This is a genomic window from uncultured Roseobacter sp. (genome assembly GCF_947488185.1).
Taxonomy (GTDB): domain Bacteria; phylum Pseudomonadota; class Alphaproteobacteria; order Rhodobacterales; family Rhodobacteraceae; genus Roseobacter.
The window spans coordinates 112,247-223,521 of sequence record NZ_CANKYM010000004.1 but is presented as its reverse complement, the minus strand read 5'-3'; the positions used below and the strand labels follow the sequence as shown (position 1 = coordinate 223,521).

Below are 111,275 nucleotides of genomic sequence, written 5' to 3'. Positions count from 1 at the left end.
GAGCTCTCGGATCTGATCGCAAAAATCGAGTCTCCCTGACGTCGCATTTTCACATCCGATTCTACGCTGGGTTATGCCTCATTCTCGCCACAATAGCTCTTCTTGGTGCACGCCCGCGCGCACCAACCAGATGTGGATCATGCTTCACCGAAAGTTAACGCAAATACCTTAAATCAAAGGCTTTATAGAAATCGAAAGCTGTGTTAGCCTCTCACACATAAAACAGCCAGTCGAACAAATCGGCGGCGTGAGGCAGAAAAAGGCAGGTTATCATGAAGGTTCGGCGCGCGATGCCGGCCCGTTACGGGCTATTTTTACTCGCAGCTCTGTGGTTGTTGGTGGTTCTTCCCCTCAGCGCGGCAGCTGCTCCCTACGCAGCATATGTGATGGACGCGAGGTCTGGCAAAGTCCTGCACTCGCGCAACGCGGACACCCGGCTTCACCCGGCATCGCTGACCAAGATGATGACGCTCTACATCGCGTTTCAGGCAGTCGAGCGGGGCGAAATTTCCCTCGACACCAAAGTCAAGATTTCGCGCTTTGCTGCATCGGAACCCCCTTCCAAACTGGGGTTGAAATCTGGCCAGCGCATTGCCTTTCGCTACCTGATCCGCGCCGCTGCCGTCAAATCCGCCAATGATGCCGCCACGGCCATCGGCGAGGCGCTTGAGGGGTCGGAGGCCGCCTTTGCGCGTCGGATGAACCGCACCGCCAAGGCGTTGGGCATGACCCGCACGACCTTCAAGAACGCCCACGGGCTGACCGAATCCGGTCACTTGTCGACAGCGCGGGATATGTCGATCCTTGGGCGCCACGTGCTCTACGACTATCCGGAATACTATAATCTCTTCTCGCGCCGCTCCACCAATGCCGGTGTGCGCGAAGTCGCGAACACAAACCGTCGCCTGCTGGGCGCCTACCGCGGCGCTGACGGCATCAAAACCGGCTATACACGCGCGGCAGGGTTCAATCTTGTGGCTTCTGCAGAGCGAGGCCGTGAACGCATCATCGCCACCGTCTTCGGCGGCACGTCCACCAGTGCTCGGAATGCACGCGTGGCAGAGCTGCTTGATATGGGCTTCAAGCGGGCGCCGACGCGTGTCGCCCTTCAAAAGCCAAAGAAGCCAGCTTACGTGCCCGGTGGCGCAGGAAAAACCGTCCGCGTCAGCGGCATCACCCGGACCAGCCTGCGTCCGCGCCTGCGCGCCGGCACTCAGTTGGCCGCTGCGGCAGTTGTCACACCAGCGGCACCGCCCCCTGCAGCAGCGCAGGCCAGCGCCAGTGGTGTGCTTTCCTCTGACATTCAGATGGCGCTTGTCGCGGCACAGGAGGTGCCAGTAGAAGCAGAAACCCCACCTGTTCAGACAATTGTCGCGTCGAACAGCAGCCTTGCCGCAGCGACCCTGCGCCCGGCCATGCGCCCCGGCAGTACCGTGCTTGCCCTGGCGACCGAAACGCCGCCAGAGAACGAAGTCGTAACGCGGCTCTCCACATCCGGCGGACATCAATGGGGCGTGAATGTGGGGCGCTACAACAGCCGCTACAACGCGGAACGCGCGCTTGTCACCACTGCGCTTGCGGAAATGACCACGCTCGAAGGCACGCTGCGCAAGGTGGTAAAGAAGCCAACGGGCTTTGACGCAAACTTCCTCGGAATGACGCGTGACAGTGCAGACCTCGCCTGTCGTCGCCTTACCGCCCGCAATATCAGTTGCTTGATGGTCGGCCCCGCTTCCTAAGGGGCCACCGCTACTCTTTGGGGTGATCGTCCCATTTGTCACTGAGGATGCGTCGACTGTCGCCTTCTGGATCGTCGTACTGACGGGACTTCAAGGTGTAGAGAAATCCGACCAGACCCAGACCCCCCAGGATCAGTGAAATCGGGATCAGATAGGCAAGAACGTTCATCCACGCCCCCTGACCCGCAGCGCATTCAAGGACACAGTGATCGACGAGGTCGACATGGCCAGCGCCGCAATCAGGGGTGTGGCAAGACCCGCCACGGCCAGCGGCACGGCCACGATGTTGTAGAGCGTGGCAATCTGGAAGTTCTCGCGAATGCGCCGCGTGGCCTGTCGAGCAACCGCCAAAGCATCAGCAATCGGTTCCAGGTTCTGCCCAAGCAGCACCATGTCCGACGCCGCACGCGCAGCATCCAGCGCTTGCGCCGGGCTGATCGACACATGGGCCGTGGCCAAGGCGGCTGTGTCGTTCAGGCCGTCGCCAACCATTAGCACATGCCGCCCCTCATCCCTCAGCTTGGCAACAAAATGCGCCTTGGCGTCCGGCAACATGGCCGCGTGCCATTCGTCGATCTTTAGCCCGGCGGCAAAGCTGGCCACGGCAGGGGCACGGTCGCCAGACAACAGGATCACATCAACGCCCTGAGCCCGCAGGCCCGCGATTGCCTCAACCGCCCCTTGCCGCGGGGCGTCCGTGAAGGTCAAGAGCACAGGCGCTCCATCGCCCATATCCAGTGCGGCGCAAATGCTGTCATCGGGAGGTGTCACCCCGATCCAGTCGGGGCGTCCCAGCCGCACTGCCTGATTGTCCAGCAGCGCCTGGGTTCCGAAACCCGGTTTTTCAAAAATCTCAGTCACATCGGCCGGCGCTTGATTTTCAGTGCGTGCCATCCCGGCAATCGCACGCGAAAGCGGATGTGCAGATCCCTCGGCAAGCCCAAATGCCACAGATTTCTGCGCATTTGTAAGCTGTCCCCAGTTTATGATCTTCGGCTTGCCAGTGGTCAGGGTGCCGGTCTTGTCGAAAACCACCGTGTCCGCCTCAGCCAGACGTTCCAGGGCCGTTGCATTCTTGATCAACAGCCCCTTGCCGAACAACCTGCCGGATGCAGCCGTTGTGACCGCCGGAACCGCAAGACCGAGCGCACAAGGACAGGTGATGATCAAGACGGCGGCGGCGATGTTCAGCGAAACGCGCATGTCACCGGACCAGATCAACCAGCCCAAAAAGGCCAGGGCAGACAGGATGTGCACCCCGGGCGCGTAGAGTTTCGCCGCCCGATCCGCCAAGGAGGTGTACCGCGACCGACCACTTTCCGCGACGGCCACCAAGGCGGCCATGCGGTGCAGCGATGTCTCTTGCCCCACAGCGGTCGCCTGCAGAGTCAACGGACCCGTCAGGTTCACCTCGCCCGCGCTGATGGGGTCGCCGACATCACGCACTTCCGGTAGGGTTTCACCAGTGAGCATGGCGCGGTCAATCTCCGACCGGCCGTCGATGATGATACCGTCCACGGGGGCACGGGCGCCCGGGCGGATCAGGACATGATCGTCCATGCGCAAGTCGGCAACGGGCACCTCGACAGGTCCGTCCGCCGCCATACGCATGGCCCGCGGCACCTCCAACGCCGTCAGCTCTTCGGCGGCGGAACGGGCGGCGGAACGGGCGCGCGCATCGAGCCAGCGCCCGGCCAGCAGGAAAAACGTCAGCGTCAGGGCAGCGTCAAAGTAGGCATGGTGGCCGGAAAGCCATGTTTCCCAAAGCGAGGTCACCAGCGCCAGCACGATGGCCAGGCTGATGGGCACATCCATGTTCAGCTGTCCCGCGCGCAAGGCACTCCACGCATTACGGAAAAAGGGCTGCGCCGAAAACGAAATTGCGGGCAAGGCAATTGCGGCGGAAATCCAATGAAAGAGATCGCGTGTGGCGTCGGCGGCCCCCGACCAGACGGCGACAGACAGCAGCATGACATTCATGGACGCAAACCCGGCGACGGCCAGGCGCATCAACAGATCCTTGCTGGCATTGCGGGTTGCGGTGTCGTTCAGCGCGCCGGGGTCAAGCTCGTGTGCTTCGAACCCTTCCTTTTCCAGAACCGTGACGAGTTCTACCGCCTTCACCTCCGGCTCCGCGTCGATCAGGGCACGTTTGAGGGTCAGGTTCACCCGCGCTGATTTGATCCCGGGATGGGCATCCAGTGCCGCCTCCACCCTGGCGATGCAGGCCTGACAGTGGATCATGGGCAAAGACAGCATCAGTCGCGCATCCCCAGGCGGCGCCGAGACCGGCTCTGGCGGTCCGGCCAGACACCCCGGACAGGCGGCCGGGCTATTTGTGCTCAGCGCGCTCACTCCGCGCCTTTGGGAATATGCAGGATCACCCGCTGCTGAAAGACGGTGCCGTCATCGGCCAACGCCTTCATGCGCAGGTTCCAGTTCCCGGCCGCAAGCCGTGCCGGTGCCACATAGCGGCTACCGTCGAACACAAACGCCGGTGTCTGGTCATCCCGCACATGGGTGGCGCGCCCCAATGTGGCCTCCAGGGAAGCCACCTCGACCGGCGCGCCCTGAGCGTCGGTAATCGAAAGGACAACCTCGTCGCCACGCGCCTGCGCCAGCACGGACCAGCCCAGGGCTGTCTGGGCCGTGCGGTTTTTATCGAACGTCTGGCTGGCGACGTAGGAGTTCTTCACTTCCAGCCCGGGAAAGGTGCTGATCGCACTATAGGCGAGCAGCAGGTTGACGCTGATGATTATGGAAAACCCGATGACAAAAATCATTGCAACATGACGCCCGGTCAAAGGTCTGGATGTCGTGGTCATTGGGCCTCTCCTTTGCCGCTGAAGCTGCTGTCCTTGTAGGCGCGGTCACCGTTGCTGAGATCTTCGACCCAGAACCGCAGATCCGTCCGGGCCGCCTCTGCCGGGTCTGATCCGGGCGGCGCGATCACGTAGACCCGCTGCAGCAGCGAGGTATCCGTGGGCACGGTCACCGAGGCGTAAGGCGTGCCTTCCAGCTGAACACGTAGCGCCGGATTGCCTTTGACAAAGACCCGGAACAGGCGCTCCTCGTTGTTCTTGTTGCGCAAGCGGATGTCATAGGTATTACGGATCGATCCATCCGACAGGGTGACAAAAGTCGGGTTGCGGATGGGGGCAACCGTCATCTCGATATCTGCCCGAATGAAAAGCGCCACGATCAGGGCAAGGCCAACGCCGCCCCAGAGGGCGGTGTAGAGCAGCGTGCGGGGTCGGAACACATGCCGCCAGATCGCACGCGGCGCATGGCCTTCGCGTTCGCGGGTTTCGTCCGCCAATGCGATGTAGTCGATCAGACCCCGCGGTTTGCCGATACGTTCCATGACATCGTCGCAGGCATCGATGCACAACGCACAGGTAATGCACTCCAGCTGCTGGCCGTCACGGATGTCGATCCCCATCGGGCAGACATTCACGCAGGCCATGCAGTCGATACAGTCGCCCATGGGCTCGGTCTTGGCTTCCTGACTGTGTTTGCGCGGCTCTCCCCGCCAGTCGCGATAGGCAACGGTCAGCGTGTCTTCGTCCATCATCGCGGCCTGAATACGCGGCCAGGGGCAGGCATAGATGCAGATCTGCTCCCGCATAAACCCGCCAAAGACAAAGGTCGTGGCCGTCAGAAAGGCAACGGTGATGTAAGCTACAGCATGGGCCTGTCCGGTAAAGAGCTCGACAAACAGGGTTGGCGCATCGGCGAAATAGAAGACCCAGGCACCCCCGGTGGCCACGGCAATCAGCAGCCAAAGCACCCATTTGGTCACGCGCAGCCGTATCTTACGGACGTCCATTTTTTGCTGGCGGTGCAGGCGCAGGCGCGCGTTGCGGTCGCCTTCAACCCAGCGTTCGACCAGAATGAAAAGGTCGGTCCAGACCGTCTGCGGGCAGGCATAACCGCACCAGACGCGTCCCAGCGCGGAGGTAAAGAGGAACAATCCAAGCCCGGCCATGATCAGCAGCCCGGCCACGAAATAAAACTCATGGCTCCAGATTTCGATCCAGAAGAAATAGAACCGGCGGTTGGCCAGATCGAGCAGCACCGCCTGATCCGGCAGGCTCGGGCCCCTGTCCCACCTGATCCACGGGACAAGGTAGTAGATGCCAAGGGTGACCGCGAGGATCACCCATTTGAGGTTTCTGAAACGGCCGGAAACGCGGCGCGGGAAGATGGGTTCGCGGGCGGCGTAGAGGCTGGGAGGTTGCGCTTGATCTGTCACGACGGTCCTTGCGGGTTTCATCAGATGCAGTCAGGGCCGGAGCGTATTTGTGACACCATACCACAAACCCGGCCCTGTCCGGCGGGGATTATTCGCCCCCGCCAAGTTGGTGCACGTAGAGTGCCACCGCCCTGATCTGTGCCTCGGTCAAACGCTGTGTCCAAGGTGGCATGACGCCATAGCGGCTATAGGTCACAGTCTCGGTCAGGGTCTCTTCGTCACCGCCATAGAGCCAGATGGCATCGGCGAGATTCGGTGCCCCGAGATCGACATTTCCAAGACCGTTGTCGCCATGGCAGGCCGCGCAGTTGTCCGCAAAAAGCTCGGCCCCCGGCTCTGCCAGCGCGGGATCAAACGCATCGCCCGACAGCGACATGACATAGTTGACCACCTGGGTGATTTCCTCCGGTTCGAAAATCTCACCATAGGCGGGCATTTCGGAGTACCGTGCATCGGGGTCTTCCTCGTTGCGGATGCCATGCGCGATGGTGGTGTGAATGGCCTCGATATCGCCCCCCCAGAGCCAGTCATCGTCGAGCAGGTTCGGGTAGCCGACAAAACCAGCTGCACCCGACCCGTGACACTGCGCGCACCAGGTACGGAAAACCGCAGCCCCGGACGACACCGCATAGCTGTTCAATGTGGCATCTGCGGAAATCTCGGTCAGTTCTGCCGACGCCAGTTGCGCATTGATCCCAGCGTTGGCTTCTTCGACCGCATTGATTTCGGCGGCCACCTCGCCCCGGGTGGAATAGCCCAGCAGACCGGCGGTGGCAGAGGAGACCAGCGGCCACGCGGGATAGGCGATGGTATAGGCCACGCCCCAGACGATGGTGGCGTAAAAGGTCCACAGCCACCAGCGTGGCATCGGGTTGTCAAATTCCTCGATCCCGTCCCAGCTGTGGCCGGTGGTGTTCGGATCGCCCTCTTGTTTTGGGGGAACTTTGCTCATTTCTGTGCCTCCTTATCCGGGGCGGGTCGTTCGTCGTTTCGGAAAATCATGGTCGCGGCGTCACGGTGGGTCTTGCTGGAACCGGGCCGGATGACCCAGAACCAGATGCCAACGAAGACGCAGAACAGCAGCAACAGCATCCAGCTGTCGGCGAATTCACGTAAGAGACTGTAGGTTTCCATCGGTCTCTCCTTTAGCGGCTTGCGTCTGGGGTGAAGGTCGAGAAATCGACCAGCGTGCCCAGCATCTGCAGGTAAGCGATCAGCGCGTCGGCCTCGGAAATCCCCGGCTGGCCGTCGAAGTTGCGCACCTGCGCGCCCGGATAGCGTTCCAGCATGTCGTCATAGTCGCTGTCGGGATCGGCCTGCGCCCGGAAATCTGCTGCAGCCGACTGGATCATCTCGTCGGTGTAGGGCACGCCCACAAAGGCATGAGTCTCCAGCAGGTCCTGTACATGCTCGGCGTCCAGCAGCGTGCGCTCCAGAAAGCCGTACTTTGGCATGATCGACTCCGGCACCACGGACTGCGGGTCGCGCAGGTGATCGATATGCCAATCGTCGGAGTAACGTCCGCCCACCCGGGCCAGATCCGGCCCGGTGCGTTTGGAGCCCCACTGGTGCGGGTGGTCATACATGCTCTCTGCGGCAAGCGAGTAATGGCCATAGCGTTCCACCTCGTCGCGCATCGGGCGGATCATCTGGCTGTGGCAGACATAGCAGCCTTCGCGCACGTAGATATCCCGCCCGGTCAGTTCCAGCGGCGAATAGGGCCGCATGCCGTCGACTTTCTCGATGGTGTTTTCGAGGTAGAAGAGCGGCACGATCTGCACGATCCCACCGATGGTCACCACCAGAAAGCTGAGGATCAGCAACAGGGTGGCATTGGTTTCGATGAGCTTGTGTTTTGAAAGGATCGACATTTCACCCCTCCTTATTCAGCAGGGACAGCTGTACCGAGCGACGCCTTGGCAGGGGCCGCGCGGACAGTCATCCACAGATTGTAGCACATGATGATGGCACCGGAGAGGAACAGAACCCCGCCCAGACCGCGCACCACGTACATCGGGAACTTCGCGCTGACGGTGTCGGCAAAGCTGTTCACGAGGAAGCCGTTTGCGTCGACTTCGCGCCACATCAGGCCCTCCATGATGCCGGTCACCCACATGGACGCCGCGTAGAGCACGATGCCGATGGTGGCGAGCCAGAAGTGCCAGCTGACCAGTGACAGCGAGTAGAGCCGTTCGCGTTTCCACAGCACAGGCACCAGATAGTAGAGCGCGCCGAAGGTGATCAGACCGTTCCAGCCGAGCGCACCGGAGTGCACGTGCCCGATGGTCCAGTCGGTGTAATGCGACAGCGAGTTGACCGAGCGGATCGACATCATTGGCCCCTCGAAGGTGGACATGCCGTAGAAGGCGAGGCTGGTGACCATCATCCGCAGCACCGGGTCGGTGCGCAGCTTGTCCCAGGCGCCTTGCAACGTCATCAGACCGTTGATCATCCCACCCCAGCTGGGCATCCACAGGATGATCGAGAAGACCATGCCGAGCGTCGATGCCCAATCCGGCAGCGCGGTGTAGTGCAAGTGGTGCGGACCGGCCCAGATATAGAGGAAGATCAGCGCCCAGAAGTGGATGATCGACAGTTTATAGCTGAAAACCGGTCGTTCCGCCTGCTTCGGCACGAAGTAGTACATCATGCCCAGAAAGCCCGCCGTCAGGAAAAAGCCCACCGCGTTGTGGCCATACCACCACTGCACCATCGCATCCTGCACGCCCGAGAAGACCTGCACTGATTTCGAACCCCAGATCGAGACCGGGATCGAGATGTTGTTGACGATATGCAGCATCGCCACGGTCACGATGAAGGCCAGGAAGAACCAGTTGGCCACATAGATATGCGGCTCTTTGCGCTTGATGATCGTGCCGAGATAGACGGCGAGATAAGCGACCCAGACGATGGTCAGCCAGATGTCGACGTACCACTCAGGCTCCGCGTATTCCTTGGATTGCGTGCCACCCAGCAGGTAGCCGGTGGCGGCCAGAACGATGAAGAGCTGATAGCCCCAGAACACGAACCACCCCAGGTTGCCGCCCCACAGCCGCGCGGCTGAGGTCCGCTGCACCACGAAGAAGGACGTGGCGATCAGGGCGTTGCCCCCAAACGCAAAAATCACCGCAGAGGTGTGCAGCGGGCGTAACCTGCCAAAGTTCGCGTAGCCTTCGGCCCAGGCGAAATTCAGTTGTGGAAATGCCAGCTGAAAGGCGATCACCACGCCCACCAGAAACCCGACGACACCCCAGAACGCGGTGGCGATCACGCCCGCACGCACGACGCTGTCGAAATACTCATTTGTCGGTGTTGGCTTGGCGGGTTCATCGGTGGCGCGCAGGGTTGTCAGAAACAACCCCGCCGCAACGATCATGAAGATCACCATGTGGACCTGATAGGCAAGATCGCGGGCGTAGCTTGCCGCGATCATTGTGAACAGCGTGGCGAGCGCCAGGACCACCAGCTTCACGTAGTTTAGTGTTCCGGTATTCATTGCTCCGGGTTCCCTTCCGGTTAGCCCCACGCATGCGTGGGAACGTTCTTGGTGATGCGGGTGTCGCGCGAAGTGTCTCCGCGCGCCTTGATCTGCATCAACTCCCCAAAGGATTTACCCTGACAAAGATCAAGGAGATAGGGGAAATACGCGGCTAGGTTGAAAGAGAAGACCCTCTCGAAAGGACCCTGGCGATGTCGTTCAAAACCATTTTCACCGCAATGACCTCCTTTGACGCGCAAGAGGCCGCACTTGCACAGGCTGCGGCCATGACAGAAGCGCAGGATGCGCATCTTGATGTCATGTGTCTCGGTATGGACCGATCACGCAGCAACTACTACGAAGTTGGCGCAAATGCGTTCATCGTGCAAACGGCCCTAGAAGAGGCGCATAAGAAAGGCGCAAAAGTTCGCAAGGAAGTCGACGCCTGGCTGGAAACGAGCAAGCTGCGCTGGAACACAGCGATAGCGGTCGCAACATTGGCGGATGCCGGTCGGCCCTTGTCGCAGACCGCCCGTTTTGCCGACCTCTGCGTCGTTTCCCTGCCCTACCGCGATACCAGCAGCAGCGAGGAAAGCCTCATCCTAGAGGCGATGATGTTTGACGCAGCCTGCCCTACGCTGGTCATGCCCGATGTGGACCCGGTTGCCGTGCCCTCCCGCATTGTAATCGGCTGGAACGAGAGTGCCGAGGCGCTGCGGGCCATACGGTCTGCCATGCCGTTTCTGATTGCGGCGACAGAAGTTCATATCGCGATCATCGACCCGCCGGAACATGCGGCAGACCGGTCCGACCCTGGCGGCGCGCTGGCCGTTATGCTGTCCCGTCACGGCGTCAACTGCGACATCCAGGTGATGTCACGCAGCGGTGCCCGTGTGAGCGAGCGCCTGCAGCGCCACGTGACGGAAACGGATTCGGATATGCTGGTCATGGGCGGCTACGGGCATTCCCGCTTCCGCGAGGCGATCCTGGGCGGCGCCACACGGGAAATGCTGGAGCATGCGAAAGTGCCCGTATTCATGGCGCATTAGGACCTACGCGATGGCGGGTCAGGTCAGGTAACCGCCATCGCTGTCATCTCCCGCTTCGGTCAGCAGCCGGTCCATGTCCGGTATGCTGATTTTCCGCTTGCCACTGAGCGAGATGATCCCATCGCGTTTCAGCGCCGATATCTGGCGGCTGACCGTCTCCAGTGTCAGCCCGAGGTAATCAGCCATCGCTTCGCGGGTCAGGGGAAGGTCAAAGACAAGCTCCTTGCCGGGCGGTGCCGACCCGAGCAGCGCATCCCGCCGTGCGATGATCGACAACAGGCTGGCGATTTTTTCCCGCGCGGTCTTGCGGCCCAAAACCAGCATCCATTCCCGCGCCGCGTCCAACTCGTCCAAAGTCATTTCCAGCAGGCGATGCGCCACATGGGGTGTGGTATCGATCATCTTCTCGAAGGGTTTGCGCCGAAAACAACACATCGTCAGATCGGTTGTCGCGGTGACCGTGTAGGCCGCCACACCGCGCCCCGGACGCCCCACGAAATCCGACGGCAACAAGAGGCCCACCATCTGCGTGCGCCCGTCCTCCATCGTCTGGGTCAGGGTCGCCACGCCGGAGACCACGGAGGCTACAAAATCCATATGGTCGCCGGCCCACATCACCGGCTGCCCGGCGCTGAAGCTGCGGTAGTATTTGATGTCCTCCAGCAGCTCCAGCTCTTCGCTGTCGCATTTGGCACAGACCGCGCGATGCCGGATCGGGCAGTCGGTACAATTCTTGAAGGCAGGGGCAACCGCCTGCTGCATTTTGAGGCTCCATTTTTTGATCTGTGTCAAGGAACGATGACAGGGCGCACTTTATTGGATCAGTATGCACATGACATCCAAATTAGCCAAGCTGGGGCTTTTTGACGCGATGGTTCCGCGTTATACGAGCTACCCCACCGCGCCTCAGTTCAAACCCACGACCGGCAGTGAGCATATGCGGGAGTGGGTGCAGGCGGTCCCGCCGGGCAGTCAGATTTCGCTTTATCTGCACATTCCGTTCTGCCGCAGGCTGTGCTGGTTCTGTGCCTGCCGGACGCAAGGCACGCAGACCCTGTCGCCGGTGGCAAGCTATCTGCAGACGCTGATACAGGAAATCGAAATGCTCGGCCACTGGCTGCCGGAGGGTGTTACGTTGAGCCGAATGCATTGGGGCGGCGGTACGCCAACGCTGCTTTCGCCAGCGATGATTAATGAGCTCTCTGACGCAGTGGCGGCGATTGCCCCCCTGGCGCGCACTGCGGAGTTTTCCGTAGAGATCGACCCCAATGAGATAGACGCCGCGCGCGTGGATGCGCTGGCCAGGGCGGGGATGACCCGTGCCTCCATCGGGGTTCAGGATTTCGATCCGGAGGTGCAAAACACGATCGGCCGCATTCAGGGATTCGAGATCACCCGCGACGCGGCGGAAATGCTGCGCGGGGCCAGCATCACCTCTCTCAATGCGGACATCCTCTTTGGGTTACCGCATCAGGATGAGGCACGCATTGCCGATTCCGTGCAGAAACTGCTGACGTTGAATCCAGACCGTGTCGCCCTCTACGGCTATGCGCATGTGCCTTGGATGGCACGGCGGCAATCAATGATCCCCAGCGACGCCCTGCCCGCGCCGGAAAAGCGGCTGAAACTCTTTGATACCGCACGGCGCTTGTTTGACTGGGACGGGTATACTCAGATCGGGATCGATCACTTTGCAGCGCCACATGACACGCTCGCCATTGCGGCGCGCGCCGGGCGGCTGCGGCGAAACTTCCAGGGCTATACGGACGATCCCGCTGACGTTTTGATCGGGCTCGGGGCCTCCGCGATTTCGCGTTTTCCACAAGGATACGCGCAGAACGCACCGGCAACCTCCGCCTATGCAAAGGCGATCCAGCAGGGGCATTTCTCCACCACGCGCGGGCATGCGTTCGCGGGTGACGATCTGCTGCGGGCGCGGATCATCGAGGCGCTGATGTGCGATTTCGAAGTAAGCCTGATCGACATCACCACCCGCTTCCCGGGGTCAGGCGCACGCGTCACCGCCTTGCTGCGCGAGGCAGCGGAGCGTTTTGACGATATGGTGCAGATCAGTGAGACCGGCCTGCGTATTCGCCCCGAAGGGAAACCCCTGACCCGAATCATCGCCCGGCATTTCGATGCCTATGACATGTCGGGCGCCGGGCACGCGTCGGCCATCTGAGAGCAGAGGTGGCCCAAGGCCCACCCTACCTGCTGCCTCGCGATGGCCCTTCCCCAGCTTAGGTCGTCGCTTGCAGAAGCGTTTGTGTGTAGCTGTGTTGCGGGCGGTCGAAGACTGCGTCGACATCGCCGGTCTCGATGACATCGCCGCGCTTCATCACCATGACCTGATGCGACATGGCCCGCACGACTTTCAGGTCATGCGAGATGAAGATATAGGCCAGCCCGTATTTTGCCTGAAGATCGCGCAGCAGGTCCACGATCTGGACCTGAACGGTCATATCCAGTGCCGAGGTCGGCTCATCCAGCACCAGCAACCGGGGCCGCAACACCATGGCGCGGGCAATGGCAATCCGCTGGCGTTGCCCGCCGGAGAACTCATGCGGGTAGCGGTCCATGGTCGCGGGATCGAGGCCAACCTCCACCATCACCTCCCGCACCAGATCGCGCGGATCACGGTCCGCATCGACCTTATGAATGCCCAGCCCTTCGGAGATGATCTGCGCACAGGTCATGCGGGGCGAGAGCGAGCCGTAGGGATCCTGAAACACGATCTGCATGTCCTTGCGCAGCCCGCGCAGTTCCCGTGTCGACCACTTGCGCACGTCCTGCCCCATGAAGACGATCTGCCCTTCGGAGGCGATGAGCCGCATCACCGCCAGCGCCAGCGTGGTCTTGCCGGATCCGCTTTCGCCCACGATGCCGATGGTTTCGCCCGCCCGCACCGACAGGCTCGCGTCATTCACGGCCTTTACATGGCCCACCGTGCGGCGCAGCAGACCCGCGTGGATCGGGAACCAGATTTTTAGATTGTCGGTTTTTGCGACAACCTCGGCGGTCTCCGGCACGGGCGCAGGGGTGCCCGACGGCTCAGCACTCAGAAGCTTGATGGTGTAGGGATGCTGCGGCGCGTCAAAGATTTCGCGCGTGGGCCCTGTTTCCACGATTTCGCCGTGCTGCATGACGCAGACCCGGTCCGCGATCCGCCGCACGATGCCGAGGTCATGGGTGATGAACAAAAGCCCCATGCCCAGGCGGTCCTTGAGCTCTTTCAGCAGGTCGAGAATCTGCGCCTGGATGGTGACGTCCAGCGCTGTGGTCGGTTCGTCCGCGATCAGCACGTCCGGCTCATTGGCCAGCGCCATGGCGATCATCACGCGCTGCCGCTGCCCGCCCGAGAGCTGATGCGGATAGCTGCCGATCCGGCTTTCGGCGTCCTGAATCCCGACCTGATCCAGCAGTTCGAGAATGCGGCCACGGGCGGCCGCACCAGCCAGGCCCTGATGCAGGGCGAGGCTCTCCGCCAGTTGCTTTTCAATGGTGTGCAGCGGGTTGAGCGATGTCATCGGCTCCTGAAAGATGAAGCTGATGTCATTGCCGCGCACCTTGCGCAGCTGCGCCTCACCCGCACCGATCATCTGCTGACCTTCATAGGTGACAGATCCGGAGACCTCTGCGCTGTCGCCCAGCAAGGACACGGTTGACAGCGCCGAGACGGATTTGCCTGATCCGGATTCACCCACCAGCGCAACGGTCTCCCCACGTTCCACCGAGAAGCTCACACCCTTCACGGCTTCGGTGAGCTGCCCGTCCTGCCGGAACCCGACCCGCAGGTCTTTCACCTCCAGAAGTGCGCTCATGAAAATGTCTTTCTGGGATCAAAGGCGTCGCGGATGCCTTCGAAGATGAAGACCAGAAGCGAGAGCATGATGGCGAAGGTAAAGAAGGCCGTGAAGGCCAGCCAGGGCGCTTGCAGGTTCTGTTTCGCCTGCAGGGTGAGTTCACCCAGCGAGGGCGCCGAAGAGGGCAGGCCAAAGCCCAGAAAATCGAGAATCGCCAACGTCGAGATCGTCCCGGTGATGATGAAGGGCAGCATTGTCAGCATCGCCACCATCGCGTTGGGCAGCATATGGCGGAACATGATCGTGACGTTCGATACCCCCAAGGCGCGCGCGGCCCGGACGTATTCCAGATTGCGGGCGCGCAGGAATTCAGCGCGCACGACGCCCACCAGAGATGTCCAGCTGAAGAGCACGAGCAGGATGACCAGTAGCCAGAAACTGCGCCCCAGAATGGCGAACATGATGATGATCACATAAAGCGACGGGGTCGAGGACCAGATCTCGATGATGCGCTGAAAGATGAGGTCGGTCTTGCCGCCGAAAAACCCCTGGACCGCGCCTGCGAATATACCGATCAGGCTCGCGGCGCCGGTGACGATCAGCGTGAACAGAATCGACAGGCGGAACCCGTGGATGACCCGCGCCAGCACATCGCGTTTGGTGCCATCGGTGCCCAGCAGGTTTTCCCCATTGGGCGGCAGCGGCGCTGCACCCGGTCTGTCGACGGCGGTGTTGAAGGAATAGGGGATCAGCGGCCAGATGGCCCAGCCCTTTTCGATGGTCTCGCCATCGACGACGCCGTCCTGCGCGTCCTCAAAGTATCCTTCGGGATCATCGAAACACAGATCAAGACCGCCGGTTTCAATCAGGCATTTCACCTCGGGATCGCGGTAGACCGCCTCGGTCTGGAAATCGCCACCGAACTCAGTCTCCGGGTAGAAATTCCAGATCGGCGTATAGTAGCTGCCACGATACTGCACGAGGATGGGTTTGTCATAGGCCACGAATTCGGCCATCAGCGAGATGCCAAAAAGCAGCGCGAAAATCCAAAGCGACCAATAGGCCCGCTTGTTCCGTTTGAAGTTGCGCCAGCGGCGTTGGTTGAGGGGGGACAGAGCCATCAGCCTTCCCTCCGCTCAAAATCGATCCGCGGGTCGACCAACACGTACATCAGGTCCGACAGGATACCCACGATCAGGCCGATCAGCCCAAAGATGAAAAGCGTGCCGAAGACCACCGGGTAATCGCGCGCCACCGCCGCCTCGAAGCCGAGGCGGCCAAGGCCATCGAGGCTGAAAATCGTCTCGATGATCAGCGATCCGCCAAAGAACACCCCGATGAAAACCGCCGGGAAGCCAGCGATCACGATCAGCATCGCGTTGCGGAACACATGGCCGTAGAGCACGCGACGTTCGGCCAAGCCCTTGGCGCGAGCGGTAATCACGTATTGCTTTTTGATCTCGTCGAGAAAGCTGTTTTTGGTCAGCAGCGTCAGCGTGGCAAAGGCCGAGATGGTCGAGGCCAGCACCGGCAGTGTGATGTGCCAGAAGTAATCCGCCACCTTGCCCAGCGGGGTGAGCTGGTCGAAGTTATCCGACGTCAGACCGCGCAGCGGGAAGATCTGCCAGTAAGAGCCGCCGGCGAAGAGCACGAGCAGCAGGATGGCGAAGAGAAACCCCGGGATCGCATAGGCCGCGATGATGGCACCGGAGGTCCATGTGTCAAAGCTGGTCCCGTCCTTGACCGCCTTGCGAATGCCCAGCGGGATCGACACCAAGTAGGCAATCAGCGTGGACCAGAGGCCCAACGTGATCGAGACCGGCAGCTTTTCCTTGATCAGATCGATGACCGAAATGGATCGGAAATAGCTTTCTCCGAAATCGAACCGGGCGTAGTTCCAAAGCATGTTCAGAAACCGCTCCACCGGAGGTTTGTCGAATCCGAACTCTTTTTCCAGTTCTGCAATGAACTCTGGCGGCAATCCCCGCGCACCGATGTATTCACTCTCATTCGCGGTGGTGGCAAGCTCATCCGCCCCGGCGTCGTTGTTTGTCCCGGCAAAGCCGCCAAAGACATCGCCTCCACCCTGTGCACGGGCAATTGCCTGTTCCACGGGGCCGCCGGGTACAAACTGCACCAGGGCGAAATTGATCAGCATGATCCCGAGCAGAGTCGGAATGATCAGCAGCAATCGTCGGACAATATAGGCGCCCATACAGCGGTTACCTCAGCGCCCCGGCATCGCGCAAGGCATCCGCCTTGTCCTGATTATACCACCAGAAATCGAGCTGCCCCAATGCGTAAGGCGGAATGTCTTCGGGATGCTCATACTGATCGTAATATGCCACCCAGTGATCGGGATTATACCACAGGGGGATCATGAAGAATTCATGTCTCAACGCACGATCAAGCGCCATGACCGCAGCCTTTTCCTCTTCGCGGGTCACCACCTGCAAGGATCTGTCAATGATGGCATCGACCAGAGGGCTGGCCAAGCCGGCAGGGTTGAAAAGAGAAAACTCGGCGGCTTCAGATCCATAGAATTGGGGCAGACCCGTTCCCGTCCCCAAAAACGCAGCGTATTGATCAAAAACCAGATCATAATCGCGGTCTCGTTCACGAGACGTATATTGCGCGGGGTCCACGATTTCGAGCGTGATGTCGATACCAAGCTTTCGAACATTGGCGACGAAATTCTCCATCACCGCTTTGCCCGTAGCCGAAGACGACCCGCTGAGCAGAAAATTCAGCTTCAGGGGTTTACCCGATGCGTCAGCACGTGTGCCGTTGTCACCGATGGTATAGCCCGCCTCATCCAGCAACTGCATGGCCCGACGTGCATTGCGCCTATCGAAGACCCGGGACGCATTCGACGTATGGGGCTGGCGCACGTCCTCGGTCAGCATCTCCGGTGGGACAAGATCGCCCAGTGACTGCAACAGCTCAAGTTCCAGCCCTTCCGGTTTCCCCTTTGCCTCGATGGGCGTTCCTTGTGAAAACGACGAACGCTGCGAAAAAAGGCCGTATTGCAGGCTCTCGTTGGTCCATTCGAAGTTGAATGCCAGCGCAATCGCCTCCCGTACACGCCTGTCTTTCAAGACGTCTTTCCCAAGGTTAAAGACAATCCCTGTTGGCACCGGAGGCGACCCATCAGGCAACGACTTTTTAACGACATGGCCCTGATCGACCTTTGGAAAATCGTATCCGGTGGCCCATTTGCGGCTGTCGCCTTCCGAGCGGAACGTATATTCACCCGCCTTGAAGCCTTCGAACGCCGCCGTGTCGTCGCCGAAAATTTCCAGCCGTATGCGATCAAAATTGTTGCGGCCAACGTTGATCGGCAAATCCTTTCCCCAGTAGTCCGGGTTGCGCTTGAGAACGATCCGCCGTGTCAGGTCGACGCTTTCGATCACGTAAGGACCGGAGCCGGGCGGTGTCTCGATCCAGGTTTCATCCAACCTATTGCCGGTCTCATCAAACCATTTCTTTTGCCACACGGTGGTATTGCCGACCTGCTCAATCAGGCTCCGGCGCGAAATACCATCGGCGAAGTAGAACTTGACGGTATGATCGTCGATCGCCTCGACTTTCGGGATGCGTTTTTTCACTGCCTCACGAAAGGATCTGAGACCCTGATCCAGGATCAGATTGTGGCTAAAGACGACATCATGCGCAGTGACGGGTGTCCCATCCGAAAACCGCGCCTCGGGGCGCATGCGGAAAATAACCCATTCGCGGCCCTTGGGATATTCCACGCTCTCGCACAAAAGGCAGTAATATTCGCTGTAAACGTCCGCGGGCAGCGACACCTGACTTGGCGCTGACCCCAGCAGGCTCTCATAGTGGAAAACCGAAAAGAGATGCGCCCGGCCCTTGCCGTTGTAGGGGTTCATCGAATCGAGTGTCCCCACAAAAGACAGGGAGATTTCGCCGCCCTTGGGCGCGTCAGGATTCACATAGTTGAAGTGATTGAAGTCCTTTGGATAGGTCAGCTCGCCGTAAAAGGAGTAGCCATGGCTGACAATCGTTTCTTCCTCGGCGCGCAGGCTGCTGGTCCAGAAAAGCGCCAGCGTCAGGATCAGTAGGCCGGTACTGAAATCTAGGGCGCGCGCCGCCGCCGTACGTGTCTTCGCCTGAGCCTGGGGGGGTGTCATCTGGCATATCCTCCGGTCTTGCGCCGTCTGTGTCGGCATCTGCGTCGTTAACCATGTAAGCTAACGGGACACCACGCCAAGTTACAAGTTGCGAAAATGTGATCCGGAGTGCACTGCCACCTTGACGCAACAAAAAAAGCCGCCTGTTTCTTAACAAGCGGCTTTTTTGGTTAATTTGTCGTTAAGACCAGATTTCTAAATCAGTTAGCGAGGCTGTCGAGATAGGCGATCAGATCGGCACGCTCTTCCACTTTGCGCAGACCGGCAAAGCTCATCGACGTGCCGGGCGCGTAAGACGACGGCTTTTCCAGGAATCCGTTGAGGTTTTCCGCCGTCCAGGCGCCGTCCATGGACGCCAGCGTGTCGGAGTAGTTGAAACCACCCACTGCGCCTTTTTCACGACCGACAACGCCGTAAAGATGCGGGCCTGTGCCATTCTCGCCATCGGCCAGTTTGTGACAGGCCGAGCATTTGCGGAACACCTTGGCGCCGTCTTCGGGATCGGCCGCCGCAAGAACCGTTGCGAAATCGACCTCCTCGACCTCTGCCACCTCTTCACCACCTTCGACCTCGATCACGTAGGATGCCTCGCCATGGCTTTCCACATGGTACAATTCTTCCGCAGCCCATTTACCTAGCAGAAACACGAGCAGCGCGCCGCAGATGCCACCGGCTGCTTTGGTGAAGGTCATTGTGTCGAACATACTCAGCGATCCGTTTCTATGGGTTTGGGCGGTATCTATTGCTTCACCTTACCGGTGGCAAGGTGTACTTACCGCGACCAATCGACCTCGCATAGAAGAAAAGAACCAAGGATCGCTTAATGAGCACAGCATCGTCCGCCCGTATCGCCTTTCAGGGAGAGCTGGGGGCCTATAGCCACGAGGCCTGCCGCATGGCGCGCCCCGACATGACGCCGGTGCCCTGCGCGACGTTCGAAGATGCGGTGGATGCCGTGCGTTCAGGGGACGCGGAACTGGCGATGCTGCCGGTTGAAAACTCGACCTACGGGCGCGTCGCCGACATTCATTCCCTGCTGCCCAAGTCCGGGCTGCACATCATCGAAGAAGCCTTTGTGCGTGTACACATCAACTTGCTGGCCGTACCGGGAACACCTGTAAGTGATATCAAATCAGCGATGAGCCACACCGTTTTGTTGGGACAGTGCAAGGAATTCCTCGCGCAACACGGCATTTCGCGGGTAACCGGCGCAGACACGGCAGGCTCAGCCAAGGAAGTAGCAGCTACCGGAGATCCATCCATGGCTGCGCTTGCCAGTGAACTGGCGGCAGAGATCTATGGCCTCGACCTCCTGGCGCGCCACATCGAAGATGAGGGCAATAACACAACCCGGTTCTTGTTGATGTCGCCCGAGGCCGACCATAAACGCCGCGGCGCTCATGGCATGATCACCAGCTTCGTCTTTGAGGTGCGCAACATACCCGCCGCGCTCTATAAAGCCATGGGCGGCTTTGCGACCAACGGCATCAACATGACCAAGCTGGAAAGCTATATGGTCGGCGGGTCCTTCACCGCCACGCAATTTTATGCCGATATCGAAGGACACCCCGAGGATCCCGGCGTGCGGCGCGCGCTGGAAGAGTTGGATTACTTCACCAATATGATCGAGATTCTGGGTGTGTATCCGGCTGACCCTGGACGCAACTAGATGCAGCGCGGAAACTAGCTCAACGCCTGTACATCCCGCCGCATCTTGCCGATCAGTGTCCAGTCGCGTGATCCATCCAGTACCGCCCGAGCCGACGCGCTAACCTGCGCGCCCAGATTGTCGAACCACATCAACAACGCTTCGCCGACGGCGAGTTTCTCGTTGATTTCGGAGATTTCGACCAAGGTTCCATCAGCGCCCAGATCGGTCAACTGAATGTCACAGGTCCCACGATTGAATGTCCGGTTGCGATCACTGGTGTCGGCGTGGAAATCGTAGTGGAATCGCCGGAACGGGCTGCACTCCTTCACCTCAATCTGCAATTCAAGCACAGCGCTGCCGCCCAGGCCGATTTTCTGCACAAAATGCCCGGGCTCGCCCGGTTTGGGATCAAAGGCGCGCAGTGTTTTTGTGTAATATGCCCCTAAATCGTTCGGGTTTGGCACCAGCCGCGCCCAGACCTCTTCCGGTCTTTGGCGTGTTTTGAACTTCGAATTGAGACGCACGGCGAAACCAAGGCCGGATTTCTGCCACCACTGCCCGTAAATGATGTGGTGCAAGAGTGCGAAGAAAAAGAATACGGAACACGATAAAATCCAGTCCGGCAACCCATCCGTCACCCGGGAAAAGGACGAGCGCTGCAGCACTGCCATGGCGAAAAAGACAAGCGCGCCAATTTCCATGACCACACGGAAACTGGGAAAAAGTGACACGCCGATGAAACCCAGCAGTCCGATGATCAACATAAAGAGAAAGGTGATCAGCAAGTCTATGGCCAGTGTCGCGCCATCATCCACCGCGTTGAACTGCAAAAACCCCGCGAGCCCGAAGAACAGTGTACCAACGAGAACACGGCGATAATGGAGGCGGATTAGTGTCATCATGATAGCCAGAAAGCAGCGAAAGATGGTAAAGTCGCGACCGGCTTTGGGCAAATCCATGGTTAAGCCGTTTAGGCGCTGTTGCGATACTGCTCTTCCATCTGGCCAATATAGCTTGCAATGCGCTCTTTGTACTTCCTGGTAAGTGAAGACTTTGTCAGCCTGAGAGGCTGTAGCAGCAGCCGTGCCGAAAGGGTAAGCGGGCGCATTTCGAGGCTGACCATGATACGGGTCCGGCTTGTTGAAAGCGCGATGAGCTCAAACCGCGTGTCTCCGTGCAACCCCGGAGATGTGAGTTCCAGAACCATGTGATGCGGCGGCTCATAGACCTCGACCTCCAGCTTGAGCTCTCTGGTGCGGCCCCGCACTTGAAAGCGGGCAAGCCATTTCATCCCGACGCCCACAGTCGTCAGGTCGTCGATGCGCTGAACATCCGCACCCCGCCGCATAGCCGCACGCTCAAAGTGCTCAAAACGCGTCAGCATCGCGAACACGGCGTCGATCGGGGCTTCCATGACCTCTTGCGTCGAAAATTTCATAAGGCGCCTGTATCAGCCTGTCCGTTGATATCTGGTCAATCCAACCTGTCCGCAAGCCAGTTTTCCAGTAAAAAATGCGCAATCGCACCTTTGCGAGCAGGCAGGATGCGTGGATGACCCCCTGAAAAAACCTGCATCATTTCTTCTCGGCTGACCCATAGCGCGTCTTCGATTTCGACGGGATCGATCGTGATCTCCTCGCTGGTTGCCTCGCCAGCGCAGCCGAACATTAAAGATGCCGGAAAGGGCCAGGGCTGGCTGGCCAGATAGCTGACAGGCCCGACGGACACCCCTGTTTCCTCAAAAACCTCGCGCCGAACGGCGGCTTCCAGCGTCTCCCCCGGCTCGACAAACCCAGCGAGCAGGGAGTACATCCCGTCAGGCCATCCCGGTGACCGCCCCATCAACACGCTGTTTCCCCGCGTAATCAGCATGATCACAACGGGGTCGGTGCGCGGGAAATGGGTCCCGGCGCATTCTGGGCATTTGCGCTGCCACCCCGCTAGACTGACCTCCGATTTCACGCCGCACCTGGAACAGAACTTATGCGTCTCGTGCCAGCCAAAGACGGCCTTCCCGGTCGTCGCAAGTTCCGCATCACGGGGGGTGAGCCATGTCATGATACGCCTTAGTTCCAAAAATGCCATTGTGTCAGGCAAGGCGGGGTGCTGCTGCTCTGTCGGGTCGAGAAACCCGCCGAGTGCGGATGCATCCAGATCCTCCGGCACCCAGTCGGAAAGGTGATAGGCAAAGCGGAAAGCGCCATCTTCACGACCCAGCAGAATGTGCTCATGCGAGGCCGATGCCAGAACCGGATGATCCAGCGGGAGGCGCACGAGTTCGGACGGTCTCTGCGTCGTGATTAGCGGCTTGCCCCGCCAGAACAGGATTGCCCGACTGTCCGGGTGATTGCGGGCAGATTGCAAGGCAGCTGCATCCTCACGCACCTCGCCCGCCCGGTCCAGCGAGGACCCGCCAAAGGTCACCGTTTCCGCGTGTTTCATACCCTGTCCCTGTCGTTTCTTGAACGACTGGCACGCAGTCTGTGGTCTTGCAAGACCAAACCTTTGTTTGAAACACGACAAGCCTTGCCAACCATTGCGCGATCTGATGGATATTAATTCGTGCTCAAGTTGACAAACTCCCGATCATGATTGCTGCTGACTCATTGCCAGACCAAGCTACCTGTTCCGCCACCATAGAGGTCAGGATGCGCCTGCTCGCAACCAGCGATTTGCATATGCAGTTGATTGCCTATGACTACTTAAGAGACTGCCATACGGGGGCGGAGAGTCTGTCACGGCTGGCAACGCTGATCCAAAAGGCACGGGAAGAGGCCGCCGAAACGGGCGCGATCTGCCTGCTGATGGATAATGGTGACACGCTGCAAGGCACGCCGCTGGGCGTGCACCTCGCCCAGCATCACGTAACGCCACACCCGATGGTCACTGCCATGAATGCCCTGGGATACGATGCTGTAGGTATTGGCAATCATGACTTCGACCACGGAACAAATCATCTTGCGCGCTGCATCAAGGAGTTTGACGCCCCTGTCGTTTGTTCCAACCTTACTTCTGACCGGCTGCCATCACTACTGCCTTACGCATTGCTTGACCGTCAGACGGCTTTGGCATCCGGTGATCTAACGACCTTGCGCATTGGCGTCGTCTCTGCCTTGCCGCAACAAACGGCGACGTGGAACCGACACCATCTTGATGACTCCGCCCGGGTGACACCGCCGCTTTCCGCCCTAGCGGGAACCGTTCAACAGGCGAAATCCGAGGGCGCTGATCTGGTTGTTGCGCTTGCACATATGGGCATCGCGCAATTCGATGAAGGTGACGATGCTCAGAATCAGGTCGCAGAAGTGGCTGCGCTGGCAGGTGTTGATGCGGTGATCGCGGGCCATACTCACTTGCGGTTTCCCGGTCCGGACCACGAAGACGTTGAAGGTATCGACTGTGAGGCGGGTCGGATTGCAGGAAAGCCAGTTGTCATGCCCGGCAGCGGTGCGTGCTGTCTGGGAGTGATTGATCTGTCTCTGAAACCGGACAAAACCGGGACCAGCTGGCTGGTGAACAACTCCACAGTTGTGCTCAGAGGGCTGACACCAGATGTCGGTGAGGACACCATAATCGCTGACTTCGCACAGGAGGCACATCAGGCTACGCGCACGAATCTGGCACGCCCTGTTGCGCACCTCGGCGCCCCGATGCACAGCTACTTTGCCCTTGCTTCTCCAAGCCCGATCACCGCGCTCATGGCCGAAGCTAAAAAACACGCAATCTCAAGGGCCGTTGAAAACACCGACTTGGCGGCCCTGCCCTTGCTGGCCGCTGCGGCAACACCGGCGACCGGCGGGTTTGAAGGGCCCGGTAACTTTATCGCCTTGCCCGCGGGCCAGCTTGAGCGGCGACATGTGGCCGGCCTCATCCCCTATGCGAATCAAGTCTGGGCGGTCAAAGCCAGCGGCGCCCGAATTGCCGGATGGCTGGAACGCTCCTCCTTGTTGTTCAACATCCTGCAGCCAGACACGCCGGATCAGATGCTGATCGACCCGCAGGTGCCAGGGTTTCGTTTCGACGCGCTTTATGGATTGGAGTATAAGATCGACCTGACGCAGCCCGCACGGTTTGACGTGGCGGGGCGCCCGGTTGAAGGCGCAACAGGGCGGGTCTCGGACATCACGTGGCAGGGACAACCCGTTCGTCCGGATCAGGAATTCCTCGTCGCTGTCACCGATCACCGCGCTGGCGGCGGAGGAACGTTCCGCCCTTTTGATGACGATGACATTATGGTGCGGGAAGATGCACCCCTTGATCGGGCCTTGATCAACTATCTTGAGGCGCCGGACTGTCAAGCCGTGCGATCCGCCACGCCTTGGCGGTTTGCACGCTCGTCGGGTTTGAGCGCGATATTGAACACTGCACCGGATGCGCTGAACCACCTGTCTGACATCGCGCAACTGCGCCCGGAACCCTGTGGATACACGCAGGATGGCTTTGTACGCCTGCGTTTGCATCTCTAGATCAGACCCTTGCGTCCTGTTCCGCGCTTGCCTATATGCAGGGCTGAGAGGTTGGCGCGGGCGAGCGCCTCGCCAACCCGGTCAGATCCGGAAGGAAGCAGCCGTAACGAGCCCCGCTTGGGTCGTTGTCCAGCCTCTCACCGACCCCTGCATGCGTCTCGGCGGTAGCACGTCATCCTATTGCGCTGTGGGTAGGGACACGTGTCAAATCTCCACCGACGGACCAACAAGCAGCGTATTCCACAAAGCCTCGTTCTTTCTCGCAAAGGCCGAGATGTGACCCACCCGTTTCAGGCCAAAAGCCTTTGGGTCAAGCGTTTCGATCTGCGCGTATTCACCATAGGTTTTTGCCAGCCGTTCGGTGCAAACTATCGGGCACACTTCGTCATCACTGAAAGAAATCAGACGCACCGGTGAGCCGGATCGTGACCAATCGGGCATCGGAAGGCCGTCGCGCAAGGCGCTATCATGCACGCCCGCCGTTGTGCACCAGCGGCGCCACTCCTTGTAAGCGGCACCGGGCATATCGGCACCCAGACCCAGTTTGCGGCCCGGCAAATAGCCACACAAGCGCGTCGCAACCGACGGAAGGCCGTACCAGAAATAGAGTGCAAAGGCCCGGTAAGGCCACGGATGATCGCCATGATGCACAAAGCCCGACGCCACACCAATCACACGATCGATGCCGCTGATATCTTCTTGCATGGGCAGCAGCATTGTGCCCAGCGAATGCCCCATGACCCAAAGCGGCACATCCGGCACCGCACGGCGTAGATGCGCACGGGCGGCGGCGTTGTCGCGCAAACCCCAGTCCGACATGGTGGCCCGACAGTGTCGCATCGGCCCGGCAGTTGACCGCCCCATGCCCCGGTAATCGTAAGTCAGGACCGCGATGCCATGCTCAAGCGCTGCCCACTGCGCAAAGGCACGGTAGTAGGTCTGTGGCACACCGGTTGCGCCGTTGAGCACAAGAGCGGCGCGCGCCGCGAACGGCGGCAGGAAGAGCGTGCCTCCCAATTCGGCACCGTCCGCCGTTTTGATGAGTCGGCGACGCACATTGGCGGCTTCCACGATTTTCAGCATGCTGACCTCCTGAGCATCCAACCAATAGACCAATCGGTCTACTCCTATGACTGGACCATTTGGTCTAGCTCTGTCAAGCTGCCTGTATGGATAAAAGTGCCCTTCCGACCAAAGACAGGCTGATCCGCGCGGCGGCGCAGCTCTTCCGTTCCCGCGGATATCATGGCGTTGGCCTCAACGATTTGCTCGCCGAAGCGACGGCGCCCAAAGGGTCGCTCTACCATCATTTTCCAAACGGCAAGGCGGATCTCGCACTGGCGGCGGCGACGTGGGCATCGGACGAGATGTTGCGCGTAATCGCGGCGAGTTTTGCCGGGGCAAAGACCTTTGAGGACGGTGCGACCACGCTGTGTTTCAAGCTGGCCAAACTCTTTGATCTCACGGGCCAACAAGATGGCTGCCCCGTGGGCTCGACCCTCTTTGAGGGTCCGGGCAATGCCGAATTCCTGCGCCATGCCGAGCGTTGCTATGAAGGCTGGATCGAAGAGGTGCAGGACCACGCCAACCGATTCGGCTTGCAGGAGGCAGACGCCCGACGGCGCGCGGAACATGTGTTCCTGCTGATCCAGGGCGGCTGGCAGCTCGCCCGTGCCCGCAAAAGTTCAGAGGTGCTGCGCGGCCTGCCAGAGTTGTTCGCCTATGCGCCGCAGATGGCATCCACCACCGGCAAGAATTAGAGCAAATCAGGCCAGCGCTGCTGGACGCCACCGGGCGGAGCCTCTAGTTTGCCTGCACCCCGGTTCCGGAAGGCAGAGCATGCAAGACGACACATCCAACTACCAGGTGCTGGCGCGCAAGTACCGCCCGGAGACCTTTGCCGATCTGGTGGGTCAGGACGCCATGGTGCGGACGTTGAAGAATGCCTTTGAGGCGGACCGGATTGCGCAAGCCTTCATCATGACCGGCATTCGCGGAACGGGGAAAACCACCACCGCCCGGATCATTGCCAAAGGCATGAATTGCATTGGCCCGGATGGCAGTGGCGGACCCACGACGGAGCCCTGCGGCACCTGCGAACATTGCACGGCGATCATGGAAGGCCGCCATGTCGATGTGATGGAAATGGATGCCGCCTCCAACACCGGGGTGGCGAATATCCGCGAGATCATCGATTCGGTGCATTACCGTGCAGCCTCTGCCCGCTACAAGGTCTACATCATCGACGAAGTGCACATGCTGTCGACCGGTGCCTTCAACGCGCTGCTGAAGACGCTCGAAGAGCCACCCGCACATGTGAAGTTCATCTTTGCCACCACGGAAATCCGCAAGGTGCCGGTCACGGTCCTGTCGCGCTGCCAGCGGTTCGATCTGCGGCGGATCGAACCCGAGGTGATGATCGCGCTGATGCGCAAGATCGCCGGTGCCGAGGGCGCGGAGATTGCGGATGATGCGCTGGCCCTGATCGCGCGCGCGGCGGAAGGGTCTGCCCGAGATGCGACATCGCTGCTGGATCAGGCCATCAGCCACGGCGCGGGCGAGACAACGGCCCTGCAGGTGCGCGCCATGCTGGGGCTGGCGGATCGGGGACGGGTGCTTGATCTCTTTGACATGATCCTGAAGGGCGATGCGGCAGGGGCCTTGACGGAACTCTCGGCGCAATATGCCGAAGGCGCGGACCCGATGGCCGTGCTGCGGGATCTGGCGGAGATTACCCATTGGGTGTCGGTGGTGAAAATCACGCCCGAGGCCGCTGAAGACCCGACGGTATCGCCGGATGAACGCAGCCGCGGGGTGGCAATGGCGGAGGCCTTGCCGATGAGGGTTCTGACACGGCTGTGGCAAATGTTGCTGAAGGCGCTGGATGAGGTTGCCAGCGCGCCCAATGCGATGATGGCGGCGGAAATGGCGATCATCCGGCTGACACATGTGGCCGATCTGCCCAGCCCCGAGGAATTGGTGCGCAAGCTGCAAGGGACCACGCCACCCCCGGCGCCGAGCGGAGCTTCTGGCGGATCAAAACCTGTGCAGAGCACAGGCGCGCGTGCCGCGGGCGGGGGGGCCTCGGCTGTCGCCTCGGCCCGGACATCCACCCATGGTGGTGCAGGGCCGGCAACGGCACAGGCGTTGGACGTCGATGCGGCCCTGGCGCGGTTCCCGAGTTTCGATCATGTGGTCGAGTTGATCCGGGCCAGAAAAGACGAAGTCCTGCGGGTGCACGTTATTAAGTATGTGCGGTTAGTAAGTTACGCGCCTGGTAGAATAGAATTCGAACCTGCTGACGACGCACCGAGAGACTTGGCGCAACGGTTGGGACGCCAGTTGCAAAACTGGACAGGTAACCGTTGGGCGGTGACGGTAGTCAATGAAGGCGGCGGCGAGACTATTGATGAAATACAAAATGCTGATGCGCGCGCACGCGAGGCTCAGATCAAAAAACATCCACTTGTGCAAGCTGTTCTCGCCCATTTCCCAAAAGCGGTTATCCGCCCGGGAGATACAGCTGAGGAAGTAGCAGCCAAAATAGCCAAGGAAGCCCTGCCGGAAGTCGAAGACGAATGGGACCCCTTCGAGGATGACTAAGCCCCGGGCGCTGATCCCGCCCAGCATGACCGCGCTCGAGCAGGACTGGCAGATGTCGCCGGGCATTGTCTCCAACGGTCACGTCTTCCTGACCGGGTTCAATGGCTGTCCGCTCGACGGACCGCCCTCTCCGGATTCCGAAACGCAGATCACCACGGCCTTTGACGCGGTCTCGATGGTTCTGGCCGAGGCCGGCCTCAGCTTTGCCGATGTTATCGAGATGACGTCCTATCACGTTGGTCTCGCGGATCACCTGACGCTTTTCAGGAAACTGCGCGGGGCGCGGATCAGCCGCCCCTATCCGGCCTGGACGGCAATAGAGGTTGCGGGCTTTGCGACGCCCGGCGTGATTGTCGAGCTTAAGGTGGTCGCCCGGCTCAAAAGTGACTAAGTAACAAGGCAGCACTGCCTTAAGCGGACTTAAAACAAAGGGAACAGAGCATGTTCAAAGGACTTGGCGGCCTCGGCGATATGGCCGGGATGATGAAAAAAGCGCAGGAAATGCAGGGCAAGATGGCCCAGTTGCAGGAAGACATGCACGGCATCCTGGTGGAAGGCTCCTCCGGGGCAGGCCTTGTCAAGGCCACCTGCACGGCCAAGGGGGAGTTGAAAACGCTCGATATTGACCCGTCGATCTTCAACGGCGATGACAAGGAAGTTGTCGAGGATCTGATCCTGGCGGCGATCAAGGACGCGCAGACAAAGGCGAGTGAACGGGCGCAGGAAGAGATGTCGAAGCTGACCGAAGGCCTGGGCCTGCCAGCAGACATGAAGCTGCCGTTCTAACACCGGTTTGCAGGCACTGAGCGGCAGAATGTGCCCAAAGGGCATCTTGCAGGCACCTCCGGTCCTGACCGAGCACAAGACATGAGCAGCACCAAAGACATCGACGCCTTGATCGAACTGATGGCCAAGCTGCCCGGTCTTGGCCCGCGGTCTGCGCGGCGCGCGGTGCTGCACCTCATTCGCAAGCGCAGCCTGCTGCTGACACCACTGGCAGATGTGATGCAGACCGTCGCCGCCACCGCGCGCGAATGCCTGAATTGCGGCAATGTCGGCACCCTCGATGTCTGCGATATCTGCACCTCCGAAAAACGCGCCAATGGAGAGCTCTGCGTTGTCGAAGACGTGGCCGATCTTTGGGCCATGGAACGCTCGGGTGTTTTCAAGGGGCGGTATCACGTGCTCGGTGGGACGCTTTCGGCACTAGACGCGATTGGCCCAAGTGAATTGCGCATCCCCCGTCTGATCGACCGGGTGACCAGCGAACATATCACCGAAGTCATTCTTGCCCTGAATGCCACGATTGATGGGCAGACCACCGCCCATTACATCGCTGATCAGCTTGACGGGCAGGTAACGCTCACCTCACTGGCGCAGGGTGTACCGATTGGGGGCGAGCTTGATTATCTTGACGACGGGACAATCACCGCGGCGATGCGCGCGCGCAAAGCGATCTGATCAGGCGACTTGCTCAAAGCGACAGCGGGCGCAGAGTGGATAGTTCTCAACAAATTCGGTAACGGCTGCTTTCATCAGGCCATAGCTCTCGCCATAGAAGAACAGACCGGTTTCGGTATTGCCATCCCAATGACCCCGAAAAGCGCCGATGCCCTCCATAAGCGCCTCGCAGGTTTCGATCACTTCATTCACGTCAGAGGTCGCATAGACGTCATCCGGCAAGTCCGTACCGTTGAGATAAATCCCCATGCCTTCGGCTTTTCCAATCGGCATGTCTTCAAGCCCATCGACCTTCAGCAACGATCCCTTTGGCGCGCCAAGGCTTTCCAACGCATTGCGTAGAAATGCCAATGTCTGTGGCGATGTATCCTGTGTGAGGATTTCCAGATCGCAATACTGGATGCCCGCGTGATCTGCCAGAAGCATGGTGCCCCCGCCGGTCACCTCACCCAATCCGGCTTCCTGCAGGATTTCCGCCATTGGCGCTTCGTAATACTCGTAGCGATCAACTGGCTGCACCTGTGCGTTCAGTTGCGCTACTACAAATACGCCCTCCGGGGTCGCTTCATTCTTGCGAAAAGGGTTCCAGAAATTGCCCATTTGACCACCTTCATTGCCGGCTCGACTTGCTCACCGCTTAAGAGTGAACTGTGATGAAGGAAAAAAGATGTAAGAAAAATGGCAAATCGTGGACGTGGTCTGTTCCGAACAAAAGGGCGATTCCTCTCGTTTAGAGCGGTTGGCAAGGGATCGGCACTCTCACCGATGGACAACGACGCTAAACAAGACGGGTGTAAACACACCCGGCACCCTCAAGTTAGTGTCAGAGTTTCAGAGCTGTCAGCAACAGACTGCACCGGTTCCACGTTGCTTGCGTAGAGCGCGGCAGACGCTGTCATCATCGGTCATCAATCTACACATCAAAGCAGCCCAAGGCGTTCGTCAGCAGGCTGCGTCCATTACGGATGTCCAGACCGGTCACTACCGCAGGCAGACCTTTACCGGCGTCCGTTAAATATCGCCACAGGTTAATTGAAATGGCGTTATTCGTATGTCTGCGGCTATGCATGATGGGACAAAAGGAAAGCCCCGGCATCTCACGACACCGGGGCATGTTTGCGCTGCGTATCTGATCAGGTACGCGGGTCGTCTTCTGCGTCGTCGTCCGACGTACCTTCCGGCAGGTTGAAGAAGCTATCCGCATCTGCGAAGTCTTCTTTCTCTTCCACATCCGGTTGCTCTTCGCTGTCACCTGCAAGGGTGAAGGTTTCCAGCCCTTCGATGGCCGTCGGAATTTTTGGTTCGGCATCCATGCCAAGGCTCTGTTCGGTGCTGACCAGCTTGCGACGCTCGTCATCGCTCATCACCGGTGCATCGGCTGCCTTTTTGGCAGCGGCCTTCTGCACGGCCGCATCCAGTTCGGACTGTTTGCACAGGCCCAGGGCAACCGGGTCGATCGGCTGAATATTGGCGATGTTCCAATGGGTGCGTTCGCGGATCGCCTGAATGGTGGGTTTGGTTGTGCCCACCAGCTTGCTTATCTGTCCATCGCTGAGTTCGGGATGGAATTTCACCAGCCACAGGATCGACGCGGGCCGGTCCTGCCGTTTGCTGAGCGGTGTATAACGCGGACCACGGCGTTTTTCCTCGCCCTGCGCGGCGGCGTTGAATTTCAGTTGCAGCTTGTGCAGCGGGTTGCCCTGGGCGGCTTCGATCTCATCCTGCGTGAGCTGGTTGTTGGCAATCGGGTCGAACCCCTTCACGCCCTGCGCCACGTCTCCGTCCGCGATGCCCTGCACTTCCAGCTCGTGCATGCCGACGAAATCCGCGATCTGCTTGAAACTGATGGTCGTGTTGTCCACCAGCCAGACGGCGGTGGCCTTGGCCATGATCGGTTTTGCCATTTTCATTCTCCTGTCTACCTGCGTGAGCCCACATCTTTCCCGTCGCCTGAAAGGGCTGTCCCGGGGGTCGGAACGGTTTCCATTGTGGGGGAACTTGTGGCTTATATAAGCGGGCAAACCGAATAAGGAAAGACCCAATGCGTGCGGCTCTGATCTGGCTTCTGACGGCCCTGCCCCTTGCAGCACAGGACCATCGCGCAGGTTTTTTCGACTATTACGTGCTGTCGCTCAGCTGGTCGCCGACCTGGTGCGCGCTCGAAGGCGACGCGCGCGGGTCGGATCAATGCGCGCCGCGCCATGATCATGGCTGGATTCTGCACGGGCTGTGGCCGCAATACGAACGGGGCTATCCGGAATATTGCCGAACGGGCGAGCGCGCGCCGTCGCGCCGCATGACACGCGAGATGGCAGATGTGATGGGCACCTCCGGGCTGGCCTGGCACCAGTGGAAAAAACACGGCACCTGCAGTGGGTTAACTGCGTCAGATTACTACGCGCTGTCCCGCGAAGCCTATGCGCGTGTGACCAGACCCGAAGTGTTCCGGAAGCTCGACAAGCCGGTGCGCCTGCCCGCCTCCGTGGTCGAAGAGGCCTTTTTGCAGTCGAACCCGGACCTGGAGGCCAAGGGGATTACCATCACCTGCAAAGCCGGGCATATTCAGGAGGCGCGTATCTGCCTGACGCGGGACCTAGGCCCGCGGACATGTGGCGCGGATGTCCTGCTGGACTGTTCTTCTCCAAGCGCGCTTTTCACGCCCATCCGGTGATATTGGGGCAGGCCGTGGCGCGGGTTTCGGGCATCATGGCTCCAGAATCGTGCAGCCAGTGGTTTTTCTGGCTTCCAGGGCTTCATGCGCGGCGCGCACCTCGCTCAAGGGAAAACGTTGATCGATGCGGATGTCCACGGCCCCGGACTGCACCTTTTCAAAGAGATGCCGCGCCATTTCCTGACAGGACGCATGATCGCCGATATGCGCGAAAAGCGTGGGCCGGGTGATTTTCAACGACCCTTTCTGTCCCAGAACAGCGAGATTGAAAGGCGGCACAGCGCCCGAGGCGTTGCCAAAGGAAATCATCATGCCCAGAGGTTTCAGACTGTCCAGCGAGCCCTCGAAGGTGTCTGCGCCGACGGCATCCATGACCACATCCACGCCGTGTCCACCGGTCAGCTCGTGCACTCTGGCAGGCCAATCCTCGGTCCGGTAGTTGATGCAATGCGCAGCACCATGGTCCAGCGCAAGCGCGCATTTCTCATCGGTTCCGGCCGTCCCGATCAGCGTGATGCCCTCCGACCGCGCCCACTGGCAGGCGATCAGGCCGACACCACCCGCAGCGGCGTGAAAGAGTACCGTATCGCCCCGTGCAATCGGCGTCGTCCGGTGAAAGAGATACTCGACGGTCATGCCCTTGAGCATCATGGCCGCGCCCTTGTCGAAGGAGATATCGTCCGGCAGCGGGCAGACCTGCGCGGCGGGCATCACCCGGGCTGTTGCATAGGCGCCCGCAGGCGTTGCGGCGTAGGCGGCGCGGTCGCCCGGTTTGAGATGCGTGACACCCGCGCCAACAGCGTCGATGACCCCTGCCGCCTCCATGCCCAACGCGTGCGGCAGGTCGAGCGGGTAGAGACCGCTGCGCTGATACACATCGATGAAATTCAGCCCGCAGGCTTTATGGTTGATCCGTACCTCACCGGGCCCTGGGTCGCCGACCTCGCGGTCCACCAATATCATGGCCTCGGGCCCGCCGGGGCTTTCGATGATGACTGTTTGCGCCATTTTGGCTTTCCTTTCACGTTGCGTGAATACTGCTGTTGCGAAGGTGGCCTGAAAGCTCACCCTACCTGCCGGAAACATCCAATACGATCTTGCCGATATGTTCGGAGCTTTCCATCCGTGCATGCGCCTTGGCGGCCTCTGCCAGCGGGAAGGCCTGATCCATCACCGGTGCAACGCGTTTCATCGCCAGCAGCGGCCAGACCGTCTCTCGCAGGTCCTGCGCAATGCGGGCCTTGGCTGTGTAGCTCTGCGGGCGCAGGGTGCTGCCCGTCATCGTCAGCCGCCGCATCATCAGCTGTGCGAAGTTCACCTCCACCTTCGGGCCGTTCAGAAAAGCGATCTGCACCAGCCGCCCGTCATCCGCGAGGGCCTTGAGGTTGCGCGGGATATAGTCACCGCCGACCATGTCCAGGATTAGGTCAGCCCCCCCTGCCGTGCGCAGAACCTCAACGAAATCCGCGTCGCGGTAGTTGATTGCGACCTCGGCCCCAAGTTCTGTGCAAGCGGCACATTTGTCGGCAGAGCCTGCCGTTGCAAAGACCCGCGCGCCAAAAGCGCTGGCCAGTTGGATGGCCGTTGTGCCGATGCCGGAGGAACCGCCGTGCACCAGAAACCGCTCGCCGGATTTGAGGGCGCCGCGCATGAAGACATTGGACCAGACCGTGAAAAAAGTCTCCGGCAGGCAGGCCGCTTCTTTCAGCGTCATGTCACTTGGCACCGGCAAGCAGTGGGCTGCAGGCGTTGCGACGTATTCTGCATAGCCGCCACCGGGCAACAGGGCGCAGACGGGATCCCCAACCGCCAGACCGGACACACCGCTGCCCAGTGCGACGATTTCTCCCGAGGCTTCAAGCCCCGGCAGATCACTGGCCGTCGGGGGGGGGGCGTAAAGACCCGCACGTTGCAGGGCGTCGGGGCGATTCACGCCAGCCCAGGCCACCTTGATCACTACCTGACCGTGGGCGGGCTCGGGCACCGGGCGCTCCGTAAGTGCCAACACGTCCGGTCCACCGGGTTTCGTGATTTCAACGGCACGCATCATCTGGGACATTCGCGGGATCCTTTCTGTTGCTCCATGCGTAGCAGGACAGACCTGAATGGCAAACCGAAGGCAGCTCTTGTGCTCATTCGTTTAGTGCCTGCAAAATGTCTGTCTGTGTGTCCGTTCGCTCCTTTGAAGCTGCCCGATGCCCGGTCTGCCGGGGATACAGGGCATTCATCGGGTCGACACATCTGTCATGTTACGCATCCGCAGCCAAATCCTGCGGTGATCCTGCTATATACGGTCACGATGAGTGTGTTGCCGATCCAGGCCTCACTCCCGCGGCGCGGTCCAGCTGCCGGGGAAGTCCATCTTCGGCATGCGGGCTGGCGCCTTGATATGGCTCATCAGCCAGTTCGGCCCGGCCATCAGACGGCTCAGCGTCGGGCTTTGCCGGACCCGTGCCTTGAGCTTCTCAACCTGCATGACGTCTTCGATGCGCCGGTCCAGGAAGGCCCATGTCGCCATATTGTCCGGGCTGTCATCGCCCAGCCAGTATAGCACGGTAGACGAATAAACCCCGCTCAGCGTCGCCCGCTTGGTGTACCAGTTCACATCGTCCGAGGTATCACCCAGCGCGGTCCAGATCGCATCGGACGTGCCCCAGATCAGTTTCGCCCCATCCGCCGCATGCATTGGCAGGGCGAAAAGCGTGGTGCCCCGCCGCACTGCCTCCTTGTCCGTGACCGCCTCGATGCGGAACCGCACGGCGCTGGCCACCTTCTCGCGGAACTTCAACGCGCTCATGTCCTCGGCGGCGATCCGGGCGGTCATCGCCTCATCCCCGCGATGATGAAAGGCCACCGCCAGATCGACTGCGCCGCGCGGGCACACCGCGCGCGCCACTGCCGGGGCGACATCCGTGTCGCGAATCGCGGCCTGAAAAGTAGCCTCTGACCAGCCATCGAAGGGCACATGCGCAAGGGCTGCGTCCAAAAGCTGTGTTTTTGCGGTCTCGTATGATACGCTCATGATATGTCTCCTGCGGGAAAAGGCGCGGTATACTGGACAAGATAGGTTGTCCTTGCTATATGCCCACTTCCTGCAAATCCTTGCAACTCAACTTAGAAAGGTGGTGAAAACCACATGCAGGTTAGTGTTCGCGACAACAACGTCGATCAGGCCCTCCGGGCTCTGAAGAAAAAGCTGCAGCGTGAAGGTGTCTTCCGTGAAATGAAGCTCAAGCAACATTTCGAGAAGCCGTCCGAGAAAAAAGCGCGCGAGAAAGCTGAAGCGATCCGCCGTGCCCGTAAACTGGCACGCAAAAAGGCCCAACGCGAAGGGATGCTCTAAGCAGCTCGCCGAAAGGCTGACACGAATACGGACCCCCGCATGGCCAGACCACGCGGGGGTTTGTTGATTCAGGCGCCTTGTATTTCCTTCACATAAAGGTCGCGATTTCTCGCTGATCACGCTCCTGCCTCCCGACATTGATGGACGCGGCATCTTACCGCTGTGCGGCGTGCCGCATTCGGGCTCATCCCTGCTGAGAATTCAGGCATTGGCAGGCTGCCCTATCCAAGCTTCGCGTCAAATCCTAGCGATCTGCGGGCCGACAACACTCATCAAGGAGAATGACATGTCACGCGCAAGCGAGTTAGAACAGCAAATGCTGGGACTCATCAACGAGGAGAGAACGTCACGGGGATTGAACCCGGTCGAACTGGAACTACGGCTCAATGAAAGCAGCGAAGATCACAGCCAGTGGATGCTGGAAGAAGATCAGTTTTCCCACACAGGCGAAAACGGAACAAGCGCGGGTGATCGCATGCGCAATGCCGATTTCGAATTCGAAGGCGCGTGGTCCTGGGGCGAAAACATCGCCTTTCAAAGTGAACGGGGCGAGCCGGGCCTGGCCGACGATGTGGTCGATCTGCACAACAGCCTGATGAACAGCCCCGGTCACCGCGCAAACATTCTGAACCCCGACTATGAGGTCATTGGCCTCGGGATCGAAGTTGGTGAGTTTGACGGGTTCGAGGCCGTGATGGTCACCCAGAACTTTGCCAGCACGGATGCGGAATTGCAGTTGGACCAGGAGGGTGCTGCCTCCGAACCGGAAACCGAGGAGCCGACAGAGCCAGCACCGGATCCGGAAGAGCCGGAAACGGAGACCCCGGCACCGGACCCTGAAACACCTGATCCTGACACCGGGGAAGAGACCCCCGATCCGGAATCCGAAACCGAAGAACCGGAGCCTGAACCAGAGGAGCCGGTTGCTGAAGCGCCGAATCCAAACAACACGCCAGAGACCGAGGAGCCGGAGCCTGACCCCGAAACCCCGGAACCTGATCCGGAGCCCGAAACGCCAGAACCGGAACCGGAAACGCCCACGGGGGAACCGGAGCCGGAGCCGGAGATACCGGAACCTGAGACCCCGACACCAGATCCCGATCCAGAGCCGGAAACCCCTGAACCGGAGCCGGAAACGCCGGATGTTGTCGGCGAAGGCCCATGCTTGGACGACAACACCTTCGCGCAGCTGCAGTTCTTCGTCACCGGTCTCTTTGCAGCCCTCTTTGACGAAGAGTTCGCATTCACATGGGATGGCGGCGACGAAGGCGAACCGCAGACGATCACCTTTGATGTCGATGAGTTCTTCGAAGGCCTGTTCGATACGCCGGAAGGCGACGACGGCATGGACCAGGGCGATGACGACATGATGATGGCTGACGAGGACGTCGCAGGCGACTGCGAGTCTGGCTTCCGCTTTGTCGAGGAGTGGGACTGCCTCGCCTAATCACACACCGGCCCGCTCCGTCACCGACGGGGCGGGTCACTGCCTGCGCGACCGCCGCGCTACGTCACCGGTAGGGCCGTCGTTTTGAACACGGTCCTCAGCGCAAAGCTGGACTGCATCTGTCCCACCCCCGGCAAACGCGCCAGGTACTGCCGGTGAATGCGGGCGAAATCTTCCGTATTCTCGGCCACCACCTTCAACAGGTAATCTGCCGTGCCCGCCATCAGGTGACATTCCAGCACGTCAGGAATGCGGCTGACGGCCTTCTCGAAGGCGTCCAGCACTTCATCCGCCTGCCCCTGCAACGTAATCTCCACAAAGACCGTCGTTGGCACCCCCATTTTGCGGGCGTCCAGCAAGGCCACGTAATCGCGGATGTAGCCGTCTTTCTCCAGCCGCTGCACCCGCCGGTGACAGGCCGAGGGCGAGAGGTTCACCGCCTCGCTCAGCTCGGCATTTGCCATGCGACCTTTGCGCTGCAGGGCTTTGAGGATACGTTTGTCTGTTGCATCAAGGCTCATTGGTGCAAAAATCTCCTGCATATCACCTTACAGACGCTAGTATATTCGCAAAATACTCGAAATGGCGAGGCATCTTTGGTGCGACATTGCATATTGCTTGCTGTATTCCACACTCAAACATTTGGTGGAGGAGACACCCATGATTATCGGTTGCCCGACAGAGATCAAACCACAGGAATTCCGCGTCGGCATGACGCCCAACGCGGCACAGGAAGCGGTCAGTCACGGGCACGATGTGCTCATTCAAGCCGGTGCCGGTGCGGGCGCCGGTTTCGAAGATTCAGACTACACCGCGGCTGGCGCGCGGATCATCGACACCGCGGCAGAGATTTTCGCCACGGCCGACATGATCGTGAAGGTCAAGGAACCGCAGGCTGGCGAGCGCAAGATGCTGCGCAAGGACCAGCTGCTCTTTACCTATCTGCATCTCGCGCCCGATCCCGATCAAACCCATGATCTGCTGGCCTCCGGGGCCACCTGCATCGCCTACGAAACCGTGACCGATGATCGCGGTGGCCTGCCCCTGCTCGCCCCGATGTCGGAAGTGGCCGGGCGGCTGGCGCCGCAGGTCGGGGCCTGGACCCTGCAAAAGGCCAATGGCGGCCGGGGCGTGTTGATGGGCGGCGTGCCGGGCGTTGGCCCCGCGCGGGTCGTCGTCATTGGCGGCGGTGTCGTAGGCACCCACGCGGCCAAGATCGCCGCAGGCATGGGCGCGGATGTCACCGTGCTCGACCGGTCGCTGCCGCGCCTGCGCTACCTCGACGATGTCTTTGGTGGCACGTTCAAGACCTCCTACGCTTCGGCGGGCAATACCATCGAACTGGCCCGCGCCGCCGATATGATCATCGGCGCCGTACTGATCCCCGGCGCCGCCGCGCCAAAACTGATCAGCCGCGCACAGCTGAGCGAGCTCAAACCGGGGGCGGCGCTGGTCGATGTGGCCATCGACCAGGGGGGATGTTTCGAGACCTCCAAAGCCACCACCCATCAGGACCCGGTCTATGCGGTGGGCGGGATCATGCACTACTGCGTGGCGAATATGCCAGGGGCCGTCGCGCGCACCTCGACGATCGCGCTCGGCAACGCCACGATGCCCTTCATGCTGGCCTTGGCCGACAAAGGGTGGCGTCAGGCCTGCACCGACGATCCCCACCTGATGAACGGGCTGAACGTACACGCCGGTCAGCTGACCTACTACGCGGTCGGCAAGGCCCTCGGCATTGACGTGATTTCGCCAAGCGTCGCCATCAAGGGCTAACCGGCTGGGCTGGCATGCGCCCCTCGAAAAGGGGGCGCAATGCATGAATGCGGGCCGCGGCGAAATTGGTGAACGTGGTCACCTTCCGCGTCCCGCGCAAATCAGCATGCGTGAGCACCCAGAGGGGCCGATAGGGCAATAGCGGCACCCGCGCGAGCCGCTCGATCCCCGGCTCCGCGTCACCGATGAAACAGGGCATGCGCGTCGCCCCCATACCGGCCCGCACTCCGGCAAGAGCCGCATACATGTCGTCAACGGTTAGCGTCACGCGGCGGTTGGGCCATGCCTGTTTCAAGACCTCCGGCGGCCCGGGCCAATGGGCGAACCGGATCCAGTCCAGCGGCTGGGACGGATCCGTGCGCATCCGCTCTGCCTGCGCGCCTGAGACATAGACCGCCGCCGCCTGTTCCGTCACACGCCGCCCCACAAGCGTATCACCAGGCGTGTCCGAAATGCGAAACGCCACGTCCGCTTCATGGGCCGCGAGGTTAAGCTGCCGGTTTGCGGCGATCACCTTGAGATCAATCGCCGGATACAGTTCCTTGAAGGCCCGCAGATGCGCGGCCAGAAAACGCTCCACCAAAAGCTGCGGCGCGGTCACGGTCAAGGCACCGCTCAACTGCTGATCGCGCGCGCTCAGACTGCGGCTCAGATCATGGCTCGCGACCTCCATCCGTTCTGCCATCCGCGCGGCTTCCAAGCCGGCGTCCGTGGGCCTATACCCCCCCGGTGCACGGTCAAAGAGGCGCGCGCCCATGGCCGTCTCCGCCGCTGCAATCCGGCGTGACACCGTGGCATGATTGACCTTGAGCGCCCGCGCCGCACCGCTGAGCCCACCGTGCCGCACGGTTTCCAGTACAAATCGCATGTCATTCCAGTTCAGCGCCATCCGATCATTTATGCACATCGTAGACGCAATGTTGAGCAGTTTTCGTTCATGTTGGCAGACCCTATTCTTGACCGGGTTCATGACAGGAGAGGAACGGATCGATGACCGCATATGCATTTGTCACGCTGGACGTGACAGACCCGGACAAGCTTGCCGCCTATCGCGATGTGGCGGGCGACGCGCTGGCAAAGCACGGGGGGAAAGTGCTGCAGGCCTCTGCATCGCCGTCCATTCTGGAGGGGGATATCGCCGCACCCCAAATGGCGGTCGTGCTTGAATTCGAGACCCGTGAAGGGGCCGAAAACTGGCGTGCCGATCCGGACCTGGCCGAGACACATGCGTTGCGCACCGGATCCGGCAGAACGTCGATCACGTTGCTGTAGTGCCAAAAGAAAAACCCGCGCTGTTGAGGCGCGGGTTCTTCGGTTGGTGCGTGTTCAGGTTCAGAACCCGATGAACACATCGGCCAGCGCCATGAAGAGCGGGATGCTGAGGATGGCCACCGGCGTGCCCAGCCCGGTGGACGCCCCCACATAAGCCGACGGGTTCGCCTCAGGCAGCGCACCCCGCATGGTCGGCGGGCCCGAAATGTCCGAACTGGAGGCCGCCATGATAGACAGCAGCACGACGCCACCCGCGGAAAATCCGGTCAGGTGATGTGCCAACATTCCCAACCCAAAACCCATCAGACCGTGAATGATCGGGGCCGTCAGACCGTAGAGCACATAGGCATGGGCCACCTTGCGCAGCTCCGACAGGCGCGACCATGCCTCCATGCCCATCACCAGCATCAGGATCGACAGCAGGCCCCGGAAGAGCGGTTCGTAGAAACTCTGGTAGACCGCTTCAGGCCGCGCGAAGAGGCCGATGGCGATGCCAAGCAACAAGGCGGAGATTGCCGGGCTGCGGAAGGTGTCGACCAGAATGCCCCGCACGATGTCAGCATCGAAGCCCCCACCGGAGCCCTGCCCGCCGCCGACGGTCACAGTGCCACTGGACTGCATGGCCGAGGCCGTCCGCCGTTCCGCGCTCATGCGGGCCAGAACGATGGCAGTGACGAGCGCCGCAATATCCATGAAGGGATAGAGCGCGCCGATAAACCCTTCGTAGAAAATCCCCTCGGCATCCAACATCGCCATGCCCGCTGCCAGCGTCGAGGCCGAAACCGCGCCAAAGAGACCTGCGGTCGCCATACCGTCCATTTTGGAAACACCACGCCAACGGGCGAGCGTTCCGCTGCCGAGCAGGACAATCCCGATCCCCACAGCCGCCGCGCAAAGAGCTGGCACGGCCAACGCAATGAGGTCGGCCTCACGCACGGAGATGCCCGCGCCCAGCCCTACCTTCAGCAGGAGCAGCATGACAATGAATTTGTAGACCGGGTCCGGTACCTCGAGCTTGCTGCCGAGGGCGGCCAGCATCATGCCCCCCAGAAGGAACGCCAATGTCGGTTTTTGCATCTGCGCCAGCATCGTGCTGGCAACGTCGATCACGATGTCCATCACCGTCTCCTTGGTTGTGTTCAACGTGATATGGCGCAGGCGCAAGACGAAATAAAATATATCTTTATTGATAAAACGTTCTATTATTTAGAACTATGGACACGCTCAATTACCATCACCTGCGGTATTTCCGGGAAGTGGCAAACGACGGGAACCTGACGCGCACGGCGGCGCGGGTAAACCTGTCGCAATCTGCGCTCTCGACCCAAATTCGCACGCTGGAAGACCGTCTCGGGCACGCCTTGTTCGATCGGGTGGGGCGTCAACTGGTACTGACCGAAGTGGGCCGGATCGCGCTGGACCACGCGGACCGCATTTTCGGCACTGGCGAAGAGTTACTGGCGGTCTTGCAAGGCGCCGGGGCCGCCTCACAACCCCTGCGGGTTGGCGCGCTCTCCACATTGTCGCGTAACTTTCAGATGCGGTTTCTCAAGCCGGTTCTTGGGTCGTCCGAGACACAGGTAATCCTTAAATCAGGCAGCGATACCGTGTTGTTTGACGCTCTCACCTCTCTGGCGCTCGACGTTGTTCTAACAACCGAAGCGCCCTCCCGCCCCGAGATGACGGCCCACCGGATCGCAGAGCAAACGATCGGCGTGCATGGCGACCCGTCTCGCATGGGGTACCGCAGTCTCAAGGACATGCTTGCACAGGAGCCGTTGATCGTTCCGACCGACAACTCCATCCGGACCGGGTTCGACAGCCTGATTGCCCGATTGGATGTGTCGCCCCGCATCGTAGCGGACGTGGATGACATGGCGATGGTGCGCCTGCTGGCGCGTGAAAACGTCGGGCTGGCCATCGCCCCGTCGGTGGTCCTGGCAGATGAAATCGCATCCGGCCGCCTGAAAACGGCGCCTTTTGATCTCAACATCGTGGAGAGTTTTTTCGCCGTCACCGTGCAGCGCAGCTTTCCACACCCTGTGCTGGATACGCTGTTACACGAACCGCTCCAGACATAGAAAAACCCGCGTCTTTTCAAACGCGGGTTTCGGGGGTCCTGCCGTACAGTGCAGGCTTACTTTTTCAGCGCGTCACGGATTTCCAGCAGCACGTCCAGTTCGGACGGTCCTTTTGGCTCCTCCGGTGCCGCCTCTTCTTCCTTTTCAGCAGCCTCCTTGATCCGGTTGACCATCTTCACCAGCAAGAAAACAACGAAGGCCACAATCAGGAAATTGATGATCGCCATGACAAATTTGCCCACGGCAAATACGGGCACGCCGGCTTCCGTCGCTGCCTCGATGGAGGCGAAAGTCTCTTCACCCATCACGTAGAACCAGCCGGAGAAATCGATGCCCCCGGTGAACAATGCGATAATCGGGTTGATCAGGTCGCCCACCAGCGATGTGACGATCGCGGTGAATGCCGCCCCGATGATGATACCCACGGCCATGTCCATGACATTGCCCTTGGCGATAAAGTCTTTGAATTCGTTGATCATTAGTGTCCCTCACTCTGTCTTCAGGCCTGCTTTTGCATTGTGCCTCTGTGCGTCTGTTAACACATCGCTGCGCGCTGGCGAGACTGTTTTTAGGGGGAAATCCGCCTAAGTCTTACCCGGTTATGGAAACAGGAGATGCCTTATGGCCGATTTATCCACCCTCAAGATCACCGATAGATGGCCGGCAAAGGACCCCAGCGTCCTGCAGCTCTATTCCTTTCCGACCCCAAATGGGGTGAAGGTTTCCATCGCGCTGGAAGAAATGGGCATCCCTTACGAGGCGCATACTGTGACGCTGTCGGATGCAGATGTGAAAAGCCCCGAGTTCCTGTCGCTGAACCCGAACAACAAGATTCCGGCGATTGTTGACCCCAATGGTCCGGGGGGCGCACCGCTGGCGCTTTTTGAGAGCGGGGCCATTCTGATCTATCTTGCTGAAAAGTCAGGGAAGCTCATCGGTGCGGATCCTGCGGAAAAAGCGCGGATTGTGCAGTGGGTGATGTTCCAAATGGGCGGCCTGGGTCCGATGTTCGGGCAATTGGGGTTCTTCTACAAGTTCGCGGGATCGCAATGGGAAGACAAGCGCCCGCAGCAACGCTACATTGATGAAGCCAAACGGCTTTTGAGCGTGCTGGACGGCGAGCTGGACGGCAAGATCTGGATTGCCGGGGAATACTCCATCGCCGACATCGCCATTGCGCCCTGGCTGCGCGCGCTGGATTTTTACGGTGCGAAGGAAGCCGTTGGTTTCGCTGATTACAAAAACGCAGCGACCTATCTGGAGCGTTTCCTGGACCGCCCGGCGGTCGAGAAAGGGTTGCAAATCCCGCCTCGTGAGCCTGCGTAAGGGAAAAAGAACGGCGGCCTGAAGCCCGCCCTACCTGCTGCAGGTTGGGGGGGTGTCAGGCCGCTTTCCGGTCCATCGTCGGTCCTATTGCGGCAGGCTGCCGGTGAGGACGTAGCGCAGGATATCCACGACCTGTGCAGGCTCTTGCGCCACAGCCAAAGCGGCCGCATCCACTTCCTTCAAGGCGTGGGCATGATCCGGCCCGTGCAGGATGATCAGCGATTTGCCCAAGGCGGCGGCATAGCCTGCATCGAATGCCGCATTCCACTGTTTGTACTGATCGCCAAAACGCACAACCACCACATCCGCCTCTGCAATGCCCTTGCGTGTACGGATTGCGTTGACCATCGCGCCCTTGTGGTCGTGCCAGTATTTGTTGTCCTCGGCCCCGAGGACGGCGACACCGCAGTCGTCGCTGGCGGCGTGATCGGTCACGGGGCTGTCAAAGCTCACGTCCAACGAAGCGGCGCCCGTCATGATCTGCTCCCGCCAGTCCGTGTGAATTTCACCGGACAGATACACTTTTAACGTCATCTCATTCTCCCTGCTGCTGAGCGTGAAACTGACAGGTAGGCCAGCCGTCTGTGATGTCCCCTACTATCCGCGCAGCACACCGCCTGTGGCCTTGGTCACTTTGTCGACAACCTTGGCGCTGACGGCTTCGATGTCGGCATCCTTCAAGGTCTGGGAGACCGGCTGCAGCCGCACGGTCAGCGCTAGGGATTTCTTGCCCTCGCCCAAGCTGCCACCAATGAATTCATCAAAAATGCGCACGTCTTCGATCAACGCCTTGTCTGCCCCCATCGCGGCATTGACCAGCGTCAGCGCTTCGACCTCTGCATCCACGACAAAGGCAAAGTCACGCTCGACCGCCTGCAGATCGCTGATGTCCAACGCGGGCCGAGTGGCACCGGCCTTGCGCGGCATCGGGATCTCTTCGGGCCAGAGGGTGAAGGCCATTGCCGGTCCCTTCACATCCATCGCGTCGAGCACGCGAGGGTGCACTTCGCCAAAGACGCCCAGCACCTTCTTGGGCCCCAGACAGATCATGCCATGGCGACCGGGGTGCCACCATTCCCGCGCACCGCGCAGGATCTGCACGCGCGCCGGGGCGCCCATCGCCGCCAGCACCGCTTCGGCATCCGCCTTGACGTCGAAAACATCGACCGGACGGGAGGCACCCTGTACGTCCTTGGGCCCGGTGCGCCCCACCAGCAGGCCGGTGATCAGTGTATGTTGCTCCCCCGGCTCGCCGCCGTGGAACGCCGGACCCACTTCGAAAAGGGCAAGGTCTGCGAAGCCGCGCGCCTGATTGCGCGACGCGGCCTGCAAAAGGCCCGGCAGCAGCGCTGGCCGCATGTGGCTCATGTCGCTGCTGATCGGGTTTTCCAGCTGCGTCGTGTCTTCGCCGCCACCAAAAAGCGCCGCAGACGCCTGATCGATAAAGGTGTAGCTGACGCATTCGTTGTAGCCGAGCGCAGCGCAGGTACGCCGCCCAATCGCCTCGCGCCGCTGCGCCGGGGACAGGACCGGTTTCGGCACACCGGCAGCCAGCCGGGGCAGGGGCGTGCCCCGCAACTTGGTCAGGGAGGCAATGCGCGCCACCTCTTCGACCAGATCGGCTTCGCCCTGAACGTCCGGGCGCCAGCTGGGCACATGGGCCATGTTGCCTTCGAGGATGAAGCCCAGAGAGGTGAGGGTCTGGCGCTGTTCGCTTTCCGGGATATCCATGCCGACAAGCGATCGCACCCGCGCCGCATCCAGTTTGTAGGCGCGGTCGGTGTTGGGAATTTTGCCCGCAACGATCACTTCGGAAGCTTCACCCCCCGCGTGGTCGAGGATCATCCGCGTCGCATGCTCGATGCCGTAGGGTGTCCAGGCCGGATCAATGCCACGCTCGAAGCGGTAGCGCGCATCCGAATTGATCTTGAGCGCGCGTCCGGTGTAGGCGGTGCGGACCGGATCGAAATAGGCCGCCTCAAGGAAGACATTCGTTGTCTCTTCGGTACAGCCAGACGCCATGCCGCCCATGACGCCACCAATGCTTTCGACGCCGTCAGCATCTGAAATCAGCGTCATCCCCTCCTCGAAAGTGTATTCCTTCTCGTCGAGGCCAACCAGAGTTTCGCCGCCCTTTGCACGGTGCACGCGCAGGGCATTTCCCGCGATCTTATCCGCGTCAAAGACGTGCAGCGGGCGGTTGCGGTCATAGGTGAAGAAATTCGTCACATCCACAAGGAAGGAGATCGGCCGCAAACCAATCGCGCGCAGATGATCCTGCAGCCACTTGGGCGACGGGCCGTTTTTCACCCCCCGGATCACACGTCCGTAGAAAACCGGGCATTGTTCCAGCGTGTCGCCGTCGATGGTGACGGACACCGGGCAGTCGAAGGTGCCCTCTACCGCATCGACATCGCGTTTCTTGAGCTTGCCGAGCCCCCGGGCGGCCAGATCACGGGCAATGCCCCGCACGCCCAGCGCGTCAGGTCGGTTTGGCGTGATCGCGATTTCAATCACCGGATCGACTTTCGCGGGGTCATTTTCCGCCAGCCAATCCACAAAGGACTGCCCGACCTCGCCCGTATCCAATTCGATGATGCCATCGTGTTCGTCGCTGAGTTCCATCTCACGCTCTGACGCCATCATGCCAAAGCTCTCGATCCCGCGGATTGTGCCGACGCCAATGGTGGTGTCGATCCCCGGCACGTAGACGCCCGGTTTGGCGACGACAACGGTGATGCCTTCCCGCGCGTTCGGCGCGCCGCAGATGATCTGTTTGACACCTTCGTCCGTCTCCACCTGGCAGACGCGCAGCCGGTCGGCATCGGGATGTTTTTCGGCGGATTTCACATAGCCGATGGCAAAATCACGCAGCCGCGCGCCCCGATCCTCGACGCCTTCAACCTCCAGCCCGAGGTCGGTCAGCGCATAGAGAATCTCATCCAGCGTTGCGGTCGTGTCCAAATGGTCTTTCAACCAGGAGAGCGTGAATTTCATGAGGGATCACCGGCATCAAATCGTTTCCGCGCCCTGATAGCCGAAAGCGATCAGGGGGGAAAGCCATTGCTGGGCCCTGCCCGCATCAAGGATAGGAGGGCGGCAGGTCCAGCAATTCGTCGAGCTGGCGCGCGATCCAGCCATGCGGGATGAAATGACCACCGGGATGCACATCAAGGCTGACGCGCCCGGTCTCGCAACTGGTCCAGACGGTGCGCTCAAGCGTAAGGAACGGCACCTGCTGCCACGGGCCTGTTGCGGTCCCCGCGCCACAGCCAAATTTCTCACGCCAGAGAGCGACCGCGTGGTCCTGCTCCCCCTGCGGTCCGTAAGGGTATTCCAGCACCGGATCATTGAGCCCGTAGACCTGACGCACCTCGCGCGGCGCGGTGTCACAGACCTCATCCTGGTCCAGCGTCCCGGAAATCGCCAAGAGCGCCGCGACATCCGCGCCATCCTCGCAGACAAACCGCCAGGCCATGTTGCTGCCCCAAGAATAGCCCGAGACATAGACCTGATTGGCGCTCACCGGGAAGCGTGCTTTCACATCCTCAAGCACGGCACGGGCAAAATCGACATCCGCAGAGCCCGCACGCCAGAAATCCCATGTCTTGCGCAGCCCATTTGGAGCAACGAGCAGAACACCACGTTTGCGGGTCGCGCCCGAGATCCGCTGGTGATTCACCGGCAAGGCACCGGTGCGCTGCCATCCATGTAAATGCATCACCACGGGCAAAGCCGAAGTGCCATCCCAGTCATCCGGTAGTTTGATGTGATAGGAGCGATCCCCGAGTTGGCAGGGCACGTCCTCGTGGCACTCTCCTTTCCACGGGCCCATCGCGGCGGCAGCATGAGAAAGGAAAGCGAGCAGAAACAGCGGAACAAGACGATACATCATATCCGCACTCTACGCACCGCTTGCGCGGTGTCACATCACTTCCGCGTAAGCGCCCGTCACAGGGAGTTGGGCACCTGCTCGTCGTCCTCGACGTCGTGCCGGGATGTCGCAAGCCACCGGTCCACAAGCAGGATCGGCGCCAGGACAACCGTCCATCCGGCAACATTCAAGACCGTAAAGACGATCTTGAGATCGCGAGGCATATCAGACAGCCACATAAACACATGTGCCAGGATGATCAGGCACAGCATAACTGTCACAAGCAAGACGCGAAAACCCCGGTCGGGCGTGTGTTCTTCCTCTACCATAGCGGGAATATAGCACGGTAAAACCGAGACGTCGACGCTTACCTGCTCAGCCCGCCATGAAGGTTGGGTTGATCGAGGCTGGCAAAGCCGTAGTGGCGCAACCAGCGCAGGTCGCTGTCGAAAAAGGCCCGCAGGTCCGGAACGCCGTATTTCAGCATGGCAATGCGGTCGATGCCCATGCCAAAGGCAAAGCCCTGCCAGGCGTCGGGATCGATGCCCCCCGCGGCGAGCACCTTGGGGTGCACCATGCCGGAGCCGAGAATTTCCAACCAGTCATCGCCTTCGCCGATTTTCAGCGTGCCGCCCTCCCAGGAACAGCGGATGTCAACCTCGGCAGAGGGTTCGGTGAAGGGGAAATGCGAGGCGCGGAACCGCAGATCGACACCCTCCACCTCGAAATAGGCCTTCACGAATTCCTCCAGCACCCATTTCAGGTGCGCCATGGAGATATCCTTGTCGATGGCCAACCCCTCCACCTGATGGAACATCGGCGTGTGGGTCTGATCGTAGTCCGCGCGGTACACCCCCCCGGGGCAGATGATGCGCAGGGGGGCGCCCATCTTCTCCATCGACCGGATCTGGACCGGAGAGGTATGGGTCCGCAGCACATGTGGCGGGCGGTTGTCGCCTTCGGCCCGGTGCATGTAGAACGTGTCCATCTCTGCGCGGGCGGGGTGATGTCCAGGGATGTTCAACGCGTCGAAATTGTACCAATCGGTGTCGATGCGCGGGCCTTCGGCGACCGAAAACCCCATTTCCGCAAAGATCGCGGTGACCTCTTCCGTGACCTGGCTGATCGGGTGGATGGTGCCCTGACGCGTGCCGCGCGCAGGCAAGGTCACGTCCAGCCACTCCTCGCGCAGCCGCGCATCGAGCGCGGCGTCCGCGAGGGCCGCCTTTTTGGCGGCCAGCGCCGAGTTGATCTCGTCTTTCAAGGCATTGAGCGCTGGACCAGCCGTTTGCCGTTCCTCGGGGGTCATCTTGCCAAGCTCGCGCATCTTCAGCGCAACCTCACCCTTTTTCCCCACGGCGGCGAGCCGGATGCTCTCCAGCGCGGATTCGTCGCCGGCTTCCGCAATCTGGCCCAGATATTTTTGCTTGAGATCGTCCATCTCTGCCTCGCTTGTCACAGGTCCGCCGGTGCTAGCAGAATGATCACCGATTGCAAGACAAGCGAAAGGTGCAATGTCACCGGGCCGCCTGCTGAACCCTGAAAATTACCGCAAGACCGAGCGTAGGAATGCCTGTGTTCGTGCCACCTCGGGGGCGGTGAATATCTGCTCTGGTGGGCCTTCCTCCACGATCACGCCACCATCCATGAAACAGACACGATCCGCCAGTTCGCGGGCAAAACCCATCTCGTGGGTTGCCAGGATCATCGTCATGCCTTCACTGCGCAGCTGACGCAGGACGTTCAGCACCTCCCCCACCAACTCCGGATCAAGGGCCGCTGTGATCTCGTCAAAGAGCATGATCTCGGGCTGCATGGCCAAGGCGCGGATCACAGCCACACGCTGTTGCTGACCGCCGGACAGCTGATCGGGGTACTTGCGCATGTGCTGCGCCAGCCCGAACCGCTCGAACAGCGCCTCGGCCCGCGCTGTGCCATCCTCGCCCAGCACGCGGCGCGGCGCGAGCAGCACGTTGTCCAGCGCCGATATATGCGGGAAAAGGTTGTAGGACTGGAACACGATGCCAATGCGCCGCCGCACCGGTCCCAGATCGAGACCCGGCTCAGAGATATCCAGCCCGTCCAGCCAGACAGTGCCATCATCAATCGGTTCCAGCTGGTTGATACAGCGCAGCAGCGTGGATTTGCCGGACCCGGACGCGCCAATCAGGCAAATCATCTCGCCCGCCGCCACGTCCAGATCGATGCCGCGCAGGACCTGATTGTCACCGAAGGATTTGTGCACGCCGCGCAGGGACAGCTTAGCTTCGGGCATCGCGGTCCCTGTTCAGCAGGTGGTCGGCGTAGCGTGTGGCCGGAACAGTCACGGCGAGGAAGATGACAGCGGCAACCACATAGGGCGTGAAGTTTGCCAGCAGGCTTTTGTAGATGCCCGCCTGCCGCAGGATTTCCACTGGACCAATGAAGGACAGCAGCGCCACATCCTTTTGCAGCGCCACCAGCATGTTCATGTTTGCAGGCACCACACGGCGAATGGCCTGCGGCAGGATGACATAGCGCATTGTGTCGCGTTCGCTGAGACCGAGGCAGATGGCGGCATTGCGCTGGCTGGCGTGGATGCTTTCGATGCCGGAGCGCAGCACTTCGGCGATATAGGCCGAATAGGTCAGCACCAACGCCACGGTCCCCCAGATGTAGGGTGAATTCCATGGGCGCGGCAGGCCAAGGCCCGGCACGCCGAAACCGATCAGGTAGATGGTCAGCACCACCGGCACGCCGCGAAAGATGTCGACGTAGACGGCCCCAAAAATACGCAGCGGGAAAAGCGCCGGGGCCCGCGCGCCGCGCGCCAGGGCAATCGCAAGACCCAGCCCGAGGATGAGCGGCACCGACCAGGCAAAGATCATCACGTCGATCAGGAAGGCCTGCAGCAGCGTCGGGAAGGTCTGCACAAATACGCCGCCGTCGAAAAAGCTGGCCTTGACCGCAGGCCAGCCGGGTGCAAGCGGCACCATCAGGATGATCGCGGCCAGCACGGCAAACGTACTAACGCCCGCCACGGCCAGCGCGCGCCGCCGCTGCGCCGCCTCATATGCTTGTCTGCGGTTCATCGATTTACTGGATCAGGGGAACGCCTGTCGCCTGCTGCAACCACTCCGCTTCGATGCTGGCCAGGGTGCCATCTGCCTTCATCGTCGAAAGCGCAGCATCTACGCATTCCTTGAGCGGGTTGCCTTCAGTCATCAGCATGCCGAAGTGATCGGGATTGGCGCTCTCATCGGGCGGGAATTGGCCCAGCACCTTACCGCCCTCCAGAACCACGGCTGACAGGTAGAGTGCGGTCGGCAGATCAAAAAGGGCGGCATCCACCTGCCCCGCTTTCATGGCTTCGACCACATTTGCGTTGTCATCGTAAACCAATGGGCTTGCAGAGGGGGAGATCTCCTCCATCACCACGGGCAGCGCCGTGGTCGAGGCCACAACACCCCATTTCAGTGTTTTCATCGCCTCCATGCTCACGTCGATCCCGTCGCCACCACGCACAAGAACAGCCATGGGTGCGGTGTAATAAGGGTCGGAAAAATCAACGACCTTGTCACGTTCCGCCGTGATCGAGAACTGCTGCATGTTCAGATCGAAATCCTTGGCGCCGGGCTGGATGGCCTGATCAAAGGAGGTACGGGTCCAGACCACATCGGCGGCGTCGAACCCCATTTCGGTTGCCAGCGCGTAGGCCACGGCGGCTTCAAACCCCTCTCCGCTTTCAGGCGCATCATCAATGACCCACGGGTAATACGCCGGGTTGCCGGTGGCGACTGTCAGTTTGCCCTCGGCCAGCGTCTTGCCGTCTGCGCAGCTTTCCGCCACAGCGGTCCCAGCCAGCAGAATGGTCCCTAAGGCGGCAGATGTCATAAGTCTCAGCATGGATCGGTTCTCCCCGTTTTTTGAATGCGCACTTGTCAAAGGTTATCCCCTCGCGCGTGCCGCTGCGCAAGCTTGTCGGGTGTAGGGGCGCACATCGGCGGGACCCCTGCCCGAATTTGTCGCTACTGTGCCTTCCAACGGCGGTGCACCCAAAGCCACTGTGCCATGTTGGCGCGCACCTGCGCTTCGAGACTGTCATTCAAGGCCTGTGTCATCTCCTCAGGCGTTGTGTGCGGGATCGGCGTTTCCAAAACCACCTTGAAGCTCAAGCCATCGGGTTGCCGGATGCCGTAGCAGGGCACCAGCAGGGCGTCGTAGCGCAGCGCCAGTTCCGCCGCCGACAACGCCGTGTAGGCCGTCTTCCCAAAAAATTTCAAAGGCGCACCTGCCGTCATATGCTGATCGATCAGCAGCGCAATCGCATTGCCAGCCTTGAGGAATTTGACCATCTCCCCCATGCCGCGGCGTCCGCGCAGAAACAGCGGGGTGCCCACCTGGCTGATGCGCGAGACGTAGAAATCATTGAAACCCTTGTAGTTCATGCTTCGATACAGCCCGCCAACCTGGTGACCGCGCTGGATCAGCTTGGACCGCACAATGTCGTAATTGCCGATATGCCCCGACACCAGAATGATCGGACGCCCCGTGTCGCGGGCCGCGTCCACCGCCGCGATACCTTCTCCGGTGATCGGGGTGTTTCGGGCAGTCTCGACCAGTTTTCTGGGCGAAAACAATTCACACAGGGTGCGCCCGATCTGGTCGGGCACGTCACGGGTCATTTGCTCGACGTCGTCTTCCGGCATGTCCGGAAAGATGAAGTGCATGTTGTCGCGTATCCGCCCACGGTACCCGATGAGCGGGGCGACCAAGCGCGAGATCACCCACCCGCCCACCGGAATGCGGGTTTGATACGGCAACAGGGTGAGCGACCGGATGACACCGATGATCAATGCGCTGACGATCCGATCTTTCAGACCGACATCCTCGTCATTTTTGGAAAGGGGTTTACCTGTTGCCGCCATTGCGCTTTCGCGATTGTTCAGATGTCGAGCTTGTACCATTTAATGGCGTCGGCTCAAGAGCCGTTGGCACCGCGGGCCCTGGAAAGCCGCAGCCACACACCGATCCCACATAAAAAAAGCCGCCCCAGCGCGGAGCGGCTTTTTGGAAATTCAGTATTGTGCGGCTCAGGCGGCGAGAGCGTCCTGCGCCTGTTTCATGATCGCAACGAACGCGTCGGGCTCGTGCACAGCGAGATCGGCCAGAACCTTGCGGTCTACCTCGATACCGGCCAGCGACAGGCCGTTGATGAAACGGCTGTATGTCAGCGCCTCGTCGTGGCTGCGCACAGCTGCGTTGATCCGCTGGATCCACAGCGCGCGGAAATTGCGCTTGCGGTTCTTGCGGTCACGCGTGGCGTATTGGTTGGCCTTGTCGACGGCCTGGCGCGCGACTTTGAAAGTACTCTTGCGACGACCGTAATAACCTTTGGCGGCCTTGATGACCTTCTTGTGACGGGCGTGGGTGACTGTACCACCTTTAACTCGGGACATATCGGCTCTCCTTAACGGTCGTAGGGCATAAAGCCCTTGATGATCTTGGCATCGGGTGCGGACAATTCAGTTGTGCCCCGCGCGTTCCGGATAAATTTGCGGCTCCGCTTGATCATGTTATGCTGTTTGCCAGCCTGACCGCCGATGACCTTGCCAGTGGCCGTCACCTTGAAGCGCTTTTTGGCGCTCGATTTCGTCTTCATCTTGGGCATTTCCGTCTCCTGATCTTTGGGTCGGTTTCCGCACGACTCGGCATGCCACTTGAGCCGGACGTGCGATAAGAAGCTGCGTATAGGAGGTTGCGCCCGTGTTGGCAAGAGAAGATGCGCCTCTGCCCCGCCTTACGGCAGGTATTTAACAAAGACATTCACGAAGGTCTTGGGCAACGACGCTGCCGTGTACCCTACTTCGGACGTTGTTGCCGCATAGACGATCAGTCCGGTCGCCAGCAAAACTGTCAGCGCCGACGCGCGTGGCGGACGCCGATCAACCAGAGCCGAATAGATCGAAATAATCGAAAACACCCCAATGATGATGCCCAGCACCATCGCTGTGTCGGCATCCATAGCCCCACCTTCCCGTTTTTTCCCCGGGAAAAGGTTACTCTGGATCGGTGTTGAAAATCAAACGTTCGTCACAGGGCGCAACCCTGAGAATATTGGTGCTCCCGGGGACGTTGAAGGGCACACCCGCCGTCACCACAATCTGATCTTCCGGGCCCGCATAGCCTTGGGCACGTGCGGCCTTGGCCGAGGCAACCACCGCCATCTTGAACCGTTCCAGAACATCCGTGATCACGCAATTCGTGCCCCAAGTCAGTGTCAGGCGACGCGCCGTGGATTTCAGCGGTGTCATCGTCAGGATCGGCACCATGGGCCGCTCCCGCGCCACCAGCGCCGCCGTGGTTCCGCTTTGCGAAAAGCAACAGATCGCCTTGATATCCGTTTTCTCGGCGATTTCGCGCGCCGCAGAAACGATGGCATCCGCAATCGTTGTGCCGGGCGCATCCCGCGAGGCGACCATGATCTGCGCATAGGTCGGGTCCTGCTCGACTTCGGTGGCAACGTTGTTCATGGTTGTCACCGCCTCCATCGGATAATCACCCGCTGCCGACTCCGCGCTCAGCATGACGGCATCCGCCCCCTCGTAGATGGCCGTCGCCACGTCCGAGACTTCGGCGCGCGTCGGCATCGGGCTTTCGATCATGCTTTCCAGCATCTGCGTGGCGACGATCACCGGTTTGGCGGCAGAGCGACACTTGCGCACCAGACGCTTCTGGATTGGTGGTACGTTCTGAACCGGCAGTTCCACCCCCAGATCGCCACGCGCAACCATGACCCCATCGCTGACCTTCAGAATATCGTCAAAATTCGACACAGCCGCCGGTTTCTCGATCTTGCTGAGGATCGCGGCACGACCATTCGCAAGATCAGAGGCTTCCAGAACGTCTTCGGGCCGCTGCACAAAGCTCAGCGCCAGCCAGTCGACGCCCAGATCGCAGACAAACTCCAGATCCTTGCGATCCTTGTCAGAGAGCGCGGCCAGAGGCAGCACCACATCCGGCACGTTCACGCCCTTGCGGTTGGAAATCACACCGCCCGCGATCACCGTGCAGTCGGCAAAATCCGCACCGCAGGCATCTACTTTCAGGCGGATCTTACCATCATTCACCAGCAGGCTTGCGCCCGGTTCCAGCGCGGCAAAAATCTCCGGATGGGGCAGGTTCACACGGGTCGCATCGCCGTCTGCCTTATCAAGGTCCAGACGGAACGCCGCACCCTCTTCCAGCATCTCGCCCTCTTCATTGGCGAACACGCCAACGCGCAGTTTTGGCCCCTGCAGGTCCGCCAGAATGCAGATGCTGCCGCCGGTGTCTTCTTCGATCTGGCGGATGATCTTGTGCTTTTCGCGTATCTCTTCGTGGCTGCCGTGGCTCATATTGAGGCGAAACACATCCGCGCCCGCGAGGTGCAGCGCGTGGATCGTCTCATAGTCTTCGGAGGCCGGCCCCAGTGTGGCCACGATCTTTACATTGCGCGAGCGTCTCATTTTCCTGTCGTTCCTTCGTCCTGTAACTGCCAGCGGGTTGTTACCGCTAACGGGATTGCGCACCTTATGTCGCATGATGCGCCACGGGGCAACTGTGCTGATCCTGAAACGTCTGAATAAAACCTTGATGACATGCAAGATGCACAAGCTGCAAGCGCTCGCATACGGTTGACAGTGGGCTGCGCCACCCCAATCTAGAGGAGAGCTACAAAGGAGCCTACCCCCGTGCCCAGCCAGACCGAGATCGAACTTCAGGCCGCCGCCTTTCGCCGCCTGCAGAAGCATTTGATGCAAGACCGAACCGATGTACAGAACATCGACATGATGAACCTGGCCGGTTTCTGCCGCAACTGTCTGAGCCGCTGGTATCAGGAAGCAGCCGCCGAGAAGGGCATCGAGATGGGCAAGGACGAGTCGCGCGAGCTGTTCTACGGTATGACCATGGCAGAATGGAAAGCCAACTACCAGACCGACGCGACCGGCACCCAGCAGGAAGCGTTCAAGAAGGCCTTTGCGGAAAACGTGGGAAAGGAATAGGAGCCGGACCCCCTATTCTCAGACCGCCGCTTTCAGGCTCTCTTCCAGATAAATCTCGCGCAGACGAGGCGCTACACGCCCCGGCATGCCGTCGCCCAAAGCGATGCCATCAATTTCCACCACTGGCATGACAAATGTGCTGGCAGAGGTGATGAAGGCTTCATCCGCCTCTTTTGCCTCGTCGATGGTAAAGTTGCGCTCTTCCACTTCCATCTGCGCTTCCTGCGCAAACCGCAACACCGCGGCCCGGGTGATCCCGTGCAGGATGTCGTTCGACAGGGCCCGCGTGATGATCTTGTTGCCCTTTACGATATAGGCGTTGTTGCTGGTGCCTTCGGTGACATAGCCATCCTCGATCATCCAGGCGTCATCGGCGCCGACCTTCTTGGCCATCATCTTGCCCATCGACGGGTAGAGCAGTTGCACCGTCTTGATGTCACGCCGGCCCCAGCGGATATCTTCGATGCTGATGACCTTCATGCCTTTCTTGGCCGCGGGGCTATCCGCCAGACCGGGCTTGTTCTGAGTAAACAGGACAATGGTCGGCGTGGTTGTTTCCGGATCCGGGAAGGCAAAATCCCGATCTCCCGGCGCGCCGCGGGTGATCTGCAGGTAGATCATGCCCTCATCAATATCATTCACGCGGACAAGCTCGCGGTGCACCTCCAGCAGGTCGTCCTTGCTGATCGGGCTGCGCATCTCCAGCTCATCAAGTGAGCGCTGCAGGCGCACGGCATGACCCTCAAAGTCGATCAGCTTGCCGCCCAGAATGGAGGTCACTTCGTAGACACCATCCGCCATTAAAAACCCACGGTCAAAGATGGAGACACGCGCTTCGGTCTCAGGCACGTAGTCGCCGTTCACATAGACAGTCCGCATCGATAGTCTCCTTTTCTCAGATCCGTCGCTGGTCAGCGACGTTACAGTGCCGTGCCACATCTAGGGCGGTTAAACGCCCGGACGCAAGCAGGTGTTGCAAGGCAATCGCGACCGAGTTTGCATCCCCCCTTGCGTCATGAGCCGGGCCCGGATCGGTCAGGTCAAAATGCTTGCAGATCGTGTTGCTGCGCAGGGTTTCGACCACCTCCTGCGGCTCGCCCGCCTGCACAACAAGGGGTACCGCCGAACGGAAACGTGCCGCCGGAACGGGTGAGGCCTCGTCCCGCACAAAGAGGGTCGCGGCGAGGCTCAATAGCTCATCCTTACCCCATGCCAGCAGGGGTGCACCCTCGGCGAAATCGTCGAGTGCAGCCAGTGCTGTGCAGAGCGCCACACCCTCTGACGTCACCCTGTCCTCGGTAATCCCGGTGAGCTTCGTGACAAGCGGGTGCAAGGACACCCGTGTGCCGTCGCGATCCAGCGGCAGGACATACCAGCCAACGGGCGTGGAGAGGGTAAAGGGCGGGTCGAGCGAAAGACGTACTGCACCGATCTGGATGGTCAAAGGGTCCGGGTCCGTCGGCCCGCACCAGAAGCGTTGCGGCGCACCGGGGGCGGTCAAAAACTCGCAATCATAGATGACAACCGACACCAGCATTTATCCCCAGAGCGCGGCGTTGGACGGATGAACGCCCGCCGCATCGAATTGCAGTGGTACGTCCCGGTCTTCGCCCAGCAAGAGCGGGCCATCCAGATCCGTGACCATGGCGCCTTGTGCCAGTAAGACCGCGGGGGCCATCGCCAGGCTGGACCCGACCATACAGCCGATCATGATGTCATAGCCCTGCGCCAGACCCTCGCTGCGCAGCGCAAGCGCTTCCGTCAGACCACCCGCCTTGTCGAGCTTGATGTTGATCACATCGTACTTGTCTTTGAGCTTGGGCAGGCTGGCCCGGTCATGGCAGCTCTCGTCGGCACAGACGGGCACGGGCCGGTCCAGCCCGATCAACGCATCGTCTTCTCCGGCGGGTAGTGGCTGTTCAACCAGCGCCACGCCCAGACGCACCAGATGCGGTGCCAGATCGGCGTAGACCTCCGCGCTCCAGCCTTCGTTGGCATCCACGATGATCTTTGCGTTCGGGGCACCTGCACGCACCGCTTCGAGCCGTGGCATATCGTCGGGCGTGCCGAGTTTGATCTTCAAAAGCGGTCTGTACGCGTTCTCAGCCGCCTGCGCCTGCATCTTCCCGGGGCTATCCAGCGACAGGGTATAGGCGGTGATCTCCGGCCCCGGCGCGGGCAGCCCGGCCAGTTCCCACGCCCGTTTGCCCGCGCGTTTCGCCTCGAGATCCCACAGCGCGCAATCCACCGCGTTGCGCGCGGCGCCTGCTGGCAGAAGGTCCTGCAAGGCGGCACGTGTCAGATCATCCGGCAGCCCTTCGATTTCTGCGGTCACACTCTCCAGCGTCTCATCATAGCGGGCGTAGGGCACACATTCGCCCCAGCCTTCGTGCTGCCCGTCAGTGATCCGCACGGTCAGCACATTGGCCTCTGTCCGCGACCCGCGACTGATCGTGAAAACCTGAGCGAGACGAAACACATCCCGGCTGACCTTGATATGCATGTCCGCGCCTTCTTCTCTCTTCAAATACCCAAGACCACGATATAGGCCGCTATCAGATCGTCAGCAACGAATCCACCAGCTTGCCCGCCCCAAAGCGGAACGGATCGGTTGCGGGCAGGTTCATGCGGTCTTCGATCTCCTGCAAGCACGCCCTTGCTGCGGCCTCATCCAGGGCCTTGGTGTTCACCGAGACACCTGCGATCTGACAATTGGCATTGGCAACACGCGCAATCGGCAGCGCCGTATCCCGCAGCGTCTCCAGAGACGGCAGCGTGTAGTGCGGCAGGCCCCGCATATGCGTCCGGGTGGGTTCATGACAAAGGATCAGCGCGTCAGGCTGGCCACCATGGATCAACGCCATGGTCACACCCGAATAAGAGACATGAAAGAGACTGCCCTGCCCTTCGATGTGATCCCAGTGATCTTCATCGTTGTCGGGCGTCAGATATTCAACCGCACCCGCCATGAAATCGGCGATCACCGCATCCAGCGGCACGCCCTTACCCGTGATCAGGATGCCAGTCTGCCCGGTTGCCCGGAAATCGGACTTCATCCCGCGCTTGAGCATCTCAGCGTCCATCGACATCGCCGTGTACATCTTGCCACAGGAGCAATCGGTGCCAATCGCCAGCGCGCGCTTGCCGGTCCGTTTCTGACCATTTGCAATCGGATAGGCCACACTGGGCACCCGCACATCATGCAGCGTGCCACCGTTGACCTTGGCCGCTGCCTGCAACGCGTCCTCGTTGCGCAGCAGGTTGTGCAGCCCGGCAGCGATGTCATAACCCATCTGCAGCGCCTTGACCAAAACCACCTGCCATTCGTCCGAGATCACGCCGCCCCGGTTGGCCACGCCAATCACCAGCGTCTTGGCACCCGCGTTCAGCCCATCTTCGAGCGTCATATCCGTGAGGCCCATATCCGCGCCGCAACCCGGCAAACGGAACTGACCGACGGCGTTTTCGGGACGCCAGTCCTTGATGCCCTGCGCCACCTTGGCGGCAAGCTGGTCCGGTGCGTCACCGAGGAACAAAAGGTAAGGTGTCTGGATCATGGTTAAGCCTCCGTCAGATTTGCTGCAATTTCTCCTCTTTGCCCCGCAAAGGCATCTCGAAAACCGCCAAATCTATAGCTTATGCGCAATTTTCTTCGACTCCTTTCGGAAACTGGCGAAGAATTAAGCGTAGATGCTGAGTTAGGCCACCCGAATCTTATGCTGCACCTGCAAAATGCGCTTGCAGCATAACGCGTAATTTAATACCAACCACAACGACACAATCGCAATTTTGTTTCCCTGAGGTCTGTATGAGCTTTCGTATCCAACCCAGCCCGCCTGCCCGACCAAACCGATGCCAGCTCTTTGGCCCGGGCTCACGTCCTGCCATCTTCGAAAAGATGGCCGCATCGGCGGCAGATGTCATCAACCTCGACCTCGAAGATAGCGTCGCGCCCAGCGACAAGGACAGCGCCCGCGCCAATATCATCGCCGCAATTTCCGATATCGACTGGGGCAACAAGACACTGTCCGTGCGCATCAACGGGCTCGACACGCCCTTCTGGTACCGTGATGTGGTCGACCTGATGGAGGAGGCGGGCAACCGCCTGGACCAGATCATGATCCCCAAGGTCGGCTGCGCGGCAGATATATACGCCGTCGACGCACTGGTCAGCGCCATCGAAGCCGCCAAGGGGCGGACAAAGAAAATCACGTTCGAGGTCATCATCGAGTCCGCCGCCGGCATCGCCCATGTGGAGGAAATCGCCGCCAGTTCACCTCGCCTCGCCGCAATGAGCCTCGGTGCCGCAGATTTCGCCGCCTCCATGGGCATGGCCACCACCGGCATCGGCGGCACGCAGGAAAACTACTACATGATCCGCGAGGGGCAGAAACACTGGTCTGACCCCTGGCACTGGGCGCAAGCCGCCATCGTCGCCGCCTGCCGCACCCACGGCGTGCTGCCCGTCGACGGCCCCTTCGGCGATTTCTCCGATGACGACGGCTTTCGTGCACAGGCCCGCCGCTCCGCCACCCTCGGCATGGTCGGCAAATGGGCGATCCACCCCAAACAGGTGGCAATCGCCAACGACGTCTTCACCCCCTCGGACGAAGCCGTCACTGAGGCCCGCGAGATCCTCGCTGCCATGGAAGAGGCCAAGGCCAAGGGCGAAGGCGCCACCGTCTACAAGGGCCGCCTCGTAGACATCGCCTCGATCAAACAAGCCGAAGTGATCGTGCGCCAGTCGGAAATGATCGCGGGCTGACGCGCTCGTGACTTGGCAAATCCGGTTTGGCCTGCCCCTATGGGGATGACCATCCGGGAGCCTGCCATGAAACCGATCCTCACCGCCTGCCTCACCCTGCTCTGCGCCACCGCGCTCCATGCCCAATCCATTGCTCCGCGCGACGGCTGGGTGGTGATCACAACCGAGAAGACACACGCCGACCTGCTCACGGACCTGAAAACCGCAGTCAAAGCCAACAAGATGGGCATCGTCACCCAGGCCGGTCCCACAGGGGCGGCCAAGGCCCGCGGCATCACCATCCCGCAAAACCGGGTCATTGGCGTCTTCAACAATGACTTCGCGGTGAAAATCCTCGCCCTCTCCACAGCCGCGATGATCGAAGCACCGATCCGATTCTACGTTACCGAAGAACCCGATGGCACCGCCACGCTCTCCTACAAAGCTCCAAGTTTCGTCTTTGATCCCTACATGAAAGAAGCTGGCCCGGACCTCCAAGCCATTGCGCAAGAGCTCGACACCCGCTTCGCAACCATTGCCGAGGTTGCGCGCGACTAACCCGCCGGGCACTCGGGCCACACCCTCCAGCGCTTCATTGTTCCAAAAATATGCAAACCCGAACCACCGGCCGCCCTCACGCCCGCTCGTCCTTGGGTGAGCCCATCACCACGTAAGAAGTGATCGCGTTCACCTGTGGCAGGGCGCCGAGCTTATCTGTGTGAAACCTTTTGTAGCTTGGCAAATCCGCGCATTCCACACGCAAAAGATATTCCGTTGACCCCGTTGTGTTATGGCATTCCACCACTTCAGAGGATCGGGAAATCGCCCGCTCGAATGCCTCCTGCGAAGCCTTTGAGTGATCGCTGAGCCCGACCGTTATGTAAGCTGTGAACCCGATGCCAAGCTGTGCCGTGTCCAACACCACGCGATACCCTCGAATGACACCAGACCGCTCCAACTCCTGCACCCGACGCAAGCACGCGGAGGCCGACAGGCCAACACGTTCAGCCAATTCCAGGTTACTGATCCGGCCATCGCGCCTCAACTCACGCAATATGTGCTCTGCTTTTTCGTCAATTTTGCTCATATGTTGCAAAAATAGACACTGAAAAGGGCAAAATGCAATTTCAATTGCCCAATTAATCACAATAATTGCAACATGCACTACGAATTGCTCTCCGCCCTTGTCCTGTTTGCCTTCGCCAGCTCGGCAACGCCCGGACCAAATAATCTGATGCTTATGGCATCAGGTGCCAACTATGGTTTCGCCCGGTCCATTCCGCATATGCTGGGTATCTCCATCGGATTTGCGTTGATGATCATTCTGGTCGGGGCCGGGTTGGCGCAGATATTTGAAGCATATCCGATTAGCCACACGGTGTTGAAAACCGTCTCGGTCATCTATCTCTCCTATCTCGCATGGAAAATCGCCACAGCGGCACCGATCAAGAAGTCAGCAGGGGAAGGGCGGCCCATGACTTTCCTGCAGGCTGCTGCCTTTCAGTGGGTCAACCCAAAGACCTGGGCGATGGCGCTGACCGCCCTGTCCGTTTACGCACCGAGCCAAACGCTCGCGGCATTTGCTCTCGTGGCGGTGATCTTTGGGACGGTGAACCTGCCCGCCATCACGTTCTGGACCATTCTGGGCCAGCAGATGGCGCGCGTTCTGACGAACCCACGGCGGCTAACGATCTTTAACTGGACCATGGCCGGATTGCTCATCGCGTCGCTCTATCCCGTGCTGTGGCCGGGTTGACTGGCGTTGCAATGCCCTGAAATGCCAGCCATATAACGAGGGAGAACAACAATAAGGTCTCCCATGACCCAGTATATGGATTTCGAAAAGCCGCTGGCCGAGATTGAAGGCAAGGCGGAGGAATTGCGCGCGTTGGCCCGGTCCAACGAGGAAATGGATGTGACGGAAGAGGCCGCAGCCCTCGACGTCAAGGCCCGTGCGATGCTGGAAGACCTCTACAGGTCGCTGACGCCATGGCGAAAATGCCAGGTGGCGCGGCACGCGGAACGCCCGCACTGTCAGGACTATGTTGATGCACTCTTTACGGACTACACACCGCTTGCCGGTGACCGGAACTTTGCCGATGACCACGCCGTCATGGGCGGCTTGGCCCGGCTGAATGACCGCCCGGTCATGGTAATCGGCCATGAAAAGGGCAATGACACGAAATCCCGGATAGAGCGGAACTTTGGCATGGCGCGGCCCGAAGGGTACCGCAAGGCCATTCGCCTGATGGACATTGCCCATCGCTTTGGCCTGCCGGTGATCACGCTGGTGGACACGCCCGGTGCTTATCCGGGCAAAGGTGCGGAAGAGCGCGGGCAGTCAGAGGCGATTGCGCGCGCCACGGAAAAATGTCTGCAGATCGGCGTGCCGCTGATCTCCGTCATCATCGGAGAAGGCGGGTCCGGCGGTGCGGTCGCCTTTGCGACGGCGAATCGCGTGGCGATGCTGGAACATTCGGTTTACTCCGTGATCAGCCCCGAAGGCTGTGCCTCGATCCTTTGGAAAGACGCCGAAAAGATGCGTGAAGCGGCCGAGGCTCTGCGCCTGACAGCCGAAGATCTCAAGCAGCTTGGTGTGATTGACCGGATCATCCCGGAACCGACAGGCGGCGCGCACAGAGACGCCGCTGCGGCTATCGCTGCCGTGGGACGCGCGCTTGAGGCCATGCTGACGGATCTGGATGGCAAGGCACCTGAGGCGCTGGTCAAGGATCGCCGCGCTAAATTCATAGATATCGGAGGCAAGGGCCTTGCGGCCTGATCTCTAGGCCGCCGCCAGCTTGATGCGGAAACGTGGGCCGGCCTGATCAAGTCGGTCAAAACCCATGGCCAGATAGATGCCCTGTGCAACGATGTTGTTCGGGTGCGTACCCACCATGAGATAGCGGCATCCTTCAGCACGTGCCAGGGCTTCACTGGCCTTGATCAATGCCTTGCCAACGCCTGTACCGCGCGCGGACTTAGCAACGTAGAGATGATGCATGTCCATACCCCGCGCGCCGAATTGCATCTGCGCAAGAGGACAGAGCGCGGCATAACCGACAACTTTACCTGCTTCTTCCGCCAGCAAGATGCGCACCCACGGGTGGGGGCCAAGAATGTCGCGCGCCAACTCATCTGCGGTAACTGTCGCGACATCGCCGTGAAAGTCAGCGAGTTTTGACACCATTTCCAATACAACCTGAAGGTCATCCGGCCTTACAGGGCGAATTCTTCCTGAGAAAACTGATTTTTCCATTTCAATCTGAACCACTTACGAAACTATTACACCCCCGTTTCCCAGTGACCCCTGCCGTATTAGAACGCGAAACTATGTCCCCGACTGGGCCGAATTTTGTTAAAATTCTACATATGGTAGAAATTTTCAATGGCGATGTGAGGAATTGGTAAAGATTTAGCTCGCCAACATCCGCAAACCCTGTGTCACATCCGACCGAACCGCGAGGCGCAGGCCCGGCTCGTCCCCGGCCCTGAGCGCTGCGATGATCAGCCGGTGGAAGTGCGGCGGTTCGGTCTTGCGCAACCGACCGTAGAGCGCGCGCATCGTCGGCCCCATCTGCAGCCAAACGGTTTCCGCCATGGCCAGCATCGCCGGGGCCTGCGCGCGCAGGTACAGGGTGCGGTGAAACTCCAGATTGGTACGGATGTAGCTTGCCGCATCGCGGTGGGCCACGGCTTCCGCGATGGTCGCGTTGATTGTCTGCATCCGCTCGATCAGCGCCATGTGCGCGCGCGGCAAGGCACGGCTGGCCAGTTCCACCTCAATGAGCGCGCGCAGCGCTGCCAGCTCCTCGATCCGCTCATTGCTGAGTTCAGGAGTCGACACCCGCCCCGAGGAGGACATGGTCAGCGCTCCTTCGGCCACCAGGCGCCGCACCGCTTCGCGCGCCGGTGTCATCGACACCTCGTATTCGCTGCCGATCCCCCGCAGGGTAAGCCCCTCGCCGGGCGGCAGATCACCCTGCATGATCCGACCGCGCAGCGCGCGATACACGCGGTCATGCGCGGCGGGAGCTGCATCGGCAGGGCGCGGGTTCAGGATCATGGATTGCTTGTGATCACAAATCCGCTCACGGTCAAGATGCGCCGCAGATGTCACCACGATCAGGACCAGGAAACTTAGGAGACACCGTCAAAGCGATAGCGGTGCAGATCGCTGCCTTGCTGGCGCAGCCATTGTCGCGGCCCGGCGTACTCTCCGTAAATCCGGCTGACCTGCGCCCAAAAGGCTGGCGAATGGTTCATTTCAGCCAGATGCGCGACCTCGTGGGCCACCACGTAATCGAGGACTTCCGGCGGCGCGAGAATCAGTCGCCAAGAATACATCAAACGCCCCTCAGCCGTGCAGGACCCCCAGCGCGAGCGTGTGTCGCGCAGGGTAATCGCCTGGTAGGGCTTGCCCAGAAGGGCGGCATAATTATCCGACGCCTCGGCCAGCCGGGCGCGGGCAATTTCCTTGAGATGTCCGGCAAGGCGGCGGCCCGCACGCGCAGGCGCCCCCGGCACGGCCACGGCGCCCGCCTCGAACTGCACGCGACGCCCGCTGCCTGCCACCACCTGATACATCTCTCCGCCCACCGGCAGCTGCGTGCCGATACCCACCGCGACATCATCCCCCCGGGCCGCCAGATGTTTGCGAATCCATCCTTCTTTTTCATGTGCAAACAGCAGTGCCTCGCGTTCCGGCACTCGTTTGGGCAGGGTCAGGGTCACCCGTCCATCAAGTTGAGAGATTCGCAGTGAAATACGCTTTGCCCGCGCGGAACGGCGCAGGATCAGGGGGATGGGCGGGTCACCGGGCAGTGAGTTCTCGGTCATATTCGCTCTTGAAGATAGGCTGGCGTGCGGCAGCCCTTTACAGCCCCCGATTCATATGGCACTTGGCCGGAATCATCTACAGCAGAACAGCAATTGTAAAAGGGGGTTTTTCATGCCCAAAGAAGAATGGGGAACGAAGCGCCTCTGCCCCACAACCGGCAAGCGGTTTTATGATCTGAACAAGGACCCGATCGTCAGCCCCTACACCGGAGAAGTGGTCGAGATCGACCTCAGCAAATCCCGCATGATCGCGGCGGATGCGGAAGACGCGGCATCAGCCAAGGCCAAGGCATCCACCCAAGAGGACGACGCGGTCCTTGAGGATGACGACGAAGATGTGGATGTGGATCTGGGTGATGATCTTCTCGACGACGACGAGGACGATGATGATAACGTACCTCTCGAAGAGATTGCGGATGTCGCTTCGGAAGACGACGAGAACTGATTCATAAATTCGCGCTCGGGGCGGTCTTTTTTGACTTGATCCTGCCCCGCGTTGCGCCTATTTAGCGGCGCACTGGATTTCGCAATCCATCCCTTTGGGGCCTCAGGTCTCAATGTTGGGGCCTTAGCTCAGCTGGGAGAGCGCCTGCATGGCATGCAGGAGGTCAGCGGTTCGATCCCGCTAGGCTCCACCAAATCCTCTTGTGGTTGGCTACATAGTTTGACCTTTAGGGGTCGATGTAGCTGTCAAAAGGTCGAAGTGCATCTCCAGCCCGAACGCGGCGAAGGTCCGTTCCGAGCCGATTCTGTTTGAAAACAACGTATTGTGGGCGCTGTAAGGGGTGCGAGAGCCTTTCTGGTCAGGCTTTTCGCGTTTGCTGCGGTGCAGGAAAGATCTTCACCAGTTTGCGGAGGTTCTAGGCGGTGGCGGCGAGGAGGAATTCGTCATTCACGCCGCATGGGCCTCGTAATCGAAGCCGTTCCAAGCCTAGAATCCATTTAAGGTGCGCAAAGAGCATCTCGAACTTCTTTCGGAGCTTTGCTGAGACCTTGTATCGGGACGTCTTGCAGATGGCGCGGGCGACGTCACGTGCTTCTTCATGTTCTTCACGGGTGATCTTGCGGCACTCAGCCTTTGGGCCGATTTGGGTTTTGACGGACATGCCTGACAGGTGCCCACTCAACCGACCGTAACACGCATCAGAGAGACCTACGTCCCAAAACAGACATGCTGTCGTTGGTTTGCCAACCCTCACGTGTCAGGCAGTAGCAGCACCACCGGGTCGAGCCACTGCCCAGGTCTATATCGGCCTCGTGCGTGTAGACCGCGCCAAGTCTGCTTGTGGCTTTCTGCGAACGCAAGTTGGACGGTGCAATATGGAACCATGCCTCGGTGGACGTTTCGAACAGATGGGCAAGGGTCAGCCGCTTGACGATCCTGTTCGTGATACCGCCCCAATGGTCTCGAACCAGAAAGGTAAATCCGATCGACAGTCGTAAGGGCGCGTTCGTATCCGTGTAGTAGACAGTGCAGCCGATGATGCGGCCTGCCAAGTCCCGAATGGTAAGCGCGGCGCTCGACGACAGCAGCATGTCGAAATAGGCAGAGAAGACCGCGCTATCATGCCTGTCGTGTGCGGGATGACCGCTCCAGATTAATGGATCGCTGGCTGCCTCGGTCATGCCGTCGCGGTCGTTCTCCTCTATTGGCCTTAAAGTCATGTCGCCAGCCTGCAGGGAAGGCTGCGGGTCGAATCCTTGTGGAAACATAAACGCCATCTTGGTCCCCTTGTTAATTGGGACACTCTCGTGTCTCGATTGACCTCTTACCGAACGACCACTTGTTACCTGGTATCTGCTTCGGCAAGATTGATTGACAACCTGTGCTCCTTACCGATCCGCCCGGAGAAGACCGGGCCACTGTCTGCCATGCCAAAGTTACGATAGACGGTGAGTGCGGCTATGTTTTCGGCATCGACAGCGAGGACCAGTTGTTCCGCCTTAGGCCAGGTTGAGGCCGCAGCCTGAACCGAGAGCCGGAAGGCCAGCCCACCCAGATATTTTCCCTGCCACGCCCGATCAAGCTTGAATCCATGAAGGGAAACGGCATTTGCAGCCACCCAATCCGCCGTGGCAGGCGGCCGTTTCAGAACAACCATGCCAATGGGTTCGGCATCCTTCAAAAAGCAGAGACCCTGCACCGCGCCACTGGTATCAGACAGGCAGCCCTCCAACGTCTCCGAGAAGGTCCCGCCAAACTCCACTTGCGCGTCTGAAATCGTTAGCGTGCGCAGGCGAGACAGTTGGTCCGGGCTCAACGCGGTGCAGTTCCGGATGTCGAGCGGGTTGGTCATGGCTCTTGGCTCGTCGTTCTTCGCCTGGCCGGTTGCCTGAGAAGAACGAGACCCGAAACAATGATCAGAGCCGCGCCGGCAACGGTCGTCGCGGTCGGAATTTCGGAAAATACAATAAATCCGATGAGCGCGCTTCCAACAAGTTCGAGATACACCAGCGGTGAAAGGGTCGACGCATCCGACAACCGAAAAGCCAAGATGGTCAGCAGGTGACCAATGGCGGAAATGACACCCAGACCAGCGAACAGCCACAACAGATTCACCTGCGGAACCTCAAACGTGAAGGCGGCCTGCGGGCTGAGCAAAACGGTTCCGATCACGCACTGAAAGGCAAGTGTCTTTATCGGGTCACTGTGTTGCGACGCCTGTCGGGTCGCAATCAGATAGAGGGCGAAAAACAGACCCGCCCCAAAGGCCATGATGAGCCCAATCTCGATTTCACCAGAGGGCTGGAGGACGACCACTGATCCGACAAATCCGAGCGCAAGGCTGAGCAGTTTTTGCCAGGTGAACATTTCTTTCAGAAAAAGGACAGACAGGGCCACCGCGACCACCGGACCAACAAAGTAGGCACTAACCGCCAGAGAGATGGGAATCCGTGCAATCGCAAGGAAGTACAATGTCATGGCGGTCACGAGAAAGGCCGTCCGCACCAGATGCGCAAATCTTTGTTTTTCAGGAAACATCTGCCATCCGTGAAACCGGAAAGCCAAGGGGATGACGATCAGGCAAGCGACGGCGTAACGCGCCCAACCAATGAAGAGAGGGGAATACTCTGCGCTGAGGTATTTGGCGATGCCATCCACCATCGGCACACCGAGCATCGCAATGGACATCAAGAGGATTCCTTGGATGTTTGAATGTTTCGCCGTCACAGGAGCCCCCAAGTTTCACGTTGTTTCAATATGCAAGCCGAACTGTGCCACACAGTCCCCACCTAGCCTGTCAGGGATCAAGAGATGGCCCCGGCCAAGGCGCAGTCAATTGTGGATTTCCTTTCATAATATGTCTCTCGGCAGATTGGCTATGACACAAAAACAGCAGTTTCCGGGGTACCTTACATACCATGTGGTGGGAAAGGACATAGTCCAAACACCCATCGTGGGCAGCGGTTGTGAAATCTGCCTCAAATAGAGCGTCGCGATCATCTTAGACATGACAGTTGGGGTCGACTTTTCCTAGCTCGGTTTTATGCCGCTCAACCGTCAAGTCTTGGCTCCCGAGGCAATCCATGAGGCATGGTCAAACTCTATTAACTCCACGGGTATCGTCGCGCCGTTGTTGCCTTTTTGCGGTTGCCAGATTGAAAAGATCGCAAATCCAACTTCCACTTGTCGGATTTGCAATCCCTGGCGCGTCCTTGCACCATCGGAAAGCAACTGTGGAGATAGCAAGATGATGTACGCGATCACGATCTACGGAGAGTCAGGCGTTTTCGAAAACCTGCCAGCGGCAAAGCAACAAGAGGTCATGTCCGGGCACCGGGCGCTACAGGAGGAGCTGGACAAACGCGGCGACTTCATCTCCGTCAAACTGATGCCACCCTCCACCGCCGTGACCGTGGAACCGCCAGCAACGGCCGACCAAAAGCCGCTGATCACCGACGGGCCCTTTGCTGAGACAAAGGAGAGTTTTCTGGGCTTTTATGCTGCCGACTTCCAGACCCTGGACGACGCGCTGGAACATGCCCGGATGATATCGTCGCCCATTGCGCGGCTCGAGGTACGCCCCATTGCCTGGGCGGGCGGCGCGATATCGTCGGAGTGACCGGGTGGCTGGAAGCCAGCTTCACCACGCAGCGGCCTCATGCGATGGCCGCATTGACGCGATACTTCCGCGACATCGAGATCGCAGAGGAGGTTTTTGCCGAAGCCTGTGTCAAAGCCCTGGTCGATTGGCCCGAGAACGGCACACCCCGCGACCCGCTGGCCTGGCTGCTGACAACAGCCCGCAACGCCGGGCTGGACCGGCTGCGCAAGGCACAGCGGCAAAAGAGGCTTCTGGCGCATCACGCAGCCGATCTGGAAGCCGTGGACCAGCCCGCGCCCGATCCGGATGAGTTGCGCGATGACGTCCTGCGCCTGCTCTTTATCTGTTGCCACCCTGCGCTGGAACGGCAGGACCAGATTGCGATGGCCCTGAAGATCGTTGGCGGTCTGACCGTCGGCGAGATTGCACAGGCCTTCCTGATCAAACCCAAAACGATGGAGCAACGCATCACCCGCGCCAAGAAGCGAATTGCGGACAACCCGGTTGCCTTCGAGACCCCCAGCCCGCAGGAGCGCGGCAGACGGCTTGGCGACGTTTCCCTGATGATTTACCTGATGTTCAACGAAGGCTGGTCGACCTCCGGCGGGGACATCCAGATCCGGGTGACCCTGTGTGAAGAGGCAATTCGGCTGGCGCGTCTGCTGGTGACGCTGTTTCCGGGCATGGGCGAACAAGTGGCGCTTTTATCCCTGTTGTTGTTCCAACATGCGCGGCGCGATGCGCGCACTGATGCAGGTGGTAAACTGGTGGCGCTCGAAGATCAGGACCGCAGGCAATGGGACCTCTCCAATATCGCGGAAGGGTCTGCCCTGCTGCAAAAGGCGTCGCGTCTCAACCACCTCGGACCCTACCGCATTCAAGCGGCCATTGCGGCGGAACACGCGCGGGCGGCTTCGTCAGAAGCGACCGACTGGCTGGCGATTGAAGCCCATTACGCAGCACTCTACGCGATACAGCCCACACCTGTCGTGCGCCTCAACCACATTGCCGCGCAGGCCAGGACCAAGGGCGCCGGTTTCGCGCTTGCGGAGATGGCGCCCCTCGCTGATGAACTCGACAGGTACCGCTGGTACCATACGATGCGCGCCAGCCTGCTGGAGCAGATCAGCGATCACAGGGCCGCCAAGGCGGCGCTGGAGCGTGCACTGGAGCTGAACCCGACAGAACCGGAAGGCGCCGTGATCCGCGAAAAAATCGCCCTTTGCGAAAAAAATCTGCGCCCCGTGTAGGGATGGTCTCTCGTCCTGCGTCCTTGGTTCAGTCCCGCAGTGGGCGGGCGCAATCAAGGGAGCATTAAAATGAGTATTCTGGACATGACAGCCGTGGGAAACGCCGGGTGGATTGGCCATGCTGGCCCCGATGCCGGGCAGGCCAAATCCTTCTACAAGGAGGTTCTGGGCTGGTCGATCAACGAGATGCCGATGCAGGACGGGTCAAGCTACGGGGCTGCCGTGGTGGGTGAGACGGCCATTGGAGGGTTCTCGCCCATGCCCGAAGAAAGTGGCAGTTGGACGATCTATTTTACCGTCGCTGATGTCGATGCCAGCGTGGAAAAGGCACAATCAAAGGGCGCCACGGTTCTGACGCCACCGACGGACATGCCGGGTGTCGGCCGCATGGCAACCCTGACCGACCCGCAGGGCGCTCAATTCGCCCTGATCACCTATGAGAGCATGGCCTCCTGAGGCGCATACAGGGGAGATACCTCAATGGAAAACGCACCACAAATCACGCTGCTTTTCACCGCGCTTTTCGTGCTGATCAGCGTTCCCATGTCGATATCCGTGGGCCTCAGGCGGGTGGAGACGGGTGTGATGCTGCTGCACGGTGATGACGAGGACCTGCTCAGACGCATGCGCGCGCATGGAAACTTTACCGAATATGTGCCCTTGGCGCTGCTCGGGCTGGCGGGCGTCGAACTGGTGGGCGCACCCCTTTGGCTGGTGTTTGGCTGTGGCGGCACGCTGCTGGCGGCGCGGCTGATCCACTATGCCGGTTTGCGCACGTCACCGGACAACGTGGGGCGGCTCATTGGCGCGGTGCTCACATCCCTCACGATGCTGGTCTCGGGCGCCGTTATCCTGCTCGCCCTCGCCGGGATCATCTGATGCCGCAGGACGCCGAACTCACCCACCGCATGCGCCTCGCCCTTGAGGCGCATGCGGGCATCTCGGAAAAGCGCATGATGGGCGGCACCTGCTTTTTCCTCAACGGCAACATGCTGAGCGGCGCGCGGCGCGACAAGGACGGTGTCCGCCGCTTCATGTTCCGAGTCGGCAAGGATCGCGAAGCCGCCGCCCTCGCCGAGCCGGAAGCGCGGCCCGTCATTCACGACACCCGCAAGCTGGGTGGTTTCATTCTGGTGGTTGATGAGGACTGCCCCAACGCCAAACTGCGCAATTGGTTGAGCCTCTGCCTCGCACATGCCGCCACCCTTCCGCCCAAATCGTGAAAGGACCTTCGCATGCCCCGTTTCGATCACTTTTCCAAAGAAGCGTTGGGATTTCTCACCGATCTGAAATCCAACAACACACGCGACTGGTTCAACCAGCACCGGAAGACCTATGAGGTCGAAGTCCGGGAGCCGACCAAAGAGTTTGCCCGTCACATGAGCGACGCGCTGGGACAGTTCACCGGGCGGACGCATGACGCCAAGATCTACAGGATCAACCGGGACATCCGGTTTTCCAAGGACAAGACGCCCTATAATGCGCATATCCACATCTCCTTTGCGCCGCAGTCGGATCAGCTGAGCCCGCCGATGTGGTTCTTTGGCCTCTCGCCGGAAAAGCTGTCGCTGGGCTGCGGCGTGTTTCAATACGACAAGGAGGGTCTGACACGGTTCCGGGCTGCGATGGCCGGGCCGCAGGGGGCTGCTCTGATCCGCCTCGCGAACGCGCTGCCGACGCAGGGGCTCAGGGTCAGCGCGCCGGACCTGAAACGCGTACCACCCGGTTTCGACAAGGCACATCCGCATGGCGATGCGCTGCGCCGCAAGGGCTTTTCCGGCTGGAAAGATATCGAGGACCCCGGTTTTGTGACCAAACCCAGTCTCACCGCCCGAACGTTGCGAGAGATGACAGCGCTGCGCCCCATCTACGATCTGCTCTTCGATCTTGGCTGACGGCCACCTCAAAACCTCAGGAACGAACCGGCACGACCGCGCCAGAAGACGCCATCCGTCTAATAATTAAGCATTCCGCTAGTTTTTAGGCACCCCTGTCAGCAGAACCCTGCATTCGCGCCTATGGCACCAGCATTCGCTGGCCCGTATCCCATGCTTGCGGTCAATTGAGTGCGCTCAACACGGGCATCAACGCCGCGCAGGGGGCCATCCTGGCAGATAGCTCCCCCCGCGCGACTACAACATCACTGTTGCGGGACCTGACTTACACCGGTCAGACCACCCTTGGAAAGCGCCCGATGCGCCGCCCGAGTCCCCCGCAGCGACACACAGGGACGAACGACCTATGACGCTGAAATTTTCCTCCTATGTAACCGCTGCCGTATTGGGTAGCGCCGCCATGGCCGCCGCCGAATGCGCGGACCTGGTCAAGGTGGGTGTGCTGCACTCGCTCTCCGGAACCATGGCCATTTCCGAAACAACGCTCAAAGACACCATGCTGATGCTGATCGAAAAGCAGAACGCCGCTGGTGGCGTGCTGGGCTGCCAGATCGAGGCCGTGGTCGTCGATCCCGCCTCCGACTGGCCGCTCTTTGCAGAGAAGGCGCGCGAGCTGCTGACCGTGCACGATGTCGACGTGATCTTTGGCAACTGGACCTCCGTGTCGCGCAAATCCGTACTGCCGGTCATCGAAGAGCTGAACGGGCTGCTATTCTACCCGGTGCAATATGAGGGCGAAGAAAGCTCCAAGAACGTCTTCTACACCGGCGCCGCGCCCAACCAGCAGGCGATCCCGGCAGTGGATTACTTCCTCGAAGAACTGGGCGTGGAGAAATTCGCCCTGCTCGGCACCGACTATGTCTATCCGCGCACGACCAACAATATTCTGGAGCAATACCTGCAGGACAAAGGCATTGCAGCGGACGATATCTTTGTGAACTACACGCCCTTTGGCCACTCTGACTGGGCCACCATCGTGGGCGATGTGGTTGCCTTGGGTGAAGATGGCAAACAGGTCGGCGTGATCTCCACCATCAACGGGGACGCCAACATCGGCTTTTACAAGGAGCTGGCGGCAGCTGATATCTCGGCTGATGACATCCCCGTTGTGGCCTTCTCGGTGGGTGAAGAAGAACTCTCCGGTCTCGACACGTCGAACTTGGTGGGACACCTCGCCGCGTGGAACTATTTCCAATCTGCGGACACGCCGGCCAACACAGAATTCATCGACGCCTGGAAGGCGTTTGCCGGTGAAGAGCGCGTGACCAACGACCCGATGGAAGCACATTACATCGGTTTCAACATGTGGGTGAACGCGGCGACCGAAGCGGGTACCACCGATGTCGATGCCGTGCGCACGGCCATGTACGGGCAGGAATTCCCGAACCTGACCGGCGGCACCGCCGTCATGCTGCCGAACCACCATCTGGCAAAACCGGTGCTGATCGGCGAGATCACGGCGGACGGTCAGTTCGACATCATCTCGCAGACCAAGGAAGTACCGGGCGACGCCTGGACCGATTTCCTGCCTGACAGCGCCAAGCTTGTCTCCGACTGGAAAGAGCTCGGCTGCGGCATGTTCAACACCGAGACAGAAACCTGCGTTCAGTTGACCTCGAACTACTGATCGCCAAGACCGGGGCCGCATCCTCCTCCCCGCGGCCCCGCAACACCCAAGACCAAAGGCTACTCCCATGCGCCGCTTTTTCTACGCCATTGCACTTTGTTTTGGCACAATTATGGCCGCGCAGGCGCAGGAGCTTCAGGCGATCCTGCAGACTCATGCGGATGAAATCGCCAAGCCCTCGCGCAAGACTGTAAATGTTGCGCTGGAGGACCTGGTTGCCTCCGGGTTGCCAACAGTGCCGGGCTTTCTGGAGGCCTGGGTAGAAAAATCGGTGTGGCAGAGCAGCGACGGGCAGTTCTTCATCGGCGCAGTAGAAGACGACCAGATCAATCTGCGTGACGTGGATAGCGGCGCAGAGACCACAGCAGACAAATCAGATTTCAAGCAGCTCAAGCCAAACGGCGGCGTGCGCCGGGTGATCGGCACCGCGCTCGTACAATTCCAGCTCAGCGATGACAATCTGACGCGCCGCACAACCGCCGTTGCCTCTATCGCGCGCCGCCCGGCTGCAGACCAGCTCGCCCCCCTTCTGGCATCGGTCGAGGGCGAACCCGATCCAGTCCTCAAGGCGCGCAAGATACAGCTGGCCAATTTCCTCTCCACCCGCTTTGCCGATAATCCGGAAGACCGCATCACCGCCATCAACAGTCTGGCCAAGGACACCAGCGTCGAGGCGCGCAGTGTGCTCAATCAGATCCTGCAAAGCAGTTCTGGCGTCGCTCCAACAGAGCCGGAAGGGAACATCGCACGTATTCTCGACCCGATGCAGGCGCCCGATGCCTATTACGCCCAACTGGTAGAGGCAGGCTTTGCGCCGGCGCGCACCGGACCGCCAGTGATCCGCGCCGCCCTGGAGGCTAACATTGTCGCCGGACGAGTTGGCAATGTCCCTCTGGCCCAACTTGGCACAGATGCCGCGCGCGAGCGAGCCTATGCCGCGCTCGCCAAAGAAGGGCTGGCGCCGCCGCTCGTCACCACGCAGACGCGCGACCATGCGCTGGGGGAATACGTCTTCTACGATCTCTACGACGAACCCAACGCAGAGATCACCGCCGCCGCCGAAGCCGCCCTCGCATCGGTGGAACAACGGGTGGCCTTTGCCCAGGCGGCGGATCTCGCGCTCGACGGGCTTTCGCTTGCCTCGATCTACTTTCTCGCCGCCATCGGCCTCGCCATCACCTTCGGCGTCATGGGCGTGATCAACATGGCCCATGGCGAATTCATCATGATGGGGGCCTACACGGGCTATGTCGTGCAGACCTTCATCCCCGATTACACGGTTTCGATCCTTGTCGCCCTGCCGCTGGCCTTTGCCATCACCTTTGGCGCAGGGGTCACGATGGAACGGCTGGTGATCCGCCACCTCTACCACCGCCCGCTGGAGACGCTGCTGGCCACTTTCGGGATTTCCATCGCGCTGCAGCAATTGGCCAAGAACGTCTTTGGCACGCAGGCCCGCCCGCTGACCTCGCCCGACTGGCTGGATGGCGCCTGGGTGATTTCTGACGTGATCGCCATCAGCTATATCCGCATCGCGATTTTCGTGCTGGCGCTGCTGTTTCTGGCGCTGATCCTCTTTGTGCTCAAACGCACCCGGCTGGGGCTGGAAGTGCGCGCGGTCACGCAGAACCCCGGCATGGCGGCCAGCATGGGCATCAACCCCGACCGGATCAACATGCTCACCTTTGGCTTAGGCTCCGGCATCGCGGGCATCGCCGGTGTGGCCATCGGCCTTTACGCCAAGGTGACATCGGAAATGGGCGCGGATTACATCGTGCAAAGCTTCATGACCGTGGTTGTCGGCGGTGTCGGCAATGTCTGGGGCACGCTTGCGGGTGCTTCGATGATCGGGTTCCTGCAAAAGGGCATCGAATGGCTGAACCCCTCGAACACGCTCGCGGCCCAGACCTATATGATCCTCTTCATCATCCTTTTCATCCAGTTCCGGCCGAAGGGTATTGTCGCCCTCAAAGGCCGGGCGGCGGCGGACTGACCCCATGCGCAAAAGCTTTCTCTCCGAAAACCCGTCCGTCTTGTGGTTCATCGCCGCCCTGGGTCTTTTCACCCTCATGGTCACCCTGCTGTCCGAGGCCACGGGCGCCGGGCTGATTTCCACCTCCTTCGTGAAAACGCTGGGCAAGACCCTCTGCCTCTGCCTCATCGCCATCGCCATGGACGTGGTCTGGGGCTATTGCGGCATCCTTTCGCTGGGCCACTTCGCTTTTTTCGGCATTGGCGGCTACGCCATCGGCATGTGGCTGATGTATGCCCGCACCGAAGGCATCGTGCTGGAGAGCCTCTCTGGCCAGACCATCCCGCCCACGCCGCAGGAGATCTCTGACGCCATCGGCAACCAGATCTTCGGCGTGGTCGGATCGTCGGAGTTCCCCTTGATCTGGGCCTTTGCCGACAGCCTGGTCCTGCAACTGCTGATGGTGGTGCTGGTCCCCGGCCTGTTGGCGCTGGTCTTTGGCTGGCTGGCCTTCCGCAGCCGCGTTACCGGCGTCTACCTGTCGATCCTGACACAGGCCATGACGCTGGCCCTGTCGCTCTACCTCTTCCAGAACGACAGCGGGTTGCGCGGCAACAACGGCCTCTCAGGCCTGCAGAATATCCCCGGGTTCGAAAGCACGCCACAATCCACCATAGCCATCGTCTTCTTCCTCATCTCTGCCGCAGCCCTCGGCGCAGGCTATGTGTTTTTCGCCTGGATCGTCTCTGGCAAGATGGGCAGCGTGATCAAGGGCATCCGCGATAACGAGGCCCGCGTGCGCTTCCTCGGCTACCACGTGGAAAGCTACAAGCTCTTCGTCTTTACCATCACCGCTGTCATCTCCGGCATCGCGGGTGCGCTTTACTACCCACAGGCGGGCATCATCAACCCCGGTGAAATCGCCCCCATCGCTTCGATCTACCTTGCTGTCTGGGTCGCCATTGGCGGGCGCGGCAGGCTCTATGGCGCGGTGATTGGCGCGGCCTTTGTCTCGCTGCTCTCCAGCTGGTTCACGGGCGGCGGCGCACCTGACATCAACCTCGGGTTCTACACCATCCAATGGACCGACTGGTGGCTGGTACTGCTGGGCGTGTCCTTCGTCGCGGTCACCCTGCTCTTTCCCAAAGGCATCGGCGGGCTCTTTGACTATCTGGTGAGGAAACAGCCATGAGCATGCTGCTGGAGGTCTCCGGTGTATCGGTCAGTTTCGACGGGTTCCGCGCCATCAACAATCTCTCGATCAACTTCGCCCCGGCGGAACTGCGCGCAATCATCGGCCCCAATGGTGCGGGCAAAACCACCTTCATGGACATCGTGACCGGCAAGACGAAACCGGATGAAGGCCACGTGATCTGGGGCGATAAAAACATCTCGCTGCTCGGCATGTCCGAAAGCCAGATCGCCCGTGAAGGCATTGGACGCAAGTTTCAGAAACCCACCGTGTTCGAAGACCAGACCGTGCGGCAGAACCTCGCCATGGCGCTCAAGAACCCGCGCGGGCCCTTCGCGGTGCTGACCCACAAGAAGACAGCAAAAAACGCCGCGCGGATCGAGGCGATTGCCGAGGAGATCGGGCTGCTGGACAGCCTCACCCGCCCGGCGGAGGAGCTCAGCCACGGGCAAAAGCAGTGGCTGGAGATCGGCATGCTGCTGGCGCAGGACCCGCGCCTCTTGCTGGTCGACGAACCCGCTGCGGGCATGACCGTGGAAGAGCGCGAGAAGACCACCGACATCCTGCGCCGCGCCGCTGAAACCCGCGCCGTTGTGGTTGTCGAACATGATATGGAATTCGTGCGCCGCCTGAACTGCAAGGTCACGGTGCTGCACGAGGGGTCGGTACTGGCCGAAGGCAACCTTGACCATGTCACCTCGAACCAGCAGGTGATCGACGTCTATCTGGGGCGGTCCCATGCTTGAGGTTGGCGATCTCTCCCTGCACTACGGCCAGAGCCGTATTCTCTATGACATCACCTTTGCCGCGCTGCGCGGGCAAATCACGGCCGTCATGGGCAACAATGGCGTCGGCAAGACCAGCCTCCTCAAGGCCATCGCGGGCCGCTATCCGGCCTCCGGCGGCAGCGTAACGCTGAACGGGCAAAGCTTGCCGCAGGGATCCGCCGCATTGGCCGCCCGTGCCGGCATCGCCTATGTTCCGCAGGGCCGCGAAGTTTTCCCGATGATGACCGTGCTGGAAAACCTCGAAACCGGGTTTGCCTGCCTACCCACGTCGGATCATCACGTGCCTGACCACATCTTTGACCTCTTCCCCGTGCTGGGCGACATGCGCACCCGGCGGGGCGGTGATCTGTCCGGCGGACAACAGCAGCAGCTGGCCATCGCCCGCGCGCTGATCACCCGACCCAAGGTGCTCTTGCTTGATGAGCCCACCGAAGGCATCCAGCCCAACATCATCCAGCAGATCGGTGATGCGCTGGAGATGCTGCGCGCGCAGGGTGAGATGGCCATCGTTCTGGTCGAACAGAACGCCGATTTCGCCTACCGGCTGGGCGACAGTTTCGTGCTGATGGAGGGCGGACGGCTCAAACGGGCGCGTGCCAAGGCGGATTACGCCATGGCTGACCTGTTGGAAGACCTGGCGCTCTGATCACCGCTGCGGTTGGAAATCCTTGCTGGCCAGCAAACCCGCCGCCGCAATCATCAAGGTGCCACAGATGCGATTGACTAAAGCAAAGGAAAATCGCTGCAGCGCGCTGGCTGCCCGCACCCCAAGCCACCCCCAGAGCAGCAGGATCAGCCCATCGACCACGATATACGTCACCCCGAGCACGAAAAGCTGCGGCAGCACCGGCTGCGCGGGATTGATGAATTGCGGGAAAAGCGCGCCAAAGAACACCACCGCAAAAGGGTTGGCCATCGAGGTCACGAAGCCCTGGCGGAACAGCCTAAGCGCGCCGCCTGCAGTGCCCGCGCCAGCCTCTCGCGCCTGATCCTTGCTCAGAAACAGCTGCGCCCCGATCCAGAGCAGATAGGCAACACCAAGCCATTTGATCCAGAGAAACGCACTGGCGGAGGTGGCGATGATCGCCGCGAGACCAAAGGCCGCCGCCGTCATCTGCACCGCATTGGCAGAAAGATCGCCGACAATGGTAAAGACGCTGCGGCGCAACCCGTGACGGATGCTGTTGGAAATGATCAACAGCTGGCTGGTGTCCGGCGGAGTGGCAAAGAAAACAGCGACCGCAGCGAGGTAAAGAAGGTAGGTTTCCAGTGACATGGGCGATGCGTCCTTCCTCGTGTCCCGGAACGCTAGCCGCGAAAACCCCGCAGCGTCAATGCGTCACCGGTCTGTTGTATTTCGGAATGCCCATCGACTCTTGGCGGCCAAAGGCATAACGACGCCGCAACCGCGCCCCCGCACAGGCGGCCCAGCCGCACATCACACGAAGGACCTTTCCGTGATCCAGACCCTTTCCGACGCCCTTGCACAACAGGGTTATGAGACGCTGACACCTGTACAGGAGGCCGTCACCGATCCGAGCCTTGCGCAGGCTGATCTGCTGGTTTCTGCCCAGACCGGCTCCGGCAAGACGGTTGGCTTTGGCCTTGCCATTGCGCCGACCCTACTGAGAGACGACACCCATTTTGACCGCGCCGGTGCACCACTGGCGCTGGTTATCGCGCCCACGCGCGAGTTGGCCATGCAGGTGAACCGCGAACTGACGTGGCTCTATGGGCTGGCTGGGGCGGCTGTGACCTCTTGCGTGGGCGGTATGGACAGCCGCAGCGAACGCCGCGCGCTGGAACGGGGGGCGCATGTGGTCGTCGCCACGCCCGGGCGGCTTTGCGATCACATCAAGCGGGGCAATATCGACCTCTCCGCCATCCGCGCCGTGGTGCTGGATGAAGCCGACGAGATGCTGGATCTAGGCTTTCGGGAAGAACTGGAATTCATCCTCTCCGAGACGCCCGAAGACCGCCGCACCCTGCTCTTTTCGGCCACCGTCCCGGCAGCCATTGCCAAGCTGGCGCAGAGCTATCAGCGCGATGTGCAGCGTATCTCCACCGCCGGAGAAGCCCGCCAGCACGCAGATATCGAATACCGCGCGCTCACCACGCATCCGCGCGACATCGACAACGCAATCATCAACGTGCTGCGCTTTTATGAGGCCAAGAACGCGATCGTCTTCTGCAACACGCGGGCGGCGGTGGCGCGCATGACCTCACGGCTGACCAACCGGAACTTCTCGGTTGTGGCGCTTTCGGGCGAGTTGACGCAATCGGAACGCAGCAACGCCCTGCAATCGCTGCGCGACGGGCGCGCGCGGGTCTGTGTCGCCACCGATGTGGCCGCGCGCGGCATCGACCTGCCGAACCTCGAACTGGTGATCCACGCCGATCTGCCATCGAATTCCGACACGTTGCTGCACCGTTCCGGGCGCACCGGGCGTGCAGGACGCAAAGGCGTCTCTGCGCTGATCGTGCCGCCCAAGATGCGCGGCAAGGCCAACCGCCTGCTGGGTTGGGCCAAGCTGACGGCAGAGTGGGATGTGCCCCCCTCTGCAGCCGATGTCCTAGCCGCAGATCAAACGCGGATGATGTCGGACCCCTCCTGGACCGACCCCGTGCCTGATGATGCGCAGGAAATCGTCTCGCAACTGGTCGCTGAATTCTCTGCCGAGCAACTGGCCGCCGCCTTTGTCAACCTCAGCCGCGCGCGCAAATCCGCGCCGGAGGAATTGTCGGACCCTACGGCAAAGGATGACCGCCCGCGCAAGGAATTTGGCCCATCCGTGTGGTTCTCGGTCTCGCTGGGGCGGCGCGATGGTGCAGAGCCGCGCATGCTGTTGCCGATGGTCTGCAAGCGCGGTGATCTGACCAAGGATGACATCGGCGCGATCCGCATTCAGCAAGACCACAGCTATGTCGAGGTGCTGGCCAGCCGGGCGGATGCTTTCGTAGCCGCCGTCGGGGCGGATATGACGCTGGAAGACGGCGCCCGCCTCACCCGGCTGGACAGCCCGCCCAATCTTGAGCGCAGCGCGCCACCGCGTGGTTCAAAGCCGGATGGGCGGAAACCATCCCGCAGCGATGCACCACAGGCACGCGCGCCGCATGAAGAGAAGAAGCCCTATAAGCCCGCCGCCGCCCCCAAGGGGAAAAAGCCGCCAAAATCGCATAAAACCGACCGCTCACCGATGAAGCCCGGGGCCAAGCCCAAAGCGAAATCGGATGCGGCAGCGGATGGCGCGCGTGCGCCACGTGCTAAACCCGTATGGACAAAGGAAAACCGCGATGCGGCAAAATCCGAGCGGCCAAAGCGGGACACCCGGGAGGACAGGCCCAAAGGCAAACCGGCGGGCAAACGCGACAGCGGTGCCTCTAAGAAACGCGCCGCCGACACCTCGAAACGGTTTGTGCCGCCGCACAAACGCGGCAAGCCCGGCGGCAAAGGACCCAACGCGACGCCACGGCGCAAACCCTAGGGCTGGTAGCCCATCATCACGACGGTCAACGGGATCGGCGCGACGGCAATCAGCAATGTGATCAGAAAGCCCAAGGGGCTGAAGAGCCTGCTCATGCCTGCAAAGAGCGCCAGCCCGCCGCCACCACCCAGCACCGTGTTGCCGGGCAGATTGATGGCCAGCGCCAGCGCCACGTAGCGGTACCCGAGCAGGGCCAGCAGGAAACGATTACTGGTGTGGTTGCGCAATCGGGCCTCGCAGGCGGCGGGGGGCAGATCGGCCAGTTCATGCACAAGCGCGGCGGGTTTATGCAGCCTTAGCGTGCGTAAGGCTGCTGCCAACCAGTCCGCAGGTACCAGCCTGCCTATCAAGTAGGAGAGACTGAGTGCCGCAATCATACAGCCATAGACCAGCAGAGCACTACGCGCGCCAAAGACAGCGATCAGGCCCAGGCCGATCTCGGCCCCGGGGACAAAGGGGATCGCGGAGGCGAGCATGTAGATAAGGCACACCAGGCCGATCATCCACATCATGCCGCTTGCACCCGCCTCGGCTTTTTGCGCAATGGCCCCGGACAGCTGGTCACTGATCATCAGCCCAAACGCGATCAGAATTGCGTAGATCAGAAGCAACGGCAGCCAGTGCCGGATCACGGCTGAGACCCTGACATTAAGACTGCATTATACGAACTGAAAACCTGGAATAAGCGCAAAACAATAACCTGAAGGCGGGAGTGATGTGCCCGACAATAGGCTTGGTTAACCTTTTTGCGATCCGGAATCTATCGTGTCGCTTGCACGGAGCCTGACCATTGCGTGAGCAACTAGGCGACGCCGTAGGCCGCACGCATCTGCCGGAAGGACAGAAGCCGCCGTTCTTTCTCGTCCCACAGGTGCAGTCGGGCGCAAGCAATACTCTCGGCGATGCTGAGCCGCTGGGCCTGTGCCAGCTCCCCGTGATCGCGCAGCACTTCGCTGAGGCGATAAAACGGGATGCGGCTATAGAGGTGATGTACGTGATGGATGCCGATATTGGCCGTGAACCACTGCAACACCCTCGGCATTACATAGTGCGACGAACCGTGTAGCGCGGCATCGTGCAGCGCCCAGTCTTCAGCGTGATCCCAGTGGGTCTCTTCAAACTGATGCTGCACGTAGAAAAGCCACACCCCCAGAGTTGCGGCAATCAGCGTTGTTGGGACAAAGACCAGCACCAACGGCACCCAGCCACCAAAGTAAAGGATCAGTCCAACCGTCGAAGCCACGCCGATATTGGTGCAGATGGAACTGACCCAAATGCGCCATCCGTCTGCCATCAGGCCAAAAGGCAGACGGTTTTCGAGGTAGAAAAGATAAGCCGGACCAATCACGAACAGGACCAGCGGGTGACGATAGGCGCGATACCGTAACCTGCCAAACCAATTGCGGGCGCGATATTCGTCCACCGTCAAGGTGTAGACATCACCCATGCCACGTTTCTGCAGATTGCCAGACCCTGCGTGGTGCAGGGCGTGGCTGCGCCGCCAGACATCATAGGGCGTCAGTGTCAGCACCCCAAGCGCCCGGCCAATCCAGTCGCTGAGCAAGCGGTTGTTGAAAAAGGATCCATGGCCACAATCGTGTTGGATACAGAAAATACGTACCAGAAACAGGCCGTTGAAACAGGCCAGCGCGAAACCCGCCCAGTAACTTACCGACAAAAGCCACCACGCCAAAGCCCAGATTGCGAGGAAGGGGACAAGACTAACCGCGATTTCAAACCAGGATCGCGCCGTGTTCGGTTCACGGTAGCGGGCGAGCACCCTAACCCAGCTTGCAGCAGACCTTGGTGCAGGATCCACTGGGATCGCACCCTCCATCGGGGTTTGGGATGTCATGCAATCTGCCTTTTGTACGCTCGTTTCCTCAGGAATAGTCACTGCACAGCATTACACAAGCAGATTGAGCATTCCTGAACGAAGCTGTGATCATTGTGACCTTTTACCCATAAAAAACGGAGCCCGAAGGCTCCGTTTGAGTATTTGATGCCCTCAGAGGGATCAGCCTTTTCCCTTCCATGGGACCAGCAGGCGCTCGGCCCACCGCATGAGCATGTCGATGCCAAAGCCGATCACGCCGATGAGGATGATGCCCATGATGACGATATCGGTGTTCTGGAACTTTGACGCCGTCATGATCATCATGCCAGCTCCCTGCTCAGCCGCGACCAGTTCTGCGGCCACAACCGTGCCCCAGCAAACCCCCATCGCCACCCGCGCGCCGGTGAAGATTTCCGGCAGTGAGTTGGGGACGATCACGTGGCGCATGATCTGCCACTTGCTGGCGCCCAGGGAATAGGCCGCGTGCACCTTGGAGATCTTCACACCCGACACGCCGGAGCGCGCCGCAATCGCCATGATCCACAAGGCCGCCAGGAACAGCAGGATGATCTTGCCCGCCTCCCCGATGCCCGCCCAGATGATCACCAGCGGAATGAGCGCCAGCGGCGGCACCGGCCGCATGAACTCCACGATCGGGTCGAACCAGCCGCGGAACCAGTCGCTCAACCCCATGGCGTACCCGAGAGGAATGCCAACGAGTGCGCCGAGCAGAAAGCCGACGACGACCCGGAAAAGCGAGTACCCCAGATGCTCCAGCAAGGTGAAGTTTCTAAAGCCTTCACTGGCAATGGAGATGGAACGCGTCCAAACCTCCTCTGGCGCTGGCAGATAGAGCGGCTCCATCTGCCACCCCCGGGTTGGCTCGAAGTTGGGCGTGCCTTTGTCACTCAGCGTCACGGCTCCCCCCTCGACCGCGACGGTTCCACCCGGGACGATCGCCTCCCCGTTGATCGCGACTACTTTGTTGCCATCGCTTTTGGAGATCTCGTCGTTACGCGCCACGTTGATCAGACCGGTGCGCCACTGTGCAATCGCAGCGGAATCATTCTTGGCAAAGCCATCGCCTGGGTCAACCTCGGGCGCGTCTGTGGCCTCTTCGCGCGGATGCACTATGACAGTTACGGTCGCGTCATCCGTCTCGCCGTTCGCTTCAGCGGTATAGGTGAAGCTCGCCGTGCCCTCGAACGGCCCCGGCGCATGCAGAAACCCCGGCAACAGACTGGAGCCAGTGAAGATCCCCCACATCAGGAAGATCGTCAGGATCGAGATGATGCCTGCCGCACGGTTGGGCCGCACAGCGCTTTCATCGCCGAAGGTCACGGTTTTCAGCGAGGTATAGTCGGACAGACCGGCCCCCTGCACCACCTTGGTGACAATGAAGAAAGCGGCGACGAAGATGAGAATATAGATCAGCAGAGGGATCATGCCGCATCCTCCGTTCCGCCCATAATTTCTTCTTCCATGTCCCAGATCATGTTCAGGATCTCTTCGCGCTTGGGCCCAAAGTCATGGTGTTTTTTTACTTCCCGCAGGTCCGCATCGACGCCCAGATCGGCAAAGGGCAGACGATATTCCTTGTGGATACGTCCGGGGCGCGGGGCCATCACGATCAGACGCTCGCCCAAAAGCAACGCCTCTTCCACCGAGTGGGTGATCAGGATGATCGTCTTGCCGGTCTCTTTCCAGAGCTTCAGCACCAGGCTTTGCATCTTTTCCCGCGTCAGCGCATCCAGCGCGCCCAGCGGTTCATCCATCAAGATCACATCCGGATCATTGGCCAGACAGCGCGCCAGTGCCACCCGCTGCTGCATCCCGCCCGACAGCTCATAGACGGCCTTTTCCTTGAAGTCCTGCAAACCCACCACGTCGAGCAGGTGGTTGACGGTCTCGTCCTTGTCCTTTTTTGGCGTGCCCTTCATCGAGGGGCCAAAACCCACATTCTCGCGCACTGACATCCACTCGAACAGCGCACCCTGCTGGAACACCATGCCGCGTTCCGCATCCGGCCCGGTAACCTTGTGGCCGTTCAGGATCAACTCCCCCGCCGTGGGTGCCAGAAAGCCGGCCACGATATTCAGCAATGTCGTCTTGCCGCAGCCCGATGGCCCCAGCACGCTTAAAAGCTCCCCGGCTTTCAGGTCAAGCGATACGTCCTGCAGCGCCTGCACATGATCGCCATTCGGCAATTCAAAGCGCATCGATAAATTGTTTATGGATAATCCGGTCATATGGTCCCCACCTGTTGTCCGCGCACTGCGGGTGGATGGGCAGGGTTGACCCCGCCTCTGGTCATTGGGCGGATCGGCGCAGGCTGTTTCCCGCGCCGATCCCGAGTATTAGCTGCCGCCTGCTGCAGACAGCGGGCCTGTGTTCACCGCGTCCTCATAGCTGTCGAGCGCGCTGTCGATCGACCCGGCTTCGACGAAGACGTCTGCGACACCTTTCATGAAGTCGGCCGCGTTGCCACCAAGCCATGCTTCCGAAAGCTGCTCTTCAACGCTTGGGAATTCAAACGTGGAAATCGACGCGCGCGCCGCTTCTACATCCATACCGGATTCCTGGGCGATCACTGCCAGCATCTCGTCGCTCTGGTTGGCGTTCCAATCCGCGTTGGCCGCCGCTGTCACCGCTGCGAATTGCGCAACCACATCACCGCTCTCGGCAATGTAGGAAGCTGGTGCAGAGGTAACGTCAAACACCAGAATGCCCAGTTCTTGCTTCTCAGCACCTGTCAGCAGCACGTTACCGTACTCTTTCATGCGCGCGAGACCGCCGCCCCAACCACAAGCAAAATCAACAGCGCCCTGGCTCAGAGCCGCAGCCCCTTCTGGCGGTGCCATATCAACGACCTGCAGGGAAGCGACATCAACGCCGAAGTGGTCCATTTGGCGCAGGAAGCCATAGTGTGCGGCCGTGCCGAGCGGCACAGCAACCTTCTTGCCCGCCAACTCGCCCGCGCTGCTCTTGTCGATTTCCAGAGCTTCGGCAACGACGCAGTTGTCGTTCTCAGAATAGGACACGGCGACGTCAATAACCTGAATGTCCTGACCACCCGAAGTGGCAACCACGAAGGGTGGCACACCCTGAGACACGGAAATCTGCACGTCACCGGAGGCCATCGCCGCCGACATCGCCGTACCGGTCTCGAAGGAAACCCAGTTCACCTTCATCCCGAGCGCTTCATCATATGCGCCCGAGGCTTTGGCGGCCAGGAACGGCATGGGCCACTCGAGGAAGTAGCCAACCGTGATTTCACCGTGGCCGTCTGCTACCGCGCTCTGCGCGCTGATCGCCATCACGGCGCCCGCTACAAAAGCACATGTTGTCTTTTTGATCATTTTGTTCTCCCGTTGATCATACGCCAGCCTGTTTCAGACCGGCCTTCATTTGGTGCGTCGCGGCTTGCCGCCGCTTATCGTTCTGTTTGCACGTCTTCATCCAATGTCAGAATTGCAGCGCCCGCAAGAGCCTTATTGATACAAAACTGTCATCTGGATGAAACTGCTCGAAAATAGTGCCCCTCTTTTCAATCCACGCGGGACATTGCAAAAACCTGAAAGTCTCTATTGCAAAACCCTTAAATCGGACCGGCACTTATGCGGGTCACGCGGCGCATAGTGGCAATGCTCGCGAATGAGAAGAAACGTCCACTTTGGGGGGCTTCATGAGTCCAGTTTTGCCATGGGTGTCGCTTTTCCGATCCATCTGGTCGCGCAAGCAACGTGAAGCCATTTTCCACTCGCCCTGCGAGAGGTCGGAGCGCAGTGGAGTTATTTGTTCCACAACACGTGCCCCAGGTTTTCAAATCTTGGCGATGCAAATGAAGCCACAGGGAAAACTGCGCCAAACATCTTGTGACTGATCATGCTGCTCACAAAGGCGGCATACTTTGACAGCATCGCTGCAGCGCAGGATTTGATTGCTCGAGTTCATTTGGCCCATAATATCAGGGCGCTGGACCAATAACACTTGAAGGGACTGCATATCTGGCTCTATCTTTGCCACACGTCTGGCCCTACTTGAAGTGTCGGAAAAACAGTCATGTCAGTCAAATCTGGACCTTACTGCGTCCGATTTCACCTGATTCTACGCTAACAGAAAGGCCCGACTCATGGACGGTAATTTCAACGAGAACGACCTCAGCCGCGTCGTCGAAGCGGACCGCGCGAATGTCTGGCACCACCTGATCCAGCACCAGCCCTTCTTTACCGGTGCCGACCCCAAGATCATCATCGAAGGCAAGGGTATGCGGGTCTGGGATCAGAAGGGTATCGAGCACATCGATGCCGTCTCAGGCGGTGTCTGGACCGTGAACGTTGGCTATGGTCGCGAGAGCATGGGCGATGCTGTGCGCGACGCTATCGTGAAGATGAACTTCTTCGGCGGCACCGTGGGCTCGATCCCCGGCGCGCTCTTTGCGGAAAAGCTGCTGACCAAGATGCCCGGCCTGGGCCGCGTCTATTACGCCAACTCCGGCTCGGAGGCGAATGAGAAGGCCTTCAAGATGGTGCGCCAGATCGCGCACAAACGCTATGGCGGCAAGAAGCACAAAATCCTCTACCGCGACCGCGACTACCACGGCACGACCATTGCCTGTCTCAGCGCCGGTGGTCAGGATGAGCGCAACGCGCAATACGGACCCTACACCCCGGGTTTTGTGCGCGTGCCGCACTGCCTGGAATACCGCAAGCACGAGCAAGAGGGCGCGCCCGAACAGAACTACGGCGAGTGGGCTGCCAACCAGATCGAAGAGATCATTCTGCGCGAAGGCCCTGACACAGTGGGCGCGCTCTGCCTGGAGCCGGTCACAGCGGGCGGCGGTGTGATCGAAGCACCCGACGGCTATTGGCCGCGCGTGGCGGAGATCTGCAAGAAATACGACATCCTGCTGCACATCGACGAGGTCGTCTGCGGCGTGGGCCGCACCGGCACGTGGTTCGGCTATCAGCACTATGGCATCCAGCCCGATATGGTCACGATGGCCAAGGGTGTGGCCTCGGGCTACGCGGCGATCTCGGTCCTGGCGACAACCGAAGCCGTCTTTGACATGTTCAAAGAAGACACCTCGGACCACATGAGCTACTTCCGCGACATCTCCACCTTCGGCGGCTGCACGGCAGGTCCGGCGGCGGCGTTGGAAAACATGCGGATCATCGAGGACGAGAACCTGCTCGAGAACACGGTGGCCATGGGCGACTACATGGTCGACCAGCTGCGCGCGCTTCAGGACAAGCACGCGGTGATCGGTGATGTGCGCGGCAAGGGCCTCTTTGTTGGTGCAGAGCTTGTTGCTGACCGCACCACCCGCGCCCCCGCCGAAGAAAAGATGGTGCAGGCCGTGGTTGGCGACTGTATGAAACAGGCCGTGATCATCGGCGCGACCAACCGGTCGCTGCCTGGCAAGAACAACACGCTATGCTTCTCGCCAGCACTGATTGCCACCAAGGACGATATCGACCACATCTGCAGCGCGGTCGACGGCGCCCTTACCCGCGTTTTCGGCTAACCTGCCAAGACTAGAAAAGGCCCCGGCAGACAATCGGGGCCTTTTTTGCGTTCATCACTCCTTTTTTCGGCTGCGCAACCTCACACGTCGGCGAGACATTTGGCGATCTCGTCTTTCAAAACCATTCGCTCCTTGCGCATTTCCATCATGTGCAGATCGTCAGTGGGTTCCACCTTGGTTTCCGCCCGATGAATGGCTCGATTGATCTCATGATACTCCTCAAAAAGGCGTGCAAAGTGGCCATCCGATGCCTTCAGTTCGCTGATCACCTGCTTTTTATCCGGGAACTCTTCGTGCAACTCGTGTGGGGTGTTGGCCATGTATGTCTCCGTTGGCTGAGGCCGGGTCAGACCCGGCAGAGTTTGATAGGAAATGAACACGCCCTTCTGAAACGCGGGACACTTCAACTTCGTTGCGAAGGGCGGGCAGAGAGACACAAAGGCGCCGCGATCACGGCACCACGCCGTGAGGTGGATGCTTGCTTTATGAAAAGGCCTATGTCTCTCATGTGCGACGCCTCGCTTCTCGGTCGCACACAGTTTTGCCGCACCACACGGGCCGGTCACTGACACAGATCAAACGGGCCTCCAAATCTGCGGCATATTGCATAATCAGGGACACAGGTATGCTGGACGAGGCCACAGGCGAAGCACTTGTCAAGTTCATCAATTAATGATACTAACAGTTTCAATAATTCGCTTTTTGGTCAAAGCAGACTGTGCAGATGGGGGGAAAGATTGGGGGTTTTCACCTCTGATTAATACCAGATTGATGGCAGTCTATATCCAGTATAGGCTATCGTCATGGCGCTGCCCGTCGAGACATTCTTTCTGCATCCTGACGCACAGGGAACGCTGCAGTCGCAGATCCAGCAGATGATTGCTCAAGGTATCCTGTCGGGACGTTTTCAGCGGGGAGAAAAACTGCCGTCCACCCGCAAGCTTGCGACCCATCTGGGGGTCAGCCGGATCACCGTAACCATTGCCTACACGGAATTGCTGGCCAACGACTATCTGACCTCGCGGGGACGGTCAGGGTACTATGTTTCCGACAATGCGCCGGTACCGCCGGCCTTCGCCCCGAGCCAGACCGGTCCGGACGCGGTGGATTGGACCCGCGCCATTGGCCAGAAATTCTCCGGTGGAGACATGCCGCGCAAACCTGCCGACTGGAGTGGCTATCGGTACCCTTTCATTTATGGGCAAGCTGACCCTGAGCTTTTTGACCACGCCAACTGGCGGCTTTGTGCGTTGAAAGCGCTGGGTCAAAAAGACTTTACTGCCCTCACCACCGATTACTACGACCAGGACGACCCGCAACTGATCGAATTCATCGCGCGGCACACCCTGCCCCGGCGTGGCATCACGGCGCGTCCTGAGCAGATCCTAATCACGCTGGGTGCGCAAAACGCGCTCTGGCTGACCACACAGGTCTTGTTGACCCAACGGCGGCGCGCGGCGCTGGAAGATCCTTGCTATCCGGCGCTCAGGGATGTTCTGAGCCAATCACGCTGTCATGTCACCCCGGTGCGGGTTGATGCAGATGGCATGCCGCCTGACGCGATCCCGCCCGATACGGATGTGATCTTCACCACGCCCAGCCACCAGTGCCCGACCACCGGCACCATGCCGATGCATCGGCGCCACGATCTGCTGGAGCGGGCCGCGGACATGGACGCGTTGATCGTCGAAGACGATTATGAATTCGAGATGTCCTTTCTCAAAAGCCCGTCGCCCGCGCTTAAGAGCCTCGATACGGATGGCCGCGTGATCTATGTAGGCAGCTTCTCCAAATCGCTCTTTCCCGGTCTGAGACTTGGGTATCTGGTAGGGTCTGAGCCCTTCATCCGCGAAGCGCGCGCACTGCGTGCCTCGGTGCTGCGGCACCCGCCTGGCCATGTGCAACGCACCGCCGCTTATTTCCTGTCGCTGGGTCATCATGACGCGCTGATCCGGCGCATGGGCACCGCCTTGCATGAACGCCGCGAAATCATGGCGAATGCCATCACTGCACAGGGCCTGAAAATCGCCGGGCAAGGGGCATATGGCGGGTCCTCTTTCTGGATGCGCGCGAGCAGCGACATCGACACCCAAGAACTGGCGCGCCGCTTGCAGACACGCGGCGTCCTGATCGAACCTGGCCACGCCTTTTTCAGCGGGCCCGGACGCCCAAAAAACTACTACCGCCTCGCCTACTCCTCCATCCCGGCAAGCCGCATTGCGGATGGCATCGCGCGGATCGCCGATGAGATGTGCCAAACACGCGATCTGGGATTAAACGAAGCAATCAACTGGCCCTAACCACACCCATCCGTACGCTCTAAGTAACCGGCAACCGAGAATCGAAACTTTTCATCCAGGGACACCCACAATGAAAATGACAACTGAAGAAGCCTTTGTAAAAACGCTGCAAATGCACGGGATCGACAATGCATTCGGCATTATCGGCTCTGCTATGATGCCGATCTCCGACATCTTCCCCGATGCGGGTATCAAGTTCTGGGACTGCGCTCATGAAACATCCGGCGGCATGATGGCCGACGGCTTCACCCGCGCCACCGGCAAGATGTGCATGATGATCGCGCAGAACGGTCCCGGCATCACCAACTTCGTAACGGCGGTGAAAACAGCCTACTGGAACCACACGCCAGTGCTGCTGGTCACACCGCAGGCGGCCAACAAGACCATCGGTCAGGGCGGCTTCCAGGAAATGGAGCAGATGAACCTTTTCGCTGACTGCGTGGCTTATCAGGAAGAAGTACGCGACCCCTCCCGGATCGCTGAGACCCTGAATCGCGTGATCATGCAGGCCAAACGCGCCTCCGCTCCAGCGCAAATCAACATCCCACGCGATTTCTGGACGCAAGTGGTCGACATTGAACTGCCCGCGATTGTTGACTTCGAACTGCCACAGGGTGGTGATGCTGCCGTTGCCAACGCCGCTGAGTTGCTCAGCAACGCGAAGTTCCCGGTGATTCTGAACGGTGCCGGTGCAGTGCTGTCCAAGGGCGGCATCGAAGCCTCCAAAGTGTTGGCCGAACGTCTCGACGCACCGGTCTGCGTCGGCTACCAGCACAACGACGCCTTCCCCGGCAACCATCCACTGTTCGCGGGCCCTCTGGGCTACAATGGCTCCAAGGCCGGTATGCAGCTGATCTCTAAGGCAGATGTCGTCCTGTGCCTCGGCACCCGTCTGAACCCCTTCTCCACCCTGCCCGGCTACGGCATTGATTACTGGCCCACAGACGCCAAGATCATCCAGGTGGACATCAACCCCGACCGCATCGGCCTGACCAAGAAGGTCACCGTGGGCATCGTCGGCGACGCGGCCAAGGTGGCGCAAGGCATCACCGCGCAACTCTCCGACGACGCGGGCGACACCAACCGCGCGGAGCGCAAGAACACCATCGCCACCACCAAGTCGGCATGGGCGCAGGAGCTGACCTCGCTGAACGAAGAGCAGGATGATCCCGGCACCGACTGGAACGTGCGTGCCCGTGCGGCCAAGCCCGACTGGATGTCTCCCCGCATGGCGTGGCGCGCGATCCAGGCCGCCCTGCCGGTCGAGGCGATCATCTCCTCCGACATCGGCAACAACTGCGCCATCGGCAACGCCTATCCCTCCTTCAACGAGAGCCGCAAGTATCTGGCACCGGGCCTCTTCGGTCCCTGCGGTTATGGCCTGCCCTCTATCGTGGGTGCGAAAATCGGGCAACCAAACACGCCGGTTGTGGGCTTTGCAGGCGATGGTGCTTTCGGCATCTCCGTCAACGAACTGACAGCGATCGGCCGTGGCGACTGGCCTGCGATCACGCAGATCGTTTTCCGTAACTACCAGTGGGGCGCTGAAAAGCGGAACTCGACACTCTGGTTCGACGACAACTTCGTCGGCACCGAGCTGGACGAAGAAGTGTCCTACGCCGGGATCGCCAATGCCTGTGGTCTCAAAGGCGTCATCGCCCGCACTCAGGAAGAGCTGACAGCGGCGCTGGATCAGGCGATCAAGGACCAGATGGAGAACGGTGTGACCACGCTGATCGAAGCCATGATCAACCAGGAACTGGGTGACCCCTTCCGCCGCGACGCGATGAAGAAGCCGGTTCAGGTCGCAGGCATCAGCAAAGACGACATGCGCGAGCAAGTTGTTTAAGTTCGGGTGCATATAACTCGCCGTATAAAACAAAGGATCAGGCCATGAGCGTTCTGCGCGCCCTTACCAACCGCGCAGCCGCCCGGCCTGCTCATATCGTGATGAGCGAAGGCCACGATCCCCGGATCGTGGCTGGCGCCATCGCCGCCGTCACCGCTGGCACAGCGCGTATCACGCTGGTTGGCCCGCAGGACGACGTGGCCGCGCAGCTTGTCGCAGCGGGCACACCCACCCACCCGAATATCTCAATCGAAGACCCGGCGACCTCGGCGCTCAGCCCGGATCTTGCGACAGCATTTTACGAGCTGCGCCAACACAAGGGCGTCACCCCCGAGATCGCCGAGACGCAGGTCCGGAACCCGCTCATCTTCGCCGCCCTGATGGTTCACGCCGGCCACGCCGACGGCACAGTGGGCGGCGCCATCCATACCACCTCCGACACCGTGCGCGCCGCTTTGCAGGTGATCGGCAAGGCCAAAGACGCGCCGTTGGTCTCCAGCTTCTTCCTGATGGCCCTGCCCGACGGCCACCCCTCGGGCCGCGATGCCATGATCTTCGGCGACTGCGGCCTCGTCATCGACCCCACCGCCGAGGAACTGGCCGCCATCGCCGTGGCCTCCGCCACCTCCTGCCAGCAGCTGCTTGGCGTCGAGCCGCAGGTGGCGCTTTTGTCCTTCTCCACCATGGGGTCCGCCAAACACGCCGCTGTCACCAGGGTGAGCGAAGCCGCCGCCTTGCTGAGGGCCAACCATCCCGACCTCAAGGCCGATGGTGAGCTGCAATTCGATGCGGCCTTCGTGCCCGAGGTGGCCGCCTCCAAGGCCCCCGGCTCCCCGACAGCAGGGCATGCCAACGTAATGATCTTCCCCAACCTCGACGCGGGCAACATCGGCTACAAGATTGCCCAGCGCATTGGCGGTGCTGATGCTATCGGCCCCACACTGCAGGGCCTCGCAAAACCCGCCAACGATCTTTCCCGTGGCTGCACGGCGCAGGATGTGACCAATATGATCGCTGTGACCACCCTTCAGGTCGCCAGCTAACTTCAGGAGCTTTCCATGAACCAGCCCGTTATTGATCTGAGCCCGAAAGTCTCCGACGAGGTACGCAAGACCACCTGCTACATGTGCGCCTGCCGTTGCGGCATCAACGTGCACATGAAGGACGGCAAGGTCGCTTATATCGAAGGCAACAAGGACCATCCCGTGAACCAGGGCGTGCTCTGCGCCAAGGGCTCTGCCGGGATCATGCAGGTCAACGCCCCCTCCCGCCTGCGCAAGCCGCTGAAACGCGTCGGCGAACGCGGCTCGGGCGAATTCGAGGAAATCGAATGGGACGAGGCGCTGCAGATCGCCGCTGACTGGCTGGAACCGGTGCGTGCCGAAAACCCCGAAAAGCTGGCCTTCTTCACTGGCCGCGATCAGTCGCAAAGCTTCACCTCTTTCTGGGCGCAGAACTTCGGCACGCCCAACTACGCGGCCCACGGTGGCTTCTGCTCGGTCAACATGGCTGCGGCGGGCATCTACACCATGGGCGGTGCCTTCTGGGAGTTCGGCCAGCCCGACTGGGACCACACTAAGCTCTTCATGCTTTTCGGTGTGGCCGAAGATCACGATTCCAACCCGATCAAGATGGGGCTAGGCAAGATCAAGAAGCGCGGCGCCCGCGTCATCGGCGTGAATCCCATTCGCACCGGTTACAATGCCGTCGCTGACGATTGGGTCGGCATCACGCCCGGCACCGATGGCCTCTTCATCCTCGCGATGATCCACTGCCTGATGAAGGCGGGCAAGATCGACCTGCATTACCTCGCGCAATACACCAACGCGCCCGTACTGGTGATCAACAATCCCGGGCAGGCCGACCACGGCCTCCTGATGCGCGATGAGAACGGCAAGGAGCTGGTCATTGACCGCGCCACCGGCAAGCTCACCCCCTTTGACAAACCCGGTGTGAAACCCGACCTCGCCGCCACCTACGAAAAAGACGGCCAGACTCACCGCCCGGTCTTCCATCAGATGGCGGAGATGTATCTGGATGACCAATACGCGCCCGAAGCCGTGGCCGACCGCTGCGGCATCCCTGCGAAACGCATCCGCGCCATCGCGGCTGAACTCGCCCGCGTCGCTTTCGAAGAAAGCTTCACCCTCGACCACACATGGACCGACTTCCGCGGTGAAAAGCACGAGAAGATGGTGGGCCGCCCGGTCTCGTTCCACTCCATGCGCGGCATCTCCGCCCATGCGAACGGCTTCCAGACCTGCCGCGCGCTGCACGTGCTGCAAATCCTCCTCGGCACCGTCGAAGTGCCCGGCGGCTTCCGCTTCAAACCGCCCTACCCGAAACCCGCCACCGCGCACCCGAAACCGCATGTGGGCCTGACCCCCGGCGCACCGCTCAATGGCCCGCACCTGGGCTTCACCCACGGGCCGGAAGATCTCGCCCTCAAAGACGACGGCACACCCGCCCGCATCGACAAGGCCTTCACCTGGGAAAACCCGATGTCGAGCCACGGGCTCATGCATATGGTGATCTCCAACGCCTATGCGGGCGATCCCTACAAGATCGACGTGCTCTTCATGTATATGGCGAACATGTCGTGGAACTCCTCGATGAACACGCGCGGCGTGATCGACATGCTGACCGACAAGGACGAAAACGGCGAGTATGTGATCCCCAAGATCATCTACTCGGATGCCTATTCCTCTGAGATGGTCGCCTATTCCGATCTCATCCTGCCCGATACGACCTATCTGGAACGCCACGACTGTATCTCACTGCTCGATCGCCCCATCTGCGAGGCCGATGCCGCTGCCGACGCGATCCGCTGGCCGGTGATCGAGCCTGACCGCGATGTAAAGGGCTTCCAATCCATGCTCTGCGAGCTTGGCGCGAAGATGAACCTTCCGGGTTTCGTAAACGACGACGGCAGCCAGAAATACGCAGACTACGGCGACTACATCGTGAACCACGAACGCCGCCCGGGCATTGGCCCACTGGCCGGTTTCCGGGGTGAGAACGGCGATCAGGCCGGGCGCGGGGCTGTGAACCCGAACCAACTCGACCGCTACATCGAAAACGGCGGCTTCTTTGTCGAACACATCCCCGCAGGCTCCAACTACTACAAGCCCTGGAACATGGAGTACCAGGATTGGGCGGTGAACATCGGCCTCTATGACAAACCCACGCCCTACCTCTTTTCGCTCTATGTGGAGCCGATGCGCAAATTCCAGCTTGCCGCAGAAGGCCACGGTGACCGCCAGCCCCCCGATCACCTGCGCGAACGGATCAAAGACACCATGTCGCCCCTGCCAATCTGGTACTCGTCGGAAGAGGACAACCACGCAGACCAATACCCCATCACGGCGCTGACCCAGCGCCCGATGGCGATGTACCACTCCTGGGGCTCTCAAAACGCCTGGTTGCGCCAACTGCACGGCCACAACCCGCTCTACTTGCCCACAAAACTGATGCGAGAAAACAACCTCAGCGACGGCGATTGGGCCAAGGTGACCTCGCCTCATGGCGAAATCACCGTACCTGTTCTGGAAATGGCCGCGCTGAATGAGAACACCGTCTGGACGTGGAATGCCATCGGCAAGCGCAAAGGCGCCTGGGCGCTGGAAGAGGATGCGCCCGAAGCCACCCGCGGCTTCCTCTTGAACCACCTCATCCACGAGTTGCTGCCCCCCAAAGGCGACGGCCTCCGCTGGGCCAACTCGGACCCGATCACCGGCCAGGCCGCATGGTTCGATCTCAAGGTCCGCATCGAAAAGGCCGCCGCGCCGGACGAATCCCAACCCGGGTTCGCGTCAATCAAATCCCCCGTCGGCACTGGCCCGAAGGATCTGGCGTGGAAGGTGGGCAACTGATGTTTCTTCTGGCCACAAATATCCCGGGGTTTGGGGCAGAGCCCCGGAAAACCCTCAACCCGACGCAATACCGATGCGATGCCGACCTCCCACCGACAGCCAGAAAAGAGGGCCTTTCATGACCACTCTGCCAGCCAAAACCGAAAAGAAACTGGGGCTCGTCATCGACCTGGATACTTGCGTCGGTTGCCATGCCTGCGTGATCTCCTGCAAAGGGTGGAACACCGAAAACTACGGTGCGCCACTCTCCGATCAAAACGCCTATGGCGCCGACAACTACGGCACCTTCCTCAACCGTGTGCACAGCTTTGAGGTCCAGCCCGAAGGCGATGCGGCAGCCCAGCTCATCCACTTCCCCAAGTCCTGCCTGCATTGCGAGGACGCGCCCTGCGTCACCGTCTGCCCGACCGGCGCGAGTTACAAACGCGTCGAAGACGGCATCGTTCTGGTTAACGAATCCAACTGCATCGGCTGCGGCTTGTGCGCCTGGGCTTGCCCTTACGGCGCACGCGAGCTGGACCAGGCGGAAGGGGTGATGAAAAAATGCACCCTCTGTGTCGACCGGATCTACAACGAGAACCTGCCCGAGGAAGATCGTCAACCGGCCTGCGTGCGCACCTGCCCCGCCGGGGCCCGCCACTTTGGCGATCTGGGGGATGAAAACAGCGACGTCAGCAAGCTTGTCGCGGAGCGCGGCGGCATGGACCTGATGCCCGAGCAGGGCACCAAACCGGTCAACAAATACCTGCCCCCGCGCCCCAAGGACGAGATGCCTGAGTTCGACGTGCTCGCCCCCTTCCTGCAGCCTGTCGCGGAGGAGCCCAAAGGCTTCCTCGGATGGCTCGACAAGACTCTGGAGAAACTCTGATGCATCCCGCTCCTTCCGTCATCTTCTTCACGACCTTCAGCGGCTTGGGCTTTGGCTTGCTGTTCTTCCTCGGCCTCGGGTTTCCAGCCGTAACGGGCTGGACGGCCTTTGCGTTCTTCGCCATCGCATATGTGATGGCGGTGGGCGGCCTGATGGCATCTACTTTCCACCTTGGGCGTCCGGAACGGGCCATCAAGGCCTTCACCCAATGGCGCTCCAGCTGGCTCAGCCGCGAGGCCTGGTGTGCCGTGGGGGCTCTTGTGCTGATGGGGCTTTACGGGCTTGGATTGGTGTTTTTCGATGCCCGCTGGACAGCGTTCGGGATTCTCGGCGCGCTGCTGTCGATGGCCACGGTGTTCACCACCTCGATGATCTACACTCAGCTCAAGACCATCCCACGCTGGAACATGAAACTCACGCCGCTGAAATTCATGAGCCTTTCGCTGGCAGGTGGCGCGCTTCTGGCGGGTCAGGTCGATGCGGCCCTTGTGCTGCTGGTGATCGGGGGCCTTGTGCAAATCTATACTTGGGTCGAGGGCGACAAGGCGCTCGCAAGTTCCGGCACCGACGTGGCATCAGCTACGGGATTGGGCGGTATTGGCACGGTGCGTGCGTTTGAACCGCCCCACACCGGGACAAACTATCTGCTGCGCGAATTCGTGCATGTGATCGGGCGCAAGCACAGCCAGAAGCTGCGGGTGATTGCGCTTGGTCTGATGACAATCGTGCCGGTCATCCTTCTGGCTTTGCCGTTTTCCCATATTGTCGGTGTGCTGGCCATCGCCAGCCATATCGCAGGTGTGCTCACCGCGCGCTGGCTCTTCTTTGCAGAAGCTGAACATGTGGTGGGCCTCTACTACGGCAAACGCTAGACGCCACATGCGCAAAACAAAAAGGGCGTGGAGAGATCCACGCCCTTTTGCGTTTCGCTGATCCCAGCGCCTAGTTCAGAAGTCCCGCATGCCGCAGACCGTCGTCCACCAGCGCGCGGGTGGCATCTGACAGTCCGACCAACGGCAAGCGCACTTCGTCTGAGCAGAGCCGCAGTTGCGACATGGCATATTTCACACCCACAAGCCCAGGCTCGGTAAAGATCGCCTTGTGCAGCGGCATCAGCCGGTCCTGGATGCTCAGCCCCGTCGCGTAATCGCCAGCGAGGCAAGCTGCCTGCATCTCGCTCAGCATTTTCGGGGCCACGTTTGCAGTTACCGAAATGCATCCCACGCCGCCTTGTGCGTTGAACCCGTGGGCAGTGGCATCTTCGCCCGACAGCTGAACGAACTCAGGACCACAGGTCAGGCGCTGATCGCTGACACGCGCCAGATCACCCGTTGCATCCTTTACACCGACAATACGGGGCAACTTGGCCAGTTCGCCCATGGTCTCCGGTGACATGTCCACGACGGACCGGCCGGGAATGTTGTAGATGATGATCGGCAGTTCGGCGCAGTCATGCAGCGCGGTGAAATGTGCCAGGAGGCCCGACTGGGTAGGTTTATTATAATAAGGGGTCACGACGAGTGCCGCATCCGCGCCCACTTCTTCCGCGTGACGGACAAGGCGCATGGCCTCGATCGTGTTGTTGGATCCGGCACCGGCGATCACCGGCACACGGCCAGCAGCGGCTTTGACAACTTCCTCGACCACAACTTCGTGTTCGCGGTGCGTCAGCGTCGGGCTTTCCCCGGTAGTCCCAACCGGCACGAGACCGTTGCTGCCTTCACCGATATGCCATTCGACCAACTTCTTAAGTGTCTCAAGATCCAGCTCGCCGTTCCTGAACGGCGTGACGAGGGCAGGCATAGAGCCTTTGAACATGTGCACGCTCCTTTTTTATTTTGGCCGGCAAATGGCCTGAGATTAACCACATTTCAGCATGATCGTGATTTGATACACGAACAGGACGCTGTATGTATCAGAGGCTCTAGCCTTCAAACGCCGGGAATTGCAAGTGATCAGACGCTGGCTGACAACACTGACTTTGATTTTACTCACCGCGACCCCTGCACTGGCGGAGCGGCCACGACCGCTTGCCTGGGCGATGGATGCAATGCGCGACGGGGATTGGAGCACGGCGGCCAAGATTGCCGCACGGGACGGTGATGTCGCCGTAGATGTGATTGAATGGTCGAGACTGCGGGCCGGAAAAGGCACCTACGCTGAAGTGGTTTCCTTTCTGGAGCGGCGGCCGGACTGGCCGGGCGAGCCCTATCTGCGCAAGCAATCGGAACGGGTTGTAATTGCACAAAAAGATTCTCAAGTACTCGCGTTTTTTGGCGCGCACGCCGCACAAACGCCTGAGGGAGTGTTGCGCCACGCTGCCGCGCTCTCGCGCGCCGATGCCGCGTCGGAAGCGGAAGCGATTATCGTATCAGCGTGGCGCGAGATGCCGATGGGCAGCACCGCGCAGTCCTTGTTTCTGGCCGAGCACGGTGCATTGTTGAAATCGCATCACAGTGCCCGCCTGGACGCGATGCTCTGGGCTGGGGCATTCGAGAATGCGCGGCGAATGTACACGTTGGTGTCAAAGGCGGATATTGCCGTGGCCAAGGCAAGAATCTCCCTGCGCGGTCGTGCAAACGGCGTGGATACATTGATTGCACAAATCCCGAAAAGCCATGCGGAAAATCCGGGCCTGCAGTATGAGCGCTTTGTCTGGCGCGCGCGCAAGGGACGGTGGGACGATGCAAAAGACCTGCTGCGCGCCACATCGACAAGTGCGGCTGCCCTGGGGGACCCGGAAGCCTGGGCCAACCGGCGCCGGTCCATGGCACGGGACGAGATGCGAGACGGCAACGCGGAGCGCGCATATGAGATTGCCGCGCGCCATTTTCTGACATCAGGCTCCAATTATGCCGATCTGGAATGGCTCGCCGGGTACATCGCCCTGCGCAAACTGGACGAACCTGAAACGGCATTGCAGCACTTCAAGAATCACGATGGAGCGGTGAGATCGCCCATTTCAAAAGGCCGCGCGGGATATTGGCAGGGTCGCGCACTTGAGGCGATGGGCGATGTGGCGGCGGCCGATCAGGCCTACACGGATGCGGCGCAGTACCAGACGTCATTCTACGGATTGCTGGCGGCGGACCGCGCGGGCTTGCCCTTTGACACGGCCTTGGCGGCGGAGACAATCGATGGGGAATGGCGCGATTCAGAGGTCGCGACATCGCCGGTGTTCATCGCTGGTATGCTGCTGCAGGCCTCAGGCGAGATCAATCTCGCGGAACGGTTCTGGACACATCTGGCGGAAAGCCTAAACCGCGAACAGGCCGGGCTGCTCGCGGAGGCGGCTTTGGAAGTCGAACAACCGCATCTGGCGGTGATGATCGGCAAACGCGCGGCACGGCGCGCGATCGTTGTGCCAAGAGGATACTATCCGCTGCACCCGGTGGCCGATCAAGATCTTCCTATGGCGCCAGAAATGGTGCTGGCAATCGCCCGGCGAGAGAGTGAGTTTGATCCCGGTGTCCAGAGCGGCGTCGGCGCCCGCGGCCTGATGCAGATCATGCCCGCCACGGGACGCGAAGTGGCCGCCTCGATTGGGCGCAGGGGCGAACACAGCACGGAAAGGCTGATTTCCGATCCGGTCTACAACGCGGAAATTGGCGCTGTTTACCTGTCGAGACTGGCCGCCCGGTTCCGTGGAAACATCATCATGATGTCCGCCGGATACAACGCCGGACCGAGCCGCCCGGACCGCTGGATGCTCACCTATGGCGATCCACGCAAAGGCGACATCGACATGGTGGACTGGATCGAACACATCCCGTTTCGCGAAACACGCAATTACGTGATGCGCGTGGCTGAAAGCCTGCCGATTTACCGCGCCCGTCTGGGAAAAAATCCGATGCCAGCGCCCTTTCTCGAAGAACTGACCGGCTCATCTTTGTTGGCGTTCGCGCCAAAGGGTGAATAGCCCCGCCGCCACAATAACCGCCACGCCCAGCGCCACATTGGGGCGTATGGTCTCGCCAAAAACCGTAACGCCCAACAGCGATGCAAACACAAGCTGGAAGTAGGCGAAGGGCTGTACAGCGCTGGCTTCTGCGACCTCGTAGCAGCGAATCAACAACCAATGACCGGACGCGCCGGTCACGCAGAGAAGGGCCATCCAAAGCCAATCGGTTTGGGTCATTGGCTCCCAATACCAGATGCCGATGACGGTCATCGTCACCGCGCCCGCCACGCCGGTCCAGAAAAAGCTGGTCGCCGTGCTGTCCTGTCGTGCCGCGTAACGGGTCAGCAAACCGTAAAGCGCAAACATCAGCGCGGCAACCAACGGGATGATCGCGTAGGGGTCAAAGACCGAAACACCAGGCTGCAGGATGATCATTACCCCGACAAACCCCACGGCAATGGCCGCCCACCTGCGCCAGCCCACAGCCTCCCCCAAAACCGGGCCGGACAATGCGGCGACCAGCAATGGATAGCAGGCGAAGACCGCATGGCTCTCGACCAGTCCCAGAAGCGTAAAGCCCGTGACCATGACGCAAACTTCCAAGGCCAACAGGACACCCCGAAAAGCCTGCAACAGGGGTTGCCTGGTTCGCGCCGCCGCGCGCACGCCCCCTGCCTTGCGGCGCGCGATGGCCATCACGAAGGCGGCGAAGAACCAGTACCGAACCATCACCACCAAGTAGACGTTGTAGGCATCGGCAAGATGGCGGGAAATCCCGTCCTGCAAGGCAAAGACGATGGTCGTCAGCAGCATCAGCAAGACGCCCAGGCGCACATTGTTGGATTGTGTCATGGCCGAAGAATCCCGACCGTCATATGCCGTTTGCGGCCAAAGCCGGCGATCCGCTGCACGTCAAATCCTGCCGCATCAAGCGCGCGGCGCACCCCCCCCGCAGCGGTGTAGGTCGCAAAGGTTCCACCCGGAGCGGTATGACAAGCCACCTCTTGCATCAGCTTATCGGACCAAAGCTCCGGGTTTTTTGCCGGTGAAAATCCGTCCAGAAACCATGCATCCGCCGCGCCCTGCCAAGGGGCAAGTGTTTCTCGGGCATCGCCCAGAACTATGTTCAGGGAAATCCCCGGCGCTATCCTGAACAAACCGCCGTCGACGCGCCACTGGTCGCTCAGAACCTTACGTAACGCGCCGTGTGCATTGAAAGGGCGTAGCGCACGCGCCATCTCCTCGGCGGTCATTGGGAAGGCCTCGAAGCTGGTGAACGTAAGTTGGCCGGGAACACCTGCCTTCTGCCAAGCTTGGACCGCTGTCAGAAAACTCAGGCCGGTTCCGAAACCCAGTTCCGCAATATGAAAGCCGTCGCTGAATCTTTCCGGAAGACCATTGCCTTTCAGGAAGACATAACGCGTTTCCTCCAACCCGTTTTCAAGGCTGAAGTAAGGATCGTCAAAGCGCTCTGAGACTGGAACACCTGATGCGTTCCATGTGACATCTGCCGTCTGGTTCTGCACGGAGGGGCCTTGTAGGGTGGCTGGACTCTGGCGCGACATTGAGGGAGTGGAAGACCTTTGGCAATGGCCGATATCACCATACGCGGGGCGGGCATTTTTGGCCTGTCAATCGCCTGGGCCTGCATCCGGCGCGGCGCACGGGTGACAGTCATAGATCCAAACGGGCCAGGTGCGGGCAGCAGCGGCGGGGTTGTCGGCGCATTGGCGCCCCATGTCCCGGAAAACTGGAACGCAAAGAAGGCCTTCCAGCTGGAAAGCCTGTTGATGGCAGAGCCATTTTGGGCCGAGGTCGAAGAGACAGGCGGCATGTCATCCGGTTACGCCCGCAGCGGCAGGGTGCAACCCATTCCTGATACGAAAAGTCTGGACTTGGCCCGACAGCGCGCGATCAGTTCCGCCGCACTATGGGGCAAGCATGCGACGTGGTCTATCGATCAGATTGACGGGGCCGCATGGGCCCCATCCAGTCCGACGGGATGGGTAATCCGCGACACTTTGAGTGCCCATCTGCACCCAAGATCGGCGTGCGAGACACTGGTCGCCGCGCTCTCGGCCAAAGGGGTTACCATTCAAAGCGACGGTCCTGATGCAGGCGCTGTGATCTGGGCCACGGGGATAGCGGGGCTGGACGCGCTGAACCGACAACATCACAGAATGGTCGGCAATGGCGTGAAGGGGCAGGCAGCGCTTTTACGGTTCGACGCCGGTGTCGCTCCACAGATCTTTGCCGATGGCGTTCATATCATTCCGCACTCCAACGGCACAGTGGCTATTGGCTCCACTTCGGAGCGGGGTTTTGAGGACCCAAACACGACAGATGCCCAATTGGATGCAGTGATCGACCGCGCCCGCGCCGCTGTCCCCGTTCTAAAAGACGCAGAAGTCATTCACAGGTGGGCCGGCGTGCGCCCTCTTGCCCGCAGCCGTGCACCCATGCTGGGGCATTGGCCGGACAAGCCGGGTCATTTCATAGCGAACGGTGGTTTCAAGATTGGATTTGGTATGGCGCCTAAGATCGCCGAGGTGATGGCAGATCTGATGCTTGAAGGTCGCAATCAGATCCCCGACGGGTTTGAGGTCAGAGCATCCTACTAACGTGAAACCGGCGACTTTGCACACCTGATCAACGAACGCCCCACACCCTTTTGACCCGCTCTCGCTTTGAGTGCATTTTCAGCGGTAGACCGGAAGCGAGGAACCAATGATGCCACCATCCGACATTCAATGCCGCGTCCGCGTCCTAGATCATCTGGTACTCACCGTCGCCAGCATCCCCGAGACCGTCCGTTTCTACACGCAGGTGCTGGGCATGCGGGGTGAGCAATTCGATGCCGCTGACGGGACGCGGCGATGGGCCCTGCTCTTTGGTCAGAGCAAGATCAATCTGCATCAAAAGGGGCGCGAATTCGATCCGAAGGCGGCGCACCCGAAACCCGGAACAGCGGATCTGTGCTTTTTGACGGATGCGCCTCTGGACGACTGGATGACCCATCTTGCCACGCATCAGGTCGATATCGAGAATGGGCCGGTACCGCGTTCCGGCGCAACCGGGCCGATCACATCTCTCTATCTGCGAGATCCAGACGGCAATCTGATCGAAGTATCCGTGCCGCAGGATTAGCGGTCCACCTCGGCGCGTAGAGCCTGCATCAGGGCGGTCAATTCGCGCAGGTAAATCTCGCCGGTCAGCCTGCCGTTTTCGTCGAACTGATTGCCGCTGTCGGCCAAATGGATTTCTGGCCCCTGCAGGATGCGCGGCCGGAATGGCACCATGAACCCGCGCAGCACCATCTGCGCCCGCTCGCCACCAGCCCGGCCCGCCGCCGCGGACATCACGGCCACCGGTTTTCCTGACCACGGGCGTGTCGTCGTGCGGCTGATCCAATCCAGTGCGTTTTTCAGAACGCCGGACGGTCCCTTGTTGTACTCGGGCGTGGAAATCAGGACGGCATCCGCCGCCGCGATATTATCAGCCAGGGTCTGTACCGCCTGCGGCACACCTTCGGCGGATTCAACGTCACCATCGTAAAGCGGCAGGTTCAGGTCTGCGACGGAGAACGCGCAATCTTCAAAGAGCCGCGCGGCCTCGTGCAGCAGCTTGGTATTGGTGGATGCCTTGCGCAGTGAGCCGGACAGACCGAGAACCGTGTATTTCGCCATGAATTTACTTCCTCACAAGTGGTTTCCGTTACCCTGTGGCAGCGGCCCGAAAAAACAAGAGCCCCGGCAAAAATTCCGGGGCTCGAGGACAAAATATGAGGTTTTTTGTCAGGCCGTGGGCAGAATGACGATCTCGACCCGACGGTTTTGCGCCTTGCCCGCGGCGTTGAGGTTGCTGGCAATCGGCTGGTTTTCACCACGCCCGAATGTCTGCAGGCGTCCCGACGGCACCCCGGCATTCAGCAACACATTGCCCACGGCATTCGCGCGCCGCTCCGACAGCTGCTGGTTATAGGCCGCGTCGCCGTCGCTATCGGTGTGGCCGATCACCTGCACAGTGGATTGCGGGTATTTGTTCAGGCTTGCGGCCACGGCGTAGAGGTCATTCTGCAAGTCTGACCGAACGGAGAAACTGTCCGTGGCGAACAGGATATCCTGCGGCATGTTCAGGATCAGACGGTCGCCCGTGTTGGTGATGATGACGTCATCATCCAGATCGCGGCGCAGCTCCGCCTCCTGTTGATCAAGATTGTAGCCAATGCCCGCGCCGATAGCGGCACCCACAGCGGCCCCGACCAATGCGCCGTCACCCCGGTTTCCATCCCCCTTAGATAGGGCTCCCAAGACCGCGCCTGCGCCCGCGCCGATCAAGGCACCTCGCTGCGTTTTAGGATTGTTGGAATTCGCGCCGACCTGGTTGGGCTCGGTACAGGCGGCAAGCACCAAAGTGCCCGAAAGTGCAAGGATCAACGGAGTTTTTACAAATGTCATAGCGTACTGCCTTCAGTGGTTGCGGCCCCGTTCGGGCAGGGCGTCTTGATGTTAACGCTGTATATATGGCGGCGGTTCCGCAACAAACCAAGGGGAAAACGGCTCGGCGATAACCCGCCACTCACGCCATTCCATCACTTCTCCGCGTGCACAGCTTCGTACGCAAGCATGGCCCGCTTCATCGGCAAGCCCCAGTGATACCCACCCAGTCCCCCCGATTTGCGCAGCGCACGATGGCAGGGGATCAACCAACTGATCGGGTTCCGCCCAACTGCTGTGCCCACCGCACGCACCGCGCGCGGGTTGCCGATTGCCTGCGCGATCTCGGAGTATGTCGTGACCTGCCCCGACGGGATGCTGAGGAGCGCCTCCCAAACCTTGATCTGAAACGGGGCACCGATGAGAAACAGGGGCGCCGTTTCCAATGCGCCGTCGCCTGCTCCAAAGGCATTCAACACCCAAGGGCGCAACATCATCGGATCCTCGACAAACTCGGCTTGTGGCCAACGTGACACCAAATCCTGCAGAGCCGCCTCTTCACCCGTTTCAGCAGAAAACCCCATACCGCAGATGCCTTTGTCCGTGCCCATCACAACAGCAGGGCCAAAGGGGCTTTCGAACCATCCCCAGTAAATGGTCAGACCAGCGCCACCTCTGGCGAATTCCCCGGGGCTCATCGCTTCCCAGCGCACAAAGAGATCGTGCAGCCGTCCGCTGCCCGAAAGGCCAACCGCATGCGACGCCTCAAGGGTCGTGAACCGGTCGCGGAGCAGCGTCTTTGCGTGTCCGAGGGTCAAGTACTGCTGATACCTTTTGGGGGAAACCCCAACCCACCGCGAGAACAAGCGCTGGAAATGTGCAACACTCATGCCCATTTCGGTGGCCAGATGTTCCAGCGACAGCGGGTCTTCGGCCTGATCGATCAAATCGATGGCGCGGCGTATAACGCGATAGTGATATGCGGTTTCCGACTCATCGGGGAGTGCTTGATGCTGTGTCATGCCTTCAATCTAGGAAACCAGACGACGCGGCGCGACCCGAAACCTGCGAATTAGGCGCTGCGCAATAGCGGCTTGCCATTTCTCAACGCCCGGCCTTCATCGTCGCGTTCGATCAGCAGTCGCGCTTCATTTCGGGTCAGGCAAGGACGTGCCATTGCAACATCGGTTCCATCGGCACCCAAGGCCTGTGTCAGGCTTTCCTTGTCTGTTTTAGACAGCCGCCGCATTGTCTCAGGGCCAGGGAACAAGGTCTCAACCCAAGTCCCCTGTGCCAGAATGACCTGATGGTTGGCACAAGCGATATGGGTAAGGGTGTAGGGTCGAACCGGGGTGATTGGAAAAGCACGCCCCCGATCCGCCCAGGCCTTTGCCGGCGCCAGCACCTCATTGGAAAAGTAGAGCAACTCTGCCCGCGCAGAGGCGAACAGCAACCGATGATCACCTGTGACATGCAGATCATGGGTTGGCGCGTTCGGTCCGCAGGACCCCGCCGGAATGCACACCGGCCGTTCGTCAGGGTATTGCATGAAATATCCCGGCTGCAGGCGCGTACGCCCGATCCAGACAATGGGCTGATAGCCGTGGTCGCGGGTCAGCACCATGTCAGAGGTTTCCAGCCACTCTACCGGAATTTCGCCATCCTGCGTGCGGATCAGTGTGCCCGGTCCAAAACAGGGCACACTTTGCTGTTCGTACTGGGAATAGGACAGGCGTGTATCATCGCCGTCCGGTCCGCCCAGCAAATTGTCGATGTCACGCCCCCCGGAGTAAGTATAGGTCACGCCTGGTTGCAACGGCTCCGATGGGACATAGCCCATCTTCACGCCATCGATCTCGATCCGGTCAATTGTGACATAGGAGCCGTCCGGCGCCCGCAGAATGGCGTATTCTTCCCCATAGATAAGACCCGAAGATACCGGGGTGCCATCTGCCGTTGTAACGACGCCGGTTTGGTTCGAGTCTTCGCCCACCTCATTGTTTTTTTCATCGCCGTCCAGAAAGTTGTCGTCATCCGTCACCTCGAACAACACCCGGTCGGTTCTGAAATCGTAGTTCGGATCGAGCGTGAACGTGCCATTGCTGGGATTGTAGACCAGCGCATTCGACGAATAGCCGTAGAAAGAATGTGTTGCCATGACAGCACCTTGAAAGAAGGAAACCACCGGACAGTGACACAGTCAAATGAAGATACTGCTGAAAAATACGCCAAGTTTTTAGACGCATTTTAGCGATCACAGGCACATGGTCTTGCCCACACCTCGGAAAGCCCGCATACCGGGCAAATGGCAAAGCAGCTTGGATATCACACCATACGCGAGATTTTCACGCGGTTTCAGGACGCTGATCCAGAGCCGAAGGGCGAGCTGGAGCACGTCAACGTCTACACGCTGGTTGTTGCGGTGGCGCTGAGCGCACAGGCCACGGATGCGGGCGTGAACAAGGCCACACGCGCGCTTTTTCAGATCGCCGACACCCCGCAAAAGATGCTGGACCTGGGGATTGACGGGCTGACCGAGCATATCAAGACCATCGGGCTTTACCGCCAGAAGGCCAAGAATGTGATGAAGCTCAGTCAGATCCTTGTCGATGACTACGGCGGAGAGGTGCCCAACAGCCGCGCCGCGCTTCAGGGTTTGCCGGGTGTCGGACGCAAGACGGCAAATGTGGTGCTGAACATGTGGTGGCAGCACCCGGCACAGGCGGTGGACACCCATATCTTCCGGCTCGGCAACCGCACCGGCATCGCGCCCGGCAAAACGGTCGAGGCCGTCGAACGTGCCATCGAAGACCATATTCCAGCGGATTTTCAGCTGCATGCCCATCACTGGATGATTTTGCACGGGCGCTACCATTGCAAAGCACGCAAGCCGATGTGCCCCACCTGCATCATCCGCGATCTCTGCCCATTCGAGGACAAAACCCTATGAAAAACTACGAAGTCGTTGGCATCGGAAACGCCGTTGTCGATGTGATCACCCATGCCGATGACAGCTTTCTCGACCATATGGGAATCGAGAAGGGCATCATGCAGCTGGTGGATCAGGACCGCTCCGAAAAGCTCTTTGCCTCGATGAATGACCGGCTGCAGACGCCGGGCGGTGCCGTGGCCAATACCGTGGCGGGCGTGGGTTCGCTGGGCCTGCAAACGGCGTTTATCGGGCGGGTGCGCGATGACGCTTTAGGCCGGTTCTATGCCAGCGCCATGACTGATAACGGCATTGATTTCGTCAACCCGCCGGTGCCGAACGGCGAGGTACCGACCTCGCGCTGCATGATCTTCGTCACACCGGATGGCGAGCGGTCGCTGAACACCTATCTGGGCATCTCGACAGGCCTGACCTCCGATGACGTCCCGGAAACGGTGTCGGGCGGGGCAAAGATCATGTTCCTCGAAGGCTATCTCTTTGATCACGACGCCGGTAAAACCGCATTCCGCGAAGCGGCACGTGCCACGAAAGCGGCGGGCGGCATTGCCGGCATCGCCATCTCCGATCCCTTCTGTGTAGAACGGCACCGCGCCGATTTCCTAGCGCTGATCGAGAACGATCTGGACTACGTGATCGGCAACCAGCACGAGATTGAATCGCTGTTCGAAACCGATCTGGAAACCTCCCTTGCAAAGACGGCCGAGATTTGCCCGCTGGTGGTCTGCACCCGCTCGGGAGACGGCGTGACGGTGATTTCGGACGGCCAACGCATCGATGTGCCGGTCCAGAAAGTCACCCCTGTCGATGCCACCGGCGCGGGCGATCAGTTTGCCGCCGGATTTCTCTACGGTCTTGCAACAAAACGCGATCTGGAAACCTGTGCCAAAATGGGCAACCTCTGCGCCGCCGAAGTGATCAGCCATGTCGGCCCGCGTCCGCAGGTGGAGATGATGAAAATCTTTGAGGCGGAAGGGCTCGTCTGACGATGTTGGAAGACGGTTTCCATGATGTCCCCGCAGGCAAGCTTGCGATGATCGTGACCTACCTGGAAATGACGTCGAAAACGGATACCAAAGACATCCCGCTGCCGGACGGTCTGAGCTTTCGTCGCGTGACGGCAGATAATGCATGGTACCGCGATGTCTTTACCCGCGTCGGGGGGACAGACTGGCTCTGGTACGGGCGCCTCCTGCTTGAGGATGATGCGCTGACGGCCATCCTCTCCGACCCGAAGGTGGAGATTTACACGCTATCGCGTGACGGGCAGGATTTCGCCCTCTTGGAGCTGGACTTCCGCAAGGAGGGGGCCTGCGAATTGGCCTACTTCGGGCTGACGTCCGACCTGATTGGCACCGGGTCCGGCCGCTGGCTGATGGACAAGGCAATCCATCTGGCTTGGGAGAAACCGATTTCACGCTTTCACTTGCGCACCTGCACCATCGACAGCCCGCAGGCGCTCAGTTTCTATAAACGCAGCGGTTTCACACCGATCAAGCGCAGCGTGGAAATCGCCGATGATCCGCGTAATCTTGGAGTATTGCCAGAAACCGCTGGCCCAAATGTGCCGCTGCTGCGCCCCTAGAGCAGGTCGCGAAATTCGGACATCACGGCGGCGTAGACGTCCCGTTTGAAGGGCACGATGTTTTCGACCAGCGCCTCCGCCTCTAGCCAGCGCCATTTGGAGAACTCGGGGTGCTCCGTGGCGATGTTGATCTGGGTGTCATCGCCCTGAAACCGCATCAGAAACCATTTCTGTTTCTGGCCGCGGAAACGGCCCTTCCAAAGCTGCGGCACCAGATCATAGGGCAGCTCATAAGGCAGCCACTCACTGTTCTGCGCCTCGACGGTGACCAGATCGGCGGTCACGCCGGTTTCTTCCCAAAGTTCGCGCAGGGCCGCCTCCTGTGGCGCTTCCCCCTTGTCGATCCCGCCCTGCGGCATCTGCCAGGCGTCATATTCGCTGTCACGCCGCTGCCCGACAAAGACGTGCCCGTCCGCATTGACCAGCATCACACCCACGCAGGGCCGGTAAGGCAGCTTCTCGATCTCTTCGGGGGTCATGCCAGCGTCTTCTCCATCTTGGCCCGCGTCAGGCTCTCGCCGTTCCGCTCGACCGTCTCGTGATGGATAATCGAAAACCCCATGGCCCGAAAGGCCGGTTGCGCCATGAGGCTGGCGTGGGTCCAGAGCCGTACCTCGCCCGCGTCCCGCGCCCAGCTCTCGATATGATCGTATAGCTTCCGAAACACACCCGTGCCGTGATGCGCAGGTAGAATGAATGCCCGATCAATATAGCCGCCGGGCTCAACACTCATGAAACCAATGGCAGCGCCCGCTTGATCCTCGGCGACGGCGACCTCCAGCAGCGCCAGATGCGCGGCCCAATCTGCCCCCTGCGGCGGTTGATCCATCCACGCCGCG

Annotated in this window: 116 protein-coding genes, 1 tRNA gene, 1 other RNA gene and 1 pseudogene (2 of these 119 running past the window's edge); 51 read left to right on the top strand and 68 right to left on the bottom strand. The window is 60.3% G+C overall.

Features of this window, described 5'->3' with window-relative positions:
• On the top strand, positions 1–39 hold the end of the coding sequence (locus Q1A52_RS16740; RefSeq protein WP_300017904.1) for an HAD family hydrolase. 669 nt of this gene lie to the left of the window's left edge; only the last 39 of its 708 coding nucleotides appear in the window; its start codon lies off the left edge, out of view; its stop codon occupies positions 37–39.
• Between the two features lie 233 nt (positions 40–272).
• Complete coding sequence (locus tag Q1A52_RS16735; RefSeq protein ID WP_300017901.1) at positions 273–1,739, top strand: D-alanyl-D-alanine carboxypeptidase family protein; 1,467 nt, start codon at positions 273–275, stop codon at positions 1,737–1,739.
• Positions 1,740–1,749: 10 nt separating this feature from the next.
• Here the strand turns inward: Q1A52_RS16735 and ccoS are convergent, their stop codons facing one another.
• The 8 genes from ccoS to ccoN all read right to left on the bottom strand — a co-directional run bounded on the left by ccoS (position 1,750) and on the right by ccoN (position 9,490).
• Positions 1,750–1,908 carry a cbb3-type cytochrome oxidase assembly protein CcoS gene (gene ccoS / locus Q1A52_RS16730; RefSeq protein WP_299778898.1) on the bottom strand — a complete coding sequence of 53 codons (159 nt, stop codon included), beginning with the start codon at positions 1,906–1,908 and terminating at the stop codon, positions 1,750–1,752.
• Complete coding sequence (locus Q1A52_RS16725) at positions 1,905–4,094, bottom strand: heavy metal translocating P-type ATPase (protein WP_300017899.1); 2,190 nt, start codon at positions 4,092–4,094, stop codon at positions 1,905–1,907. Before Q1A52_RS16725 ends, ccoS begins: the two co-directional genes overlap by 4 nt.
• The gene (locus tag Q1A52_RS16720) at positions 4,091–4,564 is read right to left on the bottom strand and encodes a FixH family protein (RefSeq protein WP_300017896.1); all 474 of its coding nucleotides are present in this window, start codon (positions 4,562–4,564) and stop codon (positions 4,091–4,093) included. Before Q1A52_RS16720 ends, Q1A52_RS16725 begins: the two co-directional genes overlap by 4 nt.
• Positions 4,561–6,015 (bottom strand): cytochrome c oxidase accessory protein CcoG, encoded by a 1,455-nt coding sequence (ccoG, locus tag Q1A52_RS16715; RefSeq protein WP_300017893.1) that lies wholly within the window; start codon positions 6,013–6,015, stop codon positions 4,561–4,563. The genes Q1A52_RS16720 and ccoG overlap by 4 nt, the downstream gene beginning before the upstream one ends.
• Positions 6,016–6,082: 67 nt before the next feature.
• Positions 6,083–6,946: a cytochrome-c oxidase, cbb3-type subunit III gene (gene ccoP, locus Q1A52_RS16710; RefSeq protein ID WP_300017890.1), complete on the bottom strand. Its 864-nt coding sequence runs from the start codon at positions 6,944–6,946 to the stop codon at positions 6,083–6,085.
• Positions 6,943–7,128, bottom strand: a complete 186-nt coding sequence (locus Q1A52_RS16705; protein ID WP_195821543.1) for a cbb3-type cytochrome c oxidase subunit 3 — start codon at positions 7,126–7,128, stop codon at positions 6,943–6,945. The genes ccoP and Q1A52_RS16705 overlap by 4 nt, the downstream gene beginning before the upstream one ends.
• Before the next feature lie 11 nt (positions 7,129–7,139).
• On the bottom strand, positions 7,140–7,865 hold the full coding sequence (gene ccoO / locus Q1A52_RS16700) for a cytochrome-c oxidase, cbb3-type subunit II (RefSeq protein WP_300017887.1): 726 nt from the start codon (positions 7,863–7,865) through the stop codon (positions 7,140–7,142).
• 11 nt (positions 7,866–7,876) lie between these two features.
• Positions 7,877–9,490: a cytochrome-c oxidase, cbb3-type subunit I gene (ccoN, locus tag Q1A52_RS16695; RefSeq protein ID WP_300017884.1), complete on the bottom strand. Its 1,614-nt coding sequence runs from the start codon at positions 9,488–9,490 to the stop codon at positions 7,877–7,879.
• 194 nt (positions 9,491–9,684) lie between these two features.
• Between ccoN and Q1A52_RS16690 the strand changes: the two genes are divergently transcribed.
• Entirely contained in the window at positions 9,685–10,521 is an 837-nt protein-coding gene (locus Q1A52_RS16690) for a universal stress protein (RefSeq protein ID WP_300017881.1), read from the top strand.
• Between the two features lie 18 nt (positions 10,522–10,539).
• On the opposite strand, the gene fnrL is transcribed toward Q1A52_RS16690, so the two are convergent.
• A complete protein-coding gene (gene fnrL / locus Q1A52_RS16685; protein WP_195821539.1) occupies positions 10,540–11,283 on the bottom strand; it encodes a transcriptional regulator FnrL in 744 nt (247 codons plus the stop codon).
• 64 nt (positions 11,284–11,347) lie between these two features.
• Here fnrL and hemN point away from each other — a divergent pair, with 64 nt between their 5' ends.
• Positions 11,348–12,703, top strand: coding sequence for an oxygen-independent coproporphyrinogen III oxidase (gene hemN, locus Q1A52_RS16680; RefSeq protein WP_300017878.1), 1,356 nt, complete (start codon positions 11,348–11,350; stop codon positions 12,701–12,703).
• Positions 12,704–12,761: 58 nt separating this feature from the next.
• On the opposite strand, the gene Q1A52_RS16675 is transcribed toward hemN, so the two are convergent.
• The 5 genes from Q1A52_RS16675 to Q1A52_RS16655 form a co-directional block, all read right to left on the bottom strand.
• Positions 12,762–14,342, bottom strand: a complete 1,581-nt coding sequence (locus Q1A52_RS16675; RefSeq protein ID WP_300017875.1) for an ABC transporter ATP-binding protein — start codon at positions 14,340–14,342, stop codon at positions 12,762–12,764.
• The gene (locus tag Q1A52_RS16670) at positions 14,339–15,445 is read right to left on the bottom strand and encodes an ABC transporter permease (protein WP_299954344.1); all 1,107 of its coding nucleotides are present in this window, start codon (positions 15,443–15,445) and stop codon (positions 14,339–14,341) included. Before Q1A52_RS16670 ends, Q1A52_RS16675 begins: the two co-directional genes overlap by 4 nt.
• A complete protein-coding gene (locus Q1A52_RS16665) occupies positions 15,445–16,539 on the bottom strand; it encodes a microcin C ABC transporter permease YejB (RefSeq protein ID WP_195821535.1) in 1,095 nt (364 codons plus the stop codon). The genes Q1A52_RS16670 and Q1A52_RS16665 overlap by 1 nt, the downstream gene beginning before the upstream one ends.
• Before the next feature lie 7 nt (positions 16,540–16,546).
• On the bottom strand, positions 16,547–18,478 hold the full coding sequence (locus Q1A52_RS16660; protein ID WP_300017872.1) for an extracellular solute-binding protein: 1,932 nt from the start codon (positions 18,476–18,478) through the stop codon (positions 16,547–16,549).
• A gap of 200 nt (positions 18,479–18,678) precedes the next feature.
• Complete coding sequence (locus tag Q1A52_RS16655; RefSeq protein ID WP_299954349.1) at positions 18,679–19,182, bottom strand: cytochrome c family protein; 504 nt, start codon at positions 19,180–19,182, stop codon at positions 18,679–18,681.
• Positions 19,183–19,301: 119 nt separating this feature from the next.
• Here Q1A52_RS16655 and Q1A52_RS16650 point away from each other — a divergent pair, with 119 nt between their 5' ends.
• The gene (locus tag Q1A52_RS16650) at positions 19,302–20,147 is read left to right on the top strand and encodes a prephenate dehydratase (RefSeq protein ID WP_300017868.1); all 846 of its coding nucleotides are present in this window, start codon (positions 19,302–19,304) and stop codon (positions 20,145–20,147) included.
• Positions 20,148–20,161: 14 nt separating this feature from the next.
• Here the strand turns inward: Q1A52_RS16650 and Q1A52_RS16645 are convergent, their stop codons facing one another.
• From Q1A52_RS16645 to nudC, 3 genes are read right to left on the bottom strand one after another with little or no spacing between them, the layout of a single operon-like run.
• Positions 20,162–21,088: a hypothetical protein gene (locus tag Q1A52_RS16645; RefSeq protein ID WP_300017865.1), complete on the bottom strand. Its 927-nt coding sequence runs from the start codon at positions 21,086–21,088 to the stop codon at positions 20,162–20,164.
• A gap of 11 nt (positions 21,089–21,099) precedes the next feature.
• Positions 21,100–21,567 carry an SRPBCC family protein gene (locus tag Q1A52_RS16640; protein WP_300017862.1) on the bottom strand — a complete coding sequence of 156 codons (468 nt, stop codon included), beginning with the start codon at positions 21,565–21,567 and terminating at the stop codon, positions 21,100–21,102.
• A gap of 35 nt (positions 21,568–21,602) precedes the next feature.
• Positions 21,603–22,571: an NAD(+) diphosphatase gene (nudC, locus tag Q1A52_RS16635; RefSeq protein WP_300017859.1), complete on the bottom strand. Its 969-nt coding sequence runs from the start codon at positions 22,569–22,571 to the stop codon at positions 21,603–21,605.
• Between the two features lie 164 nt (positions 22,572–22,735).
• On the opposite strand from nudC, the gene Q1A52_RS16630 reads away from it, so the two are divergent.
• Entirely contained in the window at positions 22,736–24,595 is a 1,860-nt protein-coding gene (locus tag Q1A52_RS16630; RefSeq protein WP_300017856.1) for a 5'-nucleotidase C-terminal domain-containing protein, read from the top strand.
• 44 nt (positions 24,596–24,639) lie between these two features.
• Positions 24,640–24,738: signal recognition particle sRNA small type (gene ffs / locus Q1A52_RS16625), an RNA gene on the top strand.
• 61 nt (positions 24,739–24,799) lie between these two features.
• Here ffs and Q1A52_RS16620 read toward each other — a convergent pair.
• Positions 24,800–25,678, bottom strand: coding sequence for an alpha/beta fold hydrolase (locus Q1A52_RS16620; protein WP_300017853.1), 879 nt, complete (start codon positions 25,676–25,678; stop codon positions 24,800–24,802).
• A gap of 86 nt (positions 25,679–25,764) precedes the next feature.
• On the opposite strand from Q1A52_RS16620, the gene Q1A52_RS16615 reads away from it, so the two are divergent.
• The 5 genes from Q1A52_RS16615 to recR all read left to right on the top strand — a co-directional run bounded on the left by Q1A52_RS16615 (position 25,765) and on the right by recR (position 29,659).
• On the top strand, positions 25,765–26,355 hold the full coding sequence (locus Q1A52_RS16615; RefSeq protein ID WP_300017850.1) for a TetR/AcrR family transcriptional regulator: 591 nt from the start codon (positions 25,765–25,767) through the stop codon (positions 26,353–26,355).
• 79 nt (positions 26,356–26,434) lie between these two features.
• The gene (locus tag Q1A52_RS16610) at positions 26,435–28,198 is read left to right on the top strand and encodes a DNA polymerase III subunit gamma/tau (RefSeq protein WP_300017847.1); all 1,764 of its coding nucleotides are present in this window, start codon (positions 26,435–26,437) and stop codon (positions 28,196–28,198) included.
• Entirely contained in the window at positions 28,191–28,589 is a 399-nt protein-coding gene (locus Q1A52_RS16605; protein ID WP_300017844.1) for a RidA family protein, read from the top strand. Before Q1A52_RS16610 ends, Q1A52_RS16605 begins: the two co-directional genes overlap by 8 nt.
• A gap of 50 nt (positions 28,590–28,639) precedes the next feature.
• Positions 28,640–28,984: a YbaB/EbfC family nucleoid-associated protein gene (locus tag Q1A52_RS16600; protein WP_299860855.1), complete on the top strand. Its 345-nt coding sequence runs from the start codon at positions 28,640–28,642 to the stop codon at positions 28,982–28,984.
• A gap of 81 nt (positions 28,985–29,065) precedes the next feature.
• Positions 29,066–29,659 (top strand): recombination mediator RecR, encoded by a 594-nt coding sequence (gene recR / locus Q1A52_RS16595; protein WP_300017841.1) that lies wholly within the window; start codon positions 29,066–29,068, stop codon positions 29,657–29,659.
• On the opposite strand, the gene Q1A52_RS16590 is transcribed toward recR, so the two are convergent.
• Positions 29,660–30,259 (bottom strand): hypothetical protein, encoded by a 600-nt coding sequence (locus tag Q1A52_RS16590; RefSeq protein WP_300017838.1) that lies wholly within the window; start codon positions 30,257–30,259, stop codon positions 29,660–29,662. It abuts the gene before it with no gap.
• 533 nt (positions 30,260–30,792) lie between these two features.
• The gene (locus Q1A52_RS16585) at positions 30,793–31,563 is read right to left on the bottom strand and encodes a DUF1013 domain-containing protein (RefSeq protein WP_300017835.1); all 771 of its coding nucleotides are present in this window, start codon (positions 31,561–31,563) and stop codon (positions 30,793–30,795) included.
• 137 nt (positions 31,564–31,700) lie between these two features.
• Between Q1A52_RS16585 and Q1A52_RS16580 the strand changes: the two genes are divergently transcribed.
• Positions 31,701–32,330, top strand: coding sequence for a ribonuclease T2 (locus Q1A52_RS16580; protein WP_300017832.1), 630 nt, complete (start codon positions 31,701–31,703; stop codon positions 32,328–32,330).
• Positions 32,331–32,363: 33 nt separating this feature from the next.
• On the opposite strand, the gene Q1A52_RS16575 is transcribed toward Q1A52_RS16580, so the two are convergent.
• The 3 genes from Q1A52_RS16575 to Q1A52_RS16565 form a co-directional block, all read right to left on the bottom strand.
• Positions 32,364–33,338: a quinone oxidoreductase gene (locus Q1A52_RS16575; RefSeq protein ID WP_300017829.1), complete on the bottom strand. Its 975-nt coding sequence runs from the start codon at positions 33,336–33,338 to the stop codon at positions 32,364–32,366.
• 61 nt (positions 33,339–33,399) lie between these two features.
• Complete coding sequence (locus Q1A52_RS16570; RefSeq protein WP_300017826.1) at positions 33,400–34,389, bottom strand: NAD(P)H-quinone oxidoreductase; 990 nt, start codon at positions 34,387–34,389, stop codon at positions 33,400–33,402.
• 264 nt (positions 34,390–34,653) lie between these two features.
• Entirely contained in the window at positions 34,654–35,352 is a 699-nt protein-coding gene (locus Q1A52_RS16565) for a COQ9 family protein (protein ID WP_300017823.1), read from the bottom strand.
• A gap of 114 nt (positions 35,353–35,466) precedes the next feature.
• On the opposite strand from Q1A52_RS16565, the gene rpsU reads away from it, so the two are divergent.
• Together rpsU and Q1A52_RS16555 are read left to right on the top strand one after the other, a co-directional pair.
• Entirely contained in the window at positions 35,467–35,673 is a 207-nt protein-coding gene (gene rpsU, locus Q1A52_RS16560) for a 30S ribosomal protein S21 (protein ID WP_008207378.1), read from the top strand.
• Between the two features lie 286 nt (positions 35,674–35,959).
• The gene (locus tag Q1A52_RS16555; RefSeq protein ID WP_300017820.1) at positions 35,960–37,120 is read left to right on the top strand and encodes a CAP domain-containing protein; all 1,161 of its coding nucleotides are present in this window, start codon (positions 35,960–35,962) and stop codon (positions 37,118–37,120) included.
• Between the two features lie 59 nt (positions 37,121–37,179).
• On the opposite strand, the gene Q1A52_RS16550 is transcribed toward Q1A52_RS16555, so the two are convergent.
• Positions 37,180–37,641 carry an Lrp/AsnC family transcriptional regulator gene (locus Q1A52_RS16550; protein WP_299779206.1) on the bottom strand — a complete coding sequence of 154 codons (462 nt, stop codon included), beginning with the start codon at positions 37,639–37,641 and terminating at the stop codon, positions 37,180–37,182.
• A gap of 139 nt (positions 37,642–37,780) precedes the next feature.
• On the opposite strand from Q1A52_RS16550, the gene ald reads away from it, so the two are divergent.
• Positions 37,781–38,899: an alanine dehydrogenase gene (gene ald, locus Q1A52_RS16545; protein WP_300017817.1), complete on the top strand. Its 1,119-nt coding sequence runs from the start codon at positions 37,781–37,783 to the stop codon at positions 38,897–38,899.
• Here ald and Q1A52_RS16540 read toward each other — a convergent pair.
• Positions 38,889–39,788 carry a LysR family transcriptional regulator gene (locus Q1A52_RS16540; protein ID WP_300017814.1) on the bottom strand — a complete coding sequence of 300 codons (900 nt, stop codon included), beginning with the start codon at positions 39,786–39,788 and terminating at the stop codon, positions 38,889–38,891. The genes ald and Q1A52_RS16540 overlap by 11 nt on opposite strands.
• Positions 39,789–39,889: 101 nt before the next feature.
• On the opposite strand from Q1A52_RS16540, the gene Q1A52_RS16535 reads away from it, so the two are divergent.
• Positions 39,890–40,171 carry a DUF1330 domain-containing protein gene (locus Q1A52_RS16535; protein WP_300017811.1) on the top strand — a complete coding sequence of 94 codons (282 nt, stop codon included), beginning with the start codon at positions 39,890–39,892 and terminating at the stop codon, positions 40,169–40,171.
• Between the two features lie 60 nt (positions 40,172–40,231).
• Here Q1A52_RS16535 and Q1A52_RS16530 read toward each other — a convergent pair whose 3' ends face one another.
• Complete coding sequence (locus Q1A52_RS16530; protein WP_300017808.1) at positions 40,232–41,314, bottom strand: sodium-dependent bicarbonate transport family permease; 1,083 nt, start codon at positions 41,312–41,314, stop codon at positions 40,232–40,234.
• A 71-nt stretch (positions 41,315–41,385) separates the two neighbouring features.
• Here Q1A52_RS16530 and Q1A52_RS16525 point away from each other — a divergent pair, with 71 nt between their 5' ends.
• A complete protein-coding gene (locus tag Q1A52_RS16525; protein WP_300017804.1) occupies positions 41,386–42,252 on the top strand; it encodes a LysR family transcriptional regulator in 867 nt (288 codons plus the stop codon).
• A 56-nt stretch (positions 42,253–42,308) separates the two neighbouring features.
• On the opposite strand, the gene mscL is transcribed toward Q1A52_RS16525, so the two are convergent.
• The gene (gene mscL / locus Q1A52_RS16520) at positions 42,309–42,731 is read right to left on the bottom strand and encodes a large conductance mechanosensitive channel protein MscL (RefSeq protein WP_300017801.1); all 423 of its coding nucleotides are present in this window, start codon (positions 42,729–42,731) and stop codon (positions 42,309–42,311) included.
• A gap of 142 nt (positions 42,732–42,873) precedes the next feature.
• Here mscL and Q1A52_RS16515 point away from each other — a divergent pair, with 142 nt between their 5' ends.
• A complete protein-coding gene (locus Q1A52_RS16515; RefSeq protein ID WP_300017798.1) occupies positions 42,874–43,578 on the top strand; it encodes a glutathione S-transferase N-terminal domain-containing protein in 705 nt (234 codons plus the stop codon).
• 84 nt (positions 43,579–43,662) lie between these two features.
• On the opposite strand, the gene Q1A52_RS16510 is transcribed toward Q1A52_RS16515, so the two are convergent.
• The 13 genes from Q1A52_RS16510 to pyk all read right to left on the bottom strand — a co-directional run bounded on the left by Q1A52_RS16510 (position 43,663) and on the right by pyk (position 54,939).
• On the bottom strand, positions 43,663–44,112 hold the full coding sequence (locus Q1A52_RS16510; RefSeq protein WP_300017795.1) for a YtoQ family protein: 450 nt from the start codon (positions 44,110–44,112) through the stop codon (positions 43,663–43,665).
• A 63-nt stretch (positions 44,113–44,175) separates the two neighbouring features.
• A complete protein-coding gene (pheT, locus tag Q1A52_RS16505) occupies positions 44,176–46,575 on the bottom strand; it encodes a phenylalanine--tRNA ligase subunit beta (RefSeq protein WP_300017792.1) in 2,400 nt (799 codons plus the stop codon).
• 85 nt (positions 46,576–46,660) lie between these two features.
• Entirely contained in the window at positions 46,661–47,473 is an 813-nt protein-coding gene (locus Q1A52_RS16500; RefSeq protein WP_300017788.1) for a polyhydroxybutyrate depolymerase, read from the bottom strand.
• A 56-nt stretch (positions 47,474–47,529) separates the two neighbouring features.
• Positions 47,530–47,781: a hypothetical protein gene (locus tag Q1A52_RS16495; RefSeq protein WP_299779009.1), complete on the bottom strand. Its 252-nt coding sequence runs from the start codon at positions 47,779–47,781 to the stop codon at positions 47,530–47,532.
• A gap of 38 nt (positions 47,782–47,819) precedes the next feature.
• Positions 47,820–48,893 carry a phenylalanine--tRNA ligase subunit alpha gene (pheS, locus tag Q1A52_RS16490; protein ID WP_300017785.1) on the bottom strand — a complete coding sequence of 358 codons (1,074 nt, stop codon included), beginning with the start codon at positions 48,891–48,893 and terminating at the stop codon, positions 47,820–47,822.
• A gap of 105 nt (positions 48,894–48,998) precedes the next feature.
• Positions 48,999–49,727: an amino acid ABC transporter ATP-binding protein gene (locus tag Q1A52_RS16485; protein WP_300017782.1), complete on the bottom strand. Its 729-nt coding sequence runs from the start codon at positions 49,725–49,727 to the stop codon at positions 48,999–49,001.
• Complete coding sequence (locus Q1A52_RS16480; protein WP_300017779.1) at positions 49,714–50,523, bottom strand: amino acid ABC transporter permease; 810 nt, start codon at positions 50,521–50,523, stop codon at positions 49,714–49,716. The genes Q1A52_RS16485 and Q1A52_RS16480 overlap by 14 nt, the downstream gene beginning before the upstream one ends.
• A gap of 4 nt (positions 50,524–50,527) precedes the next feature.
• The gene (locus Q1A52_RS16475) at positions 50,528–51,337 is read right to left on the bottom strand and encodes an ABC transporter substrate-binding protein (protein WP_300017775.1); all 810 of its coding nucleotides are present in this window, start codon (positions 51,335–51,337) and stop codon (positions 50,528–50,530) included.
• Between the two features lie 122 nt (positions 51,338–51,459).
• Positions 51,460–52,398, bottom strand: coding sequence for a lysophospholipid acyltransferase family protein (locus Q1A52_RS16470; protein WP_300017772.1), 939 nt, complete (start codon positions 52,396–52,398; stop codon positions 51,460–51,462).
• Between the two features lie 126 nt (positions 52,399–52,524).
• On the bottom strand, positions 52,525–52,890 hold the full coding sequence (gene rplT, locus Q1A52_RS16465; protein WP_300017769.1) for a 50S ribosomal protein L20: 366 nt from the start codon (positions 52,888–52,890) through the stop codon (positions 52,525–52,527).
• A gap of 11 nt (positions 52,891–52,901) precedes the next feature.
• A complete protein-coding gene (rpmI, locus tag Q1A52_RS16460; RefSeq protein ID WP_299779019.1) occupies positions 52,902–53,102 on the bottom strand; it encodes a 50S ribosomal protein L35 in 201 nt (66 codons plus the stop codon).
• 129 nt (positions 53,103–53,231) lie between these two features.
• Positions 53,232–53,456, bottom strand: coding sequence for a hypothetical protein (locus Q1A52_RS16455; protein ID WP_299779021.1), 225 nt, complete (start codon positions 53,454–53,456; stop codon positions 53,232–53,234).
• Positions 53,457–53,490: 34 nt separating this feature from the next.
• Entirely contained in the window at positions 53,491–54,939 is a 1,449-nt protein-coding gene (gene pyk, locus Q1A52_RS16450) for a pyruvate kinase (protein ID WP_300017766.1), read from the bottom strand.
• Between the two features lie 225 nt (positions 54,940–55,164).
• On the opposite strand from pyk, the gene Q1A52_RS16445 reads away from it, so the two are divergent.
• Entirely contained in the window at positions 55,165–55,476 is a 312-nt protein-coding gene (locus Q1A52_RS16445) for a DUF1244 domain-containing protein (RefSeq protein ID WP_300017763.1), read from the top strand.
• A gap of 18 nt (positions 55,477–55,494) precedes the next feature.
• On the opposite strand, the gene Q1A52_RS16440 is transcribed toward Q1A52_RS16445, so the two are convergent.
• From Q1A52_RS16440 to dgcN, 4 genes are read right to left on the bottom strand one after another with little or no spacing between them, the layout of a single operon-like run.
• Entirely contained in the window at positions 55,495–56,355 is an 861-nt protein-coding gene (locus Q1A52_RS16440) for a D-amino-acid transaminase (RefSeq protein WP_300017761.1), read from the bottom strand.
• 16 nt (positions 56,356–56,371) lie between these two features.
• On the bottom strand, positions 56,372–57,013 hold the full coding sequence (locus Q1A52_RS16435) for an exonuclease (protein WP_300017758.1): 642 nt from the start codon (positions 57,011–57,013) through the stop codon (positions 56,372–56,374).
• Entirely contained in the window at positions 57,014–57,979 is a 966-nt protein-coding gene (dgcA, locus tag Q1A52_RS16430) for an N-acetyl-D-Glu racemase DgcA (RefSeq protein ID WP_300017755.1), read from the bottom strand.
• A gap of 52 nt (positions 57,980–58,031) precedes the next feature.
• Entirely contained in the window at positions 58,032–59,033 is a 1,002-nt protein-coding gene (gene dgcN, locus Q1A52_RS16425; protein WP_300017752.1) for an N-acetyltransferase DgcN, read from the bottom strand.
• A gap of 251 nt (positions 59,034–59,284) precedes the next feature.
• Here dgcN and Q1A52_RS16420 point away from each other — a divergent pair, with 251 nt between their 5' ends.
• Entirely contained in the window at positions 59,285–60,241 is a 957-nt protein-coding gene (locus Q1A52_RS16420) for an L-malyl-CoA/beta-methylmalyl-CoA lyase (protein WP_300017749.1), read from the top strand.
• Positions 60,242–60,307: 66 nt separating this feature from the next.
• The gene (locus tag Q1A52_RS16415; protein WP_300017746.1) at positions 60,308–60,778 is read left to right on the top strand and encodes a DUF302 domain-containing protein; all 471 of its coding nucleotides are present in this window, start codon (positions 60,308–60,310) and stop codon (positions 60,776–60,778) included.
• A gap of 76 nt (positions 60,779–60,854) precedes the next feature.
• Here Q1A52_RS16415 and Q1A52_RS16410 read toward each other — a convergent pair whose 3' ends face one another.
• Positions 60,855–61,307 (bottom strand): Lrp/AsnC family transcriptional regulator, encoded by a 453-nt coding sequence (locus Q1A52_RS16410; protein ID WP_299779038.1) that lies wholly within the window; start codon positions 61,305–61,307, stop codon positions 60,855–60,857.
• A 72-nt stretch (positions 61,308–61,379) separates the two neighbouring features.
• Between Q1A52_RS16410 and Q1A52_RS16405 the strand changes: the two genes are divergently transcribed.
• Both Q1A52_RS16405 and Q1A52_RS16400 read left to right on the top strand, forming a co-directional pair.
• Positions 61,380–61,976 carry a LysE family translocator gene (locus Q1A52_RS16405; RefSeq protein ID WP_300017743.1) on the top strand — a complete coding sequence of 199 codons (597 nt, stop codon included), beginning with the start codon at positions 61,380–61,382 and terminating at the stop codon, positions 61,974–61,976.
• A gap of 63 nt (positions 61,977–62,039) precedes the next feature.
• Entirely contained in the window at positions 62,040–63,002 is a 963-nt protein-coding gene (locus Q1A52_RS16400) for an acetyl-CoA carboxylase carboxyltransferase subunit alpha (protein WP_300017740.1), read from the top strand.
• A 3-nt stretch (positions 63,003–63,005) separates the two neighbouring features.
• Here the strand turns inward: Q1A52_RS16400 and Q1A52_RS16395 are convergent, their stop codons facing one another.
• The 3 genes from Q1A52_RS16395 to Q1A52_RS16385 all read right to left on the bottom strand — a co-directional run bounded on the left by Q1A52_RS16395 (position 63,006) and on the right by Q1A52_RS16385 (position 65,059).
• Positions 63,006–63,494, bottom strand: a complete 489-nt coding sequence (locus Q1A52_RS16395) for a GNAT family N-acetyltransferase (protein WP_300017737.1) — start codon at positions 63,492–63,494, stop codon at positions 63,006–63,008.
• A 141-nt stretch (positions 63,495–63,635) separates the two neighbouring features.
• Positions 63,636–64,286 (bottom strand): GntR family transcriptional regulator, encoded by a 651-nt coding sequence (locus tag Q1A52_RS16390; protein ID WP_300017734.1) that lies wholly within the window; start codon positions 64,284–64,286, stop codon positions 63,636–63,638.
• 74 nt (positions 64,287–64,360) lie between these two features.
• Positions 64,361–65,059, bottom strand: coding sequence for a M48 family metallopeptidase (locus tag Q1A52_RS16385; protein WP_300017731.1), 699 nt, complete (start codon positions 65,057–65,059; stop codon positions 64,361–64,363).
• 112 nt (positions 65,060–65,171) lie between these two features.
• Between Q1A52_RS16385 and Q1A52_RS16380 the strand changes: the two genes are divergently transcribed.
• Together Q1A52_RS16380 and Q1A52_RS16375 are read left to right on the top strand one after the other, a co-directional pair.
• Positions 65,172–65,504 carry a TIGR02300 family protein gene (locus Q1A52_RS16380; RefSeq protein ID WP_299779050.1) on the top strand — a complete coding sequence of 111 codons (333 nt, stop codon included), beginning with the start codon at positions 65,172–65,174 and terminating at the stop codon, positions 65,502–65,504.
• Between the two features lie 117 nt (positions 65,505–65,621).
• A tRNA-Ala gene (locus tag Q1A52_RS16375) sits at positions 65,622–65,697 on the top strand.
• Between the two features lie 222 nt (positions 65,698–65,919).
• Here the strand turns inward: Q1A52_RS16375 and Q1A52_RS16370 are convergent.
• The 4 genes and pseudogenes from Q1A52_RS16370 to Q1A52_RS16355 all read right to left on the bottom strand — a co-directional run.
• Positions 65,920–66,126 (bottom strand): annotated as a pseudogene (locus tag Q1A52_RS16370) (transposase); the annotation flags it as partial.
• 76 nt (positions 66,127–66,202) lie between these two features.
• On the bottom strand, positions 66,203–66,781 hold the full coding sequence (locus tag Q1A52_RS16365) for a GNAT family N-acetyltransferase (RefSeq protein WP_300017728.1): 579 nt from the start codon (positions 66,779–66,781) through the stop codon (positions 66,203–66,205).
• A 65-nt stretch (positions 66,782–66,846) separates the two neighbouring features.
• A complete protein-coding gene (locus Q1A52_RS16360; RefSeq protein ID WP_300017725.1) occupies positions 66,847–67,356 on the bottom strand; it encodes a GNAT family protein in 510 nt (169 codons plus the stop codon).
• Positions 67,353–68,192, bottom strand: a complete 840-nt coding sequence (locus Q1A52_RS16355; protein ID WP_300017722.1) for an EamA family transporter — start codon at positions 68,190–68,192, stop codon at positions 67,353–67,355. The genes Q1A52_RS16360 and Q1A52_RS16355 overlap by 4 nt, the downstream gene beginning before the upstream one ends.
• A gap of 559 nt (positions 68,193–68,751) precedes the next feature.
• Between Q1A52_RS16355 and Q1A52_RS16350 the strand changes: the two genes are divergently transcribed.
• The 11 genes from Q1A52_RS16350 (at position 68,752) to urtE (ending at position 78,475) form a co-directional block, all read left to right on the top strand.
• Complete coding sequence (locus Q1A52_RS16350) at positions 68,752–69,123, top strand: YciI family protein (protein ID WP_300017719.1); 372 nt, start codon at positions 68,752–68,754, stop codon at positions 69,121–69,123.
• Positions 69,120–70,355 (top strand): sigma-70 family RNA polymerase sigma factor, encoded by a 1,236-nt coding sequence (locus Q1A52_RS16345; protein ID WP_300017716.1) that lies wholly within the window; start codon positions 69,120–69,122, stop codon positions 70,353–70,355. Before Q1A52_RS16350 ends, Q1A52_RS16345 begins: the two co-directional genes overlap by 4 nt.
• A gap of 69 nt (positions 70,356–70,424) precedes the next feature.
• Positions 70,425–70,811, top strand: a complete 387-nt coding sequence (locus Q1A52_RS16340; RefSeq protein ID WP_300017713.1) for a VOC family protein — start codon at positions 70,425–70,427, stop codon at positions 70,809–70,811.
• 24 nt (positions 70,812–70,835) lie between these two features.
• Positions 70,836–71,234, top strand: coding sequence for an MAPEG family protein (locus Q1A52_RS16335; RefSeq protein ID WP_300017710.1), 399 nt, complete (start codon positions 70,836–70,838; stop codon positions 71,232–71,234).
• A complete protein-coding gene (locus Q1A52_RS16330) occupies positions 71,234–71,578 on the top strand; it encodes a TfoX/Sxy family protein (RefSeq protein WP_300017707.1) in 345 nt (114 codons plus the stop codon). Before Q1A52_RS16335 ends, Q1A52_RS16330 begins: the two co-directional genes overlap by 1 nt.
• A gap of 12 nt (positions 71,579–71,590) precedes the next feature.
• Positions 71,591–72,250: a DUF2461 domain-containing protein gene (locus Q1A52_RS16325; protein ID WP_300017704.1), complete on the top strand. Its 660-nt coding sequence runs from the start codon at positions 71,591–71,593 to the stop codon at positions 72,248–72,250.
• Between the two features lie 346 nt (positions 72,251–72,596).
• Positions 72,597–73,877 (top strand): urea ABC transporter substrate-binding protein, encoded by a 1,281-nt coding sequence (gene urtA, locus Q1A52_RS16320; RefSeq protein WP_300017701.1) that lies wholly within the window; start codon positions 72,597–72,599, stop codon positions 73,875–73,877.
• Positions 73,878–73,944: 67 nt separating this feature from the next.
• A complete protein-coding gene (urtB, locus tag Q1A52_RS16315; RefSeq protein ID WP_300017698.1) occupies positions 73,945–75,870 on the top strand; it encodes an urea ABC transporter permease subunit UrtB in 1,926 nt (641 codons plus the stop codon).
• A 4-nt stretch (positions 75,871–75,874) separates the two neighbouring features.
• On the top strand, positions 75,875–77,041 hold the full coding sequence (gene urtC, locus Q1A52_RS16310) for an urea ABC transporter permease subunit UrtC (RefSeq protein ID WP_300017694.1): 1,167 nt from the start codon (positions 75,875–75,877) through the stop codon (positions 77,039–77,041).
• A complete protein-coding gene (gene urtD / locus Q1A52_RS16305) occupies positions 77,038–77,787 on the top strand; it encodes an urea ABC transporter ATP-binding protein UrtD (RefSeq protein ID WP_300017691.1) in 750 nt (249 codons plus the stop codon). The genes urtC and urtD overlap by 4 nt, the downstream gene beginning before the upstream one ends.
• Positions 77,780–78,475, top strand: a complete 696-nt coding sequence (gene urtE / locus Q1A52_RS16300) for an urea ABC transporter ATP-binding subunit UrtE (RefSeq protein ID WP_300017688.1) — start codon at positions 77,780–77,782, stop codon at positions 78,473–78,475. Before urtD ends, urtE begins: the two co-directional genes overlap by 8 nt.
• On the opposite strand, the gene Q1A52_RS16295 is transcribed toward urtE, so the two are convergent.
• A complete protein-coding gene (locus Q1A52_RS16295; protein WP_300017685.1) occupies positions 78,476–79,105 on the bottom strand; it encodes a LysE family translocator in 630 nt (209 codons plus the stop codon). It abuts the gene before it with no gap.
• Positions 79,106–79,286: 181 nt separating this feature from the next.
• Here Q1A52_RS16295 and Q1A52_RS16290 point away from each other — a divergent pair, with 181 nt between their 5' ends.
• Positions 79,287–81,314: a DEAD/DEAH box helicase gene (locus Q1A52_RS16290; RefSeq protein WP_300017682.1), complete on the top strand. Its 2,028-nt coding sequence runs from the start codon at positions 79,287–79,289 to the stop codon at positions 81,312–81,314.
• Here Q1A52_RS16290 and Q1A52_RS16285 read toward each other — a convergent pair.
• The 5 genes from Q1A52_RS16285 to Q1A52_RS16265 form a co-directional block, all read right to left on the bottom strand.
• Entirely contained in the window at positions 81,311–81,946 is a 636-nt protein-coding gene (locus Q1A52_RS16285) for a hypothetical protein (protein WP_300017679.1), read from the bottom strand. The two genes, Q1A52_RS16290 and Q1A52_RS16285, sit on opposite strands and share 4 nt — an antisense overlap.
• 170 nt (positions 81,947–82,116) lie before the next feature.
• Positions 82,117–83,169 (bottom strand): fatty acid desaturase, encoded by a 1,053-nt coding sequence (locus Q1A52_RS16280; RefSeq protein ID WP_300017676.1) that lies wholly within the window; start codon positions 83,167–83,169, stop codon positions 82,117–82,119.
• Positions 83,170–83,331: 162 nt separating this feature from the next.
• Positions 83,332–84,597 carry an ABC transporter permease gene (locus Q1A52_RS16275; protein ID WP_300017673.1) on the bottom strand — a complete coding sequence of 422 codons (1,266 nt, stop codon included), beginning with the start codon at positions 84,595–84,597 and terminating at the stop codon, positions 83,332–83,334.
• Positions 84,594–85,400, bottom strand: a complete 807-nt coding sequence (locus Q1A52_RS16270; protein ID WP_299784656.1) for a taurine ABC transporter ATP-binding protein — start codon at positions 85,398–85,400, stop codon at positions 84,594–84,596. Before Q1A52_RS16270 ends, Q1A52_RS16275 begins: the two co-directional genes overlap by 4 nt.
• A 108-nt stretch (positions 85,401–85,508) precedes the next feature.
• A complete protein-coding gene (locus Q1A52_RS16265; RefSeq protein ID WP_299779223.1) occupies positions 85,509–86,510 on the bottom strand; it encodes an ABC transporter substrate-binding protein in 1,002 nt (333 codons plus the stop codon).
• Between the two features lie 773 nt (positions 86,511–87,283).
• Here Q1A52_RS16265 and Q1A52_RS16260 point away from each other — a divergent pair.
• Positions 87,284–88,678, top strand: a complete 1,395-nt coding sequence (locus Q1A52_RS16260; protein ID WP_300017670.1) for an aminotransferase class III-fold pyridoxal phosphate-dependent enzyme — start codon at positions 87,284–87,286, stop codon at positions 88,676–88,678.
• Between the two features lie 80 nt (positions 88,679–88,758).
• Here Q1A52_RS16260 and Q1A52_RS16255 read toward each other — a convergent pair whose 3' ends face one another.
• Complete coding sequence (locus tag Q1A52_RS16255) at positions 88,759–88,998, bottom strand: DUF465 domain-containing protein (RefSeq protein WP_299779227.1); 240 nt, start codon at positions 88,996–88,998, stop codon at positions 88,759–88,761.
• A 483-nt stretch (positions 88,999–89,481) separates the two neighbouring features.
• Between Q1A52_RS16255 and Q1A52_RS16250 the strand changes: the two genes are divergently transcribed.
• The 6 genes from Q1A52_RS16250 to Q1A52_RS16225 all read left to right on the top strand — a co-directional run bounded on the left by Q1A52_RS16250 (position 89,482) and on the right by Q1A52_RS16225 (position 98,439).
• Positions 89,482–90,978, top strand: coding sequence for a PLP-dependent aminotransferase family protein (locus Q1A52_RS16250; RefSeq protein ID WP_300017667.1), 1,497 nt, complete (start codon positions 89,482–89,484; stop codon positions 90,976–90,978).
• A gap of 70 nt (positions 90,979–91,048) precedes the next feature.
• Positions 91,049–92,827, top strand: coding sequence for a sulfoacetaldehyde acetyltransferase (gene xsc / locus Q1A52_RS16245; RefSeq protein ID WP_300017664.1), 1,779 nt, complete (start codon positions 91,049–91,051; stop codon positions 92,825–92,827).
• A 44-nt stretch (positions 92,828–92,871) separates the two neighbouring features.
• Positions 92,872–93,870 carry a phosphate acetyltransferase gene (gene pta / locus Q1A52_RS16240; protein WP_300017661.1) on the top strand — a complete coding sequence of 333 codons (999 nt, stop codon included), beginning with the start codon at positions 92,872–92,874 and terminating at the stop codon, positions 93,868–93,870.
• Between the two features lie 15 nt (positions 93,871–93,885).
• Positions 93,886–96,699 (top strand): molybdopterin-dependent oxidoreductase, encoded by a 2,814-nt coding sequence (locus tag Q1A52_RS16235; protein WP_300017658.1) that lies wholly within the window; start codon positions 93,886–93,888, stop codon positions 96,697–96,699.
• Between the two features lie 118 nt (positions 96,700–96,817).
• The gene (locus Q1A52_RS16230) at positions 96,818–97,567 is read left to right on the top strand and encodes a 4Fe-4S dicluster domain-containing protein (protein ID WP_300017655.1); all 750 of its coding nucleotides are present in this window, start codon (positions 96,818–96,820) and stop codon (positions 97,565–97,567) included.
• A complete protein-coding gene (locus Q1A52_RS16225) occupies positions 97,567–98,439 on the top strand; it encodes a DmsC/YnfH family molybdoenzyme membrane anchor subunit (protein WP_300017652.1) in 873 nt (290 codons plus the stop codon). The genes Q1A52_RS16230 and Q1A52_RS16225 overlap by 1 nt, the downstream gene beginning before the upstream one ends.
• A 70-nt stretch (positions 98,440–98,509) precedes the next feature.
• Here Q1A52_RS16225 and dapA read toward each other — a convergent pair whose 3' ends face one another.
• Positions 98,510–99,385 (bottom strand): 4-hydroxy-tetrahydrodipicolinate synthase, encoded by an 876-nt coding sequence (gene dapA, locus Q1A52_RS16220; protein WP_300017649.1) that lies wholly within the window; start codon positions 99,383–99,385, stop codon positions 98,510–98,512.
• A gap of 223 nt (positions 99,386–99,608) precedes the next feature.
• On the opposite strand from dapA, the gene Q1A52_RS16215 reads away from it, so the two are divergent.
• Complete coding sequence (locus Q1A52_RS16215; RefSeq protein ID WP_300018581.1) at positions 99,609–101,486, top strand: lytic transglycosylase domain-containing protein; 1,878 nt, start codon at positions 99,609–99,611, stop codon at positions 101,484–101,486.
• On the opposite strand, the gene Q1A52_RS16210 is transcribed toward Q1A52_RS16215, so the two are convergent.
• Complete coding sequence (locus Q1A52_RS16210) at positions 101,451–102,320, bottom strand: DMT family transporter (RefSeq protein ID WP_299779243.1); 870 nt, start codon at positions 102,318–102,320, stop codon at positions 101,451–101,453. The genes Q1A52_RS16215 and Q1A52_RS16210 overlap by 36 nt on opposite strands.
• Complete coding sequence (gene mnmD, locus Q1A52_RS16205) at positions 102,317–102,994, bottom strand: tRNA (5-methylaminomethyl-2-thiouridine)(34)-methyltransferase MnmD (RefSeq protein ID WP_300018578.1); 678 nt, start codon at positions 102,992–102,994, stop codon at positions 102,317–102,319. Before mnmD ends, Q1A52_RS16210 begins: the two co-directional genes overlap by 4 nt.
• Before the next feature lie 63 nt (positions 102,995–103,057).
• Here mnmD and Q1A52_RS16200 point away from each other — a divergent pair, with 63 nt between their 5' ends.
• Positions 103,058–104,089, top strand: coding sequence for an FAD-binding oxidoreductase (locus tag Q1A52_RS16200; RefSeq protein ID WP_300017646.1), 1,032 nt, complete (start codon positions 103,058–103,060; stop codon positions 104,087–104,089).
• 109 nt (positions 104,090–104,198) lie between these two features.
• Entirely contained in the window at positions 104,199–104,615 is a 417-nt protein-coding gene (locus Q1A52_RS16195; RefSeq protein ID WP_300017643.1) for a VOC family protein, read from the top strand.
• Here Q1A52_RS16195 and Q1A52_RS16190 read toward each other — a convergent pair.
• The 4 genes from Q1A52_RS16190 to Q1A52_RS16175 all read right to left on the bottom strand — a co-directional run bounded on the left by Q1A52_RS16190 (position 104,612) and on the right by Q1A52_RS16175 (position 108,062).
• Positions 104,612–105,154 (bottom strand): NADPH-dependent FMN reductase, encoded by a 543-nt coding sequence (locus Q1A52_RS16190; RefSeq protein ID WP_300017640.1) that lies wholly within the window; start codon positions 105,152–105,154, stop codon positions 104,612–104,614. The genes Q1A52_RS16195 and Q1A52_RS16190 overlap by 4 nt on opposite strands.
• Positions 105,155–105,262: 108 nt before the next feature.
• Positions 105,263–105,925 (bottom strand): OmpA family protein, encoded by a 663-nt coding sequence (locus Q1A52_RS16185; RefSeq protein WP_300017637.1) that lies wholly within the window; start codon positions 105,923–105,925, stop codon positions 105,263–105,265.
• Between the two features lie 134 nt (positions 105,926–106,059).
• A complete protein-coding gene (locus tag Q1A52_RS16180) occupies positions 106,060–106,926 on the bottom strand; it encodes a bifunctional helix-turn-helix domain-containing protein/methylated-DNA--[protein]-cysteine S-methyltransferase (RefSeq protein WP_300017632.1) in 867 nt (288 codons plus the stop codon).
• Between the two features lie 50 nt (positions 106,927–106,976).
• Positions 106,977–108,062 (bottom strand): Hint domain-containing protein, encoded by a 1,086-nt coding sequence (locus Q1A52_RS16175; RefSeq protein WP_300017629.1) that lies wholly within the window; start codon positions 108,060–108,062, stop codon positions 106,977–106,979.
• 147 nt (positions 108,063–108,209) lie between these two features.
• Between Q1A52_RS16175 and nth the strand changes: the two genes are divergently transcribed.
• The 3 genes from nth to Q1A52_RS16160 are packed head-to-tail and all read left to right on the top strand — an operon-like array spanning position 108,210 to position 110,436.
• Positions 108,210–108,854 (top strand): endonuclease III, encoded by a 645-nt coding sequence (nth, locus tag Q1A52_RS16170; RefSeq protein ID WP_195821432.1) that lies wholly within the window; start codon positions 108,210–108,212, stop codon positions 108,852–108,854.
• Positions 108,851–109,837, top strand: coding sequence for an adenosine kinase (locus Q1A52_RS16165; protein WP_300017626.1), 987 nt, complete (start codon positions 108,851–108,853; stop codon positions 109,835–109,837). The genes nth and Q1A52_RS16165 overlap by 4 nt, the downstream gene beginning before the upstream one ends.
• A gap of 2 nt (positions 109,838–109,839) precedes the next feature.
• Positions 109,840–110,436: an N-acetyltransferase gene (locus Q1A52_RS16160; protein ID WP_300017624.1), complete on the top strand. Its 597-nt coding sequence runs from the start codon at positions 109,840–109,842 to the stop codon at positions 110,434–110,436.
• On the opposite strand, the gene Q1A52_RS16155 is transcribed toward Q1A52_RS16160, so the two are convergent.
• Together Q1A52_RS16155 and Q1A52_RS16150 are read right to left on the bottom strand one after the other, a co-directional pair.
• A complete protein-coding gene (locus Q1A52_RS16155; protein ID WP_195821429.1) occupies positions 110,433–110,915 on the bottom strand; it encodes an RNA pyrophosphohydrolase in 483 nt (160 codons plus the stop codon). The two genes, Q1A52_RS16160 and Q1A52_RS16155, sit on opposite strands and share 4 nt — an antisense overlap.
• Positions 110,912–111,275, bottom strand: partial view of a GNAT family N-acetyltransferase gene (locus Q1A52_RS16150; protein WP_300017620.1) — the 3' portion only. Its footprint extends 98 nt past the window's final position; only the last 364 of its 462 coding nucleotides appear in the window; its start codon lies off the right edge, out of view; the stop codon is at positions 110,912–110,914. The genes Q1A52_RS16155 and Q1A52_RS16150 overlap by 4 nt, the downstream gene beginning before the upstream one ends.

Excerpts from the sequence above, each read along its gene's own strand:
- Q1A52_RS16735 (WP_300017901.1), top strand. The coding sequence starts at position 273 with ATGAAGGTTCGGCGCGCGATGCCGGCCCGTTACGGGCTATTTTTACTC.
- ccoS (WP_299778898.1), bottom strand. The coding sequence starts at position 1,908 with ATGAACGTTCTTGCCTATCTGATCCCGATTTCACTGATCCTGGGGGGT.
- Q1A52_RS16720 (WP_300017896.1), bottom strand. The coding sequence starts at position 4,564 with ATGACCACGACATCCAGACCTTTGACCGGGCGTCATGTTGCAATGATT.
- ccoG (WP_300017893.1), bottom strand. The coding sequence starts at position 6,015 with ATGAAACCCGCAAGGACCGTCGTGACAGATCAAGCGCAACCTCCCAGC.
- ccoP (WP_300017890.1), bottom strand. The coding sequence starts at position 6,946 with ATGAGCAAAGTTCCCCCAAAACAAGAGGGCGATCCGAACACCACCGGC.
- Q1A52_RS16705 (WP_195821543.1), bottom strand. The coding sequence starts at position 7,128 with ATGGAAACCTACAGTCTCTTACGTGAATTCGCCGACAGCTGGATGCTG.
- ccoO (WP_300017887.1), bottom strand. The coding sequence starts at position 7,865 with ATGTCGATCCTTTCAAAACACAAGCTCATCGAAACCAATGCCACCCTG.
- ccoN (WP_300017884.1), bottom strand. The coding sequence starts at position 9,490 with ATGAATACCGGAACACTAAACTACGTGAAGCTGGTGGTCCTGGCGCTC.
- Q1A52_RS16690 (WP_300017881.1), top strand. The coding sequence starts at position 9,685 with ATGTCGTTCAAAACCATTTTCACCGCAATGACCTCCTTTGACGCGCAA.
- fnrL (WP_195821539.1), bottom strand. The coding sequence starts at position 11,283 with ATGCAGCAGGCGGTTGCCCCTGCCTTCAAGAATTGTACCGACTGCCCG.
- hemN (WP_300017878.1), top strand. The coding sequence starts at position 11,348 with ATGCACATGACATCCAAATTAGCCAAGCTGGGGCTTTTTGACGCGATG.
- Q1A52_RS16675 (WP_300017875.1), bottom strand. The coding sequence starts at position 14,342 with ATGAGCGCACTTCTGGAGGTGAAAGACCTGCGGGTCGGGTTCCGGCAG.
- Q1A52_RS16670 (WP_299954344.1), bottom strand. The coding sequence starts at position 15,445 with ATGGCTCTGTCCCCCCTCAACCAACGCCGCTGGCGCAACTTCAAACGG.
- Q1A52_RS16665 (WP_195821535.1), bottom strand. The coding sequence starts at position 16,539 with ATGGGCGCCTATATTGTCCGACGATTGCTGCTGATCATTCCGACTCTG.
- Q1A52_RS16660 (WP_300017872.1), bottom strand. The coding sequence starts at position 18,478 with ATGACACCCCCCCAGGCTCAGGCGAAGACACGTACGGCGGCGGCGCGC.
- Q1A52_RS16655 (WP_299954349.1), bottom strand. The coding sequence starts at position 19,182 with ATGTTCGACACAATGACCTTCACCAAAGCAGCCGGTGGCATCTGCGGC.
- Q1A52_RS16650 (WP_300017868.1), top strand. The coding sequence starts at position 19,302 with ATGAGCACAGCATCGTCCGCCCGTATCGCCTTTCAGGGAGAGCTGGGG.
- Q1A52_RS16645 (WP_300017865.1), bottom strand. The coding sequence starts at position 21,088 with ATGGATTTGCCCAAAGCCGGTCGCGACTTTACCATCTTTCGCTGCTTT.
- Q1A52_RS16640 (WP_300017862.1), bottom strand. The coding sequence starts at position 21,567 with ATGAAATTTTCGACGCAAGAGGTCATGGAAGCCCCGATCGACGCCGTG.
- nudC (WP_300017859.1), bottom strand. The coding sequence starts at position 22,571 with ATGAAACACGCGGAAACGGTGACCTTTGGCGGGTCCTCGCTGGACCGG.
- Q1A52_RS16620 (WP_300017853.1), bottom strand. The coding sequence starts at position 25,678 with ATGCTGAAAATCGTGGAAGCCGCCAATGTGCGTCGCCGACTCATCAAA.
- Q1A52_RS16615 (WP_300017850.1), top strand. The coding sequence starts at position 25,765 with ATGGATAAAAGTGCCCTTCCGACCAAAGACAGGCTGATCCGCGCGGCG.
- Q1A52_RS16610 (WP_300017847.1), top strand. The coding sequence starts at position 26,435 with ATGCAAGACGACACATCCAACTACCAGGTGCTGGCGCGCAAGTACCGC.
- Q1A52_RS16605 (WP_300017844.1), top strand. The coding sequence starts at position 28,191 with ATGACTAAGCCCCGGGCGCTGATCCCGCCCAGCATGACCGCGCTCGAG.
- Q1A52_RS16600 (WP_299860855.1), top strand. The coding sequence starts at position 28,640 with ATGTTCAAAGGACTTGGCGGCCTCGGCGATATGGCCGGGATGATGAAA.
- recR (WP_300017841.1), top strand. The coding sequence starts at position 29,066 with ATGAGCAGCACCAAAGACATCGACGCCTTGATCGAACTGATGGCCAAG.
- Q1A52_RS16590 (WP_300017838.1), bottom strand. The coding sequence starts at position 30,259 with ATGGGCAATTTCTGGAACCCTTTTCGCAAGAATGAAGCGACCCCGGAG.
- Q1A52_RS16585 (WP_300017835.1), bottom strand. The coding sequence starts at position 31,563 with ATGGCAAAACCGATCATGGCCAAGGCCACCGCCGTCTGGCTGGTGGAC.
- Q1A52_RS16580 (WP_300017832.1), top strand. The coding sequence starts at position 31,701 with ATGCGTGCGGCTCTGATCTGGCTTCTGACGGCCCTGCCCCTTGCAGCA.
- Q1A52_RS16575 (WP_300017829.1), bottom strand. The coding sequence starts at position 33,338 with ATGGCGCAAACAGTCATCATCGAAAGCCCCGGCGGGCCCGAGGCCATG.
- Q1A52_RS16570 (WP_300017826.1), bottom strand. The coding sequence starts at position 34,389 with ATGTCCCAGATGATGCGTGCCGTTGAAATCACGAAACCCGGTGGACCG.
- Q1A52_RS16565 (WP_300017823.1), bottom strand. The coding sequence starts at position 35,352 with ATGAGCGTATCATACGAGACCGCAAAAACACAGCTTTTGGACGCAGCC.
- rpsU (WP_008207378.1), top strand. The coding sequence starts at position 35,467 with ATGCAGGTTAGTGTTCGCGACAACAACGTCGATCAGGCCCTCCGGGCT.
- Q1A52_RS16555 (WP_300017820.1), top strand. The coding sequence starts at position 35,960 with ATGTCACGCGCAAGCGAGTTAGAACAGCAAATGCTGGGACTCATCAAC.
- Q1A52_RS16550 (WP_299779206.1), bottom strand. The coding sequence starts at position 37,641 with ATGAGCCTTGATGCAACAGACAAACGTATCCTCAAAGCCCTGCAGCGC.
- ald (WP_300017817.1), top strand. The coding sequence starts at position 37,781 with ATGATTATCGGTTGCCCGACAGAGATCAAACCACAGGAATTCCGCGTC.
- Q1A52_RS16540 (WP_300017814.1), bottom strand. The coding sequence starts at position 39,788 with ATGGCGCTGAACTGGAATGACATGCGATTTGTACTGGAAACCGTGCGG.
- Q1A52_RS16535 (WP_300017811.1), top strand. The coding sequence starts at position 39,890 with ATGACCGCATATGCATTTGTCACGCTGGACGTGACAGACCCGGACAAG.
- Q1A52_RS16525 (WP_300017804.1), top strand. The coding sequence starts at position 41,386 with ATGGACACGCTCAATTACCATCACCTGCGGTATTTCCGGGAAGTGGCA.
- mscL (WP_300017801.1), bottom strand. The coding sequence starts at position 42,731 with ATGATCAACGAATTCAAAGACTTTATCGCCAAGGGCAATGTCATGGAC.
- Q1A52_RS16515 (WP_300017798.1), top strand. The coding sequence starts at position 42,874 with ATGGCCGATTTATCCACCCTCAAGATCACCGATAGATGGCCGGCAAAG.
- Q1A52_RS16510 (WP_300017795.1), bottom strand. The coding sequence starts at position 44,112 with ATGACGTTAAAAGTGTATCTGTCCGGTGAAATTCACACGGACTGGCGG.
- pheT (WP_300017792.1), bottom strand. The coding sequence starts at position 46,575 with ATGAAATTCACGCTCTCCTGGTTGAAAGACCATTTGGACACGACCGCA.
- Q1A52_RS16500 (WP_300017788.1), bottom strand. The coding sequence starts at position 47,473 with ATGATGTATCGTCTTGTTCCGCTGTTTCTGCTCGCTTTCCTTTCTCAT.
- Q1A52_RS16495 (WP_299779009.1), bottom strand. The coding sequence starts at position 47,781 with ATGGTAGAGGAAGAACACACGCCCGACCGGGGTTTTCGCGTCTTGCTT.
- pheS (WP_300017785.1), bottom strand. The coding sequence starts at position 48,893 with ATGGACGATCTCAAGCAAAAATATCTGGGCCAGATTGCGGAAGCCGGC.
- Q1A52_RS16485 (WP_300017782.1), bottom strand. The coding sequence starts at position 49,727 with ATGCCCGAAGCTAAGCTGTCCCTGCGCGGCGTGCACAAATCCTTCGGT.
- Q1A52_RS16480 (WP_300017779.1), bottom strand. The coding sequence starts at position 50,523 with ATGAACCGCAGACAAGCATATGAGGCGGCGCAGCGGCGGCGCGCGCTG.
- Q1A52_RS16475 (WP_300017775.1), bottom strand. The coding sequence starts at position 51,337 with ATGCTGAGACTTATGACATCTGCCGCCTTAGGGACCATTCTGCTGGCT.
- Q1A52_RS16470 (WP_300017772.1), bottom strand. The coding sequence starts at position 52,398 with ATGGTACAAGCTCGACATCTGAACAATCGCGAAAGCGCAATGGCGGCA.
- rplT (WP_300017769.1), bottom strand. The coding sequence starts at position 52,890 with ATGTCCCGAGTTAAAGGTGGTACAGTCACCCACGCCCGTCACAAGAAG.
- rpmI (WP_299779019.1), bottom strand. The coding sequence starts at position 53,102 with ATGCCCAAGATGAAGACGAAATCGAGCGCCAAAAAGCGCTTCAAGGTG.
- Q1A52_RS16455 (WP_299779021.1), bottom strand. The coding sequence starts at position 53,456 with ATGGATGCCGACACAGCGATGGTGCTGGGCATCATCATTGGGGTGTTT.
- pyk (WP_300017766.1), bottom strand. The coding sequence starts at position 54,939 with ATGAGACGCTCGCGCAATGTAAAGATCGTGGCCACACTGGGGCCGGCC.
- Q1A52_RS16440 (WP_300017761.1), bottom strand. The coding sequence starts at position 56,355 with ATGCGGACTGTCTATGTGAACGGCGACTACGTGCCTGAGACCGAAGCG.
- Q1A52_RS16435 (WP_300017758.1), bottom strand. The coding sequence starts at position 57,013 with ATGCTGGTGTCGGTTGTCATCTATGATTGCGAGTTTTTGACCGCCCCC.
- dgcA (WP_300017755.1), bottom strand. The coding sequence starts at position 57,979 with ATGCATATCAAGGTCAGCCGGGATGTGTTTCGTCTCGCTCAGGTTTTC.
- dgcN (WP_300017752.1), bottom strand. The coding sequence starts at position 59,033 with ATGATCCAGACACCTTACCTTTTGTTCCTCGGTGACGCACCGGACCAG.
- Q1A52_RS16420 (WP_300017749.1), top strand. The coding sequence starts at position 59,285 with ATGAGCTTTCGTATCCAACCCAGCCCGCCTGCCCGACCAAACCGATGC.
- Q1A52_RS16415 (WP_300017746.1), top strand. The coding sequence starts at position 60,308 with ATGAAACCGATCCTCACCGCCTGCCTCACCCTGCTCTGCGCCACCGCG.
- Q1A52_RS16410 (WP_299779038.1), bottom strand. The coding sequence starts at position 61,307 with ATGAGCAAAATTGACGAAAAAGCAGAGCACATATTGCGTGAGTTGAGG.
- Q1A52_RS16405 (WP_300017743.1), top strand. The coding sequence starts at position 61,380 with ATGCACTACGAATTGCTCTCCGCCCTTGTCCTGTTTGCCTTCGCCAGC.
- Q1A52_RS16400 (WP_300017740.1), top strand. The coding sequence starts at position 62,040 with ATGACCCAGTATATGGATTTCGAAAAGCCGCTGGCCGAGATTGAAGGC.
- Q1A52_RS16390 (WP_300017734.1), bottom strand. The coding sequence starts at position 64,286 with ATGATCCTGAACCCGCGCCCTGCCGATGCAGCTCCCGCCGCGCATGAC.
- Q1A52_RS16385 (WP_300017731.1), bottom strand. The coding sequence starts at position 65,059 with ATGACCGAGAACTCACTGCCCGGTGACCCGCCCATCCCCCTGATCCTG.
- Q1A52_RS16380 (WP_299779050.1), top strand. The coding sequence starts at position 65,172 with ATGCCCAAAGAAGAATGGGGAACGAAGCGCCTCTGCCCCACAACCGGC.
- Q1A52_RS16365 (WP_300017728.1), bottom strand. The coding sequence starts at position 66,781 with ATGGCGTTTATGTTTCCACAAGGATTCGACCCGCAGCCTTCCCTGCAG.
- Q1A52_RS16360 (WP_300017725.1), bottom strand. The coding sequence starts at position 67,356 with ATGACCAACCCGCTCGACATCCGGAACTGCACCGCGTTGAGCCCGGAC.
- Q1A52_RS16355 (WP_300017722.1), bottom strand. The coding sequence starts at position 68,192 with ATGTCCATTGCGATGCTCGGTGTGCCGATGGTGGATGGCATCGCCAAA.
- Q1A52_RS16350 (WP_300017719.1), top strand. The coding sequence starts at position 68,752 with ATGATGTACGCGATCACGATCTACGGAGAGTCAGGCGTTTTCGAAAAC.
- Q1A52_RS16340 (WP_300017713.1), top strand. The coding sequence starts at position 70,425 with ATGAGTATTCTGGACATGACAGCCGTGGGAAACGCCGGGTGGATTGGC.
- Q1A52_RS16335 (WP_300017710.1), top strand. The coding sequence starts at position 70,836 with ATGGAAAACGCACCACAAATCACGCTGCTTTTCACCGCGCTTTTCGTG.
- Q1A52_RS16330 (WP_300017707.1), top strand. The coding sequence starts at position 71,234 with ATGCCGCAGGACGCCGAACTCACCCACCGCATGCGCCTCGCCCTTGAG.
- Q1A52_RS16325 (WP_300017704.1), top strand. The coding sequence starts at position 71,591 with ATGCCCCGTTTCGATCACTTTTCCAAAGAAGCGTTGGGATTTCTCACC.
- urtA (WP_300017701.1), top strand. The coding sequence starts at position 72,597 with ATGACGCTGAAATTTTCCTCCTATGTAACCGCTGCCGTATTGGGTAGC.
- urtB (WP_300017698.1), top strand. The coding sequence starts at position 73,945 with ATGCGCCGCTTTTTCTACGCCATTGCACTTTGTTTTGGCACAATTATG.
- urtC (WP_300017694.1), top strand. The coding sequence starts at position 75,875 with ATGCGCAAAAGCTTTCTCTCCGAAAACCCGTCCGTCTTGTGGTTCATC.
- urtD (WP_300017691.1), top strand. The coding sequence starts at position 77,038 with ATGAGCATGCTGCTGGAGGTCTCCGGTGTATCGGTCAGTTTCGACGGG.
- urtE (WP_300017688.1), top strand. The coding sequence starts at position 77,780 with ATGCTTGAGGTTGGCGATCTCTCCCTGCACTACGGCCAGAGCCGTATT.
- Q1A52_RS16295 (WP_300017685.1), bottom strand. The coding sequence starts at position 79,105 with ATGTCACTGGAAACCTACCTTCTTTACCTCGCTGCGGTCGCTGTTTTC.
- Q1A52_RS16280 (WP_300017676.1), bottom strand. The coding sequence starts at position 83,169 with ATGACATCCCAAACCCCGATGGAGGGTGCGATCCCAGTGGATCCTGCA.
- Q1A52_RS16275 (WP_300017673.1), bottom strand. The coding sequence starts at position 84,597 with ATGATCCCTCTGCTGATCTATATTCTCATCTTCGTCGCCGCTTTCTTC.
- Q1A52_RS16270 (WP_299784656.1), bottom strand. The coding sequence starts at position 85,400 with ATGACCGGATTATCCATAAACAATTTATCGATGCGCTTTGAATTGCCG.
- Q1A52_RS16265 (WP_299779223.1), bottom strand. The coding sequence starts at position 86,510 with ATGATCAAAAAGACAACATGTGCTTTTGTAGCGGGCGCCGTGATGGCG.
- Q1A52_RS16260 (WP_300017670.1), top strand. The coding sequence starts at position 87,284 with ATGGACGGTAATTTCAACGAGAACGACCTCAGCCGCGTCGTCGAAGCG.
- Q1A52_RS16255 (WP_299779227.1), bottom strand. The coding sequence starts at position 88,998 with ATGGCCAACACCCCACACGAGTTGCACGAAGAGTTCCCGGATAAAAAG.
- Q1A52_RS16250 (WP_300017667.1), top strand. The coding sequence starts at position 89,482 with ATGGCGCTGCCCGTCGAGACATTCTTTCTGCATCCTGACGCACAGGGA.
- xsc (WP_300017664.1), top strand. The coding sequence starts at position 91,049 with ATGAAAATGACAACTGAAGAAGCCTTTGTAAAAACGCTGCAAATGCAC.
- pta (WP_300017661.1), top strand. The coding sequence starts at position 92,872 with ATGAGCGTTCTGCGCGCCCTTACCAACCGCGCAGCCGCCCGGCCTGCT.
- Q1A52_RS16235 (WP_300017658.1), top strand. The coding sequence starts at position 93,886 with ATGAACCAGCCCGTTATTGATCTGAGCCCGAAAGTCTCCGACGAGGTA.
- Q1A52_RS16230 (WP_300017655.1), top strand. The coding sequence starts at position 96,818 with ATGACCACTCTGCCAGCCAAAACCGAAAAGAAACTGGGGCTCGTCATC.
- Q1A52_RS16225 (WP_300017652.1), top strand. The coding sequence starts at position 97,567 with ATGCATCCCGCTCCTTCCGTCATCTTCTTCACGACCTTCAGCGGCTTG.
- dapA (WP_300017649.1), bottom strand. The coding sequence starts at position 99,385 with ATGTTCAAAGGCTCTATGCCTGCCCTCGTCACGCCGTTCAGGAACGGC.
- Q1A52_RS16215 (WP_300018581.1), top strand. The coding sequence starts at position 99,609 with ATGGATGCAATGCGCGACGGGGATTGGAGCACGGCGGCCAAGATTGCC.
- Q1A52_RS16210 (WP_299779243.1), bottom strand. The coding sequence starts at position 102,320 with ATGACACAATCCAACAATGTGCGCCTGGGCGTCTTGCTGATGCTGCTG.
- Q1A52_RS16200 (WP_300017646.1), top strand. The coding sequence starts at position 103,058 with ATGGCCGATATCACCATACGCGGGGCGGGCATTTTTGGCCTGTCAATC.
- Q1A52_RS16195 (WP_300017643.1), top strand. The coding sequence starts at position 104,199 with ATGCCACCATCCGACATTCAATGCCGCGTCCGCGTCCTAGATCATCTG.
- Q1A52_RS16190 (WP_300017640.1), bottom strand. The coding sequence starts at position 105,154 with ATGGCGAAATACACGGTTCTCGGTCTGTCCGGCTCACTGCGCAAGGCA.
- Q1A52_RS16185 (WP_300017637.1), bottom strand. The coding sequence starts at position 105,925 with ATGACATTTGTAAAAACTCCGTTGATCCTTGCACTTTCGGGCACTTTG.
- Q1A52_RS16180 (WP_300017632.1), bottom strand. The coding sequence starts at position 106,926 with ATGACACAGCATCAAGCACTCCCCGATGAGTCGGAAACCGCATATCAC.
- Q1A52_RS16175 (WP_300017629.1), bottom strand. The coding sequence starts at position 108,062 with ATGGCAACACATTCTTTCTACGGCTATTCGTCGAATGCGCTGGTCTAC.
- nth (WP_195821432.1), top strand. The coding sequence starts at position 108,210 with ATGGCAAAGCAGCTTGGATATCACACCATACGCGAGATTTTCACGCGG.
- Q1A52_RS16165 (WP_300017626.1), top strand. The coding sequence starts at position 108,851 with ATGAAAAACTACGAAGTCGTTGGCATCGGAAACGCCGTTGTCGATGTG.
- Q1A52_RS16160 (WP_300017624.1), top strand. The coding sequence starts at position 109,840 with ATGTTGGAAGACGGTTTCCATGATGTCCCCGCAGGCAAGCTTGCGATG.
- Q1A52_RS16155 (WP_195821429.1), bottom strand. The coding sequence starts at position 110,915 with ATGACCCCCGAAGAGATCGAGAAGCTGCCTTACCGGCCCTGCGTGGGT.